The following is a 115,343-nucleotide window of genomic DNA, read 5'->3' on the forward strand; positions in this document are numbered from 1 at the left end:
CGCCCTGTAAGAAGCATGGTCAGGGGCAACAGGAAATACCCCAGTGAGACGTCAAGGCTGTGACCATTGAGCGGCGCCCACAAAAACAGCCACAGTTGCACCCCCACCAGCGCGCTGGACGCGACCAGTACCGCGCACAGCCGGGGTTGGCGACGCAGCCGCGAGACAATCACCGGGACCAGCCGCCAGTCGCCGGAGAAGCACATGAACAGGGTCATGCAGGGCAGGGTAAGAAGCATTCGCCAGCCGAAAATTTCGGCGCCGCTCAAGGGCCAGAGCAGGGACGTGAAGTAATACATGACACCGAACAGGCTCGATGCCAGAACCGATAAGACAATACCTTTGGACACAACAGCCTCGTTGAAACGCATATTCTGATTATTAGGAGATGCGTAGCTTGAGGCTCAGCGGGCCGAAGGGCAAATTGCTTACAACATGACTTCACATTGCCCCTTGTAGGAGCGAGCTTTTTAAAGGCTCGCGAGCAAGCTCGCGCCTACATATGCCAAATACCAGGCGCAGGAGGCCAACGGTTTAAGCGTGGGTCATCCCGCGCGTCATGCGCAGCGCTAACAGGCTGCCGCCCACAATTACGGCGGCCAACACATACAGGGCAACATCGGTTGACCCCGTAGCGTCTTTAACAAAACCCACCAGATAAGGGCTGAGGAAGCCGGCCATTTGCCCCATCGAGTTGATTAGAGCCAGACCACCCGCGGCGGCACCGGCACTGAGCATGGCGGTCGGCACCGGCCAGAACATCGGCAAACCGGTCAGGGCGCCCATGGTGGCGAGGGTCAGGCCCAGAATGGCAATGACCGGCTGGGCGGCAAAATTGACTGCAATCACCAGCCCCAGTGCACCCATCAACATCGGCACCACCAGATGCCAGCGACGCTCTTTGTGCAAGTCCGCAGAGCGTCCCACCAGCAACATGAACACGGCCGCCAGCAAGTAGGGGATTGCGCTGATCCAGCCGATCACCAGGGTATCGCTGAAGCCCATGTTTTTGATAATCGACGGCAGCCAGAAGTTGATTGCGTACACGCCGCTCTGGATGCAGAAATAAATCAGGCCAAACGCCCAGATGGCCGGGTTTTTAAACACCGCAAGCAATGAATCGGTGGTGGTTGCAGGCTTGTTCAGAGCATCCAGGGCATGGTCAGCCTCCAGCACCGCACGTTCTTTGGCCCCGAGCCATTTGGCGTTGGCAAAACTGTCGCTCAGCAGGAAAATCGCCAGCGCGCCCAGCGCAACGGTCGGCACCCCTTGCAGCAGGAACATCCACTGCCAGCCGGCAAGGCCACCCTGGCCTGCAGCAAAGTGACTGAGAATCCAGCCGGAAAAAGGACCGCCAATCAGGCCGGAGACAGGAATGGCACACATGAACAACGCCATGATCCGGCCACGGCGAAAGGTCGGGAACCATTGCGACAGATACAGCACCACACCCGGAAAGAAGCCGGCTTCAGCCGCACCGGTGAAAAAGCGCAGGGTATAGAACCCGGTCGGGGTGGTCACAAACATCAGGCAGGTCGAGAGCAGGCCCCAACCGATCATCATCACGGCGATCCAGCGTCGCGGACCAAAGCGGGTGAGGGCCAGGTTGCTCGGCACACCGCACAACACGTAGCCGATGAAGAAAATCCCGGCGCCAAGGCCGTATACCGTCTCGCTGAATTTCAGCGCGTCGAGCATCTGTAGTTTGGCGAAGCCAACGTTTACCCGGTCCAGGTAGTTAAACAGATAGCAAATGAAGATAAAGGGAATCAAACGCAGGGTGATGCGCTTGTAAATGGCGTTTTTATCGTCATCGCTGATCAGCGATGCGGGGGCGCTCTGTGACATCTTATGTCTCTCTTTATTATGATTTTTCACGATCGGAGGTTAACGTTGATCGCGCGTTGAGTCTCGGCCACCCCAACGCCGCTGTCTTTGTGCTCCTGCACAGGATTTCTCCGAGCCATCTGTGCCCGTGAACAAATGCCTTCAAGGATTGCCACCCTATGTTTGAACTGGATCATGATTTGGCGCAGGACATCGTGGATCGTGCGATGGCCATCTTGCCGTACAACGTAAATGTCATGGACAGCCAGGGCCTGATCCTGGGCAGTGGCGAGCCTGAGCGTATCAATACGCGGCACGAAGGGGCGCAGTTGGTACTGGCCAATGGACGGGTGGTGGAGATCGACGAGCAAACCGCCAAGTGCCTCAAGGGCGTGCAGCCGGGGATCAACTTGCCGCTGTTGCTCGACCAGCGCCTGATCGGTGTACTGGGCCTCACTGGCGAGCCGCAATTGTTGCGTACCTATGCCGAACTGGTGCGCATGACCGCAGAGATGCTGGTGGGCCAGCGCTTTCAGCAAGCCGAACAACAATGGCGGCGCCAGCGCTGTGATGACCTGGTGGCTTTGCTGCTCAGTGACGCTGGCGACTCTGCGCGTTTGGTCGACGAAGCCCGGCAACTGGGGCTAAAGCCACAGTTGTCGCGGATCCCGTATCTGTTTGAACTCGGCAACGGGCAAAGTGCCGAGGCCTTGAGCGCCTGGCTGCAGTCGCGCTTCCCGGACAGCTGGTGCGTGGCACCGGCCACCGGTTCATTGCTGTGGTGTCGCCCGGCAACCGCGGCACTGGATGATTTGCGCCTGCTGGAAAAGCTCGACGGCCAGGGCTGGAACATTCTGCGTATTGCCGCTGGAGGGCAGGCCGATGCGCTTAATGGCCTGCGCCGTTGCTACCGGCGGGTCGCTGACTTGCTGGCTTACGGTCGCGATGTATTACCGCAGACGCGACTGCTAAGCCTCAATCGCTATCGCTTGCCAGTCATGCTGTGGCGTCACCGCAACGATGACGCCCTTGAGGAGTTGCTTGGCCCGCTGCACAAAGTGGTGGCCAAAGACAGCAACGGCCAACTGATTGCCACCTTGCGCAGCTGGTGTGATCACGATGGCCAGAGCCAGGCCTGCGCCGATGCCCTGGGCATTCACCGCAACAGCTTGCGCTATCGCATGGAGCGCATCGCCGAACTGAGCGGTGTCGACCCGCTGAGCCTCAATGGCATGCTGGCCCTGTATCTGGGTGTGCAACTGTTGCCCCAGAGCCTGTAAACACTGACTTGTAGAAATGAACAACAAAGGCCGGGAATGCTTGTGCACCAGACTGGCGTGTTTGGCGTCAGTTGCTGGCAGCATGGATGCCATAAGAACTGGAGATGCGCCCCATGAAAATCGTGATTGCCCCCGACTCGTTCAAAGACAGCCTGAGTGCCGAAAAAGTCGCCGATGCCATTGCGGCCGGTCTGGCTGAGGTATTGCCGCACGCTCAGTTGGTCAAGTGCCCGATGGCGGATGGCGGCGAGGGCACGGTGGAAGCGATCGTGGCCGCAGGTAATGGCCAGTTGCGCCGCAACCAGGTGCAAGGCCCGCTGGACGCAGTGGTCGATGCCCATTGGGGCTGGCTGCCGGACAGCCACACGGCAATCATTGAAATGGCTGAAGCCAGCGGCTTGCAGCTGGTTGCCACGGCCCATCGCGACGCGTGCATCAGCAGCACCTTCGGCACAGGGCAATTGATCGAGGCGGCGCTCGATGCAGGAGCCCGGCGCATCATCCTCGCCATTGGCGGCAGCGCCACCAATGATGCCGGCGCCGGTGCGCTGCAAGCATTGGGCCTGGGCCTGTTCGACGACCAGGGCCAGCCTCTGGCCCGTGGCGGGCTGGCCCTGGCCAGGGTGGCACGGGTTGAGCTGGCAGGGCTCGATCCGCGCCTGGCGCAGGTGCGCTTCGAGATTGCCGCAGACGTCAACAACCCCCTGTGCGGCGAGCACGGCGCATCCGCCGTTTTCGGCCCGCAAAAAGGCGCATCTCCCGAGCAGGTCCAGTTACTGGACAAAGCCCTGGGGCACTTTGCCGATCACTGCGCCAGGGTTTTGCCCGCAGATGTTCGCCATGAGCCAGGCTCGGGTGCCGCGGGCGGGCTCGGGTTTGCGGCCAAGGCATTTTTCGCTGCACAGTTTCGCGCCGGTGTCGAAGTGGTGGCCGAACTGGTGAGCCTGGCCGAGGCCGTGAAAGGTGCGGATTTGGTGATAACCGGTGAAGGTCGTTTCGATGCGCAAACCTTGCGCGGCAAAACCCCTTTTGGTGTCGCGCGCATCGCCCGGGCCCAGGGTGTACCGGTGATTGTTCTGGCCGGCACCCTCGGCGAGGGTTACCAGACCATGTACGAGCACGGGGTCAATGCCGCTTTTGCCATTACCAGTGGCCCGATGAGCCTGGAAGACGCCTGTACCGGGGCAGCGCACTTGCTCACCGACCGCGCGCGGGACATCGCCCGGTTATTGAGCCTGAAAGCGCGCCCGTATTAACCGGCTCCCCGTATCGATTGAACCGTAGTCGCTGACGAGGCACGAGGCTGCGAGCTGTTTGGTTGTGACACCGCAGGCGCTTTTTTTGATACCGCCACGGGTTTTCTGTGACACCGTCAAGCAAGGTCCTGCGGACCTTCTCGCAGCCTTCGTGCCTCGTCAGCGACTACGGGCAGCCTGGCGGTTTGCTATGGCCGGTATGGCTTCGAAGCCCGATCGTGTAAGCTTTGTGGCTCTTCGCATTCGACCCTTAGCGAGCCCTATGCCGTCGCTCTTCAAACGCTCCTTGCTGCCTAAACTACGCAGCTTCCCCCTGTCCGCCGATGCTTTCAGGATATTGCCCGGCGCAGCTGATTTTCGTCGCTGCCTGCTGGAGCAGATCGCGGGTGCCCGACAGCGCATCACGCTGGTGGCTTTGTACCTGCAACAGGACGAAGCCGGACAGGAAATCCTCGACGCCCTGCACGCAGCCAAAGCCGCCCGTCCCGAGCTTGAAATCGTGGTCCTGGTGGATTGGCTGCGCGCCCAGCGGGGGCTGATCGGTGCCGGCAAACAGCCCGGCAATGCCGCCTGGTATCAGGCGCAAACCGCGGCCCACAGCAGCCACGTACCGATTTACGGCGTGCCGGTACAAACCCGGGAACTGTTCGGGGTCCTGCACCTCAAGGGTTTTATCGTTGACGATTGCGTGATTTACAGCGGTGCCAGCCTGAACAACGTCTACTTGCACAAATTCGACAAGTACCGTTTCGACCGCTACCACCTGCTGTACAACAAGCCGCTGGCAGATTCCATGCAGCGCTTTATCGAGCAGGACCTGATCCAGGCCAAGGCCGTGCATCGCCTTGACCTGCCGGCATTGCCTTCTACACGCAGCTTGCGCAGTGCCATTGGCGATTTACGCAGCCAGCTGAAAAAAGCCGCCTACGACACCAGCGCCGGGACCACCGGGCACTTCGGCCTGTCGGTCAGCCCGCTGCTGGGGGTCGGCAAGAACAATGCGCTGAGCCGGGTGATTTGCGAACTGATTGCCAACAGTCAGCAACAACTGACTATTTGCACACCGTATTTCAACTTGCCGCTACCCGTGACCCGCGAAATCAACCGGGCCCTGGAGCGCGGGGTAAAAATCGATATCGTGGTCGGAGACAAGACCGCCAACGACTTCTATATCCCGCCGAGCGAGCCGTTCAAGGTCATCGCGGCATTGCCTTACCTGTACGAGCTAAGCTTGCGCCGGTTTGCCAAAAGCCATCAGCGCATGATCGATAGCGGTTTGTTGAACCTGCACCTGTGGCGCGACGCCGACAACACCTTCCACCTCAAGGGCATGTGGGTCGATGACCGCTACACCTTGCTGACCGGCAACAATCTGAACCCGCGAGCGTTCCGTCTGGATCTGGAAAACGGCTTGTTGATCGATGATCCGCGCCGCGAACTGCTGGAGCCGCGCAGCAAGGAACTGGCGGCGATTTTTGCCAACACCCGGCGCATAGACAGCTTCAAGAACCTTGAAACACTGCCTGATTACCCGCCAGCCGTGGCCAAATTTCTGCGCCGGGTCAGCCGGGTACGGATCGAACGGTTGCTGTACAGGATTCTCTGATTGATTGCTGGCGGGCAGGCCTGCCCGCCAGCACTGATCAAGGGGTACCCGGAATGTACGCCACGCTGCCTTCTTCCCGTCGATGCAGCAAACGCTCGCCATTGGCAGGCTGACTGGTAACCGTCTGATGATCGACGCTCAGATAGCCCAGGGGCAGGGCGTCTCCATTGCGGTACTGAGCAAAAATCAACGTGCGCTGTGGATTGAAATGCTCGCCGCTGGTTTTATCCAGCCATGCCATCAACCCCGCGCTGTCGCCTTCCCTGGGGAAGTCCTGGCCCGAGTCGACAAAATAGAACGGCTGGCCCTGATTCTGTACATACATGGGCAGTTTGTTGTCGACATCGATCATCACCATCCGCCACTCATCCCAGGGCGCTTGCTCACTTGCACGGGCCTTGACGTCCTGGCCGAACTGAATGACCCCGCCGCCGCCATTGGACCAGGGGTAAAACACCCCGAGCACCAGCAACACGACCAGAGCGCCGAGCCCAAAACCGATGTTCCAGCGCCGGCCCGCGCTCTTGCGTTGGGCGATTCGTTCGCTCACCCACCAGGCCGCCAACAGCTGGGCAAAGGGTACGAGCGGCAACACGTAGTAACTGCGCCGGCTGCCGCTGGCGGTGAAGAATACAAACAACAGCCCCAGCCCCCATACCAGCCAACGGGTATTGGGTTCGATGTGACGCCAGCGGCGAAAGGCAACCCACAGGCCGATCATCCAAAACGGCGCCCAGGGCAGGGTGTAGGCCGGGAGATACAGCAGGTAGGTGTAAATTGGCCCCATATGGTCGAAGGGCTGAAAGAAGCGCACCACGTTTTCCCGCAGCACCAGGCTCAGGCCGCTTTCGCCATAGGTCTTGGCGCCATACAAGTGCGACAGGACAAAGGGCAGCATGTAAACAGCTGCCGCAACAATCAGGGCCATGACCAGCCGCAGATTGAGATGACGCTTCCAGCGCTGCTCGCTCAATAGATGGGGGAGCAACACCAGGCCAGGCAAGATAAAACCGATCAAGCCTTTGAGCAGGGACGTCAGGGCCAGCAACAGGAAAAACACGCAATAGCGGCTGAAACGGGTGTCCTGCGGGCCGCGCCAATACCACCAGACGGCTGCCAGCAGGCCGCACACGGTTAAAATGTCGGCCGTCGCCACCCGTGCCCAAAACACAAAGTAAAAGGTCGTGGCCAGCATCCAGCCCGCTATCAGGCCAGTACCTTTGCGAAACAGGCGCTCGCCGATCAGATAGACCAGCCAGATACTCAGCCACGCCGCGATCACCGAAGACAGGCGCAGTGACCAGTGATTCAAGCCCCCTGTCAGTCCGGCAGTCGCCGTTATCAGCCAGTACGATGGCAGCGGCTTATCGTAGTAGGGCGAGCCTTTGAGGTACGGGTCCAGATAATCACCGCTCTGCAGCATCTGCAGGGCGATGTTGGCCCAGCGGGTTTCTGGCCCCCAAAGCTCCCGCGAGCCCAACCCCAGCAACAGAATCAATGCCGAGCCCGCCAACAACATCAGCAAGGCCCGGCGCTCCGGGCTCCAACGATTAATGGCCATCATTATTCAGGCTTATCCTTAGGGAAGATGTAAATCGCCAGGTTGCCGCGCTCGTAGCGTTTGCCACCCAGGGGCAGCAGTTCGACTTCGTGCACTTCAAGTGCCGAATGGATGCGCATCACCACACCGACAGACCCGCGCTGGCGCGCCGTTTTCATCCAGCCGGCGATGCTATCGATATCAACCTGACGCGCTGCTGAATCAGGATAATCCAGCCCGTACTTAAGCTCGCCGGTGGTGTTGTAGAGGTTTACCTCAGGCCGGCCCAGACGCCAGGCCAGGGCTGAAGCAGCGCCCAGATCATTACTGAGCAAGGTGTCGGCCCCGACCAGCTCTTGCAGATGTTCGGCAATGAACTGGTCCGGCATTTTGCTGTTGATGATGTCATTCGGCATCGCTGCCGGTAACAAGGCCACCAGCAGCCCGATGCCCAGCGCCGCAGCGGCCCAAAGCTTCAACGGCCGCAGGGCTTGCAAGGCATTGGCCAGGATCCAGCCAGTGAGCAGGATAAAACCCAGTGACAGGCTGAACATTTCGCTGCTGTCATAAACCGGTCGGTAGGCCTGCAAATAAATCAGTCCCCCCAGTCCCGCCACGCCCAGCAGCACGTTGAGCAGGCCGTTGATCCGGATCAGCCGCCCGCGGCCCTGGTTCAGCCACGAGATCAACCCATGGCCCATCAACAACGCCAGTGGCAGCAGGCAAGGCAGGATGTAAGTTGGCAGTTTGCCCTTGCTCAAACTGAGCACACCCAGAGGCAGCAACAGCCATAGCAACAGAAATCCAAAGGCGGGCCGGTGTTTATGCTTCCAGGCATCGATCAGGGCTGAGGGCAGCAAAGCGGCCCATGGCAGGCAGGCAGCGAACAGCAGCGGCAAATAGAACCACCAGGGCTGCGTATGCTGGGCATTGGTGGCGCTGAAACGGCGAACGTGTTCGTTCCAGAAAAAAAACTGCCAGAAATCCGGTTCCTGATGCTGTATTGCCAATGCCCAGGGCAAGCACAGCGCCACCGCGAGCAAAATCGCCAGTGGGCCGTAGATCAATAAATCCTTAAATCGCCGCTGCCACAGTGCATAGGGTATGCCTATCAAAACCGGTAACAGCAGGGCCAGAAAGCCTTTGGTCATAAAGCCCATGCCACAGGCAATGCCCAGCATGGCCCAGGCACACAAGCGCCCACGGCGGCTGTGGCTGTCCAGGGCGAACCATAACGCCACGAGGCTGAGGTTGACCCAAAAGGTGAATTGCGGGTCCAGATCGGCATAACCGGCCTGACCGGCAACCAGGCCGAAACTCATGTAGAGCAGGGCGCTGGCAAAGGTTTTGCGCGGGTCATTCCACAGTCGCCGGGCCATCAGCCATACCAGCCAGACACTCAGGCCGCTCGCCAGCGCAGAGGCAATCCGCACGCCAAACAGGTTTTCGCCGAACACTGCTTGCCCGACGGCGATCATCCAGTAGCCGGCAACCGGCTTTTCGAAGTAGCGCAGGCCCATAAAATGCGGCGCGACCCAATTGCCGCTGTGGAGCATGCCCTGGCTGACCTGGGCATAGCGGGTTTCGTCAGGCGTCCATAACCCATGGGTCATTAATGGCAGCAGATAAAACAGGAAAAAGGCCAGCAGCAGCGCAGGCACGGCCCAGCGCTGAAGATGACCGGATGAGGGATGTTGAGCAACGACAGCTACCATGCTTGCACCTGCGAGCCCCTGATGGGCGTGATTTATGGCGGGCACATTAGAGGGCGACAGGTGGCGGCGAGGTGAAGTGGATGTGAAAAATATGCCGGGCATTGTGTTCCCGGTCATGATCTTGCTTACAAGTTGATACGTATTCGCGAGCACTGACAGGCCCCGCAGGCTTGACCTCAGCTCTTTATCGCGACTCGCCAGGCGGGCAGGGCATTCAGCCTGTTTCGGGGGGAAAAACCTGACCTGAGGCGATATGTCGCAGGTCGCCCCGTTATCGCCCGGTTTGGCTGGCTGCGAGCGATCATGTGCACTACCGCGGGGCAGTCCGGCCGTGCGGGCCGCAGGTGAGAGTGTTAAATTTGGCGCCCATGAAACGCGTCTACCCCACAGCAATCGTGCGTACTTGAGCCTAAGGCCCGGGCAGCGCACACACCTACCGCGTACTGCGCCGGGTGAAGGCTTTTATTGGTAATAAAAGCCGCTTAAAGGAACCTCATACATGAATGAATTACTGACTCGCCGCCATGTGGTTGCAGGACTTGGCGTGCTCGGTCTCGGTTTGCTTGCCGGCTGCGACATGGGCAGCGGTTTGTCATACAAGTACGCAAAAGACCTGAGCAATGAAATCCTGGGGCGCAAGTTCAAGCTGCGGGACGTCGATGGCAACGAAATGATGCTGGGCAGTTTCCGCGGCATGATGCCGATGATTTTCTTCGGCTTTACCCAGTGCCCGGCCGTATGCCCGACTGCGCTGGCCCGTGCTGCCCAGGCCAAGAAAATGATGGGCCCCGACGGTGACCGGTTGCAGGTCGTGTTTATCACCCTCGATCCCGAACGTGACAAGCCCGCCATGCTCGATGCCTATGTAAAAGCCTTCGATCCGACGTTTATCGCGCTGTCCGGCACCCTGGAAGAAACAGCGGCCACGGCCAAGGAATTCAAGGTTTTTTACGAGAAAATCCCTACCGGGGACTCCTATACCCTGTCGCACACCGCCACCAGTTTCGTCTTCGATTCCCGTGGCGTGCTGCGCATGGGCCTGTCACCTTCGCTGTCGGCCAAGCAGTGCACCGAAGACCTGCTCACCGTCATGTCAGTCTGCTGATCTAACGCACCTTTGAATGAGCCATTCCTATGAAACCCGTCAAGTATCTGTTGCTGTCCCTGCTGGGCATGAGCCTGCATGTTTCAGCGCAAACCGTGGTCGATGATGCCTGGGTCCGCGCGACCGTTGCCGGCCAGCCTTCGAGCGGTGCCTTCATGCACATCACCGCCAGTACCGACAGCAAGCTGGTCGAAGTCAAATCCCCGGTTGCCAAAACGGTGCAGATCCATGAGTCGACAATGAAAAATGACGTGATGAGCATGCACGCAGTACCCTCGGTGGCATTGCCGGCCGGCAAGACCGTCGCCATTGACCCAGAGGGCTACCACGTGATGCTGATGGACCTGACGGGGCAGATCAAAGAGGGTGACACCGTACCGCTGACCCTGATCGTCGAAGACAGCAAAGGGGTCAAAGAAGCCATTGAAGTCACGGCCAAGGCCCGCGCCCTGAACAGCATGCAGATGGACATGCATGACCACGGCGCCATGCATCACTAACCCCCACTGTAGGAGCGAGCTTGCCTCGCGATGGCGCCGGATTGTATTGGCTGACTCACCGCCATCGCCGGCAAGCCGGCTCCCACAGGATCTGCAAGCTCGCTCCTAGAGTCCAGTCGCCCATAGTCAGTGCGCCCGGCCGTTAAAAACGTCCGGTCAGCGGGTATTCAACGGCCAGCCGGATCTGATCGGTATCCAGTTCGGCCTGGGCTGTATTGCCCCGATGCACGTTATGGCGCAGTGACAGGATGGTGCCCTTCGCGGTACCGCTCTGAATCACATAGCGTGCTTCCAGGTCACGCTCCCAGTGTTTCCCGCCCTTGCCATACCCCAGATACGCATAGCCGCCACGGGGGTCAACATGACTGCCGTCGATCTGGCTGCCCCGCACATACGCAGCGCTGAACACCAGGCCGGGCATGCCCCACGGCGTCATCCCCAGGTCGTAACGGGCCTGCCACGATTGTTCGTTTGGCGCGTTGAAGTCAGACAGCTGTACGGCATTGGTGAGAAAAATCGCTCCCCGTGTCACATAGTCGAACGGCGTATCGCCATGCACCTTCTGATAACCCAGGCTGAAACTGTGGGGGCCCTGAGCGTAGGTGCTCATCAGGCTCCAGGTGGTGTTGTCGATATTGCCTGACAGCGCCTTGCCTTCATCGGTGGTGCGATACAGGTTGAAGTTGAACGTCAGCGAGTGGTTCTCATCAATCGCCTGGCTGTACAGGGCGCCCAGATAGTGCTGGTTCCAGGTGTCCTCGTAGCGCGAGCTGTACAGGCTGGCACTGAGATTTTTACTCGGCGTATAGACTACCCCGGCCAGGTCGAAGGCATCACCTTTGGGGCCGTTGGAGTAATTGACCACAAAGCCTTGGTCGTGACTGCTGGCGTTACGGTCGGTGCTCCCGGTGAAATGCCCGCCGACCATCTTCAGGGCATTTAATTCATTGCTGGTCAAAAACACTCCAGTGGCGGTTTCCGGCAGCAGGCGGCTGTCGGATGAGCTGAACACCGGGGTTTTGACCCGTTGTTCGCCCCAGGACAGCACGGTGTCCGACATGCGCAGTTTTATCGCCGCACCGCCACGGCCGAAGTTGTCCTTGGGGTAGCCGTCGTTATCCAGACCCAGCAGGCGCGCCTTGCCAGCGCGGCCACCCCCACTGTCCAGTTTGACGCCAAGGTAGGCGTGGGCATCCACCCCGACCCCGATCAGGCCCTGGGTGAAACCTGATTGCAACGTGCCCATCAACCCGTAGGCCCATTCCTCGGCATAGCCATTGCGTTCCGCGCGCGGTTTATAGGCATTGCGAGCTCCGCTGTTGCGGGCGCCGTGGCGATACTCGCGGCTGTCGTAAACCGTGCGGTTGACCAGGCTCCAGGTGCTGTCATCGATCAAGCCGGCGGACTGTGATTGCGCGGAGTCGGCCAGGGCCAGGGGGCTTGCGAGAGCCAGAAGGATCGCCGAGCGAGTATGGACAGCTGTCATTACGGAACCTGTAACGGAGTAAAGGGGATTGACGGGCGCATGTTAGTTGAACCGCCAGAAATCGCTGCTCGTATCAGAGATATTTCAACCAGGAAATATCTCTGCGCCGGGCTTTAAGCCCGGCAAACCAGCGCACTGGCCGGTAAAGCGCAGCTGCCAGCAACACCGCCGTCAGCCATACCGGCCCCATAGCCTCGAACCCGAAGTAGCTGCCCTGATTCAGACCAAACAGGGCCACGCTCAGCAGATACAGCACTTTGAGCACATACAAGTGCAGCAGATAGAAGAACATCGGCGCGGCGCCAAACACGGCCAGCACGGCCAGCACGGCGATCCATTTGCCTTGTCGGACCCGTTCAAAGGCCAGTAACAGCAACAGGCCGACACCCAGGGTCAGGGTCAGGAACAGCAGCGAAGGCGGATATTTGGTGATGTTGAAAAAACTCATCAGCGTCTGCACCGGATGGTCATGCGCCACCCACTGCGCCTCGCCGTAACCGTTAAGCAAACGCAGCGCGACAAACCCCAGCAGCGCGCCAGCACCCGCGAGCAACAGATAACGCTGACGCACGGCCGCCGAAGCAGAACGGGCGAACCAGGGCCCGATGCAGTAGCCCAGGGCAATCACGCCGATCCACGGCAATACCGGGTAGGAAGTGCGCAAACGCAGGGTGTCGGAAAACTCGATCCAGCCCCGGTCATGCAAAATCGCCCAAGGCACATGCAGCGCCGAAGCTGCAGCAAAGTGCAGCGTGTCGAGCAGGTTATGCCCGGCGATGATGCCAATGGCGAGCACTAACAGGACCGGCCGTGGCAGCCACACCAGCGCCGCCAGGGCGATCATGCTTAACCCGATGGCCCAGATCACCTGCAGGTAAATGACCGACGGCGGGAGCTGGAAGGTCCAGGCGAAATTCACCAGGGTTAACTCCAGCACCACCAGAAACAGGCCGCGCTTGAACAGAAATGCCGAGACGTCACGCTTGCCCTGATATTTTTCGCCGTACAGGTACGCCGACAGTCCGGTAAGTAACACGAACACCGGGGCACACAGGTGAGCGAGGGTACGGCTGAGAAACAGCAGCGGCTCGGTGCTGTCGATGCTCATGGGGTCAGCCACTTGACGGTGCAGGAAGAAAGTCTCGCGCACGTGGTCCAGCAGCATAAACAGGATAACCAGACCCCGAAGGGCATCAATGGACAGCAGGCGCTGAGCTGAGGGTGAGGCTTGGGGTACGGTTGGCATGAAGGGGGGTCACAGACAATGAAAGTATAAGGTGTCGTTACCTTATAACGTTTCTAGCTGCAATGTCATCCCTGACGAACCTATGCAGGAGCGAGCTTGCCTCGTGAGCACTTCAGCTCGGCGAGGAAAAGCTCGCTCCTACAGGGCAGCACCTACAGACTTATCGCCGTACCTTGATCCATGCCATCAGCAATGCAGAAGACAGAACCCCGACCGTCATGAAGATATAAGCGCCACCCGGATTGCCGGTCAGACCGATCAGATAGCCCACGATCCATGAACCGACAAAGGCACCCAGCGCCCCGCAGGCATTGATCAGGCCGATGGCGCCGCCGAACACGTTGGCCGGCAGCAGTTCCGGGATCAGTGCAAAGAACGGCCCGTAAGGGGCGTAAAGCGCCGCACCGGCAATGCACAGCAAAACAAACGAAAGCCAGAAGTGCGAAGAGCCCAGCAGGTACGAGCAGAAAAACGCCAGAGCCCCCAGCGCCAGTAGCGGCCAGATAAAGTGTTTGCGTTGCTGGGTTTTGTCCGAGGCCCAGGACACGGCAAGCATGGTTGCAACGGCGGCCACGTACGGCACTGCGCTCAGCCAGCCCACCGTCACAATGTCGGCTGCCGCAGCCTGTTTGATAATGGTCGGCAACCACATGATGAAGCCGTACACACCGATACTCCAAAGCGCGTGTACACAGCAGAGCTGAATCACGATCGGGCTGGTAAACGCCTGACGGTAATTACGCACCTGCTGCAGACCCTTCTGTTCATCTGCAAGGGTCGCGGCCAGTTGGGTCTTCTCGTCCCGGGTCAGCCAGCTGACCTGCTCGGGCTTGTCCCGGGCCATGCGCCACCAGACAAACGCCCACAGCACGGCAGGCGCGCCCTCGATCACAAACATCTCGCGCCAGCCCCAGGCCTGGATCAGGTACCCGGACACCACCGACATCCACAGCACGGTCACCGGGTTGCCCAGTACCAAAAAGGTATTGGCCCGGGAACGCTCCTTGCGGGTAAACCAGTTGCTGATAAAAATCAGCATCGCCGGCATCACGGCCGCTTCCACAATGCCCAGCGATACCCGAATGATCATCAGCATCGGGATATTGGTCACCAGCCCCGTGGCCATGGCGCACAAACCCCAGAGGATCAGGCTCCAGAACACCAGTTTGCGCACACTGTATTTCTGCGCGTAGATCGCTCCGGGTACCTGGAAGAAAAAGTACCCGAGGAAGAACAGGGCGCCGATCAGCGAAGACATGCCCTTGGTGATGCCCAGGTCCTGCTCGATCCCGGCAGCACTGGCAAAGCCGTAGTTGGCCCGGTCCAGGTAAGCGAGGCTATAGGTGATGAAAATCAGCGGAATCAGATACAGCCAGCGCCTGGGTGCAAAACCCTTGCCCCGGGTGATGGCATCGCGCGCCAGTGGCGCTTGTTCAAAGGTGCTCATGGGTGTCCCCTGTTATTGTTTTTTTCAGCTGCGGGTTCATACAACGCTGGTCAGGCCGCCATCCACAAACAGGGTTTGACCGTTAATAAAGTCCGAGGCAGGGGAGGCCAGAAATACCGCCGCGCCGCACAACTCCTCGACCTGGCCCCAACGTCCTGCGGGTGTGCGTTTGCACAGCCACTCGCTGAACTCTTGGTTATCCACCAGGGCGCGGTTCATCTCGGTGGCAAAGTACCCCGGTGCCAGGCCATTGGCCTGAATCCCGTGGCGCGCCCATTCGGCACACATGCCTTTGGTGAGCATTTTCACCGCACCCTTGGACGCGGCATAAGGCGCGATAGTTGGCCGGGCCAGTTCGCTTTGTACTGAACAGATGTTGATGATCTTGCCGCGGCCACGGGCAATCATGTGCCGGGCAACCGCCTGGGACACATGGAACACACCATCCAGGTTGACCCGCATCAGGTCATGCCAGTCATTGGCGTCGTACTCCTCTAGGGGCGCGCGGCGCTGGATCCCGGCGTTGTTGATCAGGATGTCGATGGCCCCGGTCTCGGCCTCAAAGGTGTTGATGGCGGCAAACAGCTGTTCGCGATCGGTAACGTCGAACACTGCGAACTCTGCACTGATACCTTCATCGCGTAATTGGCTGGCGACCTGGCTGGCTTTTTCGATATTTCGATCATTGATCACCACTGTTGCCCCGGCTGCGCCCAGACCCCGGGCCAGTTCAAGGCCAATGCCTTTTCCGGAACCGGTGATCAAAGCCCTGCGCCCATTGAGCTGGAAGCTCGTGATATTGAATGACATGCTGTTCTCCCGGGCCGTTTATTATGTTCGTGGGCCCGGACGGTACTTCACCCCAGGCCGGGGACAGCGTCCAATCGTAATTGTTGATGTGGTGATCAAATACTTTGATCACCACATTCAGAGGCTGGCAAAGCGGAGCAAATCGTTGGAAATCAAACATCTGAAATCATTTGTGACCCTGGCCGAAGAGCTTCATTTCGGCCGCGCTGCACAACGGCTGTCCATCGTGCAACCGGCCCTGAGCACGCAAATAAAACTCCTCGAAGAAGAGCTGGGCGTACGCCTGTTCGAGCGCAACCGCCACTCGGTGATGCTCACGCAAGTGGGGGCGGTATTTCTACCTGAAGCCCGGGCCACCCTGCATCAAGCCGCCCATGCCGCGGATGTGGCCAGAGCTTCGGGGCGCGGCGAGATCGGCCGGGTGCGCTTTGGTTTTGTGTCCTCGGTGTTACCGCACCTGCTGCCCGCCCTGGTGCGGGCATTGCACAGGCGGTTGCCGCGGGTTGAGCTGGAACTCAAGGACATGCCGGGGCCGGACCAGGCCACTGCACTGAAAATCGGCCAGCTGGATTTCGGGCTGATGCGCTTGCCTGCCGTCATCCCCGGCATTCAAACCCGCGAGGTGCTGCAGGAGACCTTCATCCTTGCGCTGCCGGGCGAGCACCCGTTGGCCGCCTATGACTCGGTACCTGCCAGCGCACTGGCCCAAGTGCCGGTGTTTGTTCTGGCCAGGCGCTATGCGCCGGGCTTCTACGATGAGCTGATGCAATCGCTCAACAGCCATGGCGTGCAGCTGCAAATGGCCTCGGAACTGGGGGAGTTCACCACCATGCTGGCACTGGTGTCCGCCGGACTCGGCATCGGCCTGTTACCGGCCAATGCCGGGCGTGCATTACCGGCTAATGTCATCTCCAGGCCGCTGGATTTGGGCAGCTATCGTGCAACCACCGGCCTGGCGTGGGTAGACCTGAACAGCGCGGTGAAACTCACGGTGTTCAACCTGCTGAACGAGATCCTGTAGGCCCTCCCGGATAAATTCTCGGCACGTCCGCCAACCGCTGTGGTCCATGGTTTTAAGGGCCCATTAATTGCCGTACAGGATGATCGCCATGTCCGAGCTGTTGCCGTCTGACCTGCACTATGTCGATGACACGCTGCCAGGTATCACCCGCAAGAAACTGCGTGGCAAGTTTGCTTACTTCGACGGGGCCGGCCAGCGTATCGGCGATGCGGATGAAATCCGCCGGATCAATGCTCTGGCAGTGCCTCCGGCCTATACCGATGTCTGGATTTGCGCGGACCCCCGTGGCCATTTGCAGGCCACCGGCCGCGATGCCCGGGGGCGCAAACAGTACCGTTATCACGTGCGCTGGCGGGAAGTGCGCGATGCCGATAAATATTCCCGGCTGCGCGATTTCGGCCTGGCCCTGCCCAAACTGCGCCGGCAGCTGGACAGCCTGCTGGCTGCCCCCGGCTTTAGCCGCGAGAAAGTCATGGCCACGGTGATTACCCTGCTCGATGCGACGCTGATCCGGGTCGGCAACAGCCAGTACGCCAGGGACAACCGATCCTATGGCCTGACCACACTGCGCAGCCGTCATGTCGAAGTCAGCGGTAGCACCATCAAGTTCCGCTTCCGCGGTAAAAGCGGGGTCGAGCACGACATTTCAGTCAGGGACCGGCGTGTGGCGCGGATCATCAAGCGTTGCCTGGAGATTCCGGGGCAAAACCTGTTTCAGTACCTGGACGACAATGGCGAGCGCCACACTGTCAGTTCTTCCGACATCAATGCCTGCCTGCACAGCCTCACCGGCGCTGATTTCACGGCCAAGGACTACCGCACTTGGGCCGGCAGTGCGCTGGCGTTGTCGGTGTTGCGCGAGCTGCAATGGCAACCCGAGGCCGATGCCAAACGGCATGTGGTGGACATGGTCAAGAGCGTGGCCCTGCATTTGGGCAACACGCCGGCTGTCTGCCGCAAGTGCTACATCCACCCGGCGGTGCTTGAAGGGTTTGTCGCCGGGGCCCTGGCCGAGCTGCCCCGGCCCAGAGTGCGCAAGGGGCTGAGGGCAGAAGAAGTCGGCCTGGCGATGTTCCTGGAAAGGATGCTCCAAACCGCTGCGGTCGAGAAATAGAAGGAACTCGTGCGGGGCCGTGACTCTCCGACCCATCACGCTGGCCTGCGGTCCTGCGTGGCTAACCACAGCGATACGCAACGCAACGTGGCGTAGTCGCTGACGAGGCACGAGGCTGCGACTACGGAATCAGGGGCAGTCACGGCCGAGGATTTTGGCAACGAAAAAAAGAGGATCCGCCATGAATGACACCCTGGATGATTACCAAGAAAAACGCGATTTTACGGGCACGCCCGAACCCTCTGGCGCTGCAAAAAAGGCATCGCCTCCCCATGCCTTGCAGTTCTGTATCCAGAAGCATGACGCAAGCCATCTGCACTACGACTTTCGCCTTGAACTGCAGGGCACACTCAAAAGCTGGGCCGTGCCTAAAGGACCAAGCCTGGACCCTCAGGTCAAGCGTCTGGCGGTGCAAGTGGAGGACCATCCACTGGATTACGCCGCGTTCGAAGGCCATATCCCTGAAGGCCACTATGGGGCAGGGGATGTGATTGTCTGGGATCGCGGGGTGTGGAAGCCCGTTGGCGACCCGGTCGAATCTTTCAAAAAAGGCAGGCTGCAGTTCGAACTCGAGGGCCACAAGCTGCAAGGTAGCTGGAGCCTGGTGCGTTCACAGCAAGAGGGCAAGAAGCAACTCTGGTTTTTGATCAAGCACCAGGACGATGCCGCTAGAGCGGAGTCCGATTTTGATGTGCTCACTCAGCGGCCGGAATCCGTAATCAGTGGTCGCATCCTCAAACCCCGACCGGCAAAGCACACGCCAGGGAAAGCCTGATTCAGGTAAAGGGAACGTTAGCCGTGCTGCACGGGTCCACCGTTTCTATACCCCAAACCGGCGTCTGGCCGGTAACCACAACGAGGTGAACATGCGCAGCATTATTTCTGCATCAATATTGGCCGGTCTTCTGTGTGCAGTGCCTTTCGCAGCACAGGCTGACGATGACAAGGCCAGTGACTGCAAACCGGGTCAGATCCTGGCCGAGTCCATGGACCTGAGCAGTTGCTATGGCAAAGGCGACAAGGCACCGGATCAATACACCCGCGACACGGCCGCGATAAAAAACTGGAAAGCCAAGGGGCTGCCGCAACCCACCGATACCGAGCAATGGGTTGAAATCAGCGGGCATTACGTCTTGGTCAACCGGGTCAACTCGGTGATCAAGGAGATACGCAGCAAGGACGCCAAAGTCCTGACCAAGTAGGTTCTGCATGCGCAGCCCCCCACGCTCAAGGTGATCCTGATGACAAACCCGAACGCACTTGCACCACTCGGCGAGCAACCCGTCATCCTGCAGGTCAACGGTCAATCACATTCCCTCGTGGCACCGGCCAACGCGATTTTGCTGGACGTGCTGCGCGACCGCTTGCACCTGTATGGAACCAAAAAAGGCTGTGATCATGGCCAGTGCGGTGCCTGTACCGTGCTGGTCAATGGTGAGGCGATCAACTCTTGCCTGTCACTGGCGGTGCAGCATGAGGGCGACAGCATTACCACCATCGAAGGCCTGGCCGAAGGGGACCGGCTGCACCCGGTGCAGGAAGCCTTTTGGGAGCATGACGCGTTTCAGTGCGGTTACTGCACCCCGGGGCAGATCATGAGTGCCGTCGCCCTTCTCAATGACCCGAATATTGCGGCCGATGACGCCAGCGTGAGGGAGGCCATGAGCGGCAATATCTGCCGCTGTGGCGCCTACAAAAATATTCTGGCGGCCGTGCAGTCGGCGCGGACCAAAATGGGCAGGGACGTCTGATGCGCACCTTTGACTATGTACGTCCCGGTTCTCCCGACCAGGCCATCGAGCATGCGTCTACTCAACCCCACAGTTTTTATCTGGCCGGTGGCACCACGTTGCTGGACCTGGTGAAGCTGGATGTGATGCCGGCTGATCATCTGGTCGACCTCAGGCAGCTGGCGCTCAAGCAAGTCGAGGCATTGCCGGACGGTCGCTTGCGTATCGGCACCCTGGTCAGCAACACCGAACTGGCGTGCCATCCATTGGTGCGTGAGCGTTACCCGGTGCTGGCCCAGGCCATTCTCGCCGGCGCGTCCACGCAGTTACGCAACAAGGCCAGCACCGGCGGCAATGTAATGCAGCGGGTGCGCTGCAACTACTTTCGCGATGGCGTCTCGGCTTGTAACAAGCGCGAACCCGGTTCCGGTTGTGCTGCCATCAGCGGTCTGAATCGCAGTGTGCATGCCGTGCTGGGCACCAGTGATCACTGCATCGCAACCCACCCTTCGGACATGTGTGTGGCCATGACCGCCATTGGCGCCCAAGTCACCTTGCAAAGTCGCGATGGCAGTACCCGGGATGTCGATTTTGGCGAGTTTCATTTATTGCCCGGCGAAACCCCGTGGCTTGAGCACGCCATGGCTGAGCACGAACTGATTACCCATGTGACGCTGGACGCACCGCTGCCCGGCAGCCGCTCCTCATATCTGAAACTGCGCGACCGCAGCTCCTACCAGTTTGCCCTGGCCTCCAGCGCCATCATCCTGGTGCTGCAAGGACAGCTCATCACTCAGGCCCGGATTGCCCTGGGCGGCGTAGGCACCAAACCCTGGCGTTCGGTTGAGGCCGAAAACAGTCTGGCCGGGCAAAAGGTGTCAGCGGATACCTTTGCCCGGGTCGCCGCGCTGGCCATGCAAGATGCGCGGCCTTATGAACATAACGGGTTCAAGATCCCGCTCGGGCAACAGGTGATTGTGCGCAATCTTCGTGACCTCACCACCCAGGAGTCACTATGAACCCGCCAATTATCGGTATTGCTCAACGCAGGATTGATGGCCGGCTCAAGGTCAGCGGCGCGGCACGTTACGCAGCCGAGCACCCCCGACCCGGCATGCTGTATGCCTATGGGGTCTACAGCACCATTGCCCACGGCCGTATTTGCAACATCGATGACCGGCAGGCAGCCGCGATGCCGGGGGTGATCAGCGTGCTGCATCATGGCAACTGCCCCAAGCTCTATCGTACGCCTGCGGCGGCCATGGACATGGCGCAGATCCTCAGTGCCAGCAAGGTCGATGAGTTTCGTACACCCTTTGAAGATGAGCGGGTGTCTTATCCGGGCCAGTTTGTGGCGCTGGTGCTGGCCGAGAGTTTTGAGCAGGCCAGAGCAGCAGCCTATAGGGTCATGGTCGAGTACGAGGTTGGCGAACCGATCAGGAGCCTGGCCGAAGCCATGGCCACCCATCAGGGCAAGGATGGCGGGGCAGGCCATACCCGGGGCGACCCGCAAGCGGCGTATGCCTCGGCTGCCAGATCCATTGACGTGACCTACACCACCCCCGTGGAAAACCACAACCCGATGGAGATGCACGCCACCACTGCATGGTGGGAGGACGGCCGCCTGTTTGTTTATGAAAGCACTCAGGGCGTGGTCAATCACCGCAATGTGCTGGCCAACGTGTTCGATTTGCCGCCGGACCGGGTTGAAGTGCGGGCGCCGTTTATTGGCTCTGGATTCGGCAGCAAACTCTGGCCCTGGCCGCATTCCATCGCCGCCTGCGCAGCGGCGAAAGTCAGCGGCCGGCCGGTCCAGCTGATGCTGCCACGCCAACAGATGTTCACTACGTCGGGGCACCGGGCAGAGACTTCGCAGCGCATGCGGCTGGCCACCGACAGCATCGGCAAACTGGTATCGCTGCGCCATGAATCGCACAACAGCACCTCCACCACCGACGCCTACACCGAGCCTTGCGGTTCTGTAAGCAAAAGCCTGTATTCCTGCCCGAATGTACTGGTCAGTCACAAAAATGTGCCGGTCAACCGTGGCACACCCACCTCCATGCGTGCCCCCGGTGCGGCGCCGGGATTGTTTGCCCTGGAATCGGCGATTGATGAAATGGCCGAGGCCGCAGGGATCGACCCCATGGATTTTCGCCTGCTGAACATGGCGTCCATGGACGAAAGCGTCGGCCTGCCGTGGTCCAGCAACCACTTGCAAGAAGCCATCGAAGTCGCCGCGCAAAAGATTGGCTGGCAGCAGCGCAACCCTGCCATTGGATCAATGCGTGACGGCGACGAAATCATTGGCTATGGCATGGGGGCCTGTAACTGGGAAGCGTCCCAGGTGCCAACCGATGCGCGGGTGATCCTGCGTGCTGACGGCACGGCGCTGGCCCAGTGTGGCCTGCAGGATATTGGCACCGGCACCTATACCATCGTTGCGCAAACCGTCAGCCAGTTGACCGGGTTGGCGCTGGATCGCATTGAGGTTCAGCTCGGCAGCTCGGCGTACCCGCCGGGCGCCATGTCCGGCGGCTCATGGGCCACCTCAAGTGTGATGCCGGCCATCGCGGGCGCGACGCGCCAGGCGTTGGACAAACTGCGCGAGTATGCGGTGTTGAGCGCCGGTCAGTTCGCCGGTAAAAAGCCTGAAACCCTCAAGGTTGAGGCGGGGCAACTGGTCAGCGGCAAGCAGCGGGTATCGTTCTGCGAGGTCCTGAACCAGCAGCGCCTGTCACATGCCGAGGGGACCTTCAAGAGTGGCGCAGCGAAGACCGGTACCTGGTCATACCGCTCCTTTGGCGCCCATTTCGTCGAAGTCCGCTGGGACCCCGGCATCTCCAGATTGCGGGTGGCGAGGGTGGTCAGCGCCATTGATGTGGGCAAGGTGGTCAACCCGCTGGCGGCCAGCAATCAGGTTGAGGGGGCGATTGTGATGGGCATCGGCATGACGCTGTTCGAAGCGGGCGAGTTTGATCCGGTCAGCGGGCTGCCGGTCAATAACAACCTGGCCGAATACGTGGTCCCGGTGCACGCCGATCAACCCGTGATCGATATCACGCTGCTGGATTACCCGGACCTCAACCTGAGCGAGTTCGGTGCCCGCGGCATTGGTGAAATCGGTATCACCGGGCTCGCCGCCGCCATCGCCAACGCGGTGTACCACGCGACCGGCAAACGCATCCGCGGGCTGCCGATCACCAAGGAAAAGTTGATGCATGGACTCCCTTGACTTGCAGGTCATCCAGCAGGCTCAGCACTGGGTGACCGCGGGCCAACCGGTGTGGCTGTGCACCGTACTCTCAACCTTCGGTTCCGCCCCGCGAGGACCGGGGGCGATGCTGGTGGCCATGGCCAGCGGTGAGCATCGCGGGTCGCTGTCAGGAGGCTGCGTCGAAGAGGACTTCATGGAACGCCTGTGCACCGGGCAGTTTGCCCCGGTCAATCAGGTGGTGCGTTATGGCGATGGCGGCCTGGCGCCCACCCTTGAGTTGCCGTGCGGCGGCGTGCTGGAAGTATTGATCGAATACCTGGCGCCCGAACCACAGACACTTGAGCATCTGGAACTACTCAGACAGGCATTGACCGGGCAGTGTCTAACGACCCGGGGCGTTACCCCGGGCGGCCTGACCCGCCGTGTTTTACCGGGCACGGTGAATGGCCCGCGGGTGCAAGTGGCAGCGCATGAAATATTGATCCGGGTGGGGCCCGTGGTGCGTCTGCTGCTGGCCGGCCTGTCCCCGGTGGCCGAGTTTTGCGCCAATTTTGCCTTGGCGCTGGGTTACGAAGTGGTGGTCTGTGATCCACGCCCCCAAGTGCTTGAAGGCTTTGCACTGCCGGGCGTGCATGTCCACCCGCGCTTGCCCTCAGTCTTCATCGAGGAGGGTGGCTGTCACGCGGCTACTGCGGTGGTGGCCCTGACCCATGATCCCCGGCTGGATGACCTGACACTGATGGAGGCGGTAAGAACCGAAGCCTTTTACATTGGCGCCATGGGCTCGCAGCGCACCAGTGACAAGCGAATCGAGCGCCTGGCGCGCATTGGCGGCCTTGATGCCCGGGCACTGGCCCGCATTCATGCGCCGATCGGCCTGCGTCTGGGGAGCAAGACCCCGGCTGAAATAGCCCTCGCCGTGATGGCCGATATCTTGCGCGTCTCCAATGGCATTGGCCGGCGAGATGTTTAAACGGCCGGAACCTGACATCTGCAGCGCTACATGGGTTACAAATGAACCCCTAACAATAATTACCCGTCACGGATCGAGGTCTCACCTATGCAGTTGTCCCGCTTTCCCTTCACCGCAGCCACCGTTCTGGCGCTGGTTGTCAGCGCGACCGTCAACGCCGCCGACATTACCCCTCAAGCGTTGCTGGCCCAGGCCCGGGCCGAACAACCTGCTTACCTGGACACCCTGAAAACCCTGGTCTCGGTGGATACCGGAACCGGCACCAAGCCGGGCCTGGACCAGGTCAGTGCGCTGTTGGTCAAGCGCTTGCAGGACCTTGGCGCTAGCGTCGAGACCAGCCCGGCAACCCCTTCGGCCGGGGACAATATCGTCGGCACCTTCAAGGGCACCGGTGATAAGGACTTCCTGCTGATGGTGCACTACGACACCGTATTCGGACCCGGAACGGTGGCCAAAAGGCCATTTCGCACCGAGGGTGAGCGCGCCTATGGCCCGGGTGTTGCCGATGCCAAAGGCGGCGTGGCGATGATCCTGCATGCGGTCAAGCTGCTACAGGACCAACAGTTCAAGGACTACGGCACGCTGACCGTGCTGTTTAACCCGGACGAAGAGATGGGGTCGGCCGGGTCGAAAAAAATCATTGCCGACCTGGCGCGCAAGCATGACTACGTCTTCTCCTACGAGCCGCCCGACAAGGACGCGGTGACTGTGGCCACCAATGGCATCAACCAGCTCGGCCTGGAGGTCAAGGGCAAGTCCTCCCATGCGGGCTCCGCCCCGGAAAAGGGTCGCAATGCCCTGACTGAACTGGCGCACCAGATCGTCCAGCTCAAGGACCTGGGCGACCCGGGCAAAGGCACCACAGTCAACTGGACCATGGCCCAGGCCGGCGAAAAGGCCAACATCATTCCCGATCTGGCGACCGCCCAAGCGGACATGCGTTACTCGGACGTGACCGAGAGCGAGCGGGTGCTGGCTGACGCCAAACGCATTGCCCAGAACAAACTGATCCCTGAGACCGAAACCGTGATCACCCTGCACAAGGGCAGACCGCCGCTGGCCAAAAATGACGGCTCCGAATCCCTGGCCAAGACGGCCCAAGCGTTGTATGGCGATATCGGTCTGAAGGTTGAGCCCATCGCCATGCGTTTCGGCACAGATGCGGGATATGCCTATGTGCCGGGCAGTGCCAAACCGGCGGTCCTCGAAACCATGGGGGTTGTGGGGGCAGGGCTGCATGCCGAAGATGAATACATCGAACTGAACAGCGTAGCGCCGCGGCTGTACCTGAGCGTGGCAATGATCAGAAAACTGTCCAAGTAACCCCCCTGCAGGAGCGAGCTTTTCAACGAAGAGCCTCGCGAGCAAGCTCGCTCCTACAGTTGGCCTTGTGCCCGCAGGGGCAGGGGCAGGGGCATCGGGGTCGGTTTGATGAACTTGATCCCCAGATTGTCGACCTCACGCTGTTCTGCACGAGAGTGACAAGCTCGCTCCTACAATGCTTGCACGATGCAGGCGGCATCCAGAGCTCTTTGAATAAGCCGAATCAGGCGAACTGCATTTGCGGCACATGCTCGGGGACGATCAATTTGCCGGCGGTCTTGCTCACGATTTCCTCGACGCTGACCCCGGGAGCACGTTCCTTGAGGATGAATGCGCCGTTATCGATTTCCAGGTAGGCAAGGTCAGTCAGTACCCGCTTGATGCACCCGGCGCCGGTCAGCGGCAGGCTGCAACGCGACAGCAGTTTAGACTCTCCGTCCTTGGACGCATGGGTCATGGTGACGATGATATTGTCCGCACCCGCCACCAGGTCCATCGCGCCGCCCATGCCCTTGACCATTTTGCCGGGGATCATCCAGGAGGCGATGTTGCCCTGCACGTCGACTTCGAAGGCGCCGAGCACGGTCAGGTCGATGTGGCCGCCGCGAATCATCGCGAAGGATTCAGCCGAGGAGAAGATCGATGCCCCGGTGCGGGCGGTAACGGTTTGCTTGCCGGCATTGATCATGTCGGCGTCGGCTTGGCCTTTTTGCGGGAATGCGCCCATGCCCAGCAGGCCGTTTTCCGATTGCAGCATCACTTCCATGCCTTCGGGGATGTAGTTGGCAACCAGGGTGGGAATGCCGATGCCCAGGTTCACGTAGAAGCCGTCTTGCATTTCGCGGGCGACGCGCTGGGCCATTTGTTCGCGGGTAAGAGCCATTGTTGTTCTCCGTGCTCTGTGATCCAGAGCTTAAGGCTGGGGGCAGGGATCAGGCGCGCTCGGTGAGCTGTTCGATGCGTTTCTCGAACGTGCCGCAAATGATCCGGTCGACGTAGATGCCAGGGGTATGGATCTGGGTCGGGTCCAGCTCGCCGGGCTCGACGATTTCTTCAACCTCGACCACGGTGATCTTGCCCGCAGTGGCGGCCAGCGGATTGAAGTTTTGCGCCGTGTGGCGGTAGATCACGTTGCCAAAATGGTCAGCCTTCCACCCTTTGACTATGGCGAAGTCGCCGGTGATCGACTCTTCCATCAGGTAGGGCCGGCCCTTGAATTCACGGATTTCCTTGCCGTCGGCCACTGGGGTGCCGACTCCGGTAGCGGTGAAGAAGGCTGGGATCCCGGCACCACCTGCGCGCATTTTCTCGGCAAGGGTGCCCTGGGGGGTCAGCTGGACTTCGATTTCGCCACTCAGCAATTGACGCTCGAACAACGCGTTCTCGCCGACATAGGAGGCAATCACCTTGCGTACCTGGCGGTCTTCAAGCAGTACGCCGAGGCCAAAGCCGTCGACCCCGCAGTTGTTTGAGACCACGGTCAGGTCACGGGTACCTTTGCGTTTGATCTCGCTGATCAGGTTCTCCGGGATCCCGCACAGACCGAAGCCTCCGGCGATCACGGTCATACCGTCCTCGAGTCCGGCCAGGGCTTCCTCGTAGGACGCCACACGCTTGTCGAAACCTGCCATAGACACCTCTTTTATTGTGGGTAGTGGGTGGTTAGCCAATGGCAGAGAGTGTTAACCGGCAGTATTGATTTGTTAAATTGATTTTTAGGGTGAATTAATTGATAAAGTAAAACAATAAATCAAAAGGACCCGCCCATGACCGTGAAACAGATGCGTGCTTTCCTCGCTGTGGCCCAGAGCCTGAGCTTTGCCGTGGCCTGCGAAAGGCTGCACTTGTCCCAGTCGGCGTTGAGCCTGACGATCAAGGCTCTGGAGGAGGGGCTGGGCGGGCGCCTGTTCAGTCGTACTACGCGCAATGTGGCACTGACCCCGAGGGTGAGTCGCTATTGCCGCTGGCACGTAGGTTGATTGCCGAGTGGGACAACGCCGAGGACGAGATGCGCCAACGCTTCACCCTGCAGCGCGGGCGTGTGACCCTGGCAGCAATCCCGTCATTTTCGGGCAATTTGTTGCCGCGCATCCTCAAGAAATTTCGCACCTTTCACCCCAAGGTCAACGTCACGGTCAACGACGTGATCAACGAACAAGTGCTGGAGATGGTCCGTGACCGCCAAGTGGAACTGGGGGTGGCTTTCGAACCGGGCCCGGGGTCGTCGCTGACCTTTACCCCGCTGTATATGGACCGGTTTGTAGCGGTAGTGCCCAGTGACTCGGAGTGGGCCGGGCGCTTGCTAATCGACTGGCAAACCCTGCTTGAGCAGCCCTTTATCACCTTGCAGCGCCCCTCGGCGGTACGGGTGATGCTCGAAGAACATCTACAGGCGCGGCAGATGAAATTGCCGGTGGAGTTTGAAAGCCATCAACTGGCTACGGTGGGGCGCATGGTGGCCAGCGGGCTGGGGGTCAGCGCAGTTCCGGCGCTGTGTGCCGAACAGATGCGCGAGCTTGGTGCCCGCTGCATCACCTTGCATGAACCGGTGGTCGAGCGGGCAATCGGCATACTGACCAAACCCGGCCATGAATTGTCGGCGGCAGCCCAGGCGATGTTTGACAGCTTGATCGGCGAGCAGCTTGGCGAACGGTTTTGTGAATGAGGTCGGCGCGTCCCCTGATACCTTCGGCGTAATATTTAGTTGTACTTTTAAAACACTCCTAGTTGCACTCGAACATTCCTAAATACATTTCGACACTGGTTTTATGTTGCGGCCAAAACTCAACTTAAGCAGTTCAATATTTTGGCCGCAAGCTCAATGAATTGGACATGGCGAATACTGTCGGTTGGCGACTTAATGACGGGTGGTATTTAGGAGCTCATCACAATAAATAAGAATGCTCTTATTTATTGTCACGTCGATTCTTAATCTATCTTGAACGGATTATGTATTGGGCATAACGCCTGTTTTATTTAACAAAGTGATTGAGTAAGATCGCCGCCGCTGCACTCAACCAATCAAGCTCCCGGAGCGGAGCGCTTATATGGAAGTTACTGTATGTCTTTGAAAAAAACCTTGCTCGTGACCTGCCTGCTGGCTGTATCGGGTAGTGCTATGGCTGCCACCACGGCCGACTTGCTGGTCACCGGCAAGATCGTTCCTGCCGGCTGCGATGTGACAATCGGTACCGGCGCAGCTCTGGATCTGGGCGATATCAATGTTGCAGATCTCAACGAAGACCATGACAAGCCAACCACATTGGGCAACAGAAGTATTGGGTATAGCATCACCTGCACCGGTCCCGTGGTCCTCAGCACTAGCTGGGTTGACAATAAGGAAGCCGACGGAATTTACCCTATAACTGGTAATCACAACCTTTTCAGCCTCGGCAAAGACACTGCTGACGCACCCATTGGTCACTTGTGGTTCCAGCATGGCGGTGGCGCAAGCGTAGCCGTAACGGGCAATGGTGCAGAGACCCATGCGAATGTCATCACAAGTGCTAATGGCGTTGACTGGTTTGACGCAACTTATGGCCAGGCCAGCAAAACCCACGTGAACTCCTTCGCTCCAGTGGGTGAAACCACCCCGGCGCCTTACACCACCTATAGCGGCAATTTTGTTCTCAAACCCCAGATCGCTCCGGTCAATACACTGGACCTGAGCACTGCACTGACAATTGATGCCAACGCAACCATGGAACTTACTTACTTGTAAGTAAACCTTTAGTACAGCGCCGGGCGACATCCGGCGCTGTATTAACTTTTATACAGATATCATCACGCCTGCGTATGTTTGTCACTGCCTCACCCTATGACTATTGGGGCGGCGCAGTAGTGCGCGCGACATAAATAATGTCGAGCATCGCAAGTTAAATAAAGGTCTTGATTATGCTTTGCACATGCAAGCAGTACTTAAAGGTTTTGCGGGGCGCTGTTTTGCTGTTAATGGCGTTTGTATTCCAGTCGGTACACGCCTCCGGCATGACGCCGGATACCACTATTGTTCTGGTCAAAGTGGCGGATGGCGAAGGCAGTATCAATATCACCAATACTCATCCCAGTGCCGCACTGTTATATACCTCTCTGGCCAACATTACTGAAGACAAGGAAACCCTGCTGGTGGTTACGCCACCCATCATGCGCGTCGAGCCCGGACAAAAGCAGCTGGTGCGCTTCATTGTTCAGGCGCGTACGCCCATCACGACCCAGCGTCTGAAACGGGTGACCTTCGACGGTATCCCGCAAAAGAACAACGACGGCAAATCCACCGTCACCATGAACGTACGGCAGAACTTGCCAGTGATCATTCATCCCGAGGGCCTGGCGTTGAAAAACGATCCCTGGGTGCTGCTCAAATGGACGCGTACCGGTAACACCCTGAACGTAAGCAACGACAGCCCTTACGTGGTGCGTTTGACCAAGCAACTGACCCTGCTTCCAGGCAAGACGGCGGCCGAATTGCCCAACAATTACATCCTGGCCGGGCAATCCCTGTCAGTGAAACTTCCCGACAACACACCGGCCTCGGTGGAGTCGGTGCAGTTCACCCCCGCAAGCCTCTACGGCTTTGCCGTTAACGCGTTTAGCGCACCGCTGAACTGATCGTCCCTCTTTTCACTGTCGATTTAGGATGCCCCGGATGATTCTTAAGCCATGGGCAGCGCGTGGGTGTACCGCGCTGTTTAGCAACCTGAGCTGTTCGAGCCTGCTGGCTAGTTTGTTATTTTCCCTGAGTGGCGAGGTCTTAGCCCAGACGACAACGGCCTCCACCGGTCAGCCCGCTGACAGGCTGGCGCAATTCGATATACAGATGCTCAAACACCGGGGCATCGACCCCGGGGTGGCACAGTATTTCGCGGCCGCACCGCGCTTCGGTTCCGGTAATCGACGGGTCGATTTGTGGGTCAACGGTAATGCCAGGGGCCAGGTCGAAGCCCGGTTCGATGATCAGGGCCAGTTGTGCTTCAACCGTGCATTACTGGATCAGGGCGCGCTGCAAATCCCCAAGGCGCAGTGGCAGAAGAATCCCGGGCAAAGCCCCGACATTCAGGCGATTTGCTACGACTTTGCTGGCGCCTACCCGCAAACCGAAGTCGAGTTACTGCCTAACAGCCAGCAAGTGCGGCTGGTGGTGAGCCAGGATGCCTTGCGCCCGGTGGCCGAGGATCGGGGGGTCTATCAGGGCGGTGGCAGCGGGGGGCTGATCAATTACGAGTTGCAGACCTACACCTCGAAGTCGGGCAGCTACTCGAGCAATTATCATTCGGCCAACACCGAGATCGGTTTCAATCTCGGCGACTGGATCGTGCGCAGTCGCCAGTCATTTACCGCCAATGACAACGGCAATGACTTCCAGACCCTGTACACCTACGGCCAGACCACCTTTGTCGACCAGGCCCGGACCCTGCAGGTCGGCGAGATTAATATCAGCGACTCGGTACTCTCGGGCGTACCGATCACCGGCTTGCAACTGATGCCCGAAGCCGCCCTGCAAGGCAGCAGCCAGGGCGGGGCGACGGTTAACGGTATCGCGCAAACCCAGGCCCGGGTCGAAGTGCGTCAGGCCGGCGCATTGATCTACAACACCGTGGTGCCCGCCGGCCCCTTCAGCCTGTCGGACATCCGGCCGCTCAACAGCAATACCGATCTTGAGGTCCGGGTCATTGAAGCCGATGGCCAGGAACAGCGCTTCACGGTGGCGGCGGCGTCTTTGGTGCGCACCAGCCTGTCGACGCCGGGCGCGTCGTTCTCCGTCGGCAAATTGCGCACCTTCGACAGTTACCAAGGGGTCAAACCATTGATCGCCACCGCCAGCGACGGCTGGCTGCTGGGTTCCAGCAACAAGATCTCAGCCGGTGCGATGCTGGCCGATAACGACTATCAGGCCGCTGCGCTGGAACTGGACTCGGTGCTCAGCCCTGCCACGGCACTGACCTTGCGCACAGTTGTTTCCCGGGCACCCCGGGTCAAGGGGACGGGTACCCAGGCCAGTGCCAGCCTGAGTACCCGGGTCAGCGAAAAAATCAGCCTCAGTGTCAACACCACCCACCAGAACCGTGACTACCGTGACCTGCTGGATACCACCAATCGCCATGCCGATTACGACCCCAGTGGCCTGAGCCGGGAGCAGTACGGCGTTTCGGCAACCTGGTCCGATCCGCTGCTGGGCAGTTTCAACAGCAACTATTCGACATCCCGGTCGTTTGCCGGACATGCCACCGACTACCTCAGCGCCAGCTGGAGCAAGTCGTTCACACACTTCAACCTCAATGCCAGTGTTGAAAAGACCAGCCGCAATCTCAATCGCAACTCCCAGCCCCGGCGCACGCGCAAAGACCAGCCGCAAACCGCCATGTACCTGTCACTCAGCGTGCCCTTGGGGGGCGGGCGCAGTACCCGGACCTACGCCAATAAGCGCTCGGATCGCACCCGTTACGGCGCCAGTTTCAATGACAGCAGCTTTGAACGGTTCAATTACAACGTGGCGGTTGAACGAGAAGTGGAAGACGCCAGCCAGCAGTTGTCCGCCAACGCCAGCCTGCTGACCCCCTACGCCCAGACGTCATTCGGGGCTTCGCGCAGTGACACCAGCAACAGCTTCAACGCCCGGGCCAGCGGCGCGATGGTGCTCCACGGCCAAGGCCTGACGCTGTCGCCGTATCAGGTACAGGACAGCTTTGCGATTGCCTCGGTAGGCGATGTGCCGGGGATCAAGCTCCAGACCCCGAGTGGTCCGGTGTGGACCGATAGTGCCGGGCGCGCGGTGGTGGCCAGTCTGAACCCTTATCGCTCGACCGGGGTGCAAGTGGAAACCAAGGGTTTGCCGCGCAACATCGATATTCAAAACGGCCACCAGATGCTCTCTGCGAGCCGTGGCTCGGTGCATCAGATGGATTTCGAAGTGCTCAAGAGCCGCCGTGTGCTGTTGCACATCACGGACAGCAACGGCGGGGTTCCGGCCAAGGGTGCCAGTGTGCTGGATGCCAATGGCGGGTTCATCACCAGTGTCATCGATGACGGCCAGGTCTACCTGAACAACCTGGAACATGCAGGGCCGCTGCGCATACAACACAGCGACGATCAGTACTGCCAATTGAGCTTCGAGGTGCCCGATGAACAGGACCTGGAAAGCTATTTTGAAACCCTTAATGCCAACTGTGCCGCAGATGCCGAGAGCCTGATGGCAGTCAACGGGAGCACCCGGTAAATGACCATTTGCGACATCATCCGCACAGTACTGATGGCCCCCGCACTGGTGTGCAGCCCGCTGTTGCTGGCCAGCGAATGCGAGATCACGCTGAGCAACACCCATCTCGATTACGGCGTGCAACAGCATCCTTCAGGTGCCGTGGCGCTACAGGGCAATCACCGGCTGGACAGCCGCGAGATCCGCCTGAATGCCAGTTGCCGGGACGATTCGGCCATCGAGTTGACTCTGCACGGGGCGTTACATGCCAACCAGATGAAATTCAGCGATCAAGGGCAGGTCAGCATTCGCCTGAGCAGGGCGCAACTGGATGGTCGGCCCGTTGGCCTGGCCAAACCAGGTGACCTTGGCGTTACGGGTGCCGGGGTCGAGAGCCTTGCTGCCGCGCCGGGTGACGTCATCGTGCCCGTTGAAGCCGGTCGCGCGGCGCGCGGCAAGGCCCTGGTGCTCAGCCTTGAAATCGTTCCGCAAGTGCCGCTCAGCGATATGCGCTCACGGGATGCCAAAGTTCACGAGGGGCAATTGCGCATCGACGTTAACGGGTCATGAGCCATGCCGGTGGTGTGCCTTTCAATCATAAAATTCTGGAGCACGTGACTCTATGCATCCCTCGAAAAGCTTGACCCTGGGCTGCCTGATGCTGCTCGCCGGCAATGCCTTGGGCGCCGCCAGCGTTGACCTGAGCATCAGCGCCACGACTCACCCCGCGGCCTGTGATATCCGCCTGGATAACGGTGGCAAGGTGGACTATGGCACCTTGCAACATGGCGACCTCAACCCCGACAGCAGCCGTGAAACGCTGCTACCGCCGAGGACCATCGGCTGGCAGATCAATTGCGGGTACGCGGTGCCCATCGCCTTGCAATGGACCGATAACCACCAGGCCTATGGCAGCCACCCCCACGGCCCCCATTACTTCAGCATGGGCAAGGATGCCCGGGGAGCGCCGATTGGCAGCATGGAGCTGTTCTATGGTGATGCTACGGTCGCTGACGGGCACACCGTAGCCGCCATCTCCAGGCCACTGGGGAGTGATAACTGGATAGCCAATCTGGATGGCATCGTCGATAACCGCTTCGTGCTGGCATTTGCCGCGCCCGGTACCGCTCTGGTCGGGGCATTCGCCAGCTACTCCGGGCAGTTGTCGTTGACCACCCGCATCGCGCCGCTCGACAGCCTGGACCGTACGCGGGTGATCCAGCTGGACGGCAGTGCCACTGTTGAAATTATTTATCTGTAACTGGTGGCAGGAGGTCTGATCAAAAGTGGCACTTTGTTTTTTTGTTCGATGAAACTTTCAAATGTTGAAATTTAAATAAATGCGCTCTTGCAGGGCGTGACAATGGAACGGGCAATATAATTATGCATCTTAAAAAAACGTTACTCTTCGCTTCTTTACTTGCTGTTTCGTTCAGTGCTGTTGCCGCGACAACTGCCGACCTGAGAGCGACCGGCAGAATCCTGCCGGGCGGTTGTGAGGTGACACTCAATGGCGGCGCAGCGGTCAATCTTCGTACGATATCGGCTGCTGATCTTAATCCCGACCCGGACGCCGCCACCCGACTTGCGGCGGTACGTGTTCCTTTTGATATCACCTGTCTGAGGCCAGCGATCATTGCCACTTCCTGGACTGATAACCATGAGGCTGAAGGGGCCTACCAGCCCAGTGCAGCGACATTCAGCCTGGGCCAGGATGCAGCTGGAACCCCTATTGGTAACTTGCGCATCACCCATGGCCCGACCATACCGGTAAGTGGCGGTGTCAGCTCAACGGCCAAAACCCTGACCAGTACCGATGGCATTGCCTGGGATTTCTCAATAGCCGGCCAGATCGTCAAGACCGGCATGATTGGTTATGGTGTTGTGGGTGGACCGAACATCCCCGCGGCCTTTCAAACTTATGGCGGCGAACTTGTTCTGACACCGACGATCGCCCCCGTCAATACACTGGATATGAGTTCAACTCTGAACATAGAGGCCAGTCAAACTATTGAACTTCGTTATTTATAAGCAAGCTGCATCAAACGGAATAAAGCCTTATTTATTGGAGCGATAAACCCACGAAAACGTTTCGTAGTCGCTGACGAGGCACGAGGCTGCGATAAGGTCCGCAGGACCTTGCCTGGTCCCCAGTACCCCCCTCGCAGCCTCGTTTCACTCGTCAGCGACTACAGGGGCGATCCGTGTTTGTAGTACGCACCGAGCTGGCCGTGCAACCGTAGTGTTGCCGGAAGCTGCGGGTGAATTGCGCCTGGTCACTGAAGCCCCAGCGCATGGCCAGCTCACCGATCGACAGCCGGCAACCGGGGTCATTCAGGCCTCTGTTGACCGCCTCAAGACGCTGCAGGCGAATCCACTCCCCGAGACTGTAGGGCGTACCGCTGAACAGCTTGTGCACATAGCGCACCGACAGGCCGCAGGCACTGGCGATCATCGGCGGCGCCAGGTCGGGATTGCCCAGTTGCTGTTCGACGTAGTGCTCGATGCGTTGCAAATGCATGGCCGCCAGATTCGAGCTTTCGCTGCTGAGCACCCGCTCGTCATCACGCAGGGCCATCAATAACGTGGCAAGCGCTTGTTCCAGCAGCATGTGGCGCACGGCTTCGTCACACTCGTCGAAGCGTGCGGCACACATGGCCAGTTGATCGACAAAGATACGGCCCAGGCCACGCTTGGCATCAAAGCACAAACGCGTATAGCGCTCGGCGCCGCGCAGTTGGCCATGCAGTGCGCGTTCGGGGAGTTTGAACACCCACAGATCGTTATCGCAGGCATAGTGAAAACGGTAGGGCGCATCGCCACGCTCGAAAATGAACCCGCCGGGGCGGCAATGCAGTGCACGGCCGTCCTGCTCGAAGTGCACTTCGCTGCGACGCGGTACGGTGACCAGGTAGCAGGCTTCCTGGTCTTCACTGACCTGGGACTTGCTGCGTGAATAGCCAAGCTGGCTGGATCGCAAACGCGAGAGGGTCAGCGCGGTGCTGGCGGTTTCCCAGATTTGCAGGCTGCCGCTGAACGTTGTGCTGGGCGAAAACTCCAGCGAAAGCGGAAAATAGGCACTGGCGATCGCGTCCGCCCATAGCGGCTGGCGTTGACTGTCGGGCCAGGAACGGGTGGATAGTTTGTGCGCCATGGCTGCCCTCGTATGGTTTTTATTATGAGGACGGTGCCGACCCGTAGAAGCGTCGACACCGCTGGTTCACCATCATTTGCCAATGCTTACGGACGGTCAATCACAAGGTGTCAGCCTGTAGGTGGCAGACGGGGCTAACACCGCCTGCCAGCCAGGGGGCACGACGATGTTGGTGGTCGACTCTTCTATCACGCAAGGGCCCTGCACGATTTGTCCGCACTGTAGCTGCTCACCGTTGTAGACCGGTGTTTGTTGCCAGTCTGACTGGGCGCTGAACAGCATCGGCCGGTAACCGCAGGCTTGCGCCGCGACAGCCTCGGCGGGTTGCGCCAGTTCCGGCATGGGCGGGCGTTGCAGACGTGCAATCACCGAGCATTCGAGATTCACCAACTCCACCGGGCTCTCAGGCTCGCTGTAGGAAAACAGTGCCTTGTGGCGGGTATGGAACGCCTCGCGCAAGGCCACCAGCCCCGCCTGATCCAGTTGCCCGTGGCTCAGTTCAACGCTGCATTCGTGAATCTGCCCCAGGTAACGGATCTCCAGGTTGTACAGGCATTCGACGTTATTGCCGGCGCCGTAACCGTCGTCGCGCAAGTTATGCATGCCACGTTCGCGCAGGTCACCCAGGGTCTGGTTGAGCAATGTCAGGTCGATCAGCTCATCGTCCAGGCGCATGGGCAAGGTGGTCAACTGGTCGTAACGGATATCCGAAAGGATCTGCCCGTAGGCACACAGCCCGGAAGCCACTTTGGGGATCAGCACCACCTGGCTGCCGATTTCTTCGGCCAGGCGCATGACATGCATGCCCGCAGCACCGCCCGCACCAATCAGGGCGAAGTCCCGCGGGTCATAGCCGCGCTCGATCGATACCCGACGGATACCGCTGACCATGTTCAGGTTAACCAGGGTGATGATGCCGATTGCGGCACGCTCAACGCTGATGTTCAAGGGCTCGGCGATTTTACGCCGGATCGCCTCGATGGCTGATGTGCGGTTCAGGCGGATGCTGCCGCCCAGCAGTGCGCCGTCGGCCAGGTAACCGAGGGCCAGGTTGGCGTCGGTGACGGTAGGCTCGGTACCGCCCTTGCCATAGCACACCGGCCCGGGGTTGGCCCCGGCACTGCGCGGACCGACCTGGAGCATGCCGAAGTCATCGAGGAAGGCAATCGACCCGCCCCCGGCACCCAGGGTTTCCACCTGAATCATCGGCACACCGATGCGATAGCGCAGAAAGTCGGTGTCTTTGCTGAAGTTGGTACGCCCGGCTTTGCTCAGGGTGATATCGAATGAGGTGCCGCCCATGTCCACGGTGATCACATTGTCGATACCGAAAGGTTGGGCCACGCACAACCCGGCTTGTGGTGCTGACGCCGGGCCGGAGTTGATGGCATTCACCGCACGCTCGCGCATCACCACCCCGGGTGCCAGCCCGCCGTTGGATTGAAAGTAGCGGGTGGGTTGCTGCGCCCCAAGTTCTTCGAACAAGGCGTCGATCTTTTCGATGTAACGGCCCATCACCGGGCTCAGGTAGGCGTTGACCACGGTGGTTGAGGTACGGGTGTACTCACGGATTTGCGGGAACACTTCATTGCCGGTGCAAACGAACACCCCCGGCAGGGCCGCCCGCACCATCTCGGCAGCGCGCTGCTCGTGGCCCGGATTACGCACCGACCAGACGAACGAAATGGCCACCGACTTGACCTCCTGTTCACGGAAATACTCGATCGCTTCGGCAATCGCCCGTTCGTCCAGGGCGGCGTATTCGCTGCCGTCACTGATGATCCGCCCACCGATCGGCCGCCGCAGATGGCGCGGTACCAGCATATAGGCTGGCGGGTAACTGGCATCGTAGCGGTGCCCGTCTTCCTTGTGACCGAGGCGGATTTCCAGACTGTCTTCATGGCCCTCGGTACACAGCAGGCCAACCTTGACCCCGGTTTTCTCGATCAGTGCGTTGAGGGCCACGGTGGTCCCGTTGATGCACAGGTCGCAGTCGCCAATGATCTGCGCAGGGGTGCGACCCAGGGCATCGGCCATTTGTGCCAGGCCGTTGCGGATGGCCAGGGTGCCGTCCTGCGGGGTCGACGGTGCCTTGAACAGCTGCACGTTGCCGTTGTGATCCGCCAGGATGAAATCGGTGAAGGTGCCGCCGGCGTCGATGCCCAGACGATATTGGTGTTTGGTCATGATCAGGGATTCCAGGTTGCTCAAAGGGGCAGGGGCAATCAATGCGCGATACGCAAGGCGTCAGTCGCGGCGTCATCGACCTGACCGTCGCTGTCAATCACCACGCCATATTCCAGGCGGGCGCCTTCACGGGACACCAGGGCATTTCGCACATCGTTCAACACACTGGCCACGGGGCGGCGCAAAGGGTTGCCATAACCACCACCACCGGGGTTCACGTTGATCACCCGTTCGCCGGGCCGGGCGGTGAGTTGCGCGTTGTAGATGAAGTGCTGTTCTTCCCCGTCGCTGTGGCGGTGAATCAACCGCCCGAGCTTGGGCTCGAGCATCACGTTGTTCGCGCCTGCCGCCCCCGACGTTGGCAGTTGCCGGCCCTCACCAAAGCCGACCACGGTCATCGCGTGATTGAGCGGTTCGATTTCAATGCGGGTCCCCGAGCCACCGCGAAACTCACCGGCGCCACCGCTGTCGGTCATCAGGCTGTAGCGGTGGATGAGGATCGGGTAGGAGTGCTCCAGCAGTTCGATATCGCCGGACATCAGCGCCCCGAAGCAACACAGCGGACCGCAGGCCGGCCAGCCGTCCATGGCCTTGTTCGCCCCGGCCCCGGAGATGATTGATGCGAGCACCATGGTTACGTACTCGTCGTTGCCATTGCGCGGGTCATGCCCGGCGATATTGATACCGCTGGCGTGGCCCCACGAGGCCGTGACGCGATCCGGCGCTGCCTGCTCCAGTGCCTGGCGCACGGCATCGGCCAGGGTCTCCATCGGCGTGGTGGTGCTGTTGACGTGTGGAGCGGGTTCTTTGGCGTTGCACAAGGTGCCCGGCGGGCCGAGGTCGACGGATACGCAGCGGTACAGCCCTTCGTTGTACGGCGGTGGTACCTGGGCAAACATCATCAGCCCCAGATACACCCCGGACACCGAGTTGCCGGCGTAGGAGTTGATGAAGTAGGGCACTTGCGGCGGGCTCTCGATCAAAATATGCGCCTCGTCACCGCGAATCTCCACCTGAGCGGTGATCGCCAGTTCGCCCAGCCCGTGCCCCGAGTCTTCAAGCACCGCAGTGCCGGTGTAAAAACCGTCGGGCACCTCACGCAGAAGTGCACGCATGTGCCGGTCAGCCATGTCTTTCAACTCGGCGATGCACGCGCGTACCTGTTCCACGCCGTAGCGTTCCAGCAGTTCGAGCAAGTGCCGCTCACCGACGTTGCAGGCGCCGTATTGAGCGTTCAGATCGCCTTCCTGATAGGCGCGGGCCCGCATGTTGGTCAGCAGCAGATTGATCACATCCTCGCGGCGCTTGCCCTGGGACCAGAGCTTGACCGGAGGGATACGCAAACCTTCGGCGTAAATCTCCTTGGCGTCGGGGTTATAGCCGGCGGGTACCGGGCCGCCGATATCGGTCAGGTGGCCTTTGCACACGGCCCAGAACACCAGTTCGCCCTGGTAGAACACCGGTTTGTACATACAGCAGTCAAGAATATGGCTGCCTTTATAGGCCGGGTCATTGTGGTAGATCACATCGCCTTCCTGGATGTCATCACCGAAGAATCCGGCCACGCACTTCATCGCCGGAATCAGCGAACCGAGATGAATAGGAATGTCCTGGCCTTGCAGGATCATTTCCGGAAGGTGGTCAAAGAGCGCATTGGAATAATCGTGAGCCAGATTGAAAACGCTTGAGCGCCCGGTTTTTTCGAGGGTTATGGTCATTTCGCGCTGCGCGGTTTCGAGCGCGCCACGCACGACTGCCAGGGTGATCGGATCTACTGTGCTCATGGGTCACCAGAAATCTTGTTGTTATTCAGGTGGAGGTCAGGACGAACGTCTAACCCACGGCACAAAACTACGCGCACCACACCGCGACTGGCTTGGCGCCCGGTGCACTGATTGTTGACCCAGGGTGCACTGCTCGTTAACACCCTTTAGGTAGCAGTGGCCCAAGGCTACGTCCGATTGCTAAGCGATCGTAATGCGGCGTGCACGGTTTGCCTGACGCAGCCTCGTTTTACTCATCAGCGGCTACAGGGCCGGAATGCAGCGGGGTAAAGACCTGTTCTAAATCCCGGGGCCCGTCACGTATGATCATGGGCCACCTTGATCAGTCACTCTCAAAAGGCGATCGGCAGATGAACACCAGACACCAACAAGACCTTCAACGTATCGCGTACCAGGAGCAGCTTCTGCAGTTCGCAACCTTCGGCAAGAGCACGGCGTGGGAACTGGGGCAGCGTTTGAAATCAGCCTGCGAGCAGGCAGGTGTTGCCACGGCCATCGAAATCCGGCTTGGCCGCGAAACCGTATTTTTCTATGCCATGCCGGGTACCGCCGCTGAAAATGCCGACTGGGCACGACGCAAGCGCAATATCGTCGAAATGATGGACCGCAGTTCGTACGGTGCCGGTTTATCAGCCGAGGCAGAGGGTGTGGCGCGAGACGTCGTGATGGGGCTGCCTACCCGCGATTATGCCAGCCACGGCGGCAGCTTCCCGCTGAAGGTCACGGGTATGGGCTGTATCGGTGTGGTCACGGTTTCCGGGCTGCCGCAGCGTGACGATCACATCCTGGTGGTGCAGACCCTGGCCGCCATGTGCGGCGTCGATCCGGCCGAGGTGGCAATGCCACGGTTCACTCAGGACTGACCGGCGCGTCGATTTCGGATACGGAATCAGTCTGGCTGCGAATGTGCCGCAATCATTCTTTAACGTCCATGAACTCTTTGGCCCAGGCCACGTACTCTTCAGGCAGTGTGTAGGTGTGGGTCAACTCGGTGGCACTGAGGTTGGAAGTGCTTTGGGTCAGCTTGCGCTGGGCCCGCAGGCTGTCGTAAGTGGCCTTGATCGCGGCAAAGTAGGCTGCGTGGCCGGCAACCACCACACGTACGCCCAGACTTGCCAGACGCTGGCTGTCATTGAGTTGCGGGTTGCCGTAGGTCACCAGCATCAATGGCACGCTGAGCTTTTCAGAGATCTGCTCCAGGTGCTCGAAATCCTTGATACCGACGATGCAGATACCATCGGCGCCGGCTTTTTCGTAAGCCAGGGTGCGCTCGATGATGGCCTGGGTTGGCAACACCCCGGCATTGGTCCGGGCAATGATTGAGAGGCCGGGATCAACACGGGCTTCAAGGGCAGCCTTGACCTTGCCAATACCTTCCTCAACGGAAATCAGATCGGTGGATTTTCGCGCAAATTGAGCGGGCAGCAGGGTGTCTTCAATGGTCAGCGCTGCTACGCCGGCACGCTCAAGCTCTTCGACGGTGCGCATCACATTCAGGGCATTGCCATAGCCATGGTCAGCATCCGCGATGAACGGCAACTGGGCGACACGGCCGATCCGGGTTGCCTGTTCAACGAACTCACTCAGCGTGATCAACGCAAAATCGGGTGCTGCCAGTACCTGCAGCGACGCTACCGAGCCGCCCAGAATGCCGACCTCAAAACCGAGATCGGCAGCGATGCGGGCGGACATGGGGTCGAAAACAGAAGCTGTTTCGACGCACATTGGCGTGGCAAGCAGTTCACGAAAATTGCGACGAAGATCTGAGTGAGAAATTTTGGACATGTTCTTTCCTGGTTCTGGCCATTGTCAAAATACGATCAATGCCCCTGTTCATAGTCCGACAAGACTATCACGCAAGAAAACAGAGGATTATGACGTTTAAGTCTTCACCAAGCTTGCGGGACTGAACGTGGCTGACCACTTTGCTCGCAACCCCCGGTTTTTGCATCACACTGTTGACCTGGCCTTTTGTCTGACCCGTTTCCCAAGGAGTTAACATGCCACGCTTTGCTGCCAACCTCAGCATGCTTTACCCGCAACATGAGTTTCTTGATCGATTCGCGGCGGCAGCGGCCGACGGGTTTGAAGCGGTGGAATTTCTGTTTCCCTACGACTACAGCGCCAACGAACTCAAGCAGCGATTGAGCGACAACGGCCTGGTCCAGGCCCTGTTCAACGCGCCGCCGGGTGACTGGGCAGCCGGGGAGCGGGGGATTGCGACCTTGCCAGGGCGTGAAGATGAATTTCGCTCAGGCTTCGACCGCGCCCTGGAATATGCCGCGGTGCTCGGCAACACGCGTGTCCATGTCATGGCCGGTTTACTGGCAGCGCAAAGTGACCGCGCCCGCCACCACGGCGTATATCTGCAAAACCTTGCCTACGCCGCAGACCAGGCGGGCAAGGCCGGGATCACGGTGCTGCTGGAACCGATCAATACCCGGGACATGCCCGGGTTTTTCCTCAACCGTCAGGACCAGGCGCAGGCCATCTGCAAAGAGGTTGGCGCCACAAACCTGAAAGTGCAGTTTGACTGTTATCACTGCCAGATCGTTGAGGGAGATCTGGCCACCACATTGCGTCGCGACTTTGACCGCATCGGCCATATACAGATTGCCGGCGTGCCGGATCGGCATGAGCCGGACCAGGGGGAAGTCAACTATCCCTACCTGTTCGAACTGATGGACCGGCTGGGTTACGACGGCTGGGTCGGCTGCGAATACCGCCCCAAAGGCGACACCTCGACGGGCCTGCAATGGTTGCGGGACTGGAAGGCACGTTGATCATCAAACTGTAGGAGCGAGCTTGCTCGCGAGCAAGCTCGCTCCTACAGAGGGCCTTTGTGGTGCGGGCGGTCTGCTCGCCGTGCTGGTTGCGGCAACCCGGTGAAGCAGATCCGGGCTGATGCCGGTGGCTTTGATCATGCGCAGGTAATCACTGGCAAGGGTGCGAAAGGCAATGCTCAGGCCGCCGTATGATGATCTGGTAATACCCGCCAACAGGTTCATGCCGAGCACTGCGGATATCAGAGAGTGTTCCGGCGAGACCTGTCGCACGAACCCCACTCAAAAAAGTTCGTGCGACAGGCACGTCCAGAACGTTGGCGGACGTTTTCTGGAGCTGTACGTACCCCGAATAAAAATCAATGTTTCGGTCTAGCCCGATATTCAGACATTCACAACCTTGGCTGGCATGCCTGGGTTCAAGGCCACGTCATGTGTCAGCATATTGAAGGTTTGCGGTTGCACGGCATATTTCCACTTGCCCTCTTTATAAAATAGAAAGTTAAACGCATTAGGGGCTGGGATCTTCTGATCATTATGGCAATAATCACTGGCACTAATACTCGAAATAACAGTCTGCCCTTGGGCCTTTATAAGGTTATTGATATGGGCACTGTCTGGATGTTGGTGGTGGTAAACCCTGAGCATATTGCTGCCAAGCGGCGAAGAGGTAGTGACCAGTGCACAGCCATTCATTGCGGCGGTAAATACATAGTGATGCTCGGGATTATGCATGGGTATATCGACAAAGCCAGGCAGTACATTACCTTGCACGAAGGGGCACCAGTAAGCGGTAATCAGTGGATCACTGTGCGGAGGGTTACCGGTCGGTGCCAGCGTGACTTGTCTGTCCTGTCCTTCCCCCTGTAGGTCAAATGCACCGGATTTGGTGCTGTTGAGGATCCGGTTTCGTTGTTGATTTATGTTGCTTGCCTGATCTTTCATGAACCACGACACATTGTTAATCGCTCGCTGAGCAATAAACCATATCGGATCATTCTTAAAAGTCAGATTGTGGCCGTTCATAATCTTTTCCAAATATTAAATAAATGCCTGACAGCAAGAAAGATGCCGCCAATACAGGACAATTATTTGTCGGGAGCAATATTACTTTTCTGGAAGAAAAACGAACAAGTTATCAAATATGATAAAATGTTTCCGCAGCGAAGTTCTAACTTATTCCAAATAGGTAGGCGATTTTCATCAGCGCCGAAAGTACCTGTAAAGCGTTTAGAAATACATGCTTGATGTTATGATTATTTATACATGGGCACTCGCTAAACAAGGAGCCAGTGGACGCACCCGGCTGACGAGCGGCTGAGCATCAACTCTCTGGGCTATTGGTCGAACCTGGCACGGATTGCCGATCAGGCACACCTGGACATGCTGTTTTTCGGCGATGTTCTGGGTTTCTACGATGTGTTTGCCGGCAATGCCGACGCCGCCATGAAATGGGCGGTGGAAGCACCGGCCAATGATCCGTTAATGATCATTCCGGCACTGGCTGCCATCACCGAAAACCTGGCTTTCGGGGTCACGGTGACCACCAGTTACGAGCATCCCTTTACCCATGCCCGGCGCTTCAGCACCTTGGATCACATGACCAACGGCCGTATCGGCTGGAACATCGTCACCTCTTACCTGTCCAGTGCCGCGCGCAATTTCGGTCTGGAGCAGATGATCAAACACGATGACCGCTATGAGCGTGCCGAAGAGTTCATGGACGTGGCCTACAAGCTTTGGGAGGGCAGCTGGGCCGATGATGCTGTGGTGGCCGACAAGGCGCGCCAGCTGTATGCCCGGGGTGATCGTGTGCGCCCGATCAACCATGCCGGCGAACACTATCGGGTGGCCGGGCCGCATTTGACCTCGCCATCGCCGCAGCGTACGCCCCTGCTGATCCAGGCCGGCTGGTCAGGGCGGGGCAGGGCCTTCGCGGCCAAGCATGCCGAGCTGATCTTCGTCGCCAAGTCCAACCCCCATGAGATCCGTCAGGGGCTGGAAGAGATCTGGTCCCAGGCCCGGGCGCTCGGTCGTCCGGCCGAAGACGTGAAGTCACTGACCGTGCTGCGCATTGTCACGGCCAAAACAGAAATCGAAGCTCAGCGCAAATATGACCGGCTGCAAAGCAATTACCACTTGCAGGCACAACTGGTCAGTTACGCCGGTGATACCGGTATCGACATTAGCCGCTACGCCGACGGTGATGCCCTATCCACCCACACCGAAGGCATGACGTCCTATGTGATGCGAGCGGATGGCAGCGGCAAACCGTTAACCGCCGGTGACGTCAAACAGCGTTTTGCCAACGTCACCCGCGGCAGCGACTTGATTCTGGTGGGCACCCCGCAACAGGTCGCCGAGCGGATTGAAGAGCACGCACGGATTTGCGGGACCACGGGTTACATGCTCAACCCGCTGATCAGCCCCGGCAGCCTTGAAGACTTTGTCGAACTGGTGATTCCCGAATTGCAAAAGCGTGGCCTTTATCGCACCGAGCCCCAGCGCGGCACCTTGCGTTCGCGACTGCGGGCAGACGGCGCCAGTCACTTGCCGGCCAGTGCATATGGCGCGTCGTTTCGATTCGACCGGGGTTAGGCAACTGATCCACGGCCATCCCCCCCTGTAGAAGCGAGCTTGCTCGCCATGCAGGCACCGCGGTGTATCCGGTAAAACGCGGTGCGGCCATCGCAGGCAAGCCAGCTCCCACAAGAGTTCCACACGCCTCGCGCCAGAGGATCTTTCTATTGCAGCGCTTGCGGCCGTACCACGTCCTGTTGGTGCGTGGCGCCAATGAACATGTACATCGCCGGCACCATGAACAGTGTGAGCAGGGTGCCGATCGACAACCCGGCGAAGATCACCAGCCCCATGTCATGCCGCCCCGCAGCCCCGGCGCCGCTGGCCCAAACCAGAGGTACCACGCCCAGCACCATGGCCGCGGTGGTCATCAGGATAGGCCGCAGTCGAACGGCCGCAGCCTCTTCAATCGCCTCGCGTTTGCTGTGCCCTGCGCGCTGCAACTGGTTGGCAAACTGCACGATCAGAATCCCGTGTTTGGTGATCAACCCCAGCAGCGTCACCAGACCCACCTGGGTGTACACGTTGATCGAGGCGAAGCCCATGGTGATGAAAGCCAGCGCGCCGAACAGGGCAGGGGGTACCGAAAACAGAATCACCACCGGGTCGCGGAAGCTCTCGAACTGGAAGGCCAGGGCCAGGTAGACGATGAGAATCGAGAACATCAGCAGGCCGAAGAAGCCGCCGGACTCCTGGATGAATTGACGCGACTCGCCCGAGAAGTCAGAGGTGTAACCCGAGGGCGCAACGTTATTCAGAATCGTGTTCAGTTTGGCCAGCAGTTCACCCTGGGCCACGCCACTGACGCCGGACAGGGTCGCCGAGTTGAGTTGCTGGAAGCGGTTGATGGATTCCGGCTCGGTTGAGGTCTCGATATGCGCCACCGTGCGCGCCGGGATCATGGAACCGGAAGGCGTACGAATGTAGTAATCGAGAATTTGCTCCGGGTTGAGCCGGTTGACCTGCAACACCTGGGGAATCACTTTGTACGAGCGCCCGGCAGTCGAGAAATAGTTCACGTAATTGCCGCCCAGTGCGGCTGAAAGTGCAGCACCGACGTCAGCCTGGGTCATGCCCAGTGCGGCAATTTTTTCCCGGTCCACCACCAGCCTGGCTTGCGGCTTGTCCAGTTTCAAATCCATGTCGGCGAACCAGAACAGCTGTTGCTTCTGCGCCTCGGTCATCACCGCTTGTGCGACTTCATTGAGGTTTTCCACCGAGTCGGTGGTGGTGATCACAAATTGCACCGGCAAGCCCTGGGCGCCCGGCAACGATGGCAGCGGGAAGGCGGCAATGGTTGCCCCCGGCACCTGGTTCCACTTGTGCTGCAGGTCTTTGATCACGTCGGCCTGGGAACGGGTCCTGTCGCCCCAGGACTTGAGCAGCACCCCGCCCAGGCCCTGGTTGAGAGCGGGCAGCCCGGTCAGCTGGAACATTTGCGCGTATTCCGGCTCCTTGCTGGCAATCTGGAAGGCCTGGTCGGCAAAGCGCTCCATCTGCTGGGGCGAGGCCGTAGGCGGGCCTTTGATCAGCATGAAGACCAGCCCCTGGTCCTCGGTGGGCGAGAGCTCACTTTTGGCGGTCATGCCACTGGCAGCAACCAGCACAAACAGGATGAAACCAAACGCCACCAGCACCGGCCAGATGTTCAGGCCACCAGCCAGTACCCGGCGGTAACGCCCCCGCAGCCAGTCGAAATACTGATCGAGGCGACGTGCAAAGCGACCCTCTTCCTGCCCGGACTTGAACAGCCGCGAGGTCATCATCGGCGACAGCGTCAACGCCACCACGGCTGACACGGTGACGGCACCCGCCAGCGAGAAACAGAACTCCTTGAACAGGGCACCCGTGAGGCCGCTGCGCAGGCCGATGGGCACGTACGCGGCAATCAGCACCACGGTCATCGCGACAATCGGGCCACCCAGTTCCCGGGCCGCGATCAGCGCGGCTTGCAGCACGCCTTTACCTTCTTCCTTGATATGCCGGTCGACGTTTTCCACCACGATGATTGCGTCATCGACCACCAGACCAATCGCCAGTACCAGGGCGAGCAGGGTCAGCAGGTTGATGGAGTAACCCAGCAGGTACATGACGAAGAACGTCCCCACCAGCGACAGCGGGATGGCCACCAGCGGCACAATCACCGCCCGGAACGAGCCGAGAAACAGGTAGATCACCACCGAGACAATGATCATGGCTTCGGCCAGGGTCTTCACCACCTCAAAAATCGAGGTGTTGATGAACTCGGTTGAGTCATAAACGATGTTGCCGCGCACGCCTGCGGGCAATTGCCCTTGCAGCTCGGGGAACGCGCTGCGCACGCTGCTGGCCACCGTCAGAATGTTGGCTGTGGGCGCCGCCTTGATGCCGATGAACACCGAGCGCTTGCCGGAAAACGCCACGCTGCTGTCGTAGCTTTCTGCGCCCAGGGTTACGAGTGCCACATCTTCCAGGTGCACCAGAGCATCGCCTTTTTGCTTGATCACCAACTGCTTGAATTCATCCACCGTGTGCAAATCGGTCCCGGCAGTCAGGTCGACTGTCACGGTTTGCCCTCGGGTCGCACCGATGGCAGACAGATAATTGTTGTTTGCCAGGGCGGTGGACACGTCCTGTGCGGTGACGTTATGCGCCGCCAGTTTGTCCGGGTCGAGCCAGGCACGCAGGGCGAACTGGCGGCCGCCCAGGATTTCTGCGGTTTGTACGCCCTGGATCGAATCGAGCTTGGGCTTGACCACCCGCACCAGGTAATCGGTGATGTTATTGGTGGGCAGTGTGTCGCTGTAGAAGCCCAGGTACATGGCGTCGGTAGTCTGCCCGACGGCCACCGACAGCACCGGTTCCTGTGCCTGGGCCGGCAGCTGGTTCTTGACCGAGTTGACCTGGGTATTGATCTCGGTCAGCGCCTTGCTGGCGTCGTAGTTCAGGCGCAGCGTTGCGGTAATGGTCGAGACACCGGTAATGCTCGACGAGGAGAGGTAGTCGATACCCTGGGCCTGGGCGATCGCCGACTCTAACGGCTGGGTAATAAAACCGGCGACCGTGGAGGCATCGGCACCGTAGTAAGCGGTGGTGATGGTAACCACCGTATTCTCGGTGCGTGGCCACTGGTTCACCGGCAGTTCGAAGATCGAGCGCAGCCCCAGGATCAGGATGAACAGCGACACGACCACGGCCCACACCGGTCGCTGAATAAAGGTATCGGTAAATTTCATGGGACACCTAGTGTTCTTGGGGAGTCGGAGCAGGGTCGTTCAGCGGCGCGGCGCTGTTGTCGATCTGCACCGGCGAACCGTTTTTGAGCTTCATCTGGCCACTGGTGATCAACAGATCGCCTTCCTTGACGCCCTCGAGGATGGCCACCTGATCACCGCGGGTCGGCCCGGTCTTGATGAAACTTTGCTGCGCGGTCAGTACCTCTTCACCCTTGTCGTTCTTGCTCGATGTGGCGATGAACACCGTGGTGCCGTAGGGGTTGTAGGTGACGGACGTCTGCGCAACGGTGAGGTAGCGCTGCGGTTTGCCGGAGTCAACGATGGCCCGGGCAAACATCCCCGGCACCAGGCTTTGTTGAGGGTTGGCAACGGTGGCCTCCACGGTGACGTTGCGCGTAGTCGGGTCGAACTGGGTGTCGATGGTGCTGACCCGGCCGCAGAAGATCTGATCGGCAAGCCCGTCGGCTGTCACCGCGACCTTCTGGCCAATGGCGATTTGCTCCAGCTGGGTCTGCGGTACGGTGAAATCGATGTAGATGGGATCGAAAGTCTGCAGCGTGGCGATTTTGTCACCGGGGTTCAGGTATTGACCCGGGTTGACGGCGGTAATCCCGATACGCCCGGCAAAAGGGGCGCGAATGGATTTTTTTGCCACCAGCGCCCGCTGCTGCTCGGCGGCGGCAAGCTTGGCCTTCAGGTCGGCGCTGTCTGTGTCCACCTGTGCTTGCGACACAGCGTTGACCGCCAGTTGCGCCTTGTCGCGTTTAAGGACGATCACCGCCAGGTCGGCCGTGGCTTCCAGCGAGTGCAACTGGGCGATGTCCGAGTCGGCATTTAACTGCACCAGCAATGCCTGGTCTGCCACCTGTTGCCCGGGCTTGAAACCGATGCTGCGTACGATGCCGCCCACTTCCGTGGTCACATCAACCCCTCTGACCGCCTTGATCGACCCCACGGCTGTGACGCCGGGTTGCCACTCAGCGTAGGGCACACGCATGGCCGTCACCACGGCGGCGGGCAAGGGGGCTTTGGACTGGGCGATCAGTGCCGAAATCTGCACGAATTTGACCCCGGCGATGATCGCGACAATCACCAGCACCACCGCGATCATAATAAGCATCGGCCGCCACAGCCGACGTTTGCGCGGGGCGCCAGGCGCTGATGGCAGGGGCGAGGCAGTCTTGACGTCAGCCATGGGTGTTCTCACTGTTTCAATGATGCAATTCAGTTGAACCGCGTCGTGTCGCCGGGCGCAGGCTTTTTGTGCGTCGGCATGATTTCTTGCCACGACGGCAGGCCAAAGCGATCAGGCTTGCCCGCCGTGGCGGGGTCTACGTCGCTGCGGTTCCACCAGCCACCGCCCAGTGCCTGGAACAGGGCCGTGGTATCGCTGTAGCGGGCGGCCTGAGCCTTGACCCGTGCCAGCACGGTGTTCTGGTAGGTCTGCTGGGCCGTCAGCAGGTTGATGTATGCCACCGCCCCGAGCCGGAACTGGGCCTGCACCAGATCCAGGCTGGCTTGTGCCGAGCGCTCAGCGGCAACCTGCTGGTTGAGCGCCTCGGCATCGGCCTCCAGAGCCCGCAGCGCGTTGGCCACATCCTGGAACGCGGTCAGCACAGTGCCCCGATAAACCGCCGCTGACTGGTCATAGGCAGCCACGGCTGCACGTTTGCGATGCTCGAGTGCACCAGCATCGAATATCGGTTGCGCGATCGACCCGGCCAGACTCCAGACCCCGCTGCCCGCCGAAAACAGCCGGGTGCCGCTGGCCACTGTGGAGCCCAAAGAACCGGTAATGCTGAACTGCGGCAATTGATTGGCCACGGCCACGCCAATGTTGGCGCTGGCCTCATGCAGTTGAGCCTGGGCCGAACGCACATCCGGCCGCTGACCGACGATGGCCGAGGGCAGGCTGACCGGCAGTTCTTGCGGCAGGTGCAGGGAGGCAAGGTCGAAGCGCTCGTCCCGATCCTGATTGGGAAACCGGCCCAGATAAGCCATCAACTGATTGCGGGTCTGAGCCAGCTGCTTTTGCAGGGGCGGCAACGTGGCACGGGTTTGTGCCAGCGCAGTTTGCTGGGTCAGTACATCCGTATCGGCGATGGCGCCCAGCCGCCGCTGAGCGTTCAGCAGGTCCAGCTGGTCGCTCTGCAGCCGGATGATTTGCTCGGTGGCGCCAATCTGATCGCGCACCGACGCCAGGCTCACCGCGGTATTGACCACATTGGAGGTCAATGTGAGGTATGTCGCCTCCAGCTGAAAGCGTTCGTACTCGGCTTGTGCCGTGGAAGACTCGATTTGCCGGCGAGTACCGCCGAACACGTCCGGGGCATAGGACACACTCAGCGACGCCGAACTCACCGTGAGGATGGGGGAAGACGCAGCACCTGTCGTCGCCCCGGATACTTTCTCCCGGGTTTTCGACAGGTTGCCGTTGACCGAGGGGAACAATGACGCCTGGTCAGCGAACACCCGTTCATTGGCCTGGCGCAACGCTGCCTGTGCTGCGCTGACATCCGGGTTGGCGTGCAAGGCCTCTTCGACCAGCGCGTTGAGTGCCGGGGAACGAAACAGCGTCCACCATTGCCCGGGGATATCCATCCCGTCGATCAGCCGCTGTGGGCCGCCGCCGGCATCGATGTCGGCCCGGGCAGTGGTTGTCAGCTTGTCCCGTGAGTATCCGGCATTGGCGGCCAGATCGGGGGGGACGAAATCGGGTCCCACCGTACAGCCGGCCAGGGCAATACACAGCAGACTCAGCGCAGCCAGGAGGTGTCGTAAAAGACCGCAGAGATGCGCCAACGGCTGCGGGCCCGCTGCACGCTGGCGAGGCTGCACTTTCATATTCCCTCTGATGAATCAGCAGGATAGTTTCTTGGTCGAGCAATGAGCGCCGGTGCTTCTGGCCGGCCTTTTAAACGGGCGCGGGGAGAACAGCAGTTGTGAGGTTAATCAGGTGAATTAACGTTAATTGAAGAGTGTGGGAACCGCCAATAGAGGGAATCTTTATTGGACAGTATCGCGGGCGGCTTGGGGCTATCTTGATGGCTGTTCATCAGTACACGCAGGGGGTTACAGGCGATGAAGCAAAGTCGTGGGCGTGGGCTTGATTGCCTGCGGATAAATAGGCCTGACGCATCGCTAAGGCCCAATCGTCGAGTACCGGTTTGAAATCATCGACTGTCATGGCCTGCTTGTCATTTTTCAGGGTCAGGCCGACGTTTTTGCGGATCACCTGCGCCACAACAGCCTGATTGCAGGCGTCCACAACCGCGACTTCAGTGGTGATTTGCGTGTCCTGGTCACGGATGCCGATCGCTGTACTCACGCCGGCGGCAAGCAAGGTCACGGGTAGCCACTCATAAAACCGCAAGCCCTGGGTTGTGGCCGACACGGAGGTGATGGCAGGCCTGACGATCAGTGTGCCCGGACCCGGAGTCGCGACAACGGTCATGACCTTGCCCAGCTCCTGCTTGAGCGCGGCATCGTAGTAATGGCTTAGCTCGGTCAGCATTGCTTCTGAGCGTCGCTCGCTCGGCAGCAGGGGTAAATAGAACTGGCTCGGCTCGATATAGACGCGGGTGTAATGCGTGATCTGCGGGTTTACCCAGGTCAGTACGCGTTGTCCATCGGGGAGCTTTTTTTCTGTCAGCTGACTGTAGTCCTGCAAAAAACCCGAATATTCCCCTGGAGAGATGGCTTTGCCTGCGCATGCGGTGAGTGACAAGTACAGGGTTACCAGCAGCGGCAGCGAGAGACTTCCAGGCATTTGATCGGTGTTCCTGAGACGAATGTTTTGATGGGGGGTGTTGCTCAAGCGTCTGTGTCGCTTTCGCAACCCTTTATATGCAGTTCGCCATGAGCCATGACCCATTGGGTAAGTTCGGCGACAGATACTGAGTGGGAGTACTCCACCCACTGGCTGCATTGCGGGCTATAGGTCTCGATATAGCGGATCAAGTGGAGACTTTTCTGGTCGCTGGACAGCGCCAGGCGAGATTCCTGGAAAAGCACCGGATCGGTGCGCCAGACTTTGCGGGTGCGCTGGCTCAGAATCAAAGCGTTGGCGCTGTGGGCCTTACTGCTCAAGGTCGGCATCGAGGGCATCCTGGAATGAATTGCGCGCAGTGTGCCTGAGGGGTTTTGCCGGGAGATGTCTGGTTCATGCGGGCTCAGCCGCAATGTTTCTCGATTGAAATATATGACCCTGGCGCAGGAATGGTTTTAGATAGCCTCCTTTTTCACCTATGGATCGCTGAATGTGAGCAGGTTACTGATCGTCGACGACGATGTGGAAATCCTATTACTGCTGGAGAAGTTCTTTCTTTTGCATGCTTATGAAGTGGAACTGGCCACCCACGGCGAAGCCATGTGGGCGGCAATCGGGCGCCAGCGGCCGGATCTCATCATTCTCGATCTGATGCTTCCCGGTGAGGGCGGGCTCAGCCTCTGCCAGAAATTACGCCTCAACACCGGTATTCCGATTGTGATGCTGACCGCCATGGGCGAGTTGAGTGACCGTATTGTTGGCCTGGAACTGGGTGCCGATGATTACCTGACCAAGCCGTTTGATCCTCGCGAGTTACTGGCCCGCCTGCGGGCAGTTCTACGTCGCGCCAGTGATCCGGTTAGAGCGCGGAACGAAGACACACGACTGGTTATCAGCTTTGCGGGCTGGCACCTGGACGTTACGCGCCGCGAGCTGCGCTCGTCAGCCGATGTGATGATTCCTCTCTCGGGCGGTGAGTTCGATTTACTGGTGGTCTTTCTTGAACACCCTGAACGCATCCTCTCGCGCGAACAATTGATCGACCTGACGCACGGGAGCAATCACGAAGCCTTTGACCGCAGCATTGACGTGCAGGTGAGCCGCCTGAGACGAAAAATAGAGCCTGACAGCAAGCGTCCGGACCTGATTCGTACCGTGCGTAATGGCGGATACCTGTTCAATGCAAAGGTGACGCGCACGTGAGAGGGCTGATTGCGCACGTTGACACGCTCAGACGCCGGATAGCCTTGACCATTGTCGCGGCGATGCTCGCCTCGCTAGTGCTCTACGCCCTGTTTGTACAGGTGGCCGGGGTCTGGGCCAAACCGCCAGTCGATCAAATCGGCTTGCTGGATCAGATCGCGGCGACCACGCGCATCATCCAGGCGGCCCCGCCACAGCTGCGTGAGCAGTTGTCTGCTGCGGCGAGCAATCCAGCCCTCGGGGTGCTCTGGAGCGAACACCGGAGCAGTTTCGAACTGCCAGCTAACGGGACCTCGATCGACCTGGACAAAGCGCCGGTTCTGCATCAGTTGCTGGGGGAGGCCGAACACAAGATAGAGGTCTTCCAGCCCGCCAATTGGCCTGCCGAAAGCTCGCAAGCGCGTTATGTCTTGTTGATGCAACTGAACGACGGTAGCTGGTTGTCGTTTACTCCGCCGCAACGGAGTTGGGGGATGAGCGCGGCATTGCGTTTTGCCGTTGTCGTTGCCCTGGGGCTGGTTGCAGCCTGGCTGGTCGCCCGGTTTGCCACTCGCCAACTGGCCGATCCGCTGCAACGATTTACCAGTGCCGTGCAACGCTTCGGTACCGACCTTAATGCCCCCGCCATTGAAATCGAAGGCCCCCGTGAAATACGCCAAGCGATCATTGCCTATAACACCATGCAGGCCAAGATCCAGCAGTTCATTGCCGAACGCACGCTCATGCTGGCGTCAATCTCCCACGACTTGCGTGCGCCCTTGACCCGCATACGGCTGCGGTGCGAGTTCATTGAAGATATTGACCAGCAACGAAAACTGATCCGCGACACCGATGAAATGCAATCGATGATCAACTGCGCCCTGGGGTTTTTTCGCGACGAAAGTCTGCGCGAGCAAGCCACAACGTTTGACCTCAGCGAACTGCTGCAGACGGTGATCGATGACTACAGCGATCAGGGAATCGCCGTTGCTTTTTCAGGGCCTCCCCACCTGGTGTATTTAGGCCGACCGGTGGGCATCAAGCGAATGACCACCAACTTACTGGAAAACGCAGTGAAGTATGCCCGCCATCCACGCATCGAATTGATCAATGGCAAGTGTTCGATCTGCATCGAGGTGAGCGATGAGGGACCGGGGATTCCTGATTCTGAGCTGGAGAACGTATTCGTTCCGTTCTTTCGGCTTGAGCCCTCGCGCAATCGAGACTCCGGAGGGGTAGGGCTTGGTCTGTCCTCGGCCCGGGCAATGGCGCGCCAGCACGGCGGAGAGCTACTGTTACGAAACCGTATTGGCGGTGGACTCATCGCACAGGTCGAGTTACCCCACGCGTCTTTGAATCGGGCAGTGGCAATCACGCCACCCAGGACTTAGCATGCGAATCAACACGAATCTGTCTGGTGTACAGTCCTGGTCATTTGAAGGGGGCTTTTCATGTACCAGCAAGCGAAAGACGACGAAACCTCGAATACGGCCTCGTCCACACATGGATACGCCAGCCAGCACCTGAAAATAAAGGCGCCAGGCATGCGCCCGAAACGTCTCCTGGCGCAATTCACCCGGCTACACTGGCAAAATGCCTAAAAAATATTATTTGCCGCTAAAACCTTCAAAAATATTGAATAGCATTGTCACACGACTGCTTTTGGTGGCGTTGTGTATTGTCATATTGGGTGCTGTCGTGCGCGAGTATGCGCTGACCAAGTTTCTGCATGAAGAATTGAGCGCAATTGTGGAAAAGCAACAGTTAGCGCTTGCCACTTATGTCGCTCATGATGTTGATAGAAAAATCACCCAGCGTCAGGCGTTAATTCAGCATCTTGGCGTTTCGTTGCCCATTGATCTCATCGCCCAGCCTGCGAAGTTGCGTGCTTGGCTCAAAGAGCATTACGAGTACCAAGTCTTATTTTCTGCAGGATTATTCATCTTCCGCCCGAACGGGCAGTTGCTCGCGGGTTATCCCGTCCACCAGGGACAGGCAATTGCTGATTATTCTGATCGTGATTATTTTCAGGCAGGGCGTGCGGGACATTCGCTTGTCGGGCGCCCCGAAATGAGTGGTGTCCCCCAGGAACCGACGTTACCCATATCAGTACCGATTCTTGACGAGGCCGGTAAAGTGCAGGCTGTTTTAGTCGGCTTAACCGCGCTGGCTGCGCCTGGTTTTATGGAATTGTTGCTTAAAAAAAACGTCGATAATCCCGTGGGCTGGGTAAAAATAGTCTTGCCGAAAGATAATGTACTGGTCACGTTTTCAGCGCTTGGCCTGACACTTAAATCAACACCCGCCCCGGGTATCAACGCCCTGTATGACAAGGCCATCGCGGGCTTTCGTGGTGCGGGGCTGACGATTAACTCAGAAGGCGTTGAAGTCGTATCGGCCATGGCATCTGTGCCGAGTACGGGCTGGTTTGTTGTCGCCAGTTTACCAAGCAAAGAAGCGTTTTCATTAGTAGGTCGGGTTCAGATTTTTTTGATTAAAGGTGCAGTGGGGGCAATTTTCTTATTCGCGATCCTGTCATCAGCCGGACTGTATATTGTCTTTCGTCATTTGTTTCATGCCGTCGCCCAGGCTGACCGCATGACACGGGATGAAATACCCCTGGCGCCAATACCTGTTGTTTACAATGATGAAATTGGACATCTGATTGCGGCATTCAATCGTTTGCTGCTCAAACTGGATGAGAATCAGGCCGAACTAAAAAGAATTGCTCTTCATGACCCGCTCACAGGCTTGCCCAATAGAGCCTTTCTTGCTGCACGGCTGCGACAAGTGTTGGCGCTGGCAAAAAGACAACACACGGTTGTGGCGTTGTTATTCATGGATCTGGACGGCTTTAAATATATTAATGACACCTTGGGGCATGAAGCCGGCGACGAGGTTTTGCGCCAGGTCACGAAGCGTTTTTCCAGCATCATTCGGCAAAGCGATACATTGGCGCGGATCGGTGGCGATGAATTTATCGTGGTGGCAACTGAGCTTGGCGATAACGCAGAAGATACCGCACACACAATAGCGGCCAAATGCATTGACGCACTAAGTGCTCCTTTTTTTATTGCAGGAGAAGTTTGTGTCGTTGGCGTTTCGATCGGGATTGCCCTCGGCGGCGGGGAGAGCTCTTCGGATGAGCTTCTTTTAGCGGCTGATCGGGTTTTGTACCAAGCCAAAAAAGCCGGGCGTGGTCGGTACATGGCCTGCCGTGTGTAAACGGTTGCCGTTCATCGTATACCCGAGCAGTCGTTCGTAAACGGCTATACCCCTGAATTTGAAGAGTGAGTTGTCCGTTGTTTATTTCTCTAGATGGGCCCAAGGGTACCGGCAAGACCACATTGTTGGAGGCCGTTACCAAAGTACTGAGGGCTGACAACAAAAAAGTAATCCGGCTTTGCGAGAAAAAAAGCGATCCCTTCAGGGGCGAAACAATGACCCTGGTTAACCAGTTCGCCAGAGATCCTGGCCGGGATCTGGAGTTGCGGATTTGTGAGCGCCTTGCGGATAGCCGAAGCTGGATCTCCCGGCATGTGCTGACTAAACAGCCACCGGACAGCATCATCCTGATCGACCGCTGGTACCCGTCTGATGCCGCGTTTCGCCGGCTGGTACCGTTTGCAGAGATTTTACAGTTGAACCTTGACCGAAGCGTGCGAGTGCCAGACCTGCATGTTGGGGTGGTTACGGATTCTGAGGTTTCATGGGCGAGGGCAGCGGCACGCACGCGCGGGTTGGGCAGTACGGTGATCCATAGCCTGGCAGAACATGGCGCATGTAGCCGGGCGTTCGAGCAAGCGGTTGCAGATCACGGCTGGGTTTTATGCCGTAATGAAGGCGCGATCGAAGACGCAACGATGCAGGTGGTTTCCGAGATCTATAGTGCCTTGCAAGGCACCAGATGGAGCTGACTCGCTATTCATCTTTGCGCGTACGTTCAAACGCCTTTTGGCGAGCTAACATAGGGCGCGGTGCGTTTGGGTGCTGCCTTGCACGGTATAAACATGTGCCTTCAGCAAACCTGGAACCGTGCCGATAACACACTGAAATCTCGAAGATTGTAGTTTTACGCTTGCTTGAAAACTGGAGGATCCGCCATGCCCCGTAATATCGCACGCTCATCGTTCGTATCAGTCGGCTGCGCAGAGTGCCGAAATCTGGATGGGTTGGGGTTCGATTTCATAATGGCGTTCCAGCCAATCGTTAACGTAAGAACGCACACTACCTTTGCCTACGAAGCCCTTGTACGCGGGGTGAACGGGGAGTCGGCGGCAAGCATTCTGGATCAGGTCAACGATGAAAACCGATACCGCTTTGACCAAGCATGCCGAGTCAAGGCGATCGAGAGAGCGACGCAATTAGGTCTACTGACCATTGCAGACTGCAAGCTCAGCATCAATTTTTTGCCAAATGCTGTGTATCGAGCCGAGACCTGCATTCGTGCCACTCTAGAGGCGGCCAGGCTATTTGGCTTTCCTCCAGAGAAACTAATGTTTGAAGTGACCGAAGGTGAGCGTGTCGATGACCCTATGCATCTAAAGAGGATTTTCGAAGAGTATGAGCGCCAAGGGTTTACTACCTCTATCGACGATTTCGGCTCGGGTTACTCAGGGCTGAATTTATTGGCAATGTTTCAACCGCACGTACTGAAAATTGATATGGCACTTACCAGAAATATCGATAGAGATCCGGTTAGAACGGCAATTGTTGAAGGCATCGTGTTACTCGCAAAACGTTTGGATATAACGATTGTGGCCGAAGGTATTGAGACTTCTGAGGTGCGTGATGCCCTGCTCGGTTTAGGGGTAGATCTTATGCAGGGATACCTCTTTGCAAGACCAGATACGTCCCGACTGCCACTTGCGAATTTTTCCTGACACAGAGACTTGCCCGGTTTTCGATATTCAAACGGATCAGGATCTCACTAAAAAAGAAGTGTGACGACCTGAGCCTGGTGGAGTATCCAGAGCCCATGTTTACCGATTTGCTTTCAAAAAGCGGCGGTCATGATCGGCGCTCGGAAGCTGGACGGAATCATATCGTCCGAAAAGCCGATAACGATTCAGGGCAATTTTGTCGTAAATCCAGTCTCGCATTCCTGCCGGGACGACTCGAGCAGCTTTCAGCCAGCGCCAGGGTGCATCCAGGCGACTCAAAATCTCGAACATCGCCTCAGAACGTAGGGACACCTTGTTGTTTGAGATAAGAACAATGGTGTTGAACTCGTCCAGAGGTAGCCCGCTCCACTTCAACAGCTCCTGGCCTTCCGGCGACTGAACCGCAGCGAGCTGAATTCGACAAGCATGGTCATAGTGGATAATGAATCGCGCCCAGCCGTTGCAGAGCTTGCAGGTGCCGTCGAAGAGCACTGCTGTGTCGCCCGATTTCAGGAACGGGGCAGGGGATCCGGTTTCCACTGTCAGCTTTTCAACGTGGACTGCGGGGACCTCACAACGGTTATCGAAACAGCGACGGGCACCCTCTGGGTGAGGTAACCACGCCAAATGGGGACGTAAGCGGCAGAAAAGGCGATAACCGAATTCAAGCAGCGGGCGCAATACCCTCCACGTCAATGGCGTTGCCCAGAAACCCAGGCCTGCGGCACGCCAGCTCCACAGGGTGGCATCCAGGCCGGTTAACCAGCGCCCATCAGCGAAACGGGCATGCAGCGAGAACTGCATCTGCTCGAACGTCAACCCGAGCGCCCTGGCGTCGAATGCACCGCTGCTGATGTCCACAAACAGCAGTCGTTCCTTTGCAGCCCGCCCTTGCAGGAACTTGATTTCGCGCGCACACAGAGGGCATTCACCGTCAAAATACAGCGTCAGCGGCCAATTCACTTTCTTGTACATTAGCCGTTCTCTTGTATAGATTTCAGACAAGATATGCTCAAAGAAACGCAGTAACAATGGGCGATATGCTGTTGCCCCGCGTCCGTCCCTTCGACATCCAGCCACTTTATCTGCAGGAAGCCAATCGCGAGCCCGGACAATGTGATGCCCCTAGTTTCGTAGACACCACCAAGTATTAAAATGAGGCCCATCAGGAGCTGTCATGAACAACCCGCGTGACCCGAAGAATTCGAAATCCAGACAGTCAATAGAGTGATCCAAAAGAAGCGGCTGAACGAGCCGCAGCCATCACGGTTTTGAATCACCAGAGATTGAACGTGTACGTTATGTACAAGCGGTTGTTGTCCCTGTCACTGGCGTAGGTCGAGCGTGATACTGCGTTTCTATACTCAACTCCCAAGCCTTTGAGGCTGTTCGCCTGGACGACATACTTGAGGTTGGTGTTTAGCTCGTGCTCACGCGCGCGTAGACCTTTGTATTCACCGTCGTCCCCCTTGTAGTACCGCGTCATGAAGCTCAGTCCTGGTATGCCTAACGGCGCGAAGTCATAGTCGTAACGCAGCATCCAGGTCTGTTCTCCAGACTGGATGAATTTGCCGACCCCTGCATTCGAGAACGAGTACACCGTGCTCACGCTCGCGTAGGGCAATGCTGTATCGCCGTAAACTTTTTGGTATCCGAGGCTCAATGCATGGCCTTGCAGCCGGTAAGTGAGCAGGCCGCTGAACATATCGCTATCGACTTGTCCGTTGCGTGCGGCTCCGACGTCAGCACTATTGAAATACCGCAAGTCGGTGGTCAGGTTGCCGGGGCCGAGCGAAAGTTTATAGACCAGGCCCAGGAACTGCTGCTGGTAAAACTCCCGCATCTCGCCATAGTAGTAAGTTGCGCTGAGATCCTTGGTGAAAGAGTAGGTCGCGCCGCCAAAGTCAAAGTCCGTCCCCTGGGATCCGGTGTAGCCTTGCGGGAAAATATCAACGCTGTCGGTGGAATTGCGCGCCTTGAATTCATTCAAGTGGCCGGCATGAAGATATAGCTTATCGATGCCGGTGTATTCGATCTGACTTCCGCGAAATGTCTGCGGCAGCAGACGGCCGTCGTTGTAGACCAGTACGGGAATCTTGGGTAGCAGTGTTCCGGTTTTTATAAGCGCGCCGCCCCATCTTATTTTCGCGGTCAGCCCCAGACTTGAAAACTCATCAGCTGCATGGCCATCATCATGCACCGGCAATAGGCCTGTGCCAGCATGTTCGGGTGTTGAATCAAGCTTTAGGCCCGACAGTCCCAGCACATCCATTCCAAAGCCGACCGGGCCCCGGGTATAGCCTGACTGTATGTTCAGCAGGAAGCCTTGTGCCCATTCCCGACGGTCGTTACCACCATCGCGATAGTCGTCGTTGAAGTAGTAGTTGCGCATAGAAAGGTTGGCATGAGAGTCCTCGAAAAACCCTTGCGCAATTGCCACCGGGCATATCGATATCAAAGAACCTGCACAGGCTAATGCGGTGGTCGGAATGTTTGTACGCATGAAGGAACCTCAGCTGGGTCTTATAGTTTTTGGCAGCAGAAAGATGGTCGGATGTAATCTTGATTTTGTTGCGCCTCTGGACTTGTCAGCGCTTGGTGCCGGACACTAATCGGCGTTAAATCAGCACGCAACGTTATGAGTGAATCGCATCGGGCTATGCGAAATGCGCTGTAATTCCCAAACCAATCCAGCCTGTGGAGTTATCTGTTGAACCTAAAACAGCTCGAAACCTTCAAGGCGATCATGGCGACCGGTTCTACGATCGGTGCTGCTACTCGGCTGGGGCTATCCCAATCGGCGGTCAGTCGATTGCTCGGGCAGTTGGAGGAGTCATTGGGGTTTGCGTTGTTCCTTCGTCGAAAGGGCCGATTGACTGCTACTCCCGAGGCACAGGAGTTTGTTGCCGAGGTATCAGGGCTGGTGGATAACCTTCAGCGTGTACAGAGGCTTGCCGATGAGTTGCGGATGGGACGCTCCCGTCGCACCTTGCTCAAGGTTGCGGTGCCCACGAGCATGACCCAGCACCTGCTGCCGCAGATCGTGGCAGAGTTTTTGAAAGATCGTGAAGACGTCGTGATCGAGCTGCTGACGGGCTCGTATGACGCGCTTGAAAGAGCGGTATTGGATCGCACGGCTGATTTTGCCTTTGTCAGACTACCCACTGACTTGGAGGGTTTCGATGTAGAGCCTGTGCTCGAAACCGCAGGTGTTTGTGTCCTGCCGTTGGGCCATCCGCTGGCCGATAACGCCGAGCTTCGGATCGAAGACTTGAGGGACGTACCTCTGGTGCTGCTAGGGCGCCAACGCAACCTTCGTACCGAACTGGATCAGCGTTTTCGTAGCGCGCAGATCACGCCGCAGGTTCGGGTAGAAGTACATTCCGTCAGTGCCGCCTGTGCTTTTGTTGCTCAAGGGGTCGGGGTGTCTATCATCAATGCGTTGCTCGCCAACGACTTCTCCGGTCTGCCTATCACCACCAGGCCTCTGACGCCACCTTTGCCATACCGTTTCGGTTTGATTTTTCGCAATGACCTGCCTCGCGCCAAGGCGGTCAGCGTTTTCGCTGAGCACCTGAAAGAGCGTCTGATCGAAGTGGCCGCTCGCATCGGTTGAGGGTGTTGACTCTCACGTTTTGCATACCCCAACCCGTATCACTCATAGCGTTGTGAGCGGTGTTCGATTGTTTTAGTGTCCGTCGCATGCCCCTCATGGGCACCACAAAAACAATTATGAGAGCGCCGTCATGCCGACCTCCGAACCGTTGTTTCCTGACCGATCAAACGAATCCGTTTTAGCTCACTGGCCTGAGCCGACGCTCGCCAGTGCACCTTGTATTTCTGCCGCCAATTGCACGCGTTGCGCACCTGTTCGGGTTCAACAAAATGACTGAAATCACCAAACCGTCTACGACTCTGACAAGCGATTGTTCACGTTTGGGCGAAGACTCGACACATCGTCCTGCGAAGCAGGTCAATCCATCTCTCATTCTTCTGTCCATCGTTTTCCTGGCATTGATCCTCACATACGCAGTGGATTCCGGGGAGTTCCAACGCAACGGGATCGCCGTTGTTCCAGGTTCCTACCACGTATTGGATAAAGACGACTCATGGGGGCAGCTCGTATCGATTGCTCCACGGGCCTCGAATAGCGAAAGCGCTCGTCCGGTTTCATTACCTGAAGCGTTCATGGCTATACCTCAAGGTATCGAGAAGCGTGCGGGACTGATTTTCATGGTGCTGTTTATAGGCGGCATGTTTGGAGTGCTCAACAAGGCCGGAGTGATTGAAGCCGGGCTCGAACGCTTGCTCGGTATGACCCGGGGCAATGTCTACGTGTTGGTACCATGCCTGATGTTAGCGTTTTCAGCAGGCAGCACCTTCATGGGGTTGGCGAAGGAATACATCATGGTCGTACCGCTGATGGTTGCCATGACCACTCGCCTGGGGCTGCCAAATATCATCGGCCTGGCCATCGTCGCAATCTCCGTCAAAGTGGGTTATCTCGGGTCGATTTCAAATCCGGTAGCACTGGCCGTGGCGCAACCTCTGGCGGGCGTTGCGATGTTCAGCGGGCTTAGCATGCGGGTTGCGGCATACGTGATCTTTCTGATTGTTGGTATTGCTTTCGTACTGCTGAGCATTCGCCGGCTCGGCTTCGATGCGTCCGTAGAGTTTGCATTCAAACGCGCCAAGCTCCCGGCAAGACACGTCTTGAATCTGCTGATCATGGGGGTCGGCATCGGGTTCCTGGTGTATGCCTCCAACCGCTGGCACTGGAAGTACCCGGAGCTTTCCTCCTACTACCTTGCCTTGAGCATGCTTTTCGCTGCTGTTGCCGGACTGGCGGCGAGTGATGCGGCCACGGCGTTTGTAGACGGCATGAAAAAGGTACTCATGGCCGGGGTGTTGATTGGCCTGGCCACTGCGGTGGAGATCATCCTCAGCACTGGCCAGGTGCTGGATACCATCGTTGAAGGACTTTCCGAGATGATCGGGCACCACGGGCCGCTGGTATCCGCCTTCGGGATGTTTTTCGCCCAGTTGAGCCTGGATGTTGTCATCCCGTCCACTTCCGGTCAGGCGGCCGTAACGATGCCGATCTTCGGTCCGCTCGGTCAGTTATCAGGTGTTACGGGGCAGACCACGGTCTTTGCCTTTCTCCTTGGTAACGGCCTCACCAACCTGATCACCCCGACCTCCAGCGGCTTGCTCGTTCTGCTGGCGACAGCGCAGGTTGGCTGGGGGCAGTGGGCGCGCTTCATATGGCCGCTGGTTCTTGTATTCGCTGCTATCGCCCTTGGCCTGCTGAGCTACGCCGTATTGACCGGGTACTAGCCGTTTTTGATGATCGTTCGATGAGTCCGTTTACATGCAAATACTCCATAATTTGAAAGTGCCGATGCGCGATGGCATCTGTCTGGCGACCGATGTTTACCTGCCCGATGACATGACCAATCCGCTGGCGGTTGTCATTGAGCGCACCCCCTACGATAAGTCGAAGCCATCTCGTTCAGAAAAGCAGCTCGATGGTCGCCATCTTTCACGAGAAGAAATGGCGGCAGCCTTTACCCAGCGTGGCTTTATTGCGGTGTTTCAAGACTGCCGAGGGCGCTATGCCTCTGAGGGCGTGTTTGTGAAATACACCCACGAAGCCGAGGATGGTTTCGACACGTTGAGCTGGCTGGTAAAGCAGCCATGGTGCAATGGTCGTGTAGGCAGCATGGGGCTCTCCTACGCCGCGCACACTCAGTTGGCGATGGCATGCCTGAATCCACCAGGCCTGACAACGATGGTGCTGGATTCGGGGGGGTTCGCTAACGCATACCAGTGCGGGATACGGCAAGGCGGCGCTTTCGAACTCAAACAGGCGACATGGGCCTACAAACAGGCCAAGGAAAGTCCGGCCGCCAAGGCTGATCCTTTGGTCTTCGAGGCGTTGCAACAGGAGGACATACGGGCATGGTTCGCCCGGATGCCGTGGCGCCCGGGGAATTCACCACTGCGACATTCTCCCGAGTACGAAGACTACCTGTTCTCCCAATGGAGCCACGGTGCTTTCGACGATTACTGGCAGCAGCTCGGCCTGTATGCCGAAGGTTATTACGACGTTATTCCTGATATCCCGGTCATGTTCATGTCGAGTTGGTACGACGCTTACGTCAGCTCAACCCTAGCCAACTACGGAGCATTTACGAAAGGACGCAAAGCCCCGCAGCGGCTCATCATGGGGCCTTGGCTCCATGGAGACCGTAACATCACATTCAGTGGCAACGCAGAGTTCGGCCCTCTAGCCGCTTTTGACGAACAGGTTGAAAAAACCTGGCTGGAATGTCGGCTGAATTGGTTCGAACGCCATTTGTCACAACCTGGTACCGAGCCTCACGAAACTCACCAAGTGCAAGTATTTATGATGGGAGGAGGGAGTGGCGCACGCAATGCTGAAGGGCGGATCGAGCATGGCGGAAGCTGGATTTCTGCGAATGCATGGCCGCTGCCCGACACTGTCGATCAATCGTTATTTCTGACTCATAGCGCAGGTCTGAGCCCGTCCAGACCCACCCAGGATTCCCAGTACCTGAGCTATTACGCAGATCCGGCTAAACCTGTACCCACGGTCGGTGGATCATTAACATCAGGGGCTCCCGTATTTGTCGGTGGAGCATTCAATCAAATTGAATGCTCGGATTTTTTCGGCTCTCAAGGTAATGACATGCCGTTGAAACAGCGTGCAGATGTCTTAAGTTTTGAAACAGAGCCGTTATCTGAAGACGTTGTTGTTGCCGGGCCAGTATGTATTGAATTGTGGGTCGAGAGCGATTGCCCCGATACGGACTTTACTGCAAAGCTGGTAGACGTCTACCCGGCGAGCACCGATTACCCCGAAGGCTATGCTATGAACATCACCGACGGCATTTTTCGCTGCCGTTACCGCGACTCGTGGAGCGAGCCTGAGCTACTGATTCCAGGTAAACCGTTCAAGATTACTATCGAGCCCTTTGCGACCTGTAACGTTTTCAAAGCCGGGCACTGTATTCGACTGGATATTGCCAGCAGTAATTTCCCGCGTTTCGACGTTAATCCAAATTCAGGTGAGCCGGAAGGCTCGGCGGCTCTGAAGAGAGTTGCATGCAATACTTTGCACCTCAGCGCTAAGATGCCCTCCCGCCTGATCTTGCGAATCCGGAAGGCTTGAATCCCAATACTCTACCTGGATTGCGACTGTAGAGCCTTGGTCGGGCAAATGATTTGGTTTGAGTACAAGAGCGCCTGTGATGGTCCTTTTCTGGCTCAGCACTTGGCAGGTTTGCTACGCCGGCAGCGCTCGGAGCAGTAACGAACTTCCTCCCAGCTGCGCGCCCATTTCTTCCTCCATAGGAAGGGAAGGCCGCAGGTCATGCAGGTTTTGACCGGGAGTTCACTCTTTTTCAAAATGACTCACCGTTATCTAATTTTGCGAGCAACAATTGACCACGTTCCCAGAGCGCTTGCTGCTTTGATTCAGGCATTCGGTCGAGGTTTTTATACAGCATGCCCATACGGTGATTGCTGCGCAGGCGGTCGCTGTGACGTATCAGGAAGTGCCAATACAGAGCGTTGAAAGGGCAGGCGTCATCTGTGGTGCTTTCGCTCACTTTGTACGCGCAGCCACGACAATAATCGGACATGCGCTTGATGTACTGGCCGCTCGCACAGTAAGGCTTGGACCCCATGTAGCCTCCATCTGCATGCATGACCATACCAAGTGTGTTGGGCAACTCCACCCAGTCGAACGCGTCCATGTAGATGGCCAGGTACCACTCACATATTTGACTCGGCGCGATACCCGCGAGCAGAGCGAAATTGCCGGTAACCATTAGCCGTTGGATGTGATGGGCGTAGGCGTGCTTAAGGCTTTGGTTGATGGCCTGGCGCATGCAGTTCATCTTCGTTTCGCCTGTCCAGTAGAACTCTGGAAGCGACCTTGTGTTGCTGAATTCATTTGCGTCGGCATATTCAGGCATCTTCAGCCAGTAGACGCCCCGGACGTATTCTCGCCAGCCGATCAGTTGACGAATGAAGCCTTCGGCCGCGTTCAGTGCAACGCTGCCAGACCAGTAGGCTGACTCCACATCGCTGCAAAGCTGACGAAGGTCCAGGAGGCCAATATTGAGCGCGGCGCTGATCCTGGCGTGAAACAGAAAAGGCTCTTCGCTGGCCATGGCGTCTTGGTAGTCACCGAACGCCGCAAGGCCCCAGTCGAGGAAGTATTGCCACAGGGACCGGGCGTCGGAGTGAGTCACCGGGTAGTCGAATGTGTCGAGGGCGCCATAATGGCTGGAGAAGTGCTTGGCAACCAAGGCAAGGACATCCTGGGTTATCGCGTCTGGCGTAAATCGGGCGGGGGCCGGGGGCCTCACGCCCTTGGGCAGGGCTTTGCGATTTTCCGTATCAAAGTTCCAGGCGCCTCCTACGGGGCTGCCGTCACCATTAAGTAGTAATCGGCTCTTGCGACGCATCTCACGGTAAAAGAACTCCATGCGCAGCTGCTTCTTGCCTTTCGCCCAGCTGGAGAACTCTGTGCGTGTGCAGAGAAAACGATCATCGCAATGCCACTGGATCGCTAGGCCACAGTCCTTGAGTGACTGCTCCAGGCGCCAGTCTCCGCACTCCGTGATGTGTATTTCATCTGGTTGCATGAGTGCCTGCCAACGCTGTAACTCGCTCGGCAACGATCCAGTATTTTCTGGATCATCGAGCCTGACGTACTGCACACGAATTCCACGCTGCTGCAGAGCCTCTGCGAAATGGCGCATTGCGCTAAAAATCAGGGTGATTTTTTGCGGATGGTGAGGGACATGGCTGGCTTCCTCCATCACCTCGGCCAACAGCACCGTATCGCTTTGGGGATCCAGTCCATGCAATGAGGCGAGATTGAAAGATAGCTGGTCACCCAGGACGAGGAGTAGCCGGCGGGTCATGTTCATCAACAGAATCCAGTGATTTCGAAATCAAGCAACAAAACCTATACACATAAATAGTATTGCACAGGTAATTGTTAGCCCGTTTGAGGGGTAACGTCAGTGTTTTTCTGCTGTCAGCCAACCTGTCCCGTATAAGGGATTTTGATACCAGAGGTAAGCTCACCTTGGGCAACGACATCGTCGTCCTATGACTATCGAACTGGTTACTGCCCCTCCATGCTCTGAGCAAAGCATTCGAAATAAGGCCGCAAGCGGCAAAAACGACGATAGACAACGTTAAATAAAAGCTTAATTAAGCGTCGGCGGCCCGATTTTTCTTATACAGAGGAAAACAAATTGTATAGGTATTTTTAAAAGATATGCTAAAAGATGTGAACTGACAACGGGGCTCTACTGCGCGATGGATCAGGTTTTTGGGTGCCCCTTTAGCGATCTCTGGAACGCTGGCATTCAGCGAGCGCCCTCATTAGATCCGACTGCCATAGCCATTCAGAACCCCTTGGACTGCTAGCTATGTTCATTCCAGATCCGCCGACACATTCGCCCTTTAGTGACACCACTGAGCTATCGGTGCAGTGCGTATAACTGACGGGAGGTGCAATTCGGCATCGACCTCTGGTCAGCGCAACATGCGAGATTTGGCTAACAGCGCCATTCGAGTCATCCGCATCAATCCAGTCTTAAGCAGGGCATACATTGGCCACCCACGGCGAATTCAACGGCACCCTTAACCTGATTTTCCAACTGGACGAGGAGGGCTTGTGTGGGGCCAAGGCCATGATCGACGACGGCCTGTTTCAGCGTTTTCCCTGCGATGCGATTTTTGCCCTGCATAACATGCCTGGTTACCCCTTGGGAACGGCCGTGGTTCAGGCGGGACCCACCATGGCGTCCTGGGAACGTGTGTCGCTGCTTATCACCGGCCATGGGGGGCACGGTGCTATGCCATAGAAGTTGGTTGATCCACTACCCGTGGTGGCCAGCCTGATCAATGCGATCCAGACCATCAAGTCGCGCAACCTCGGCCCGGAAGAGTACGCGGTCATCAGCATCGGCATGCTGCAGGCTGGGAGTGTCTACAACATCATTCCTGACGTTGCTCGCATGGCGGCCACTTGAATGGGGGTTGATCCCGGTCGGCAGAACGCCGGAGGAGGGCGCCGCCGTATGCAGCAGAGGCACTGGGTTGTCTCGTTTTCATGGGGCGGTACTTCGATAACACAGAAAAACCTGGCACTAGGCGCCTATGGTCGAATATTCACATTTTTTTGACTTGGGTAATATTGAGAGGGAGCTAACTGTATTAGGTTTTAGAGGAAAAAATTGTGAGTGCGCAAGCGCAAGGTTCAGGATTCAGAATTTTCACAGCAGTGATAACGACCATTTTTTCGCTTGTTTTATTAATAGGCGGTATATGGCTGGCATCATTGGGGGGTTCTTTGTATTACATCATCGCCGGCATTGTGCTGCTCATTTGTGCGGTCTTGCTTTGGCGACGATCCGCAGCGGCGATCTGGCTTTACGGGGTGCTGATGCTGGCGACCGTCTTATGGGGACTCTGGGAGGCTGGCTCGGATTTCTGGGCATTGGTACCTCGTTTCGATATTCTCGGCGTCCTGGGCATCTGGCTGTTGATTCCGGCAGTGACGCGTGGCATTGATGCGCGTTTGAAAGCCAGCAAAGTGTTTTTGTCAGCCACGCTGGCTTTCGCGATCGCTGTTTTGATCTACTCGATCTTCAACGACCCTCAGGAAATCAACGGCAGTCTGACTGCGGCCCAACCTGAACAAGCCCAACCGGTTGACGGTATTGCCCCTGCCGACTGGCCTGCCTATGGCAGAAGCCAGGCAGGAACCCGTTATTCGCCACTTAACCAGATCAACGACAGTAATGTGAAAGACCTGGAGGTCGCGTGGACTTTCCACACGGGTGAGTTCAAAACTGAAAATGACTCGGGTGAAACCACTAACGAAGTGACGCCGATTAAGATCGGCGACAACATGTATATCTGCACTACCCACCAAGTACTGGTGGCGCTTGATCCAGCGACCGGCAAGGAAAAGTGGAGATTCGATCCGCAACTCGTCTCCGACCCCTCGTTTCAGCATCTAACTTGCCGTGGTGTTGCGTATTACGACCAGGCCAACACGCAGGAGTTTGCGACCAGCTTGAAAGGTATCGCCCCGGTCCAAACCAGCTGTCCGCGTAAAGTGCTGCTCCCGGTCAACGATGGTCGTCTGTTCGCAATCAATGCCGACAATGGCGCGCGTTGTTCAGACTTCGCGGAAAATGGCGAGCTGGACCTCAAAAAAATGCAGCCCTATACCTATCCGGGCGCTTTGATGCCGACGTCTCCACCCGTGGTGACTGGCACAACTGTGGTGATCGCCGGCTCTACCACCGATAACTTTTCCGTACATGAGCCTTCTGGCGCCATTCGCGGTTACGACGTCAACACCGGCGCTTTGAAATGGGTGTTCGATACCGGCGCAGAGGATCCAAACGCAATTCCTGGCCCTGGCCAGACACTGGTCAACAACTCGCCTAACGCTTGGCCTCCACTGGCATACGATGCCAAGATCGATATGGTCTACATCCCGACCGGCAACCCTACTCCTGACATCTGGGGCGGTAACCGTACCCCTGTGATGGAGCGTTATGCCAGTGCGATTGTGGCGTTGAATGCTTCAACAGGTAAGTTGGCGTGGAGCTTCCAGACTACCCACCATGATCTGTGGGATATGGACGTACCGGCGCAACCGACCTTGGCGGATGTGAAAACGCCGGCAGGTGACACCGTTCCTGCGGTGTATGTGCCTACCAAAGCGGGCAACATGTTCGTTTTCGATCGTCGTGACGGCAAGCCGATCGTACCTGTCACTGAAATGCCAGTGCCTGAGGGTGAAGCAGCTCCTGGTGACTGGGTCAGTCCGACACAGCCCCGTTCCGCACTGAACCTTACCCCGATCCAGACATTGACCGACAAGAACATGTGGGGCGCCACAATGTTTGACCAGTTGATGTGTCGAGTGATCTTCGAGCGGCTCGACTATAACGGCCAGTACACGCCACCTTCAGAAAATGGCACGCTGGTTTTCCCTGGTAATCTCGGCGTATTTGAATGGGGCGGTATTTCGGTCAACTCTGATCGCCAGATAGCGCTAATGAATCCAATGGCGCTGCCTTTCGTATCCAAACTGATTCCACGTGGGCCCAATAACCCGCTGTGGCCTGAAGAAGGAGCGACCGGATCTGGCACTGAAATGGGCATTCAACCTCAGTATGGCGTGCCGTATGGGGTTGAGATCAATGCATTTCTATCGCCGTTGGGGCTGCCCTGCAAAGCACCTGCATGGGGTTACGTTGCCGGTGTGGATCTCAAAACACACGAGGTCGTGTGGCGTAAGCGTATAGGTACGGCGCGGGACAGCCTTAAGGGTATCCAGTTGCCGCCGATGAAGATTGGCGTGCCAATGTTGGGCGGCCCGATTTCGACTGCAGGCAACCTCATGTTTATCGCGGGCACTCAGGACAACTACCTGCGCGCCTATGACGTCACCAATGGCGATCTGCTTTGGCAGGCCCGTTTGCCCGCTGGTGGTCAGGCGACACCGATGACCTATGAGTCGAACGGTAAACAGTACGTTGTGATCATGGCCGGCGGCCATGGCTCGTTCGGTACGAAGATGGGCGACTCGCTGATCGCTTACGCGCTGCCCGATTCTAAAGGGAAATGATGTAGGACCAATCGCTGATAAAAACGAGAGACCTCTGAGTGGCCAGTTATGTGAACTACAACTGGCCACTTTGGGGTCTTTTTTTTGGAGTCACGATAATCTTCATTGCTCTGTCCCGAATGCAGAAGTTGAGTTAGGCGAAAGACCGCTCGATGATGCACAAAAATTTGCTGAAGTAATGAGCCTCTTCCCTGGGGCCGGAACGAAACGACTTAACGCTTCACGCAGTCAACATGGAGTCTTTATAGTCATGCCTACAACCTGACAGGACGCACACCCTATGTTCACTAACCTCTGGTATGTCGTTCTCCCATCGTCACAGTTGACTGACGGACTGAAGCCAGTCCGATTACTTGGACAACCTTTCGTAGCGTTCCGTGATGACGCGGGTGTCGCTCACCTGCTATCGGATGTTTGCGTGCATCGCGGCGGCTCGTTATCGGCCGGTAATAAGGTGGGCAACAGCGTGCAGTGCCCCTATCACGGCTGGCGGTTTGGGGCTGACGGAATCTGTACGCTCATTCCCGCGCAGCCAGACCTGCGTATTCCGGCGAAGGCCCGGGTCGATGCGTACCCAACGCTGGAACGATACGGTTGGGTCTGGGCTTTTTTGGGTGACCTCCCCGAAGCGCAACGTCCCCCTTTACCCACGCTCGACTGGGTCGACGATCCTGACATACGCACAGTTGCCGGCCATTTCGATTGGGAGGCCAGTTGGGATCGAATTATCGAAAATGGCCTCGATTTCGCGCACGCACCTTTTGTACATGGTTCAACCTTCGGTGATCCGGATCATCCGGAGATTGATTCATTTGATGTCGAAAGCGATACGTGGAGCGGTTGTGCACAAATGCTCATGCGCAGGCCGGTACGCAAAGGTCTGCTGAGGCGCAAGTCATCAAGTGAGTTTGTCAGCGTGGTCACTGTTCCGGGTTTTCATTTGTCCGGCCCCTGTACAACGCTGGAGCTCCAGTTACCGAACGGCTGGCGGATCTACATCGTCTCGGCGCACGTCCCGATTGACGCTAACCGCACACGAACCTGGTGGATGATGGGCAGAACGTTTCTGCGTTCACGGCTGCTTGATCGCAAGTTCATTGCCAGCAACCTCCGTATTTTTGAACAAGATCATGCCGTGCTAAAAAAGGTACGTCCCGAGCGTGTACCGGACTCATTTCAGCAAGAGGTTTCGCTAAAGTCTGATGCACTGCAGATTACCTTTCGCAAAAGTGTACAAGTCCTTGAACAGCGCGGCTGGCGTATCGATGAAGAGCGTCTTGTGCGAACGTTCACGGGACGAAAGGCTTGCGCGGTACCGTGTCCCGAACGTCATCAAGTTCGCGCCTGGGCGATTGAGCCTATTCCGTTGGTGGATATCACCCGCGAACACGAATGATTGTGCGCTAAGGCCATTTAGGCTCTTTCCACCAACTCTCATAGCCGGAAATAGGGATCAAGGAGGAAAAAGTGGAGGAGGGTGAAGCGGCGTGATCTTGATTGGCTGATTGGGTCACAGCGAACCTCCTTAACTGTCAAGTCGGCTCCAGGTTGCCGAGGTACGCTGGGCATTGTGGAGTTTGGCCGACACCGCTAGATAACGACTTGCATAACGGCGTGGCATCATGGAAGTGTCAGACTAGCGCAGGATCGTCGGAACTCGTCCGTGGCCCGCTTGAGGTCATCCCCACGCTTCTCGACCAGATAAGCCAAAAACTGGTCGGCGAAGGTGTGGCAAAAGTCATGCGCGGAAAGTGTAGGCAACAACCCCGAATGAGCCAGTTCAATGGTCAGAAACAGCCGATCTAGGACGTTCGACAACGCGCGGATCGACAGCGTAACGAGTGCGGTCTGGACGGTAACCAGCTTGCACGAGCAGCGGCACACGCTGACCTGAAGAGAAACGGCACTGAATCAGCTTCATCGGCAGCCACCTCATTCAAGGACTCTCCATGAACACGAAGGACATGGCCCGTTGAGAAATTGGACGTCAGAAGCGGGTTTATCGAATCAGTGCCTTGGGGTGCTGATGAACATATCTAACATAGCACCTGATTTAACATAATATACATTATGCGAATCTTCGTGTTGGGGCGTCAGGGTCAGTGGAGGTCAGATTTCAATAGCCGCATTGATGGATTTTCCAATCCAGTGCTCGTATGCATTTAGTTGTGCAATCACCAGGCACTGACCTTGGCCATCAGCGGCAACAATCAGTCCGCCTCGCGTTGCATCCAGCGCATTTCATCCACCCGATTTGCCACCATGGTTCGCAAGCAACACCATCATCTGATGTGCTGAATATGCCGTCACTGAAATTCTATGGCTGGATTGCATTTCGTCAGCACAGATAGTCAAAGCTATTTTCCGGGACTCAATAGTTAAACGTTCACCGTCAATTCCAACACTGATAACCATCAGCATGGAAAGCTAATGCACCCATCATTAAACCCGCGCTAGCAGCCAGCCTCAGTAGCGCACCCGCGATGGTTGTCATCCCGGTGCTATGGCTGATTCTTGCAAACATGTCAGCCGTGGATCGTCGGGACTCATGGCCAGATGTACGGGTGCTTCCAGCCATAGCTGGTAGCGACCACTCGGGAAAGATCAGGAACTGGGCACCCCTGGACGCAGCCAAAGCCATGATTTTGAAGGGTGCTGATCTATGCTGGCCGGGATCTCCAGAGCTATAGCGACACACTGCGCTATAGCGGCTGTGAGTGACATGTACACCCCTGAGGAACGCCCTCGCCTGTATTTATATGCTATTTTATTATAACTAAACTAAAGAACTATTTAGTATAGTTATAATAATCCCCTTCATGAGCCCTCTCAGTCATTCAACCCCCCGCTTCGCAAACAGTCACATCTAACCTTTGCGCACATCAGAGACTGACCGAAGAACACTGCGCCACGCTAAGCAGCCATGTATCCGGATCAAACGCCTTCGCCCGTGTCCCCCAACTCAATAGCCCTTTAGCGCGCCTGCCAGCCCTAGCACAGCCTGTATCTCGACCATTAGCAAACTGACAATTTGTCGCAGGGCGTAGTTTTTTGTTAAAGTTGCAGAACTAACCGTTTAGTACATAGATTTTTATGGCTTCTGCCGGTTGTCTCGCCCGGGTCCTTGAGGCACTTGGCGCTGCAAAGGCTTCCCCGCCACTCTGTAACGCAAACAGCTATACCTATATAGGCTGTTTGCCCTCCCCCACACACGTTCATGCATCAGTAGGGTCATGCACCATGATTAACTCTCAACCTTCGGCTCCCGCAAGCCGCTGGCCCGTTTGGGTCGCAGCACTTGGCGTGCTGGTTTTCGGATTGCTTTTTGTAGCTGGCGGCGGCTATCTCGCTACCCTTGGCGGCAGCCTGTACTTCCTGCTGGCCGGTCTCGGAATGATTGCCGCGTCGGTATTAATGTTCAAACAACGCCTTTGGGGTGCATGGCTGTTCGCCGCCGTGATGGTTGCGTCAATCGTCTGGGCTCTGCTGGATGCAGGATGGGTGTTCTGGCCGCTGGTTTCGCGACTGTTTGCCCTGGCCGTGCTGAGCCTGGTGGTGGCGCTGGCTTATCCTTCACTGCGCAAAGCCAACGGCCTTGGCGGTAACGGTGGTTATGCACTGGGCGCGGTACTGGCAGTGGCCATCGCTGGCGGTTTCTGGGGGATGTTCCTGCCACATGCCTCAGTATCCCCAACCGGTGACGGGCCCGGCCTGACCAAGGTCGACCCGGCCAACGCGCAGAAAGACTGGGCACACTACGGGAATGACGAAGGTGGCAGCCGCTTTGCCGCACTGGATCAGATCAACCGCAGCAACGTTTCCAAGCTGGTGCCTGCCTGGACTTACCACACTGGCGACGTTGCGATCAGCGACGGCAATGGCGCAGAAGACCAGATGACCCCGCTGCAAGTGGGCGACAAGGTGTTTATCTGCACCCCGCACAACAACCTCATCGCTCTGGATGCCGACACCGGCAAAGAGCTGTGGAAGAACAACATCAATGCCAAGTCGGCTGTCTGGCAGCGTTGCCGTGGCCTGGCTTACTTTGATGCCACCGCCCCGGTTGCCCTGCCTACTGATGGCAGCACCCCTGCCATGCCCGTGACCGTTGCCCCCGGCGCTGCCTGCCAGCGTCGCCTGCTGACCAACACCATCGATGCGCGCCTGATTGCTGTGGATGCGGACACCGGCAAGCTCTGTCAGGACTTCGGCACCAATGGCCAGGTTGATCTCAAAGCCGGCCTGGGCAATGTGCCCGACTCCTTTTATCAGCTGTCGTCGGCGCCATTGATGGCGGGCACCACAGTCGTGGTTGGCGGCCGGGTAGCCGATAACGTGCAGACCGACATGCCTGGCGGTGTGATCCGTGGTTTTGACGTGGTAACCGGCGCCATGCGCTGGGCGTTCGACCCCGGCAACCCGCAAGACAAACAAGCTCCGGCAAACGGTCAGACTTACGTTCGCAGCACGCCCAACAGCTGGGCGCCCATGTCTTATGACCCGCTGATGAACACCATCTTCTTGCCAATGGGCAGCTCGTCCACCGATATCTATGGTGTGGAGCGCACGGCACTGAATCACAAGTACGGCGCTTCGGTGCTGGCTCTGAACGCTACTACTGGCGATGAAAAGTGGGTCTACCAGACCGTTCACAACGACCTGTGGGATTTTGACCTGCCAATGCAGCCAAGCCTGATCGACTTTGCCAAGCCTGACGGCAGCATGGTCCCGGCGCTGGTGATCGGCACCAAGGCCGGGCAGATTTTTGTCCTGGACCGTCATACTGGCCAGCCGCTGACCAAAGTTGAAGAAGTGCCGGTCAAGGCTTCCAACATTCCGAACGAACCTTATTCGCTGACCCAGCCAAAATCGGTGGGCATGCCACAAATTGGCGCGCAAAAACTGACTGAGTCGGACATGTGGGGCGCAACCCCGTTCGATCAGATGCTGTGCCGTATCTCGTTCAAGAAAATGCGCTACGACGGCCTGTTTACCGCACCCGGCACCGATGTGTCGCTGAGCTTCCCGGGATCACTGGGCGGCATGAACTGGGGAGGTCTGTCGACTGACCCGGTGCACGGCTTTATCTTCGTCAACGACATGCGCCTGGGGCTGTGGATCCAGATGGTGCCCCAGCCAAAAGAAGCGGTAGCCAACGCCGGCGGTGAAGCACTGAACACCGGCATGGGCGCAGTACCGCTCAAAGGCACTCCGTATGCCGTGAACAAGAACCGCTTCCTGTCCATAGCCGGTATCCCGTGCCAGGCTCCGCCTTTCGGCACCCTGACTGCCATCGACATGAAGACCCAGAAAATTGCCTGGCAAGTACCGGTCGGTACGGTTCAGGACACCGGTCCGCTGGGTGTCAAGATGCACCTGCCACTGCCAATTGGCATGCCGACCCTGGGCGGTACGCTGTCCACCCAAGGCGGTCTGATTTTCATCGCCGGCACTCAGGACTATTACCTGCGTGCGTTCAATTCGGCCAATGGTGAAGAAGCCTGGAAAGCTCGCTTGCCAGTCGGCAGCCAGGGCGGCCCGATGACTTTCGTTTCGCCGAAAACCGGCAAGCAGTATGTCGTGATCACCGCCAGCGGTGCTCGCCAGTCAGCCGACCGCGGTGACTACGTGATCGCCTACGCGCTGCCTGACAAAGAGTAAAAAAGCCCTGTAGGAGCGAGCTTGCTCGCGAGCCTTTCGCAGCAGCGAGGTGCTCGCGAGACAAGCTCGCTCCTACAGATTAAGCCTTGCTAAGCAGCACTCTTTTCACCCGTCGATCTTCAACTTCTACTACTGTCAGGTTCCACCCTTCCCACGTCAGGCTGTCGCCAATCACCGGCAGACGATCCAGCAGGCTCATGACCATTCCGGCCAGTGTCTGATAGTCATCCGTAGCCCGGGCAGGGAAACCGGTGTGCAAAGCTATCTGACTCAGATTCAAGGCACCGCTGACCAGATAACCGTCCTCCCGGGCCACAATGTTCGGGCCTTCGATTTCGCTGGCGTCCGGTAACTCACCCGCAATCGACTCCAGAATATCGGTCATGGTCAGAAGCCCCATGAAGTCACCGAACTCGTTGATCACAAAAGCGATGTGGGTGGACTCTTTGCGCATCTGTTCCAGTGCATTGAGGATCGAAAAACTGTCCAGCAAGTTGATGGTATTGCGGGCCATGGCCTCAAGGTCAGGCTGATGCCCGGCCAGCAACTCTTTCAACAGCTCTTTCTTGTGCACAAAGCCCAACGGTTCATCAATACGCCCTGCCCTGATCACCGGCATTCGGGAGTACGACGAGTGCATCAGCTTCGTGCGAATGCTCTCGGCTGAGTCCGTGAGATCGATGTAGTCAATCTCGGTGCGCGGGGTCATGACTGTACGAATCGGCCGCTCGGCCAGTTGCAGAACGCCACTGATCATGATGCGTTCGCGACGATGGAACACCTCTTCACTGGCACCGCCTTCAAGCATGTCAGCGATTTCCTCGCCGACTTCATCAGCACTCAACGTGCGCCCACCCAACAACCGCATCACGGCATGGGCGGTCCGCTCACGCATCGGACGCAGACCTTGCAGGCTGCGTTTGCGTCGTGCACGGGCAATCTGGTTGAACACCTCGATCAAAATCGAGAAACCGATAGCGGCGTACAGGTAGCCTTTGGGAATGTGGAAGCCAAGGCCTTCAGCGGTAAGGCTGAAACCGATCATCATCAAAAAGCCCAGGCACAGCATGATCACGGTGGGGTGACTGTTGACGAAACGGGTCAGCGGCTTGCTGGCAATGATCATCAGGCCAATGGAGATCACCACCGCGATCATCATCACGGACAGATGCTCGACCATGCCCACTGCAGTGATCACCGCATCCAGCGAGAACACCGCGTCCAGCACCACAATTTGCGCAACGATTGGCCAGAACATGGCATAGACAGCGTTGGATGCGCGTTCTGCCACATGCCCCTCAAGCCGTTCGTGCAGTTCCATGGTGGCCTTGAACAGCAGGAACAGACCACCAAACAGCATGATCAGGTCGCGGCCCGAAAAGGATTTTTCAAACACCTCGAACAGAGGCTCGGTCAGCGTCACCATCCACGAGATGCTTGCCAGCAGGCCCATTCGCATTAATAGCGCCAGGGTCAGACCGATAACCCGGGCACGGTCGCGCTGCTCGGGCGGCAGTTTGTCCGCCAATATGGCAATGAACACCAGGTTGTCGATGCCCAGCACCAACTCCAGCACAATCAAGGTCAGCAGGCCTAGCCAGGCCGTAGGATCAGCAATCCATTCCATAATGCTTACTCGCGCTCTTGAAGGGGCGGGGATAACGGGAAAGCTGCGCGCACGTCAATCACCTGGCAGACAGGGGCCACAGGGATTATCGGGCAGGCAGACAGACGCAAGACACGGGCTGTGCCGGTCAGGCTGGAAACACTGGAGAGATGGGACAAGCACTCAGCAACAGAGGCTGAAAAAAAACGGGTCGCTGACAGAACGCAGCAACTGGGAGGCTCCATAAGGGTGTTCATATAAACCTTTGGCAAATTGGGGACGCAATCCTACAGCGCAATCAGTGTTTCTGACTAACAGACTTATTACTAAATTTGACTGATTAATCAGGTACGACCGACTTCGCCAGCAAGGTCTAGAGTAGTTCTTCAATGGGTTCACAACGGATACACCACTTATGAACGTCCTGGTACGAGCTGCCCGCGCCGAAGATGCCGCTGCCATCAGCAAGGTGATTATCGCGGCACTTCGCGAGTCAAATGCCCTGGACTACCCGCCCGAGGTCATCGCGCAGGTGGCGCAAAACTTTGCTGCGCCGCAGATTTTGGCGTTAATGAGCCAGCGTCAAGTCTATGTGGCCATCCATGATCAGGTTGTGGTCGGCACTGCAAGCCTGGACCAGCAGGTGATTCGCAGTGTGTTCATCGCCCCCGAGCAGCAGGGCAAGGGAATCGGCAAGCTGCTCATGGCCAGGATCGAGTCCGTGGCCGCCACTCATGGCCTTAAAGAATTAAGGGTGCCCTCTTCGATCACCGCCGAGAGTTTTTACGCCCGCCTCGGTTTTCAAAAAGTACGCGACGAATTCCACGGTGCCGAACGCACCGTCATCATGCTCAAGCACCTGACGCCATAGCCCGTTGCGCCTGCTCTGCAAACCATTGCATGACCCGCGAACATGCCGGGTGCGCCGCAGCCAGTGGTTGCGGGCACAACGAGTAATTACCTCCGGTTTTCAACGCCTCGCCAAACGGGATGACCAGCACCCCGCGCTGGATCGATTCTTCGGCCAGGGTCATGTCCGTCACTGCAACCCCCAGCCCGCGGGCCGCAGCATCAAGTGCCAGCTCATCAAGGTTGAACGGGATGTGACGATAGGTCTCCAGAGGCTTGCCGCCATTGGCTGATAACCAGTAGATCCATGCCTGTTTGTCGGCGGAACGGTGCAGCAATGTAAAACGGCCAAGGTCTTCCACTGACGTCAACGGCCCCACTCCCGGGGCACAAACCGGTACCAACGCTTCATCGAACAGGACCAGGCAGGCTGGGTCGCTGGAGGGCTCTGGCAGATAAAGGATATAGGCATCGCTGTCGCTGGCCGGCTCCACTATCTCGGTGGCAACGGTTTCGATCGACAGGGCAATGTCCGGGTGTTGCAAGTAGAAATCACTGAGCTTGGGCAACAACCAGCGCACAGCGAGCGAGACGTGCATTCGGATGCGGAACGGACGCTTTTGAGGTGAGAGCCGGTCTTGCAGCGCACGCAATTGCTCAAGGATAGTGCGCGCGCTGCCCAGCACCTGCTCTCCTTCGGCGGTCAAGTGTACGTTGCGGCTGTTTCTGGCAAACAGCGGTACACCGAAGTGCCCTTCCAGCTGCTGGATCTTTCGACTGACTGCACTTTGGGTCAGACACAGTGCCTGCGCCGCGAGCGTGAAACTGCCCGAATCAGCGACCGCAACCAACGCCTGCAGGCCCTGTAAAGAAGGTACGTGGCTAATTGTATCCATGCGTTTTCAGAATCGATCAATGAATTTATAACGTTGGTTATATCACCGTGTTCGTCATAAATTCCAGCTATAGAGGGCGCCCGTTGCTAACAACCATGCTATTAGCGCATGCATTGACCCGGGGCGCCGCAACCGTCAAATGAGGTGAAGCGTGAAAAATCAATGTGGCTGGATTGCCCTGGCTGGAACTTCCCCGGGCCGCGATCACCTCAAGGCCTCGGAAAAGGCTGACTGGCTGATTATTGGCGCCGGAATTACCGGGCTCAGTGCCGCACACTCACTGGCTGAAATGCACCCTGAGGCAAGGATTGTCATTGTTGACCGCCAGCGCGCCGCCCAGGGCGCGTCTGCACGCAATTCCGGCTACGCGGTGACTCATGAAAACCCTGGAGATGACGAACTGATCGGGCATAGCGGCTTCGCGGGATTTGAAGTCGACTCGGCAATTGGTCGCGCCGCCGGTGAAGAAGTGCGCAAGCGCATTAGCCGACATGGCATTGAGTGCGAATACCGCGACTCGGGTTACTACTTCGCGGTCAATGATCCAGCCAAACTGAACCATGTCGAAGCCAAGCTCAAAACCCTGACTGCGGTGGGCGCCTCGGCGCAGTTTCTGGAAGGCGAACAACTCGCCCGCACGCTCGGTACCCGGCACTACCGCGCGGCCATCTGGTGCGGCAATGGCAACGCCCTGCTGCAGCCGGCGAAGTATGTCAAAGGCCTGCTGGATGCACTGCCCGCCAATGTCACGGTCTATGAGAACACGGAGATCACCGGTCTGGAGCAAGTGAAAGGTGGCGGCATTCGTGCCAATGGCACGCAGGGCAGCATCGAAGCGAAACAGGTTCTGGTGTGCCTGAATGCCTTCATTCCTCGCGCCGGGATCGACAACAGCGCGACCTTCCCCATGGAACTCAGCGCGAGCCTGACACGCCCGCTGACTGACCAGGAATATGCCGCCATCGGCAGTGTCGAGCCCTGGGGCGTCCTGTCTACCCGCCCGCTTGGCGCGACCGTAAGGCTGACCCCGGATCGCCGGGTGATGATCCGCAACACCGCCGAATACCGCACCCAAGATTTGTCGGACAGCGATCTGCTGCAGCGACGCAAACACCATGCCCTGGGTTTGCAACGCCGCTTCCCGGGGCTGACCGAGCACGATATCCACTACACATGGACCGGCCACTTGAGCGCTACACGCAGCGGCCAGCCTTACTTTGCCAAAGTCCAGGACGGCGTGTATGCCGTGGCCGGGTGCAATGGTTCCGGAGTGGCACGCGGCACCCTGTGGGGCCGTTTGCTGGCCGAGATGGCTTGCGGCGCCAACTCTCCCCTGTTGCAGTCAGTGATGGACCGGGCCCGACCGGGCTGGCTGCCACCGCGCCCGTTCTTTGACATCGGCGCGGTACTTCGTATGCGCATAGAAGCGGTCAGGGCCAAAACCGAAATCTGAACCCACTGCGGCAAAAAAAACAAAAGCTCCTCGAAAAGGTGATTGAACATGCACATCAACACGGTTTCCCTGGCGGTCCTGCTAACGGCGTTTTCGGCTACCAGTCATGCAGAAGAGAGTGTCAACATCTCCAACTGGAACGGCTATATCGCCGATGACACCCTGGTCACCTTCACCAAAGAAACGGGGATCAAGCCGACTTACGATATCCATGACAGCAATGAAGTGCTGGAGTCCAAGTTGATGACCGGCAACACCGGTTATGACGTGGTCAGTCCGTCGAACCATTTCCTGTCGCGTCTGATCAAGGCAGGGGCCATCCAAAAGCTCGATCGCAGCCAGTTGCCCAACTGGAAAAACCTCGACCCGGTGCTGATGAAAAAGCTTGAGGTGAACGATCCCGGCAATCAGTACGGCTTCCCCTACATGTGGGGTACCGCAGGCATCGGCTACAACGTGGACAAGATCAAGCAGATCTTCGGCACCACCGATGTCACTCAGTCATGGAGCCTGTTTTTTGATGAAAACAACATCAAGAAACTGAGCCAGTGCGGTGTCGCGATCATCGACAATCCGACCCAGGTACTACCGATCACCCTTAACTATTTGGGCCTGCCACACCACAGCCATGAACCTGAGGATTACAAGAAAGCCGAGCAGGCCCTGCTGAAAATCCGACCTTATGTTCAGTACTTTCACGCATCGAAGTACATCAGCGATCTGGCCAACGGCAATATCTGTGCAGTGATTGGTTTTAACGGTGATGTGGTGCAGGCCGCGGCCAGCGCCAAAGAAGCCGGGAACGGGATCAACATCGCTTATTCGATCCCCAAGGAAGGCTCAACGCTGTGGCTGGACATGGTGGTCATGCCCAAAAGCGCACCCCATGAAAAGAACGCTTACACCTACATGAATTACCTGCTGACGCCTCAGGTGATCGCCCACATCAGCAACAGCATCCACTACGCCAACCCCAACCTTGCAGCGCGCGATTACCTGACGCCTGACGTGAAGCAGGACCCGGCCATCTATCCGTCAAAAGAAGTGGTAGATACGCTGTTCACGGTCGAGGACCTGCCGGCCAAAATTGCGCGACTCAGCACGCGCCTGTGGACCAAGTTGAAGACCAATACCTGAGTCCACACGTCCGTGCCTGGCCCATATCTTCGGGGCACAAAGCCCCTGTAGGAGCGAGCTTGCTCGCGAGCTTTTAAATACAAATAGCTCGCGAGCAAGCTCGCTCCTACAGGTTGCATACGTTCATAAAGATCCTGCGACTCACCTCGAGACCGAAGACGGGTCCCTTCTGTGCTTTTTGGACCCGGCAACCAGCCACGCCAGCATGCCAAACAAGGGCACGAAGATAATGATCGCGATCCACATCAGCCGGCTGCTTGCAGGGGCTGCGCTTTTAAGCACGCGGCTGATGGTCCAGAACTCAAACAGCAGCAGGATAATGGCCAGTACGACCCAGATTTGCTCAATTTGCATGCATCACCTCCCAGGTTGTAAAGCTTTAGGTGAGGCGATGCCGCGAGGGTTCATTCTTTTTTCAGTGCTGCAGACCGCAACAATGCGCGTTACAACATAAAGCGGTCGGTCACATTGCGCCGCTCATTGTCGTCGCGTACGTCATAGCTGACGGTGGTTGCAATGTTGGCGTGGTGGGCGAGTTTTTGCGCAATGGAAACGTCGTACTCTTCGATCACACGGGTAATGAATGAACGGCGAAAGTCATGGGGCATGATGTCGACCCCGACCTGCTTGCCCCGCTGCTTGGCGATGTAGTAAATCGCATGCTTGGTGATCCGTTCGCGGGTGATGTGGTTGCCGCGCCGAATCCGGTTGAACAGGAAGTCGTCGTCATCGGCACCGTCCGGCAGGTTGGCCCGTCTAAACGCCAGCCACTCTTCCAGCTTTTCAAAGGCCCAGGCCGGGGCGAACTTGATCAGTTCCTTGTTGCCCTTACCCAATACCCGCAAGCTGCGCTCTTGAACATTGACCTGCCACAAGTCCATGTTCACCGACTCGGACTTGCGCATCCCCGAGCCATACAAAATCGCAATGATCGCCGCATCCCTGAGGCCCTGTGGCCTCGGGTCTGCCGCACACACATCCATCAACTCGCGAATCAGGGTACGGCGCAAATTACGCCCCTTGGTCAGGCGTGAACCGCCGCCCGCCTTTACTGCACGTATCTTCAGCAAATGATCCTGGGTAATCAGGCTTTGCTGCCAGGCCTGGTTCATCACTCCGCGAATGGCATTGACGTACAGCGAGGACGTGTTGGGTGCATAGCCGTCTGCGCGCAATGCTGCCACCAGAGCCGTGATATGCCCCGGTTGCAGTTGATGCCACGGGAACTCATCGATGGCGACATCCTCAACCCCAAGTCGATCTGCCGCGTCTTGCAATACATAACGCATGGTCTGACGGCTCGATGGCGCAAGACGCTCAAGATAAAGCGCGACTGGCGCTTGAACCTGAGTGAGCTCTATGGCTGATAGCTGCGTTGCTGCGGGGTCAATAGTGGACAAAACCAATCTCGATACGGGGCTGAAACAGCTCGTAATATAACCCAAACCTATAGATTGTCCGTGCAGTTATAGCGTTTGCGCAATGAAGCCGAGAAACAGCACCAGGCGTCATTACCTCAAATTTTTTTAAACTTTTTGCCGCACCGGGGCTTCACAGCTTAGGCATCCACTGACGTTAATCAGGAGCCACGCCATGAAGCACTACCCAACGCCCCCATTCGCTCCCCAAGCGCAATCGGTACCCGGTTCACAGCGCAAAATGGAGCCTTATCCCGATTGCGGCGAGCAGAGCTATACCGGTTCCGGCCGTCTCACCAACAAAGTGGCACTGATCACCGGAGCCGATAGCGGTATCGGTCGTGCGGTCGCCATTGCCTTTGCCCGCGAAGGTGCCGATGTGGCTATTTCATATCTGGATGAGCATGAAGACGCCCAGGAAACAGCGCGCTGGGTAGAAGCGGCCGGGAGCCGATGCCTGCTCTTGCCGGGGGACCTGACCCAAAAGCAGCACTGCGAAAATATTGTTGCTGAAACAGTCGGGCAATTTGGCCGGATTGATGTGCTGGTCAATAACGCCGCCTTTCAAATGACTCACTTCGAGCTTGAAGACATCAGCGATGAAGAATGGGTAAAAACTTTCGACCTGAACATCACCGCGATTTTCCGCATCTGCAAGGCCGCCTTGCCGCACCTTCAGCGGGGCAGTTCGATTATCAATACCAGCTCGATCAACTCGGACATGCCCAAGCCTACCCTTCTGGCCTATGCCACCACCAAAGGTGCAATCGCCAACTTCACTGGCGGCCTGGCACAAATGCTCGGGCCCAAAGGCATTCGAGTGAACTGCGTTGCGCCTGGGCCCATCTGGACACCCTTGATCGTTTCGACCATGCCCGATGACGAAGTCAGGGACTTTGGTGGCCAGACCCCTTTGGGACGTCCGGGGCAGCCGGTGGAAGTGGCGCCTGTCTACGTGATGCTGGCTTCGGATGAGTCCAGCTTTATCTCGGGTTCGCGCATCGGTGTAACGGGTGGCAAGCCGATGCTCTAGAGGCCTGTTGCAATGTGCAGGATTAAACTGCACCGCAGGGTGACCCACTCCAGAGTCACCCTGTCTTATTATTGTCATATTTAACCCTCCGACAGTTTTAATAACTTCATTCGCACTTCGCGCTCTCTGAACGCCGCCTGTACCACTGTTACTTGTGACTGTTTAACCTTGACATACATAGGCTCTATGAGTAGATTGCGCAGGCCGAATACTTCGGTCTTTTTTAAACCTCACAAAAGAAGCCAATGGACACAGTATCTAGACGCTGTCCGGTCACCGTGAATGCGGCGCTCCGGGCAATAAACCAAGACATTGACAGGACTCGCCTGCACGGCGGGGTCAATTGCGCTAGAGCTTGACGCTCCAACGTAACGGCCTCCCCGGCATCAGTCCGGTCGCGAGGTGTGTGATGACCTTTAAAACTTTTGTTCTACCCGGCGTTCGTGCCTTCAGCTCCAGCATGCGCGTCAAGCTGTCCCGCGAGCCCGCTTTTGCTGGGCGCGCCCCCTTCTCTACCCCCGTTTCCGACGTAAAGCCTGCGCACCGCCAGGTGCACTGGCGCGTCAGCCCTGCCACAGGTCAACTGGAGCAGCGCTGGAGCACCACCGAAACCCAAGACCCTCAGTGTCGAGGCTTTTCAAGCCGTGCCAGCCGGTCGTTCAGTCTCTACGCAACCGCTCGCGCCGAATAAACATCGGGTAATTGAGCGCAGAACTTTCCTCTACCGAAAGTTCTGCCATCGATTAACCTCCGGCTATATCCCTATCGTTAAAAACTGGAGTTCTTTATGAACGAAGCCAGAGGTTTCTCTTTGCGCGCCAATTAATGGTGCCGCTGTAGCGAACAATAAAACCGCATTTAAAAACTTATTTAAACCGATCGCAAAGTTTGCGCGCCGGCCCACTGTTGCTCGCCTTTCATACAGGCAAGCTGCCGCTGTGTCCGGTCAAAAACAGGCGACAGGAGTTCCCTCCCATGAGCGCACTGAAAAGCCCAAAGACACAAGATAAAAATAGCGCCAGCGACAGTGCAAAATTGTCCATGCGGGCCGCACGTGAAGCACAAAACGGACTCTCGGCAACCCTGGCCAATGTCCGCTCAAGCACCGACGGCCTGACTGAGGGCGAAGCCTCGCAGCGTTTGCAGCGCGAGGGATACAACGAAGTGGCTCACGACAAGCCACCCCACGCCATCGTGCAGTTCATGCTCGCACTGCATAACCCCTTTATCTATGTGCTGCTGACCCTGGCCGTGATCAGCTTTTTCACCGACTACTGGATCCCTGAGCGTGACGGCGAAGAAAGCGACCTGACCAAAGTCATCATCATCGGCCTGATGGTGGGCCTGAGCAGCTTGCTGCGGTTCTGGCAGGAACATCGCTCGGCCAAGTCCGCCGAAGCCCTCAAGGCCATGGTCCGCACTACGGCGACCGTACTGCGCCGTGAAAAACCCGCAGCGCTGCCCCGGGTGCTTGAGATCCCGATGCGTGAACTGGTCGCCGGCGATATCGTGCAACTGTCCGCCGGGGACATGATCCCCGCGGATATTCGCCTGATTGAATCCCGGGACCTGTTTATCAGCCAGGCCGTACTCACGGGTGAAGCCTTGCCCGTGGAGAAATACGACACCCTGGGTGATGTGACGCAAAAGTCCGCTTCCGGCATGGCGGCCGATCAAAGTAACCTGCTGGACCTGCCCAATATCTGCTTCATGGGCACCAACGTGGTCAGCGGCACTGCCCGCGCCGTAGTCGTGGCCACCGGGCCGCGCACCTACTTTGGCTCTCTGGCCAAGGCCATCGTCGGCTCGCGCTCACAAACGGCATTCGACCGGGGGGTCAACAGTGTCAGCTGGCTGCTGATCCGCTTCATGCTGGTCATGGTGCCCATTGTGTTTTTCCTCAACGGGTTCTCCAAAGGTGATTGGGGCGATGCCTTCATGTTTGCCCTGGCCGTGGCGGTCGGCCTGACCCCTGAAATGTTGCCAATGATTGTCAGTGCCAACCTGGCCAAGGGCGCTACCGCCATGGCCAGGCGCAAAGTGGTGGTCAAGCGCCTGAATGCCATCCAGAACCTGGGTTCGATGGATGTACTGTGCACCGACAAGACCGGCACCCTGACCCAGGATCACATCATCCTCGAGCATCATGTCGACTGCACCGGCCAGCGCGACGAATCGGTCCTCGCGCTGGCCTGGCTCAATAGCCATCACCAGAGCGGCGTACGCAACCTGATGGATCAGGCAGTGGTGCGGTTCTCGGAACAGGACCACAAGTTCAAGGTGCCATTGGCCTACAGCAAGGTCGACGAGCTGCCTTTCGACTTTATCCGCCGACGCCTGTCGATTGTGGTCAAGGACAACCGTGGCGACCATCTGCTGGTGTGCAAGGGCGCCGTGGAGGAAATGCTCGCCATCAGCACCCATGTGATGGAAGGCGACACCTGCGTTGCGCTTGACCCGGCACGCCGCCAGCAGTTGCTGGCCCTGGCCACCGAGTACAACGAGGATGGTTTCCGCGTGCTGGTGGTAGCCACCCGCGAAATACCCAAGGCGCAGTCACAAAAGCAATACACCACCGGCGACGAGCGGGATCTTGTGATCCGGGGCATGCTTACCTTCCTTGATCCACCCAAGGAAACCGCTGGCCCGGCGATTGCCGCTCTGCAGGATATCGGGGTCGCGGTAAAAGTCCTGACGGGCGACAACGCCACAGTCACCGCCAAGGTCTGCCGCCAGGTCGGGCTGGACCCGGGCACGCCGTTGCTGGGGCCTGAAATTGAGGCTATGGACGACGCCGCCCTGCACCTGGAAGTTGAACAGCGCACGGTATTTGCCAAGCTCACCCCGCTGCAGAAATCCCGGGTGCTCAAGGCGCTGCAAGCCAATGGACACACTGTGGGCTTTCTCGGCGACGGAATTAACGATGCCCCGGCCCTGCGTGATGCGGACGTCGGTATCTCAGTGGACAGCGGTACCGATATCGCCAAAGAGTCGGCCGACATCATCCTCCTGGAAAAGAGCCTGATGGTGCTGGAAGAAGGTGTGCTCAAGGGCCGCGAAACCTTCGGCAATATCATGAAGTACCTGAACATGACCGCCAGCTCCAATTTCGGCAACGTGTTCTCGGTACTGGTGGCCAGTGCCTTCATCCCCTTCCTGCCGATGCTGTCGATCCACCTGTTGCTGCAAAACCTGATGTACGACATCTCCCAGCTGGCGTTGCCGTGGGACAAGATGGACAAGGAATACCTGCAAAAGCCGCGCAAGTGGGACGCCAAAAACATCGGCCGCTTCATGATCTGGATCGGGCCGACCTCGTCGATCTTTGACATCACCACCTTTGCCCTGATGTGGTACGTGTTCTCGGCCAACAGCGTAGAGATGCAGACCCTGTTCCAGTCCGGCTGGTTCATTGAGGGGCTGCTGTCGCAAACCCTGGTCGTACACATGTTGCGCACCCGTAAGATCCCGTTCATCCAGAGCACTGCCGCGTGGCCGGTGATCATGATGACCCTGATTGTCATTGTGCTGGGCATCTACGTGCCGTTCTCGCCGCTGGGCACGATGGTGGGCCTTGAGCCGCTGCCTCTGTCGTACTTCCCTTGGCTGGTGGCCACCCTGTTCAGCTACTGCTGCGTTGCGCAATTGATGAAGACGCTCTACATCCGCCGTTTCAAGCAGTGGTTCTGATCTGAAACTGTGGGCGCCGGTCTGGCGCCCACAGAACAATGAATGTTTGTCTGTGGAGATTCCTTATGTCGGGAACCACTCTGTTACTCAACCTCGCGGGGGCCATTGCACTGTTGCTGTGGGGCACCCATATGATTTCAACAGCGCTGCTGCGTGGGTTCGGTACCCAATTGCGCAACTGGATGGGGCGCAACCTGAATAATCGCTGGATGGCGCTGATTTCCGGAATCGGTATTACTGGCGTGCTGCAGAGCAGTACGGCAGTCAGCCTGATGGCCACCTCATTTACCGCAGCCGGCACCCTGAGCCTGGCGCCAGCCCTGGCTGTGATGCTGGGGGCCAATATCGGCTCGACCCTGGTGGTGCAGTTGCTGAGCTTCGACACTTCACTGGCCATGCCGGTGATGCTGCTGGTGGGCGTTGTCGTGTTTCGCCTGCGCGATGACTCTCGCTTTGAAAGCATCGGCTGCGCGCTGATCGGACTGGGGCTGATGCTCCTGGCCCTGGGTCTGCTCAGCGCCAGCCTCGGCCACATGGAAGCCACCCAGGTGTTTCGCGCGGTCATGCAAAGCCTTGAAGGTGACCTGATCATTGCGGTGCTCGCCGCGGTCCTGCTGACCTGGATCTGCCACTCCAGCGTAGCGGTGGTGTTACTGATTGCCTCGATGGCAGGTGCCGGCATGATGACCCCGGTGACCGCATTGGCCTTGATGCTCGGAGCCAATATTGGCGGTGCCTTGCCCTCCGTGATGAGCGCCGGCTCCAGCGTGGCGCGGCGCCTGCCGGTGGGCAATTTACTGATTCGTTTGTTCGGCGCGCTGGTATTGCTGCCGTGCCTGCCATTGATTGCCGGGCAATTGGCCCGGACCGATATCGGCCTGGCACACAGCGTGGTGTACCTGCAACCGCGTTCAGCCTGATGCTGGCAGTGCTATTTATCGGCCTGACCGGGCCTTTGGCCCGCCTGCTGAGCCGGCTATTCCCCGAGCAAGAGGCCCCGGCCGATCCCGGCATGCCCAAGTATCTCGATGAGGCCGGGCTGGAGGTCGCCAACATCGGGCTGTCCAACGCCGTACGAGAAGCCTTGCGCCTGGCGGACATGGCCACGCTGATGCTCAACCAGGTACTGCAACTGTTCGAGAAGCCTGATCAAAGCGCTTTCGCCAGGGTCCGGCAACTGGATCACTCTGTAGACCTGTTAAGCGCTGCCATTCGCGCCTATCTGGCCGATATTGGCCACGACGGCTTGAGCGATGCCGACGCTGATCGTGCCCAGGAAATACTGATGTTCGTGATCAATCTCGAGCATGCCGGCGATATTCTCAACAACCTGGCACAACTGGCTATTCGCCGAACCCGGCGTGGCGAGCAATTTTCCGGCTTTGAACTGCGGCATATCCAGGCCATGCACCGGGCCTTGCTGGACAGCCTGAACCTGGCGATCAGCGCGTTTATGGGAGAAGACCTGCTGGCGGCCAACACCTTGGTCAGCCACAAGGAAACCGTGCGCAAGCTTGAGGCGAGCGCCAGCCGCGAGCACTTTCGAAAATTGCAGAACGACAAAACCGCCTGGGCCGAGTCCGGGGATATTTTCCAACGTGTACTGCGCGACTACCGGCGGGTTCATCACCATATTGCGGCGCTGGGCTACCCGGTGCTGGAACGCTGTGCTGAACACAACGGCTTCGTCGCCCATGAATCCAGGGACACTGGCAAATGCGCCTCCTGATCTGCGCGGGGCGCCATTACGCCGACACCCTGATGTGTGAGCGAGTACTGGACGCGTACAGGGACATCAAGTGCGTGCAGGTGCTGATTCACGGCGCCAGCCAGTTTCTGGGCAACGTCCTCGAAGACTGGGCCCGGGAGCATGAAATTGATGTCGTGCGCTACCCGCCGAACTGGAAAAAACACGGTAAACAGGCCGAACGCCAGCGCAATCAATTCATGCTCAAGGACAGCCGCCCGGATGTGGTGATTGCACTGCCCGGTGGTGATGACACCCGGGAGTTGATACTCCAGGCCAGGGCGGCCGGCATTCATGTGCTGACGCTCGACAGCTAAGCCGCTTCAGCGCTGCGCGCCAGCCTCTAAAACCCTCGCGCCAGCAGCATTGCCACGGCCAACAACATGAGGGCTGTCGCCCGTTGCAACAGCACCTGTCGCGACGGGCTTTGCAGCAACCGCCGAACACGCTGGCCGAAGTAGCAATACAGACAGCCGCTGGTGAACTGCAACAGCAGAAACGCCAGCCCCAGCACGGCCAGATCCATAGCCCGGGTTTCACTGCCCTGCCCGGCAAACTGCGGAAACACCGCACTGAACATGACAATGGTTTTTGGGTTGGAAAACCCGGTAAGCAGCCCCTTGCCGAACCGCCCCCTGAAGCTGCTGTCCAGGGCAGTGCCCGGACGATCCAGCAGCAGTGCGCGGCTGTTCCATTGCCGATACGCCAGATACAGCAAATAAGCCACGCCGATAAATTGAATCCCGCGACTGAGCAGCGGATTGCCCTTGACCAGCTCGGCAAACCCGACGGCAAAGACCAGAATCGACACCAGGTATGCGGCGCTGGCGCCGAGCTGCACCGGCATTGAACGCTTAAGGCCCTCCTGCATGCCGAACCCCATCAACAGTAACGTCATGGGGCCGGGGCTAAAGGTCATGGTGGCGCAGAACAGCAGAAAGTAGAGGAAGGAAGCGAGCGTCAGTTGTGTGGCCATTACGTTTATTACATCCCCGAACCAATGCTCGAACACCTGCGAGCGGTGCCACAGTTTAGGTAGCGCGCGCTTGCAGGGGCAGATCAACCCGGGGCCAACTTGACCGTACTTTACTGGTAGCATGACCGGTAAAGTACGAGGTGATCGATGCCCATCCCCACGATTGAGTTCCAGACTGGCACGTCCAAGGTCCAGCAGATTGTCGAAGCCCTTAACCAGGCCATTGATCAAGGCCGGTTAAGCCCGGGGGCCAAGCTGCCCTCAGCCAGGGAAATGACCGAGGCATGGGGCGTGAGCAAGTTCACCCTGATTGAGGCCCTTGATCGCTTGCGCGGACAAGACCGGATCACGTCCAGCCAGGGCCTTGGCTACTTTGTCGCTACCAGAGGGCCCGTTGCGCAGCGAGCAGTCGCGCTTGATCTGTTGCCGCAAGATCTGACCAGCGTCTTGCGCCGTTCATTGACCGGTGCCAGTGGTGCCATGCGTCCGGGCAGCGGCCATTTGCCTGAAAGCTGGCTGGAGCCCAGCGCCATGCGCAATCACTTGCGCCAGCTCAGCCGTTCGCCAGACCTGCGCCTTACCGGGTATGGCGATCCGGCGGGCTATTTACCCCTGCGCCTGGCATTACAGCAAAAGCTGCTGGGGCAAGGCCAGGACGTCGCCGTCGAGCAGATCATCACCACCGCCAATACCGTCCAGGCGCTGGACATGCTGCTGCGCTTGCGAGTGCGTCCCGGCGATACAGTGCTGCTGGATATGCCCTGTTACTTCAATTTCCACGCCAATCTGGCCTTGCACGGGGCGAGGATCATGACCCTTGAGCGCACTCCCCAGGGGCTTGACCTCAGCGCCCTGCAAGAATTGTTTGAGCAGCACCGGCCGAGCCTGTATCTGACCACCGGCCTGCTGCACAACCCTACCGGCCATTCCTATTCTGCGGCCCAGGCCTATGGTTTGCTGGAGCTGGCCAAGCGTCATGACTGCCACATCATCGAAGACGACCTTTACGGCGACTGGCACCCCGACCCGCCCCCACGGCTCGCAGCTTTGGCCGGCGTCGAACAGGTGACCTACCTCAGCGGCTTTTCCAAAACCCTGAGTGCCAATCTGCGGGTGAGCTATGTGGTGACTTCGCCGCAAGTGGCTGCCAACCTGACCCATTTGAAACTGATGTGTGGCGGTATTACCTCGGAAATGTTCGAACAGATCCTCTGTTCAATGCTCAATGACGGCACCTACCACAAACACCGCAAACGCGTGACCCAAGGCCTGCTGGCCAGTGGCGCGCGAGTGGCCCGCTGGCTGCAGACCCTTGGGTTTACCTTGTGTGCGCCCTACACCGGGGGCCTGTATATCTGGGCCACCCTGCCGGCCCCACGGGACGCCGAAACCCTGGCCCGGCAAGGCCTGGCACAAGACCTGGTGCTTGCGCCGGGCATCCTGTTCGGTTTCGACCCCGTACTGCGCCACTGCATGCGCTTTAACGTAGCCCACACCGACAACCCCAAAGTGATGGCCGCCGTTGAAGTGCTGCTTGATTAGCCCGTGCTGCGGCCTTTCAAGGTGCGGGGCGATTGCTTCCCTATCAAACACAGAGTGAGCTATAAGTCAGGCCGGACATAAAACTGCCCCGTTCACTGAAAGCGAACGGGCAGCCTAGAGCTAACAATCAGCCACCGGAATGAACTTCATGTCGATTTTTGAGCAGGGCCTTGAGCCCCGTGCTGTCAATCATATAGCCCTGTCGCCGCTGAGCTTCATCGAACGCACCGCCAGTGTCTATCCCGACTACCCCGCTGTGATCCACGGTTCGATCCGGCGCACCTGGCTGCAGACTTACCAGCGCTGCAGACGTCTGGCGAGTGCCCTGGCAGGACGCGGGATTGGAACAGGCGATACCGTAGCGGTCATGCTGCCCAATATCCCGGCCATGCTTGAAGTCCATTTTGCGGTACCCATGATCGGCGCCGTGCTCAATGCCCTGAATGTACGCCTCGACGCCGAAGCCATTGCCTTCATGCTGGCCCACGGCGAGGCGAAGGTATTGATTGCCGACCGTGAATTCCATGACGTGATTCACGCAGCCATTGCCATGCTTGACCACCCGCCGCTGATTATCGACCTCGATGATCCCGAATACGGCGCAGGCCAGCCTGTCAGTGCACTGGATTACGAAGCACTACTGGCCGAGGGCGACCCCGAGTACGACTGGCAATGGCCGGCAGATGAATGGCAGGCGATTGCCCTCAACTACACCTCCGGTACCACGGGCAACCCCAAAGGCGTGGTCTATCACCACCGCGGCGCGTATCTCAACTCACTGGGCAATCAGATGGTGTGGGCCATCGGCAATCACCCGGTGTACCTGTGGACGCTGCCGATGTTCCACTGCAACGGCTGGTGCTACCCGTGGATCATCACGGCCCTGGCCGGGGTGCATGTGTTCCTGCGCCGGGTTGACCCGCAGACAATCCTGAGCCTGATCAATGAGCATCAGGTCACGCATATGTGCAGCGCGCCCATTGTGCTCAATGCGCTGGTCAACCTGCCGCAATCGACCAGGACTGCTATCGACCACCCGGTCAATGCGATGGTGGCGGGCGCGGCGCCACCGGCCAGAGTGATTGGTGCGGTGGAAGAAATGGGCATCAAGGTCACCCACGTCTATGGCCTGACCGAAGTCTATGGCCCGGTGACCATTTGCGCCTGGCACGACAAGTGGGATGCGCAGCCGCTGGCCGAGCGTGCGCAAATAAAATCCCGTCAGGGCGTTCGTTATCCGACCCTGGAAGGGGTAATGGTCGCCGACCCGAAAACCCTGGTGCCGACCCCGCGTGACGGCGAGACCATGGGTGAGATATTCATGCGTGGCAACACGGTGATGAAGGGTTACCTGAAGAACCCGAGCGCCACTGCCGAGGCCTTTGAGGGTGGCTGGTTCCATACCGGTGATTTGGCCGTTTGCCACCCGGATGGCTACGTGGAGATTCGTGACCGGCTCAAAGACATCATCATCTCGGGTGGCGAGAACATCTCGACCATTGAGGTTGAAGGCGTGCTCTATAGACACCCGGGGGTGATGGAAGCGGCAGTGGTCGCCCGCCCGGATGAAAAGTGGGGCGAAACGCCCTGTGCCTTTATCACCCTGAAGGCGGACCACCAACAGGTGCTCGAGGTTGAAATCATAGCCTTCTGCCGCGAGCACCTGGCCGGATTCAAGGTGCCGCGCACCGTAGTGTTTACCCTGCTGCCCAAGACCTCGACCGGTAAAGTCCAAAAGTACCTGCTGCGAGACATGGCCAAGGCCTTATAGACGCAAACGGGCACTACCCACTTCCAGCCAGGCATAAAAACGGCGGCCTGTTCAGGGCCGCCGCAGGGTACAGCTGTATTGAGCCGCGGCTCAGATACTCAGCTCGTCGAGCAGTAATACTTCACGATGCTCGATCAGATCAGCAACCGCCTTGCCCATCGCCAGGTAATGCGGCGTGGTTTTGTGGTGCTCAATGGCTGCCATGTCCTTCCAGCCTTCGATGAATACAAAGCACTCAGGGTTGGAGCGATCCACATGCAGGTCATAGAAAAGGCAACCGGCTTCAGCCCGTGATCCGGCCACACATGCACTCAGCGCCTGCTCAACCGTTGAGCCATGACCTGGCTTGGCACGAAGGGTGGCAACAATTTTGATAATTTTGGACATATCCGATTCCTGCAGGTTGCGGTGACTTAAACGTTCAGTAGCTTCGCGATTTTATCTTTGATCAGGAGCCTTTGCTCCTTGAGTTTCTTCAAAACTTCATCCGATACGCCAATGGCCTCCTGGGCCTCGGCTTCAACGACCTCGGCATCCTTCTCGTTGTATTGGATAAACAACTGGTTGAGATGAGCGTTTTCGCTACGGCACTTGCTGACAGCCTCTTTAGTGAGCCCCAAGTCTTGCAACAAATCGTGTTTGACTGGCATATCTGCACCTCTTAGACGTTTCGGTGACGGTGGCGGACTCTGAAAGCGAGCCCACTCAAAAGATTCAAACCAACAACCTCACCTAAGCAATAGCACGCAACAGACCACTGAGAAAGCCAGCCGTGCACTTAGGTTTAATCCTCACCCTACAGCTTTATGATTTTTAACCGATACAACTTTAAGCCAGGGCCAAAAAACAACTGTTTTAAATACGACAACACATAACGCCAATTAAATGACACATGTATTTATGGCGGTATTTTTTTGACGAAAGTTGTCTGAAATCATAGGCTAAGGCGATTTTCCGGTGATAGGATATTCAAAATCCTACGCATTGCGCGCTGTAGGACTACTCTCCAGAAGGATTTGTAGAACAAACACAGAAAACGGAAAAAATCTGGCCGGGCACAGCTTTTTAAAATGTCGATCCGCATTTAATCGACACCAATAAGAAATCACCACTGCAGGGCAACACTCGATCGCTTTGCAGAAACGGGACAATACCTCCATAACATGGAACCTATTGAAGCCCGATATCCTTGGGGGGACGTTACGCTTGGTTCAAATCAGTTTGGCTATCCGTGGATTGCTTGATCAACAAATTGTAGTGCGTGCAGGTGGCGTGTATTGGGTGACCGTGGATCAACCGGCTGATGCAAGGCTGTTGGCCCGGCAATTTCTTGAAGCGATACCCGAACTCGTACCTGCGACCCTTATTTGTTGTGCAGGCGATGTGCAAAGCATCACCAATGAGATGGCTGCCGATCTGGGCCCGGACAAACTGCGGCTGTTTGAAATCCCCCAGTCCAAAGCCGAGCAAGGGCTCGCCACGTTGACCCGGGACATGGGCCGCGTAGGCATCCCCGCCAACAGCCAGGTCACATTATTGCTGCCTGCAAGTTGCTGGGCAGAAACCACCACTGCAAAACATTTGAAGCACTGGTGTCAGCGCCTGCACCAGTGGTTGCAGGCACGAAATGCAACCTTGTTGGTGATCACCCACGGCGAAGCCGCGCTTCTGCACGCTGAGCTGGTAGAACTCAACGAGACTTTGTCCGGTCTGGGGCGCCTGTACCGCTATAACGGTGTGATCCGTTACCAGCTGCACTTTTGGCACAATGACATGGGGGTCACGTCAGGCCAGGAGTTCAAACTCGCGATACAGGGCAATGCCCTGACCCTGATCCCGGACACCGCTGTCGATCTTCAGCCACGGGTCGCTGACGATCAGCACCTATACCTCGCCGAACGCGCCGTACTCGAAGGCACTCCATCACTGTCCAAACACTGGTATCTGTTTGAAACCCGTGAGGCATTGCTCAACGAAGCCCGTACTGCCAGGCAGGCCACGGTTATCGTCGGGATCGACAACAGCCATCAATTGCTCGATCTGGCCCAACAGCTGCACGATTTGCGCGAACAATGCGGCCCGGACCTGAAGATCGTTGTCCGCGAAATGGAACCTGCCGTTCGTTACCGCGACGAACGCTTGCTGCTGGCCTGCGGGGCCAACCTGATTGTTCCGGACGGCACGCTGCTCTCGCGTTTCTTGAGCATGATCGAAAGCGTTCAGGGCCAGCGCTGGCAGTACAGCCAGAACAGTGACTTTGCAACCTTGCTTGAGCGCCAGCGTCCGCCAGACATTCGCGGCCTGGTGAGCCCACGAAAATTCTTTGAGGCCATCGAGCAGATCTATAACGACAACTCAGGTGAAGTGACCCATCAACTGGTCAGGTTCCAGCCGGTTCCCGGGCTGGATGAAGAACTGTTCCTGAACCAGATGTGCCTGCGCCGCTTCGGGGATTTTGCATGTTTGCTGGGTGGCGACCTGTACTTGTTTCTGTTTGCCTGCCGCGCCGACGGACTGGACCCGGCGCTGGGGAATATTTGCCGGCTGCCATGGCGCGATCTGTTTCTCCAGCGTCAGGTGCTGGCCGGGATTGACGATTTGCCTCGGGAAGCGTTCCTGCAGGCCGAATCAATACCTGCACATCTGAACATTCCGTTTGAAAACACTGTAATGGCGACACCTGCGGCCGGTAGCCGTATGCCGTTAACTGCGCAACGCACCATTTTGCCTATTCGTGAGTTACAACCATGACGTTCCTTGAGCTGCTTGATGTCATTGTCCTGACCTGCGTGGTGACCGTGCTGCTGACACTGTTCGCGCAGCGCATCCGTGCCTTCTTGAAAAGTCATTTTGAACAGTACCTGTCACCCCGTTATCTGAAATCGCGCGGCGTTCGACGTCGTGCGCCCGCCAGTCCTTCTTTGAGAGCGCCCGATGAGTCTGTATAAGCCTGCCACCCCGGCGCAAAAAATTGCCGGCACCTGGCGGGGGCTGGGGGCCTGGAACGTTTATTTCCTGGGCAAATTCCTGCTGACCTGGACCGGTCACCTGAACTTCCAGGTATTGCCTAACCTGATCTTCGCCTTGGTGTTGCTGATCCCTATCGGCCATCCAATGCTGCGCCGCGCTCGAACCCTGATTGCAATTCCCGTGGCTGTTGCGCTGCTGTATCAGGACACCTGGTTCCCTCCGTTCACCCGCCTGCTGGCGCAACCCGGGGTGCTGGACTTTTCTTTCGATTACATCGTTGAATTGCTGGGTCGTTTTATCGACTGGCAAGTCTGCGCCCTGCTGCTGTTGCTGGTTGTCGGTTATCTATTTCTCAACCAGTGGCTACGCCTGACTACCCTGACCCTCATTGGTTTTGCCTGGGTAGGCATGGGCACCCTGCAATCGCTGCTGCCACCTGCCGCAGATCAGCCAATGGCCAACACTCAACCCGGCCAGAGCACCGCCCCGAGCAGCGGCGGTGAACCCGACGATGCGACGCTTAATGGCTATCTGGACAAGTTCTATCTTGCAGAATCAACCCGCAAGGTCGAGTTCAAGGAACCTGCAGTCAAACCGCCGCCGTTTGACCTGCTGGTAATCAATATTTGCTCCATGGCCTGGGACGATCTGGATGCCGTGGGCTTGCGTGACAACTCGTTGTTCAGCCAGATGGATGTGATTTTCGACAACTTCAACTCAGCCACCGCTTACAGTGGCCCGGCAGCAATCCGCTTGTTACGCGCCAGTTGCGGCCAGACATCCCACGCTCAGCTGTACAAGCCGCCCGCCGATCAGTGCCTGTTGTTTGATGACTTGCGCAAACTGGGTTTCTCGGACGAATTGATGCTCAACCATACCGGCGAATTCGACGGTTTTCTTCAGGAAGTCCGCGAGCAAGGTGAGTTGCCAGCGCCTGCGCTCGGGGTTATTCCGGCGGGTTTACCACGTACCTATGTCGGCTTTGATGGTTCGCCGATCTGGCGCGACCGTGATGTGTTGAGCAAGTGGTGGCAACACCGCCTGAGCGAGAACCAGCCCAATATGGCGCTGTTCTATAACACCACCACCCTGCACGACGGTAACCGTCAGGTGCAGTCCGACGGCGGCACCCAACCTGCCGACTACAGCAGCCGGGCCCAGGTCTTGCTGGACGACTTGAACTCGTTCCTCAAAGAACTGCAGAAAAGTGGACGGCGGGTGGTTGTAGCCATCGTGCCCGAACACGGTGCCGCGCTGCATGGCGACCGGATGCAGATCTCCGGCATGCGTGAAATCCCGAGTGACTCCATCACCCACGTTCCGGTCGGCATCAAGCTGATCAACATGGGCGACAACGGGCAAACCGTGCCGGTCCATGTCACGGAGCCAAGCAGCTATCTGGCGGTTGCCGAAATCATTGCCCGCCTGTACGCAGACCCTGAATTGAGCACTGGCCAGACAGTGGACTGGTCAAAATTGCTGACCGACCTGCCTCAGACCGCGAAAGTATCGGAAAACTCAGGAACTGTCGTACTCGACTACAACGGCAAGCCTTATGTGCGAATCAAGGAGAACGGTGGATGGCTACCCTACCCACAGAAGCTCAAATAAGCGCCGATATCCTTTCGCGCAAAGAGCGGGCTGATGACATCACCCGCCTTAAATCAATGATCGACTTGCCGTCGCTCAATTATGTCGACGTCTCGGCACAAATGGAGCTGCTGCAAGCCTTTGAACGGTGGCCGCTGCTGGCACATGTGGAAGAGCAGCAAAGAGCGCAACCTCTGGACCTGAGCAAGTCCACGGAGCAACGTCCATGATCTGTGTGAGCCTGCGTGGCGTACGCGGCGGAGTCGGTACCAGTTCGATCCTGGCGGCCCTGGGTTACGCACTGCATCAGTTGGGGCAGAAAGTCCTGGTGGTCGACATGTGCCCGGAAAACACCCTCGGGTTGCACTTCAACCTGAACCTGGGCCATCGCGAGGGCTGGGCTCGTGCAACCCTGGACCAGCAACCCTGGCACGAGCAGGCATGGTCCATCGAACCCGGCTTATGTGTACTGCCCTATGGTCAACTGGACGCTGGCGAAAGCGCACAACTCGATGCCTTGCTGCTGCAAAGCCCCGAGCTCTGGAGGCAGCGTCAGGCGTCTTTGGCCGAAGCATTCGACTGGATACTGTTCGATCTGCCCCAACGCTTGCCGGGGCATAGCGCCAACCCGCACTGCGAGGTGGTGATCACAGTGCTCAATGCCGATGCCGGTTGCCATGTGCTGTTGCAGCTGCAGCTAGAACACAGCCCTATCTTTCTGGTCAACCGATACGACGCAGCCAGTCAGTTACAACGAGACATGGTGCTGATCTGGCAACATCGTTATGCGCGCTTCCTGCTGCCCATCAGCCTGCATTCCGATGAGGCCGTAGGCGAGGCTCTGGCCCGGCGCGAACCGGCAGGCCGTTATGCGCCAGGCAGCCTGATATCCCAGGACATTCTCAGCCTGGCCAGTTGGTGCCTGTTGCGCGGCCGGAGGCTTGAATGATCGAGCGCTGGTTTCCTTACGCCCAGTTGCGGCGCGAACAGAACTGCACCCGTATCACGGCCTTTGTCATGGCCCTGATTCAAGCACTCGGCTGGATTTTCCTGCGTCTCGAATCGCCCGGCTGGAAAGCGTTGCGTGAGCAGCGTCGGCGCTTGTACCCGCACCTGGCCGACAAGCCTGCGACCATTGGCGACCCGCTGCGTTATGCGATCCAGAGTCTGTGGTTGCTGCTGGTTCGTCCCGGCGAGCATAACCGCAGCCTGCGCCAGAACAGTCTGAGCAAGGGTATAGGCTCTTTACTGCAATCTGTGCTGCGCATTGTGCAGCAGCCATGGAACCTGCTGTCCAATGCGTTTGAGCGGTTACCCACGACGATCAGCCCGCAAGTGAATAAAAGCTCACGCTGGTGGAACACCATGGGCTGGCCCCTGCGCAAGGCCCTTTACATAGCCATTGGCGTGCTGGCGACTGTGCTGATTGTGATCTGCGTGACCGAACCCTTCGGTTATCTGGCACAACTGGTGTTCGTTGTATTGCTGTGGGGCATTGCGATGCTCGTGCGGCGTATCCCGGGGCGCTTCCCTACCCTGTTGATGATTGCCCTGTCAGTCATCATTTCGTGCCGTTACCTGTGGTGGCGCTACACCTCGACCCTGAACTGGAACGATTCGCTGGACCTGGTGTGCGGTCTTATTCTGCTGCTGGCAGAAACTTATTCCTGGCTGGTGCTGATCCTGGGTTACGTCCAGACCTCTTGGCCGCTCAATCGTAAACCGGCGCAATTGCCGCGCGATACCAGCCAATGGCCCACGGTCGACCTGTTGATCCCCACTTACAACGAAGAGCTCTCGGTTACCCGCGGCACCGTGTATGCGGCACTGGGCATCGACTGGCCCAAGGACAAACTGCGTATTCATTTGCTCGATGACGGCAACCGCCCGAGTTTCAAATCGTTCGCCGAAGAAGTGGGCATCAACTACATCGCCCGAACCGACAACCGCCACGCCAAGGCCGGCAACCTGAACCATGCCCTGACTCAGATTGACGGTGAACTGGTGGCGATTTTTGACTGCGACCACATGCCCGCCCGCTCCTTCCTGCAATTGACCGTGGGCTGGTTCCTGCATGACCCCAAGCTGGCGCTGGTGCAGACACCGCACCACTTTCTGTCGCCGGACCCGTTCGAGCGTAACCTCGGCACGTTCCGCAACCGCCCCAACGAAGGCGAGCTGTTTTACGGCTTGATCCAGGACGGTAACGATATGTGGAACGCCGCGTTTTTCTGCGGCTCTTGCGCCATTGTCCGGCGTAGCGCGATCGACTCGATCGGTGGGTTCGCGGTCGAAACCGTGACCGAAGATGCCCACACCGCTCTGCGCCTGCATCGCAACGGCTGGAACTCGGCCTATTTGAGTATCCCGCAAGCGGCGGGCCTGGCCACGGAAAGCCTGTCGGCGCACATCGGCCAGCGGATCCGCTGGGCACGTGGCATGGTGCAGATTTTCCGCACGGACAACCCGCTGTTCGGTAAAGGCCTGACGATCTTCCAGCGTATTTGCTACACCAACGCCATGATGCACTTTCTGGTTGGGCTACCGCGAATCGTGTTCCTCACGGCGCCGCTGGCCTTTCTATTGCTTCACGCCTACATCATTTACGCCCCGGCGCTGATGATTCTGCTCTACGTATTGCCGCACATGATTCATGCCAGCCTGACCAACTCGCGGATGCAAGGCGCCTATCGCCAGACATTCTGGGGCGAGGTGTACGAGACCGTGCTGGCCTGGTACATCGCGCGGCCTACCACCGTCGCCCTGTTCAGCCCGTCCCGCGGCAAGTTCAACGTCACCGCCAAGGGCGGCATGATGGAGGAGAACCAGTTCGACTGGCAGACCGCCAAACCGTATCTGGTGCTGTCGCTGCTTAACGTGGTCGGCCTGGGCTTTGCCGTATGGCGCCTGTTTTACGGACCCAAGGATGAAATCTTCACTATTTTCGTCAGTGTGCTGTGGGTGATTTACAACCTGCTGATCATCGGTGCTGCCGTGGCGGTGGCCGCAGAAGTGCGCCAGGTGCGCCACACTCACCGCGTACAGACCCGCTTGCCGGGGGCGATCAAACTGAGCGACGGGCACAGCTACCCCTGCGAACTGGTGGACTACTCCGACGGCGGGGTCGGGCTGCAACTCAGTCAACCCTTGCAATTGCCGGTCGGCACCCAGGTGTCGCTGATTCTGCAGCGCGGCAAACGCGAGTTTGTATTCCCCGGCAGCCTGACGCGCTCCAACGACATGTTTATGGGCTTGAGTTTCGCCCGGTTGGCGCCTGAACAAAAAATCGAGTTCGTGCAGTGCACCTTCGGCCGGGCCGATGCCTGGCTCGATCACAACAGCGGATTCGAAGCCGACAAGCCGATCCAGAGCCTCAGAGAGATTCTCGCTCTGGGCGCCAAAGGCTATTACCGCCTTTACCAATACCTGCCTGCCTGGGTGCGCACCATTGCGCGTCCGTTCATGCGAGTTCTTCAGTGGCTGGGCAGCTTTTTGCCGCGCATGCCCAAAGCGTCCACCCCTCTTATCTCCCGGCCGGTGAGCAGATCATGAGTCGATTTTCCAAAAAAGCTTTTTTCACAAGCCTTGCGCTAATGACCTTTGCCTCACAGCTGATGTCTGCACCGCTGCCATTACCGGGCAGCTCGCCTGCGCCAATGCCCAAGCCGCCCGTGGTGGACCCCAGCCAGCCTCTGCCAAGCTGGCCGGTGACCCGCACGTTTGAGCAACTGGGACGTGCCACAGACACTCTGCTGCTGGGCATCAACAGCTCGGAGCAAGTCGAGTTCACCCTGCGCCGCGACCGGATAGCCAGCGATGCAAGCCTGCAACTGGAATACACGCCTTCGCCATCGCTGATCCCGACCATTTCGCATATTCGGGTGTACCTCAATGACGTGCTGATGGGGGTATTGCCCATCGATAAAGATCAGCTGGGGCGCAAAACCACTCAGAAGATGGCCCTTGATCCGCGACTGATTTCGGACTTCAACCGGGTCCGCCTGGAGTTTGTCGGCCACTACACCGATATCTGCGAAGACCCTGCCAACAATACCCTGTGGGTCAATATCAGCCGCTCCAGCAGCATCACTCTGCAAGAGCAGGCGCTGAGCCTGACCAACGACCTGGCGTTTTTCCCGCTGCCGTTCTTTGATCCGCGCAACAGCGGCAAACTCGAACTGCCGTTTGTGTTCGCTGCCAACCCGACCCTGGGCGAACAAAAAGCCGCCGCTATCCTGGCGTCGTATTTCGGTAGCCAGTCCAACTGGCGCGGGGCGAGTTTCCCGGTGCTCTACGATGCCCTGCCAAGCGTGCAGAACAAGGAAGCCACACAGCCCTCGGTAGTGTTCGCCACTAACGATCACCGCCCTGCGTTCATGAGCGACCTGGAAAAATTCCCGGCCGTGACGGCCCCTGTGGTCGAATTGATCGACCACCCGGATGCGCCTTACAGCAAAATCCTGCTGGTCATGGGTCGAAACGAAGAAGACCTGGCCGTCGCTGCCAAGGCGCTCGCCCTGGGCGGCAACCTGCTGCGTGGATCGCGCGTGACCATCGACAAGGTCGAAGAACTGCAGCCACGCAAACCCTACGATGCCCCGGCCTGGATGCGTACGGACCGCCCGGTGCGCTTTGCCGAGCTGATTACCTACCCTCAGCAGCTACAAGTCAGCGGGCTGCAACCGCGCCCGATCACCCTGGATGTGAACCTGCCGCCCGATCTTTTTGTGTGGCGCAACCAGGGCATTCCGCTGCGCACCCAATACCGTTACACCGCACCTTCGGCCAATGATGATTCGCGCCTGAACATCAGCCTCAACGAACAGTTCATCACCAGTTTGCCGTTGCTGCGCAAAGACACCAGCAGCCTTGAAGAACTGCGCCTGGCGGTGCTGTCCAACGACACGGCCAATGCCAACGACAAGTTGGTCGTACCGTCGCTTAAAATCGGTGACCGCAACCGCCTGCGCTTCGACTTCAACTTCGCCAGTACCGTGGGCAGCGCCCAGCGTGATCGTTGCCAGACCATCCTGCCGGCCAATACCCAGGCCATCATCGATGAAGACTCAACCATCGACCTGTCCGGCTATCACCACTACATCAGCATGCCTGACCTCAAGGCCTTCGCCCGCAGCGGCTTCCCGTTCAGCCGCATGGCCGACATGTCGGAGTCGATCGTGGTGGTTCCGGCCACAACCTCGCCGACCCAAATCAGCACACTGCTGGAAGCCGTAGCGGGGATTTCTGCACGCTCGGGCTATCCGGCCTTTGGTTTACGCCTGACGAATGACTGGCAGGCGGCCTCCAAAGAAGACGCTGACTTGCTGTTACTGGGGCAAATGGCTCCGGACATGCGCGATAACCCCGACCTGAGTCTTCTGCTGCAACGCCAGCGCGACATGCTGGTACAGCCTTACGGCAACACGGCACTTGATGCCAATAATCGCCGCGGCCCTTCGACTGATGAGCGCAGCACGCCGGCAAACCGCACCGAGGTCACGGCACAGGCGCCGATTGCCGCCATTTTGGGCATGCAGTCACCTCACCATAACCAGCGCAGCATCGTCGCGTTGCTGGGTAATGACGACGCCGACTACAACCTGCTGCGTGAAGCCATTAGCGACAGCGGCAAAATGGATGCCGTGTCAGGCTCTGTTGCCCTGATTCGCAGCAGTGGGGTGTATAGCCAGCTGGTGGGTGACCAGTACTACGTGGGCAACCTGCCGTGGTTCCTGCTGCTGTGGTATCAACTGTCGGAGCATCCGGTGTTGCTGGCGGTCCTGGCGGTCATCAGCGTACTGCTCACCGCTTTCTTGCTGTGGCGTGCCCTGAGCTGGGCGGCCAACCGTCGTCTGCACAAGGATGACTAAAGCCATGCGACGTGTTGCAGCACTTGCACTGTCCGTAACCCTGGGGTCTTTGCCCCAGGTGGCGAGCGCTGCAGCCTGTGACTGGCCCGCCTGGGACAGTTACAAGAAGGCCATGATGAGTCCCGACGGGCGCATTATCGATCGCTCGTCGGCGCAGATGATTACCACCTCTGAAGGGCAAAGCTACGGGCTGTTTTTTGCCCTGGTCGGTAATGACCCGAACAGCTTTGCGAAAATACTGGCCTGGACGCGCAACAATCTGGCCGGGGGTGATCTTGATATGCACCTGCCCGCCTGGCAGTGGGGGCGTTCCAAGGCCGGTAACTGGCAAATACTCGATAGCAACAACGCGAGTGATGCTGACCTGTGGATCGCCTACAGCCTGCTGGAAGCCGGCAGGCTGTGGCAGTGGCCGGCTTATGTCGCGCAAGGGCAAAACATGCTCTGGCGCAGCGCCGCACAAAGCCTGCGCAAGTTGCCCGGGCTGGGCTTGATGCTGTTGCCCGGAGATGCCGGGTTTGACAGCGCTCAGGGCTGGCGCCTGAACCCCAGTTATATGCCGCCGCAACTGCTGGCCCGCTTTGCACAAATCTCACCGGTGTGGGCCGAGCTTGCGAGCAATCAGCAACGCCTGCTGCTCGAAGGTTCGCCCAAAGGTTTTGCCCCGGACTGGCTACTGTGGAAAACCGATGGCGGCTGGGCTACGGACACCAAGGAGGGCAGCGCGGGTGACTACGATGCGATCCGCGTCTACCTGTGGGTCGGCATGCTGGCTCAGGACGCGGCCAATCGCCAAGCCCTGCAACAACACTTTGCACCCATGGTCAAACTGACCCGAACCCTGGGTTACCCGCCAGAGAGTGTAGATGCCCTAACCGGCACCTACACCGGCACCGGCCCTGTGGGCTTCTCTGGCGCCCTGCTGCCGCTGCTCGCCAGCGCCGACTCCCCGGCGCTGGCGGTCCAGCAGGCACGCGTGCAACAGGAGCCGCCCGCAGCGGATGCTTATTACAACCAGTCGTTGCTGCTGTTCGGCCAGGGCTGGGATCAACAACGCTATCGCTTTGACAAGGATGGTCGGCTCAGTCCAGCGTGGGCGAATACATGCAAAAATTAACGACATTGGCATTTTTGCTCGGCGGCTTGTCCACTGTGGCCCTGGCCCAACCGGTCAACGTGCAGGACCAGCAGCAGTGGTTGCTGGAGCAAGTACGTATCGGTGAAGCCTTGTACCGCGAAGATCTGGTACGCGACTCACTGGCGCGCCTGAGCCTGATCGCTCCGAACAATCCGCAGGCGCTCGTCGCCTCGATCCGCCAGGCGTTGCTGGACAAAAATCCGGGGCTGGCAAACCAGCGCCTCGCGCAATTACAAGCCGTCGCTCCCGATTCTGCAGCACTGCGCCAGGCCCAGAGCCTGATGAAACTGCAAGACCCGCAAAGCCAGAAGGCCCTGCAGCAGGCCCGCCTGTTTGCCGCCGCAGGCAGACCGGACGAAGCCGCCGCGATTTTCGAGCAACTGTTCGGCAATGACCCTCCGGATTTCAACACATCCCTTGAATACCTGCGCATTCGCAGCAACATCGTCGGCCAGCGGCCCAAGGTGATCGAGCAACTGCGGGCGCTGGACAGCCAGTACCCGGGTAACGTCGGCTTGCGCCAGACCCTGGCTGATTTGCTGTTCAGGGAGAAACGGGCCCCCGAAGCGCTCGTGGTGCTGCATCAGCTGTCAACCGACCCGCTGGCCAGCAACGCAGCGGCCGAACGCGAATACCAGTACCTCAACACCCTGCCTGTTGATCGCTCCACTGCCCAGGCCTGGCAGGCTTTTGTGGGCCGCTACCCGACCTCGCCACTGCTTGGCGAAGCCAACAAAAATCTGCAGACCCAACAGCACTTGCTCGGTGATCCGGCATGGCTGGCCGGCGCCCAGGGCAAGCAGATGATTGATCAGTCGCGCAACCCTGTGGCGGCTGAAGGTCTGTTACGCCGTGCACTCAAGCAATACCCCGATGACCCGACCCTTTACGGAGCACTGGGCATGGCCCTGTTTCGTCAAGGCCGCTACCAAGAGTCCAGCGCCAATTTCGCCACCGCCCGAACCAAGGATCAAGACACTTCCAATATCAGTAAATGGCAAGACCTGATGGATGCCAGCCGCTATCGGATGCTGCTCAGCCAGGGCGACAAGGCGCTGGAGCAAAACAATTTTGCCCTGGCACGCAATGCCTACCAGCAAGCACGCAAAGCCAAACCCGGGGACGCCGACCCGCTGATCGGGCTTGCAGGGGTTGCCCGCGGTGAGCACGACGATATCCAGGCTGAAGCCTTGCTGTTGCAGGCCCGCCGGCTGGAGCCGGGCAATGGTGGCGCCGTGCGCGGTCTGGTGCGCCTGTACACCGCGCAATCACCGGACAAGGCCAAAGCCTTCCTCAATAGCCTGCCCCCTGCCAGTCAAAAGGAATATGCCGGGTTGCGCCAAAGCATGGAGCTGGACGCGCTCAACCGTCAGGCCGATGCCGCCAGCGCGCACAAGGACTGGCCACAGGTGGTTGCACTGCTGAGCAAGATTCGCAGTTTGACCCCCGACGAGCCCTGGCTGACCTATCGCCTGGCCAATGCCCAGCGCGAAATCAATCAACCGGGCGCAGCCGACGACAGCTTCAAACAGCTCATGCAACGCCAAGGCAAAAATCCGGAGGCGCTGTACGCATATGCGCTTTACCTCTCGAGTACCGACCGGGATGCCAGTGCCCTTAGCACTCTGGAACAGTTGCCCAGGGCGCAATGGACTGATGCCATGCGCGAACTCGATGCACGCTTGCAGCGCAACGTGCTGGTCGCCCGGGCCGACAGCCTGCGTGCAGCCGGACAAGAGCCCCAGGCAGTTGCCTTGCTGATGCAAAACCCCGACAGCGATGACTTGATGACCGTTGCCAGATGGGACCAGGAGCGCGGTGACGTTGCCCGGGCGCAAACCCTGTACGCGCAGGTGCTGACAAAAGAGCCTGACAACACTAACGCCCGGTTGGGGCAAATCGAAACCTTGATTGCCAGCAAGCAACTGCCAGCGGCACGCCAGCTGTTGGCACAGTTCAAGCCGGCCCCGGGGGTGGTTCTGACTCCGGCGCAACAACGGCGGGTGGCCAATGCCTGGACCGATGTGGGGGAACCCGACAAGGCCAGAGCCATGTATGCCGAACTGCTCAAAACACCCCAGGCCGACCCGCTGATGTACCGCGATGCGGCACGCTTGATCTCCGCTACCGAACCTCAGCAAGCCCTGGACTACTACGCCAAAAGCATGGCCGGGGCCGGGCTGCTGGCACCAGAACAGGCCAGCCCGCGGGACGATCGCGCCATGACCATGGCCAGTCGTGAAAAAGATGATGACCAATGGCTGGCGCGCAGCCTGCGCAGTGATGTGGATGAACTGTACCAGCGGCAAAACCCGACGCTGCATCTGTACACCGATTATGGCTGGCGCTCGGATAACGCCTCGCAGGGCACCTCTGACACCGATACCCGGACCACCATCCTGCAACTGGATTTGCCGGTCGCCGATGGCACCGGCTTTATGCGGGCCGAGCAAATCAACATGGATGCAGGGGCTTTCAAAGCCGACCCGGACGGCCTCGTGCGTGAGAATTACGGCACCTGCGGGGTTGCCGTAAGACGCAAGGGTACGACCGGGCCGGACTTCTCGGGTTGTGAGGACCGCTCGCAATCGGCCAACGGCACGATGATGGCAACCGGCTGGAAGAACGAAACGTGGAACGTTGATATCGGCCGCACACCGGATACGTTCAAAGTGCCTAATTGGCTGGGCGGCGTGGCATACAACAGCAAGATCGGCTCAGTGGGCTGGACTCTGACCGGATCGCGTCGGCCTTTGAGCAACTCGATCCTGTCGTATTCCGGTGCGACCGACCCGAATACGGGCGTTACCTGGGGGGGTGTGACCTCCAACGGCGTAACCCTGAGCCTGAGCCACGACGAAGGTGGTGTGGACGGTGTGTGGGCGAGTCTTGGGCAGCACTGGCTGGTGGGCAAAAATGTCGAGGACAACCACAAGAACACCGCCATGGCGGGCTACTACTATCGCCTGGTCGAGCGCGCCGATGAACGCATGCGCACCGGTCTGACCGTGATGTACTGGAGCTACGACAAAGACCTGAGCGAATACACCCTGGGCCAGGGCGGGTATTACAGTCCCCAGCAATACTTCTCCATTGGCGTACCACTCAACTATGCCTTTCGTACGCCAAATTGGTCGGTATCCCTGGAAAGCTCGGTGGGTTGGTCGTACGCACAAACCAAGTCCAACGACCTCTACCCTCTGAGCGGGCTGAACGACAAGATTCTGCACGCGGTCGATCAGGCTGGCTACGAGCTGTCGGAAGGGTTGGGGCAGACGTCGGGGGGCAATAGCAATGGCATCGGCATTCGCCTGCAAGGGCTGGTAGAACGCAGGCTGACGGACAATCTGGTGCTGGGCGGTGGCTTGCTCTATCAACACAGTGAAGGCTACGCGCCAAGCCGGGCCATGCTCTACCTGCGGTATACGTTTGATACCTGGCAAGGCAACCTGCCGATGCCGGTACAACCGTTGATTCCGTACGCGGACTTCAGGTAGCCGTAGCAGGCTTTGCCCTGATCCTGCGGGAGCCGGCTTGCCGGCGATGCTGTAGCCCCGGTCATTCTTGAGCACCGGGTCGATAGCATCGCGAGCAAGCTCGCTCCTACAGGTTGGGAGTTGAACCCGGCTGTTAACCCTTGACCGGTGTGCGCATGGTCACGAACTCTTCGGCAGCCGTCGGGTGCACGCCGATGGTTTCGTCGAAATGCTGCTTGGTCGCTCCCGCTTTCAAGGCAATCGCCAGCCCCTGCACAATTTCCCCGGCCTCAGGTCCGACCATGTGACAGCCCAGCACTTTGTCAGTGTCGGCATCTACCACCAGCTTCATCAATGTGCGCTCCTGACACTCGGTGAGGGTCAGCTTCATCGGCCGGAAGCTGCTCTCGAAGATTTGTACCTTATGCCCTTCTTCGATGGCTTGCTCTTCGCTCAGGCCCACTGTGCCGATATTCGGCAAGCTGAATACTGCCGTCGGGATCATCCTGTAGTCCACCGCACGGTACTGCTCAGGCTTGAACAGGCGGCGGGCAACAGCCATGCCTTCAGCCAGCGCAACCGGCGTCAGTTGTACCCGGCCAATCACGTCGCCAATCGCCAGAATCGAAGGTTCGGCGCTTTGATAAAGGTCGTCGACCTCAACGAAGCCGCGTTTGTCGAGTTTGACCGCGGTGTTCTCCAGCCCTAGGTTATCCAGCATCGGACGACGCCCGGTGGCGTAGAACACACAATCGGTGATCAGCTCGCGCCCATCCTTGAGGGTGGCTTTCAAGCTGCCATCGGCCTGCTTGTCGATACGCGCAATATCGGCGTTGAATTGCACGTCCATCCCGCGCTTGAGCAACTCTTCGTGCAGGTGCTTGCGCACCGCCCCGTCGAAGCCGCGCAAGAACATCTCACCGCGATACAACAATGAGGTCTGGGCGCCAAGCCCGTGGAAAATCCCGGCGAACTCCACCGCAATGTAACCACCCCCTACCACCAGCACGCGCTTTGGCAGCTCTTTGAGAAAGAACGCCTCGTTGGAGCTGATCGCGTGTTCGTGGCCCGGGATCTCAGGAATCTGCGGCCAGCCGCCAGTAGCGATCAATATGTGTTTGGCCGTGTAGCGCTGGCCATTGACCTCCACTTCGTTGGCACCGGTCAGTTTGGCGTGACCTTCCATCAAGGTGACGCCACTGTTGACCAGCAAGTTGCGGTAGATGCCATTGAGACGATGAATTTCACGGTCCTTGTTGGCGATCAGGGTTGGCCAGTCAAAGTTCGCTTCCCCCAGACTCCAGCCAAACCCTGAGGCCTGTTCGAAGTCGTCGGCAAAATGTGCACCGTAGACCAGCAATTTCTTGGGTACACAGCCGACGTTAACGCACGTCCCGCCCAAATAGCGGCTTTCGGCGACCGCAACTTTCGCGCCGAAACCTGCAGCAAAACGGGCCGCACGCACACCGCCGGATCCCGCACCAATTACAAACAAATCAAATTCGTAGGCCATTTCTATCTCCTGGGCAGGCCATCAGCATAATCAGTTAAACGCGATTGACCAGCACCGGTGTAGCCGAATGTGAAAAAACGAAAAAGCCACCCGCAGGTGGCTTTATCTTGAAACTTTACAGACTGGGGCTATTAGTAAGCCTTGCCAGTTTTGTAGAAGTTCTCGAAGCAGAAGTTGGTGGCTTCGATGTAGCCTTCAGCACCACCGCAGTCAAAGCGCTGACCTTTGAACTTGTAGGCGATTACGCAACCGTTTTGTGCCTGTTTCATCAAGGCGTCGGTGATCTGGATTTCGCCGCCTTTGCCCGGCTCGGTCTGTTTGATCAGGTCAAAGATATCCGGCGTCAGGATGTAACGGCCGATAATGGCCAGGTTCGAAGGTGCATCTTCCGGTGCCGGTTTTTCAACCATGTTGCGCACGCGATACAGATCATCGCCGATCATTTCGCCAGCGATCACGCCGTACTTGTTGGTTTCCTGCGGATCAACTTCCTGAATCGCAATGATGGTGCAGCGGTACTGGTTGTACAGCTTGACCATTTGCGTCAGAACGCCGTCGCCTTCCAGGTTGACGCACAAGTCGTCCGCCAGAACTACGGCAAAGGGTTCGTCGCCGATCAACGGGCGGCCGGTCAGAATTGCATGACCCAGGCCTTTCATTTCGGTTTGACGGGTGTAAGAGAACGAACATTCGCTCAGCAGGCGACGGATACCAACCAAGTACTTCTCTTTATCGGTGCCCTTGATCTGGTTTTCCAGCTCGTAGCTGATATCGAAGTGGTCTTCCAGTGCGCGTTTGCCACGTCCTGTCACGATGGAAATTTCGGTCAAGCCAGCGTCCAGTGCTTCTTCAACCCCGTACTGGATCAGTGGCTTGTTCACCACCGGCAGCATTTCTTTAGGCATGGCTTTGGTCGCTGGCAAAAAGCGAGTGCCGTAACCGGCTGCTGGGAACAAGCATTTCTTGATCATATGAGTCCTTAAAATGGCTGTACGTTCGAATTTTGGCGCAGTCTAATCAGGCGGCATCGACGTTACAATGCCTCCCGAGAGCAAACTGATGCCAACATAGAGAAAATTTGCGCAAGTTAGTTCACTTATTGCTTATTTTTCATATCCGCAACTGCCCGGCGCAACCTGCGACTATGCCCCGAGATTTTGTGAGTTGTGTGGATAAAGCAGCTATAACCCGAACTATAAGCACTGAATTGGCGTTATTATTGCGCCCACTCCCCTGCCAACAAGGCCAACGCATCATGTCCGCCACAAACAGTATTAACGGTTATCTGATAAAAAATGTCAGCCCAAATGAATGGTGGATTAGCGACTCATCCGAAGAAAAAGTGGCCGGCCCGTTCGAGTCAGAACAAGCAGCCATAGAGGTTGCCTCAGTACTGCAGGACCAGCCGACACCTGCCGCCCGCCGGCGCAACAGTAAATCCTGATTCTTTATTTCTCGAAGACTACCCTGATGAATAAGCCCCTGACACTTCTTGCACTTTTGGCCCTTGGTGGCTGTGCCACTGCTTCCAGTACCTATTTGGTTAATGGCAAACAAGGTCTGAGCATAGACTGTTCTGGCGAGGCCATGTCGTGGGCCAAGTGCTATGAAAAGGCTGACGCTTCCTGCGCCGGGACGGGTTACAGCATTGTAGGAACCGATGGCTCGCCCGTTGTGCCGGAAAGCGATAAAACCCTGGGTGTTGATGTGGGCAATTTCAACAGCCGAAACATTGTGGTGATGTGCAAGTAATAGCCTCATGCAGGCAGACATCAGGGATGAGAGTGCATTGCCCGCCTGAAGAGCTGCCGCTGAAGCTCAAGCCCGGGTGGCAGTCCCGTTCAAGGGAACTCGAACGCCCGGGCATGTGAAGCACCAGGCATAAAAAAACCTGACACCGCTTGCTGCAGTCGTCAGGTTTTTAGAGGGTGCGACGGGATCGAATCTCGATCGATCAACCGGAAATACAATGCGTGGCGGCCTTGCGAATATCTCCTGGACGTACGGGTACGTTGGACATGCTTTCATAGACCTTGATGCTGCTGCCGCCAGAGCGCTCCTCAATATCAATCACCGCTGTCGGATTCGACGTCAGCTTTTGCGGAACGATGATGCGTAAACCCTCTTTGTGCGGCTCAATTTGTGGCGCCCTTCGAGTGCTGGACAGCTGTTGCACCAGGCACTGAGCGTACGCATCAGGCTTCTTGCCTGAAATCACACTCATTGTGGGCAGTGTCTGCTCTATATCCGTGACTGTTGCACAGCCACCCAAAACCAGCATTGCCAGCAAAACACCCCGCTTCATACAATTCCTCCGTTAAAGACCCTACGACAGCAGATCTATAAGTTTTCTCCCCGGTCACAGGGAATAAATATTCAATTGTGGCGAATTATCCGCGTTTTACGTCAGACTTGCCTCCATCGCGGCATAATAAGCGCCTTTAGCTTCCTGTTTGGACTAAAGCACATGCTATCGTGCTGATTTTTCAGCTAAAGCCCCCCTTTTGGAGCCCCCATGAAGTTTATTCACCAGCGCGAGCACCTGAACGAAGACGACATTGTCGTCATCGAGTGCTCCCAACCCTGCAATATCCGCCTGATGAGCGACGCACACTTTCGCAGTTTCAAAAATGGCGGCCGTCACTCCTATCATGGTGGCGCGTTCAAGGATTTCCCGGCCAGAATCACTGCACCCAGCACCGGCTTCTGGAACATCACCATTGATACCGTGACCAGCCGGGCAATCAGCGTGACTCGCAAGCCTAGCTTCCAGCCTACGATCAAGATCGTGCGCCGCTCCAGCTCCAAACTCCGCTAAGCCTGACACCCCCGGCCTTCAAGACAGGAAATATTGTGGACACTATTCGCAGCACCACTAAATACGTCATCAAGTACAAACTCAACGGCGAGCGTCGATTTGAGTTTGCACAGCTCCCGACTGGCTCTGATGAAGAAGCCCGCGCAGCCCTTGAAATCATTCATGCCGGTTCAGACGACAAGATCACCGATGTCAAGGCGAGCAAGCCGCTTTAAGCATGACTCTTGACCTGTTTGCTGAAGAGGACTTGCAGCAGCCTTCGCGACTCGAAACCATTGGCGTGCAAGGTTTTGTGCTTCGCGGGTTTGCCTTGCCATGGGCCGATTCACTCATGCAGGCCCTGGCCGGCGTCTTGACCCAGTCGCCGTTTCGAGCCATGCAAACGCCCGGCGGATTCACCATGTCGGCACGCTTGAGCAGTTGTGGCGAACTGGGCTGGACCAGCGACCGCAACGGTTATCGCTACAGCCCTGTCGACCCGTTGCGCAATCAGCCTTGGCCTGCCATGCCTGCTGCCTTTCTGGCGCTGGCCGAAGCAGCCGCCGGCGCCGCAGGCTTCGACCATTTTGTACCCGATGCCTGCCTGATCAACACCTACAGCCCGGGCGCCAGGATGGCCCTGCATCAGGACAAAAATGAGCGCTCCTTTGAAGCGCCCATCGTCTCGATCTCGTTAGGGTTGCCGGCTGTTTTTCAGTTTGGCGGCTTTGAGCGTAGCGACCCGACACAACGTATTTCTTTATTCCATGGCGACATTGTGGTCTGGGGAGGCGTGGATCGCTTGCGCTACCACGGGGTGCTGCCAATCCAGGCAGGACATCATCCGGTATTGGGTGAGCAGCGAATAAATATCACCCTGCGCAAGGCAGGCTGAGACAGGACATACGGCGCAAGTCAGCAAAACGCTATATCTTTTTTTATATACCGTTTATCTTCCTACCGCCCGATACAACTCAATAAAGACGGGCTGCCCTCGCCTCCCACGGAGTTTCGTCATGAATGTTCGCGTTCGATCCTTTGCCCCTACCGCGCTCGCTGCACTGATCGGGTGTTTCGCCGTCAGCGGCGCTCAAGCCGATGATGTACAAGTTGCCGTGGCAGCCAACTTCACAGCGCCGATTCAGGCGATTGCCAGCGACTTTGAAAAAGACACCGGGCACAAGTTGATTGCCGCATATGGCGCCACCGGACAGTTTTATACGCAGATCAAAAATGGCGCGCCTTTTGAAGTTTTTCTGGCTGCCGATGACAGCACTCCCGAGAAACTCGAGAAAGAAGGCGAAATCGTTCCAGGCTCGCGCTTCACCTATGCCATTGGCTCTCTGGCCCTGTGGTCGGCCAAAGACGGTTATGTCGATGACGCCGGCAAGGTACTGGAAGAAAACACCTTCAATCACTTGTCCATTGCCAACCCGAAAGCCGCACCTTACGGCCTGGCAGCCACGCAAGTGCTGGCTAAAATGGGCCTTAGCGACAAGGTCAAAGACAAGATTGTTGAAGGCCAGAACATCACCCAGGCTTATCAGTTTGTCTCTACCGGTAACGCCGAACTGGGTTTTGTCGC

90 protein-coding genes and 8 pseudogenes (2 of these 98 only partly in view) are annotated in these 115,343 nt (G+C 58.0%); 61 read left to right on the forward strand and 37 right to left on the reverse strand.

Annotated features, from left to right (window positions below):
- On the reverse strand, positions 1-350 hold the 5' end (the start) of the coding sequence (gene rarD, locus AOC04_RS08670) for an EamA family transporter RarD (RefSeq protein WP_060696908.1). The gene continues 535 nt to the left of window position 1, outside the view; the window shows 350 of its 885 coding nt (coding positions 1-350); it begins with the start codon at positions 348-350; its stop codon lies off the left edge, out of view.
- 184 nt (positions 351-534) lie between these two features.
- Complete coding sequence (locus tag AOC04_RS08675; RefSeq protein WP_060692451.1) at positions 535-1,848, reverse strand: MFS transporter; 1,314 nt, start codon at positions 1,846-1,848, stop codon at positions 535-537.
- A 158-nt stretch (positions 1,849-2,006) separates the two neighbouring features.
- Here AOC04_RS08675 and AOC04_RS08680 point away from each other — a divergent pair, with 158 nt between their 5' ends.
- The 3 genes from AOC04_RS08680 (at position 2,007) to pssA (ending at position 5,969) form a co-directional block, all read left to right on the forward strand.
- Positions 2,007-3,107: a sugar diacid recognition domain-containing protein gene (locus tag AOC04_RS08680; RefSeq protein ID WP_060692453.1), complete on the forward strand. Its 1,101-nt coding sequence runs from the start codon at positions 2,007-2,009 to the stop codon at positions 3,105-3,107.
- A 113-nt stretch (positions 3,108-3,220) separates the two neighbouring features.
- The gene (locus AOC04_RS08685) at positions 3,221-4,363 is read left to right on the forward strand and encodes a glycerate kinase (RefSeq protein ID WP_060692456.1); all 1,143 of its coding nucleotides are present in this window, start codon (positions 3,221-3,223) and stop codon (positions 4,361-4,363) included.
- A 262-nt stretch (positions 4,364-4,625) separates the two neighbouring features.
- Positions 4,626-5,969 (forward strand): CDP-diacylglycerol--serine O-phosphatidyltransferase, encoded by a 1,344-nt coding sequence (pssA, locus tag AOC04_RS08690; protein ID WP_060692458.1) that lies wholly within the window; start codon positions 4,626-4,628, stop codon positions 5,967-5,969.
- A 37-nt stretch (positions 5,970-6,006) separates the two neighbouring features.
- Here the strand turns inward: pssA and AOC04_RS08695 are convergent, their stop codons facing one another.
- The gene (locus AOC04_RS08695; protein WP_060692460.1) at positions 6,007-7,533 is read right to left on the reverse strand and encodes an ArnT family glycosyltransferase; all 1,527 of its coding nucleotides are present in this window, start codon (positions 7,531-7,533) and stop codon (positions 6,007-6,009) included.
- Positions 7,533-9,224: a lipid IV(A) 4-amino-4-deoxy-L-arabinosyltransferase gene (gene arnT / locus AOC04_RS08700; RefSeq protein ID WP_060692462.1), complete on the reverse strand. Its 1,692-nt coding sequence runs from the start codon at positions 9,222-9,224 to the stop codon at positions 7,533-7,535. Before arnT ends, AOC04_RS08695 begins: the two co-directional genes overlap by 1 nt.
- A 499-nt stretch (positions 9,225-9,723) precedes the next feature.
- On the opposite strand from arnT, the gene AOC04_RS08705 reads away from it, so the two are divergent.
- Entirely contained in the window at positions 9,724-10,329 is a 606-nt protein-coding gene (locus AOC04_RS08705; protein WP_060692463.1) for an SCO family protein, read from the forward strand.
- A gap of 29 nt (positions 10,330-10,358) precedes the next feature.
- Positions 10,359-10,829 carry a copper chaperone PCu(A)C gene (locus AOC04_RS08710; protein ID WP_060692465.1) on the forward strand — a complete coding sequence of 157 codons (471 nt, stop codon included), beginning with the start codon at positions 10,359-10,361 and terminating at the stop codon, positions 10,827-10,829.
- A 142-nt stretch (positions 10,830-10,971) separates the two neighbouring features.
- Here AOC04_RS08710 and AOC04_RS08715 read toward each other — a convergent pair whose 3' ends face one another.
- The 4 genes from AOC04_RS08715 to AOC04_RS08730 form a co-directional block, all read right to left on the reverse strand.
- On the reverse strand, positions 10,972-12,315 hold the full coding sequence (locus AOC04_RS08715) for an OprD family porin (RefSeq protein WP_060692467.1): 1,344 nt from the start codon (positions 12,313-12,315) through the stop codon (positions 10,972-10,974).
- 73 nt (positions 12,316-12,388) lie between these two features.
- On the reverse strand, positions 12,389-13,561 hold the full coding sequence (locus AOC04_RS08720) for an acetyltransferase domain-containing protein (protein WP_060692469.1): 1,173 nt from the start codon (positions 13,559-13,561) through the stop codon (positions 12,389-12,391).
- A 160-nt stretch (positions 13,562-13,721) separates the two neighbouring features.
- Positions 13,722-15,008 carry an MFS transporter gene (locus AOC04_RS08725; RefSeq protein ID WP_060692470.1) on the reverse strand — a complete coding sequence of 429 codons (1,287 nt, stop codon included), beginning with the start codon at positions 15,006-15,008 and terminating at the stop codon, positions 13,722-13,724.
- A 36-nt stretch (positions 15,009-15,044) separates the two neighbouring features.
- Complete coding sequence (locus AOC04_RS08730) at positions 15,045-15,818, reverse strand: glucose 1-dehydrogenase (protein ID WP_060692472.1); 774 nt, start codon at positions 15,816-15,818, stop codon at positions 15,045-15,047.
- A gap of 145 nt (positions 15,819-15,963) precedes the next feature.
- On the opposite strand from AOC04_RS08730, the gene AOC04_RS08735 reads away from it, so the two are divergent.
- The 9 genes and pseudogenes from AOC04_RS08735 (at position 15,964) to AOC04_RS08775 (ending at position 25,196) form a co-directional block, all read left to right on the forward strand.
- Positions 15,964-16,839, forward strand: a complete 876-nt coding sequence (locus AOC04_RS08735) for a LysR family transcriptional regulator (protein WP_060696909.1) — start codon at positions 15,964-15,966, stop codon at positions 16,837-16,839.
- Positions 16,840-16,927: 88 nt separating this feature from the next.
- Entirely contained in the window at positions 16,928-17,953 is a 1,026-nt protein-coding gene (locus AOC04_RS08740) for a DNA topoisomerase IB (protein WP_171970570.1), read from the forward strand.
- Positions 17,954-18,134: 181 nt separating this feature from the next.
- Positions 18,135-18,698, forward strand: a pseudogene (locus AOC04_RS08745) (DNA polymerase ligase N-terminal domain-containing protein); the annotation flags it as partial.
- A 121-nt stretch (positions 18,699-18,819) separates the two neighbouring features.
- Entirely contained in the window at positions 18,820-19,155 is a 336-nt protein-coding gene (locus AOC04_RS24130; protein ID WP_060692478.1) for an RcnB family protein, read from the forward strand.
- A 39-nt stretch (positions 19,156-19,194) separates the two neighbouring features.
- A complete protein-coding gene (locus AOC04_RS08755; RefSeq protein WP_082363675.1) occupies positions 19,195-19,704 on the forward strand; it encodes a (2Fe-2S)-binding protein in 510 nt (169 codons plus the stop codon).
- On the forward strand, positions 19,704-20,702 hold the full coding sequence (locus tag AOC04_RS08760; protein WP_060692480.1) for an FAD binding domain-containing protein: 999 nt from the start codon (positions 19,704-19,706) through the stop codon (positions 20,700-20,702). The genes AOC04_RS08755 and AOC04_RS08760 overlap by 1 nt, the downstream gene beginning before the upstream one ends.
- Positions 20,699-22,918, forward strand: a complete 2,220-nt coding sequence (locus AOC04_RS08765) for a xanthine dehydrogenase family protein molybdopterin-binding subunit (protein ID WP_060692483.1) — start codon at positions 20,699-20,701, stop codon at positions 22,916-22,918. The genes AOC04_RS08760 and AOC04_RS08765 overlap by 4 nt, the downstream gene beginning before the upstream one ends.
- A complete protein-coding gene (locus AOC04_RS08770) occupies positions 22,905-23,873 on the forward strand; it encodes an XdhC family protein (protein ID WP_060692485.1) in 969 nt (322 codons plus the stop codon). The genes AOC04_RS08765 and AOC04_RS08770 overlap by 14 nt, the downstream gene beginning before the upstream one ends.
- Before the next feature lie 87 nt (positions 23,874-23,960).
- Entirely contained in the window at positions 23,961-25,196 is a 1,236-nt protein-coding gene (locus AOC04_RS08775) for a M20/M25/M40 family metallo-hydrolase (RefSeq protein WP_060692488.1), read from the forward strand.
- A 65-nt stretch (positions 25,197-25,261) separates the two neighbouring features.
- Here the strand turns inward: AOC04_RS08775 and AOC04_RS24450 are convergent.
- From AOC04_RS24450 to AOC04_RS08785, 3 genes and pseudogenes are all read right to left on the reverse strand, one after another.
- Positions 25,262-25,360, reverse strand: a pseudogene (locus AOC04_RS24450) (PaaI family thioesterase); the annotation flags it as partial.
- 59 nt (positions 25,361-25,419) lie between these two features.
- A complete protein-coding gene (locus AOC04_RS08780; protein WP_060692491.1) occupies positions 25,420-26,079 on the reverse strand; it encodes a CoA transferase subunit B in 660 nt (219 codons plus the stop codon).
- A gap of 49 nt (positions 26,080-26,128) precedes the next feature.
- Positions 26,129-26,827 carry a CoA transferase subunit A gene (locus tag AOC04_RS08785; protein WP_060692494.1) on the reverse strand — a complete coding sequence of 233 codons (699 nt, stop codon included), beginning with the start codon at positions 26,825-26,827 and terminating at the stop codon, positions 26,129-26,131.
- Between the two features lie 135 nt (positions 26,828-26,962).
- Here AOC04_RS08785 and AOC04_RS08790 point away from each other — a divergent pair.
- The 7 genes and pseudogenes from AOC04_RS08790 (at position 26,963) to AOC04_RS08820 (ending at position 34,419) form a co-directional block, all read left to right on the forward strand.
- Positions 26,963-27,861 (forward strand): annotated as a pseudogene (locus AOC04_RS08790) (LysR substrate-binding domain-containing protein).
- A 396-nt stretch (positions 27,862-28,257) separates the two neighbouring features.
- Positions 28,258-28,917 carry a DUF1120 domain-containing protein gene (locus AOC04_RS08795; protein WP_060692496.1) on the forward strand — a complete coding sequence of 220 codons (660 nt, stop codon included), beginning with the start codon at positions 28,258-28,260 and terminating at the stop codon, positions 28,915-28,917.
- 230 nt (positions 28,918-29,147) lie between these two features.
- Positions 29,148-29,804 carry a fimbria/pilus chaperone family protein gene (locus tag AOC04_RS08800; RefSeq protein ID WP_237178899.1) on the forward strand — a complete coding sequence of 219 codons (657 nt, stop codon included), beginning with the start codon at positions 29,148-29,150 and terminating at the stop codon, positions 29,802-29,804.
- Positions 29,805-30,012: 208 nt separating this feature from the next.
- Entirely contained in the window at positions 30,013-32,409 is a 2,397-nt protein-coding gene (locus AOC04_RS08805) for a fimbria/pilus outer membrane usher protein (RefSeq protein ID WP_171970571.1), read from the forward strand.
- Positions 32,410-32,958 (forward strand): DUF1120 domain-containing protein, encoded by a 549-nt coding sequence (locus AOC04_RS08810; protein ID WP_060692500.1) that lies wholly within the window; start codon positions 32,410-32,412, stop codon positions 32,956-32,958.
- Between the two features lie 52 nt (positions 32,959-33,010).
- A complete protein-coding gene (locus AOC04_RS08815) occupies positions 33,011-33,649 on the forward strand; it encodes a DUF1120 domain-containing protein (RefSeq protein WP_060692503.1) in 639 nt (212 codons plus the stop codon).
- Between the two features lie 122 nt (positions 33,650-33,771).
- Positions 33,772-34,419: a DUF1120 domain-containing protein gene (locus AOC04_RS08820; RefSeq protein ID WP_060692505.1), complete on the forward strand. Its 648-nt coding sequence runs from the start codon at positions 33,772-33,774 to the stop codon at positions 34,417-34,419.
- Between the two features lie 151 nt (positions 34,420-34,570).
- Here the strand turns inward: AOC04_RS08820 and AOC04_RS08825 are convergent, their stop codons facing one another.
- The 3 genes from AOC04_RS08825 to capB form a co-directional block, all read right to left on the reverse strand.
- Positions 34,571-35,542, reverse strand: coding sequence for an AraC-like ligand-binding domain-containing protein (locus AOC04_RS08825; protein ID WP_060692508.1), 972 nt, complete (start codon positions 35,540-35,542; stop codon positions 34,571-34,573).
- A 96-nt stretch (positions 35,543-35,638) separates the two neighbouring features.
- Positions 35,639-37,729, reverse strand: a complete 2,091-nt coding sequence (gene capA, locus AOC04_RS08830; protein WP_060696911.1) for a caprolactamase subunit alpha — start codon at positions 37,727-37,729, stop codon at positions 35,639-35,641.
- 38 nt (positions 37,730-37,767) lie between these two features.
- Positions 37,768-39,513: a caprolactamase subunit beta gene (capB, locus tag AOC04_RS08835; protein ID WP_060692511.1), complete on the reverse strand. Its 1,746-nt coding sequence runs from the start codon at positions 39,511-39,513 to the stop codon at positions 37,768-37,770.
- Between the two features lie 350 nt (positions 39,514-39,863).
- Here capB and AOC04_RS08840 point away from each other — a divergent pair, with 350 nt between their 5' ends.
- Positions 39,864-40,376, forward strand: a complete 513-nt coding sequence (locus AOC04_RS08840; protein WP_060692514.1) for a heme-degrading domain-containing protein — start codon at positions 39,864-39,866, stop codon at positions 40,374-40,376.
- Positions 40,377-40,428: 52 nt separating this feature from the next.
- On the opposite strand, the gene AOC04_RS08845 is transcribed toward AOC04_RS08840, so the two are convergent.
- Positions 40,429-41,298 carry an isocitrate lyase/PEP mutase family protein gene (locus tag AOC04_RS08845; RefSeq protein ID WP_060692516.1) on the reverse strand — a complete coding sequence of 290 codons (870 nt, stop codon included), beginning with the start codon at positions 41,296-41,298 and terminating at the stop codon, positions 40,429-40,431.
- 215 nt (positions 41,299-41,513) lie between these two features.
- Between AOC04_RS08845 and otnI the strand changes: the two genes are divergently transcribed.
- Positions 41,514-42,296 (forward strand): 2-oxo-tetronate isomerase, encoded by a 783-nt coding sequence (gene otnI / locus AOC04_RS08850; protein WP_060692519.1) that lies wholly within the window; start codon positions 41,514-41,516, stop codon positions 42,294-42,296.
- A 384-nt stretch (positions 42,297-42,680) separates the two neighbouring features.
- Here the strand turns inward: otnI and AOC04_RS08855 are convergent, their stop codons facing one another.
- Positions 42,681-43,322 carry a hypothetical protein gene (locus AOC04_RS08855; RefSeq protein WP_060692521.1) on the reverse strand — a complete coding sequence of 214 codons (642 nt, stop codon included), beginning with the start codon at positions 43,320-43,322 and terminating at the stop codon, positions 42,681-42,683.
- A 261-nt stretch (positions 43,323-43,583) separates the two neighbouring features.
- On the opposite strand from AOC04_RS08855, the pseudogene AOC04_RS08860 reads away from it, so the two are divergent.
- A pseudogene (locus AOC04_RS08860) lies at positions 43,584-44,894 on the forward strand (LLM class flavin-dependent oxidoreductase); the annotation flags it as partial.
- Positions 44,895-45,040: 146 nt separating this feature from the next.
- On the opposite strand, the gene AOC04_RS08865 reads toward AOC04_RS08860, so the two are convergent.
- From AOC04_RS08865 to AOC04_RS08885, 5 genes are all read right to left on the reverse strand, one after another.
- Entirely contained in the window at positions 45,041-48,091 is a 3,051-nt protein-coding gene (locus AOC04_RS08865) for an efflux RND transporter permease subunit (RefSeq protein ID WP_060692523.1), read from the reverse strand.
- Between the two features lie 7 nt (positions 48,092-48,098).
- The gene (locus AOC04_RS08870) at positions 48,099-49,211 is read right to left on the reverse strand and encodes an efflux RND transporter periplasmic adaptor subunit (protein WP_237178900.1); all 1,113 of its coding nucleotides are present in this window, start codon (positions 49,209-49,211) and stop codon (positions 48,099-48,101) included.
- Positions 49,212-49,315: 104 nt separating this feature from the next.
- Positions 49,316-50,935, reverse strand: a complete 1,620-nt coding sequence (locus AOC04_RS08875) for an efflux transporter outer membrane subunit (protein WP_060692525.1) — start codon at positions 50,933-50,935, stop codon at positions 49,316-49,318.
- Between the two features lie 211 nt (positions 50,936-51,146).
- Complete coding sequence (locus AOC04_RS08880; RefSeq protein WP_060692527.1) at positions 51,147-51,860, reverse strand: DUF3313 domain-containing protein; 714 nt, start codon at positions 51,858-51,860, stop codon at positions 51,147-51,149.
- A gap of 44 nt (positions 51,861-51,904) precedes the next feature.
- On the reverse strand, positions 51,905-52,189 hold the full coding sequence (locus AOC04_RS08885) for a hypothetical protein (protein WP_060692529.1): 285 nt from the start codon (positions 52,187-52,189) through the stop codon (positions 51,905-51,907).
- Positions 52,190-52,352: 163 nt separating this feature from the next.
- Between AOC04_RS08885 and AOC04_RS08890 the strand changes: the two genes are divergently transcribed.
- The 5 genes from AOC04_RS08890 (at position 52,353) to AOC04_RS08910 (ending at position 57,925) form a co-directional block, all read left to right on the forward strand.
- A complete protein-coding gene (locus AOC04_RS08890; protein WP_060692531.1) occupies positions 52,353-53,063 on the forward strand; it encodes a response regulator in 711 nt (236 codons plus the stop codon).
- A complete protein-coding gene (locus tag AOC04_RS08895) occupies positions 53,060-54,433 on the forward strand; it encodes an ATP-binding protein (RefSeq protein WP_125878517.1) in 1,374 nt (457 codons plus the stop codon). Before AOC04_RS08890 ends, AOC04_RS08895 begins: the two co-directional genes overlap by 4 nt.
- A gap of 202 nt (positions 54,434-54,635) precedes the next feature.
- Complete coding sequence (locus AOC04_RS08900; protein ID WP_060692533.1) at positions 54,636-56,267, forward strand: diguanylate cyclase domain-containing protein; 1,632 nt, start codon at positions 54,636-54,638, stop codon at positions 56,265-56,267.
- A 65-nt stretch (positions 56,268-56,332) separates the two neighbouring features.
- Positions 56,333-56,959 carry a dTMP kinase gene (locus AOC04_RS08905; RefSeq protein WP_060692535.1) on the forward strand — a complete coding sequence of 209 codons (627 nt, stop codon included), beginning with the start codon at positions 56,333-56,335 and terminating at the stop codon, positions 56,957-56,959.
- A gap of 186 nt (positions 56,960-57,145) precedes the next feature.
- The gene (locus tag AOC04_RS08910; RefSeq protein WP_060692538.1) at positions 57,146-57,925 is read left to right on the forward strand and encodes an EAL domain-containing protein; all 780 of its coding nucleotides are present in this window, start codon (positions 57,146-57,148) and stop codon (positions 57,923-57,925) included.
- A gap of 99 nt (positions 57,926-58,024) precedes the next feature.
- Here the strand turns inward: AOC04_RS08910 and AOC04_RS23775 are convergent, their stop codons facing one another.
- From AOC04_RS23775 to AOC04_RS08930, 3 genes and pseudogenes are all read right to left on the reverse strand, one after another.
- Complete coding sequence (locus tag AOC04_RS23775; RefSeq protein WP_060696914.1) at positions 58,025-58,471, reverse strand: thiol-disulfide oxidoreductase DCC family protein; 447 nt, start codon at positions 58,469-58,471, stop codon at positions 58,025-58,027.
- Between the two features lie 18 nt (positions 58,472-58,489).
- A pseudogene (locus AOC04_RS23780) lies at positions 58,490-58,900 on the reverse strand (thiol-disulfide oxidoreductase DCC family protein); the annotation flags it as partial.
- A 301-nt stretch (positions 58,901-59,201) separates the two neighbouring features.
- A complete protein-coding gene (locus tag AOC04_RS08930; RefSeq protein ID WP_060692541.1) occupies positions 59,202-60,428 on the reverse strand; it encodes an OprD family porin in 1,227 nt (408 codons plus the stop codon).
- A 207-nt stretch (positions 60,429-60,635) separates the two neighbouring features.
- Between AOC04_RS08930 and AOC04_RS08935 the strand changes: the two genes are divergently transcribed.
- The 3 genes from AOC04_RS08935 to AOC04_RS08945 all read left to right on the forward strand — a co-directional run bounded on the left by AOC04_RS08935 (position 60,636) and on the right by AOC04_RS08945 (position 65,120).
- A complete protein-coding gene (locus AOC04_RS08935) occupies positions 60,636-61,541 on the forward strand; it encodes a LysR family transcriptional regulator (protein ID WP_060692543.1) in 906 nt (301 codons plus the stop codon).
- Between the two features lie 269 nt (positions 61,542-61,810).
- Positions 61,811-63,262, forward strand: a complete 1,452-nt coding sequence (locus tag AOC04_RS08940; protein WP_082363759.1) for a YfcC family protein — start codon at positions 61,811-61,813, stop codon at positions 63,260-63,262.
- A gap of 34 nt (positions 63,263-63,296) precedes the next feature.
- Complete coding sequence (locus AOC04_RS08945) at positions 63,297-65,120, forward strand: CocE/NonD family hydrolase (RefSeq protein WP_060692545.1); 1,824 nt, start codon at positions 63,297-63,299, stop codon at positions 65,118-65,120.
- 95 nt (positions 65,121-65,215) lie between these two features.
- On the opposite strand, the gene AOC04_RS23415 is transcribed toward AOC04_RS08945, so the two are convergent.
- Positions 65,216-65,356, reverse strand: coding sequence for a DUF2256 domain-containing protein (locus AOC04_RS23415; RefSeq protein WP_073510173.1), 141 nt, complete (start codon positions 65,354-65,356; stop codon positions 65,216-65,218).
- Positions 65,353-66,891: a cryptochrome/photolyase family protein gene (locus AOC04_RS08950; protein ID WP_060692548.1), complete on the reverse strand. Its 1,539-nt coding sequence runs from the start codon at positions 66,889-66,891 to the stop codon at positions 65,353-65,355. Before AOC04_RS08950 ends, AOC04_RS23415 begins: the two co-directional genes overlap by 4 nt.
- A gap of 681 nt (positions 66,892-67,572) precedes the next feature.
- Here AOC04_RS08950 and AOC04_RS08955 point away from each other — a divergent pair.
- The 3 genes and pseudogenes from AOC04_RS08955 to AOC04_RS08965 all read left to right on the forward strand — a co-directional run.
- Positions 67,573-67,995 (forward strand): annotated as a pseudogene (locus AOC04_RS08955) (M20/M25/M40 family metallo-hydrolase); the annotation flags it as partial.
- 218 nt (positions 67,996-68,213) lie between these two features.
- Positions 68,214-70,625, forward strand: a complete 2,412-nt coding sequence (locus tag AOC04_RS08960) for a glucose/quinate/shikimate family membrane-bound PQQ-dependent dehydrogenase (protein WP_060692549.1) — start codon at positions 68,214-68,216, stop codon at positions 70,623-70,625.
- Between the two features lie 280 nt (positions 70,626-70,905).
- Positions 70,906-72,021, forward strand: coding sequence for an aromatic ring-hydroxylating dioxygenase subunit alpha (locus tag AOC04_RS08965; RefSeq protein ID WP_060692551.1), 1,116 nt, complete (start codon positions 70,906-70,908; stop codon positions 72,019-72,021).
- A gap of 129 nt (positions 72,022-72,150) precedes the next feature.
- Here the strand turns inward: AOC04_RS08965 and AOC04_RS24455 are convergent.
- Positions 72,151-72,458, reverse strand: a pseudogene (locus AOC04_RS24455) (site-specific integrase); the annotation flags it as partial.
- Between the two features lie 1,407 nt (positions 72,459-73,865).
- Between AOC04_RS24455 and AOC04_RS08970 the strand changes: the two are divergent.
- Positions 73,866-76,286, forward strand: a complete 2,421-nt coding sequence (locus AOC04_RS08970; RefSeq protein WP_060692553.1) for a glucose/quinate/shikimate family membrane-bound PQQ-dependent dehydrogenase — start codon at positions 73,866-73,868, stop codon at positions 76,284-76,286.
- 79 nt (positions 76,287-76,365) lie between these two features.
- On the opposite strand, the gene AOC04_RS08975 is transcribed toward AOC04_RS08970, so the two are convergent.
- Positions 76,366-77,913, reverse strand: a complete 1,548-nt coding sequence (locus AOC04_RS08975) for a TerC family protein (RefSeq protein WP_060692555.1) — start codon at positions 77,911-77,913, stop codon at positions 76,366-76,368.
- Between the two features lie 394 nt (positions 77,914-78,307).
- On the opposite strand from AOC04_RS08975, the gene AOC04_RS08980 reads away from it, so the two are divergent.
- Positions 78,308-78,763, forward strand: a complete 456-nt coding sequence (locus AOC04_RS08980) for a GNAT family N-acetyltransferase (RefSeq protein WP_060692557.1) — start codon at positions 78,308-78,310, stop codon at positions 78,761-78,763.
- Here AOC04_RS08980 and AOC04_RS08985 read toward each other — a convergent pair.
- Positions 78,744-79,637 (reverse strand): LysR substrate-binding domain-containing protein, encoded by an 894-nt coding sequence (locus AOC04_RS08985; protein ID WP_060692559.1) that lies wholly within the window; start codon positions 79,635-79,637, stop codon positions 78,744-78,746. The two genes, AOC04_RS08980 and AOC04_RS08985, sit on opposite strands and share 20 nt — an antisense overlap.
- 151 nt (positions 79,638-79,788) lie before the next feature.
- Between AOC04_RS08985 and AOC04_RS08990 the strand changes: the two genes are divergently transcribed.
- On the forward strand, positions 79,789-81,090 hold the full coding sequence (locus AOC04_RS08990; protein WP_060692561.1) for an NAD(P)/FAD-dependent oxidoreductase: 1,302 nt from the start codon (positions 79,789-79,791) through the stop codon (positions 81,088-81,090).
- A 48-nt stretch (positions 81,091-81,138) separates the two neighbouring features.
- Complete coding sequence (locus tag AOC04_RS08995) at positions 81,139-82,227, forward strand: polyamine ABC transporter substrate-binding protein (protein ID WP_060692564.1); 1,089 nt, start codon at positions 81,139-81,141, stop codon at positions 82,225-82,227.
- A gap of 141 nt (positions 82,228-82,368) precedes the next feature.
- On the opposite strand, the gene AOC04_RS09000 is transcribed toward AOC04_RS08995, so the two are convergent.
- On the reverse strand, positions 82,369-82,581 hold the full coding sequence (locus AOC04_RS09000) for a PLD nuclease N-terminal domain-containing protein (RefSeq protein WP_060692566.1): 213 nt from the start codon (positions 82,579-82,581) through the stop codon (positions 82,369-82,371).
- Between the two features lie 89 nt (positions 82,582-82,670).
- Complete coding sequence (locus AOC04_RS09005; protein ID WP_237178939.1) at positions 82,671-83,618, reverse strand: site-specific integrase; 948 nt, start codon at positions 83,616-83,618, stop codon at positions 82,671-82,673.
- A gap of 202 nt (positions 83,619-83,820) precedes the next feature.
- Between AOC04_RS09005 and AOC04_RS09010 the strand changes: the two genes are divergently transcribed.
- The 5 genes and pseudogenes from AOC04_RS09010 to AOC04_RS09030 all read left to right on the forward strand — a co-directional run bounded on the left by AOC04_RS09010 (position 83,821) and on the right by AOC04_RS09030 (position 90,432).
- Positions 83,821-84,678, forward strand: a complete 858-nt coding sequence (locus tag AOC04_RS09010; RefSeq protein WP_060692570.1) for an SDR family oxidoreductase — start codon at positions 83,821-83,823, stop codon at positions 84,676-84,678.
- 409 nt (positions 84,679-85,087) lie between these two features.
- Positions 85,088-85,369, forward strand: a complete 282-nt coding sequence (locus tag AOC04_RS23785) for a hypothetical protein (RefSeq protein WP_060692572.1) — start codon at positions 85,088-85,090, stop codon at positions 85,367-85,369.
- A gap of 284 nt (positions 85,370-85,653) precedes the next feature.
- A complete protein-coding gene (gene mgtA / locus AOC04_RS09020; protein WP_060692574.1) occupies positions 85,654-88,368 on the forward strand; it encodes a magnesium-translocating P-type ATPase in 2,715 nt (904 codons plus the stop codon).
- A gap of 65 nt (positions 88,369-88,433) precedes the next feature.
- Positions 88,434-90,097, forward strand: a pseudogene (locus AOC04_RS09025) (Na/Pi cotransporter family protein).
- Positions 90,085-90,432 carry a DUF2493 domain-containing protein gene (locus AOC04_RS09030; protein ID WP_060692576.1) on the forward strand — a complete coding sequence of 116 codons (348 nt, stop codon included), beginning with the start codon at positions 90,085-90,087 and terminating at the stop codon, positions 90,430-90,432. The pseudogene AOC04_RS09025 and the gene AOC04_RS09030 overlap by 13 nt, the downstream one beginning before the upstream one ends.
- Positions 90,433-90,458: 26 nt before the next feature.
- On the opposite strand, the gene AOC04_RS09035 is transcribed toward AOC04_RS09030, so the two are convergent.
- On the reverse strand, positions 90,459-91,091 hold the full coding sequence (locus tag AOC04_RS09035; protein WP_060692578.1) for a LysE family translocator: 633 nt from the start codon (positions 91,089-91,091) through the stop codon (positions 90,459-90,461).
- A 147-nt stretch (positions 91,092-91,238) separates the two neighbouring features.
- On the opposite strand from AOC04_RS09035, the gene AOC04_RS09040 reads away from it, so the two are divergent.
- Together AOC04_RS09040 and AOC04_RS09045 are read left to right on the forward strand one after the other, a co-directional pair.
- The gene (locus tag AOC04_RS09040) at positions 91,239-92,633 is read left to right on the forward strand and encodes an aminotransferase-like domain-containing protein (RefSeq protein WP_060692580.1); all 1,395 of its coding nucleotides are present in this window, start codon (positions 91,239-91,241) and stop codon (positions 92,631-92,633) included.
- A gap of 148 nt (positions 92,634-92,781) precedes the next feature.
- Complete coding sequence (locus tag AOC04_RS09045; RefSeq protein ID WP_060692582.1) at positions 92,782-94,404, forward strand: acyl-CoA synthetase; 1,623 nt, start codon at positions 92,782-92,784, stop codon at positions 94,402-94,404.
- A 90-nt stretch (positions 94,405-94,494) separates the two neighbouring features.
- Here the strand turns inward: AOC04_RS09045 and AOC04_RS09050 are convergent, their stop codons facing one another.
- Together AOC04_RS09050 and AOC04_RS09055 are read right to left on the reverse strand one after the other, a co-directional pair.
- Positions 94,495-94,791: a putative quinol monooxygenase gene (locus AOC04_RS09050; protein ID WP_060692583.1), complete on the reverse strand. Its 297-nt coding sequence runs from the start codon at positions 94,789-94,791 to the stop codon at positions 94,495-94,497.
- Positions 94,792-94,817: 26 nt separating this feature from the next.
- Complete coding sequence (locus AOC04_RS09055) at positions 94,818-95,054, reverse strand: HP1242/YdcH family protein (protein ID WP_060692585.1); 237 nt, start codon at positions 95,052-95,054, stop codon at positions 94,818-94,820.
- Between the two features lie 556 nt (positions 95,055-95,610).
- On the opposite strand from AOC04_RS09055, the gene bcsE reads away from it, so the two are divergent.
- Genes bcsE through bcsC form a run of 9 tightly spaced genes read left to right on the forward strand, consistent with a single transcriptional unit; the run spans position 95,611 to position 109,469 of the window.
- Positions 95,611-97,155, forward strand: coding sequence for a cellulose biosynthesis protein BcsE (gene bcsE / locus AOC04_RS09060; RefSeq protein ID WP_060692587.1), 1,545 nt, complete (start codon positions 95,611-95,613; stop codon positions 97,153-97,155).
- Entirely contained in the window at positions 97,152-97,352 is a 201-nt protein-coding gene (bcsF, locus tag AOC04_RS09065) for a cellulose biosynthesis protein BcsF (RefSeq protein WP_060692589.1), read from the forward strand. Before bcsE ends, bcsF begins: the two co-directional genes overlap by 4 nt.
- Complete coding sequence (gene bcsG, locus AOC04_RS09070; protein WP_060692591.1) at positions 97,339-98,985, forward strand: cellulose biosynthesis protein BcsG; 1,647 nt, start codon at positions 97,339-97,341, stop codon at positions 98,983-98,985. The genes bcsF and bcsG overlap by 14 nt, the downstream gene beginning before the upstream one ends.
- Positions 98,955-99,194: a cellulose biosynthesis protein BcsR gene (bcsR, locus tag AOC04_RS09075; protein ID WP_060692593.1), complete on the forward strand. Its 240-nt coding sequence runs from the start codon at positions 98,955-98,957 to the stop codon at positions 99,192-99,194. Before bcsG ends, bcsR begins: the two co-directional genes overlap by 31 nt.
- On the forward strand, positions 99,191-99,913 hold the full coding sequence (gene bcsQ / locus AOC04_RS09080; protein ID WP_060692595.1) for a cellulose biosynthesis protein BcsQ: 723 nt from the start codon (positions 99,191-99,193) through the stop codon (positions 99,911-99,913). The genes bcsR and bcsQ overlap by 4 nt, the downstream gene beginning before the upstream one ends.
- Positions 99,910-102,516 (forward strand): UDP-forming cellulose synthase catalytic subunit, encoded by a 2,607-nt coding sequence (gene bcsA / locus AOC04_RS09085; RefSeq protein ID WP_060692597.1) that lies wholly within the window; start codon positions 99,910-99,912, stop codon positions 102,514-102,516. The genes bcsQ and bcsA overlap by 4 nt, the downstream gene beginning before the upstream one ends.
- The gene (gene bcsB / locus AOC04_RS09090) at positions 102,513-104,834 is read left to right on the forward strand and encodes a cellulose biosynthesis cyclic di-GMP-binding regulatory protein BcsB (protein ID WP_060692599.1); all 2,322 of its coding nucleotides are present in this window, start codon (positions 102,513-102,515) and stop codon (positions 104,832-104,834) included. The genes bcsA and bcsB overlap by 4 nt, the downstream gene beginning before the upstream one ends.
- 4 nt (positions 104,835-104,838) lie before the next feature.
- Entirely contained in the window at positions 104,839-105,951 is a 1,113-nt protein-coding gene (gene bcsZ / locus AOC04_RS09095; protein WP_060692601.1) for a cellulose synthase complex periplasmic endoglucanase BcsZ, read from the forward strand.
- Entirely contained in the window at positions 105,939-109,469 is a 3,531-nt protein-coding gene (gene bcsC / locus AOC04_RS09100) for a cellulose synthase complex outer membrane protein BcsC (RefSeq protein ID WP_060692603.1), read from the forward strand. Before bcsZ ends, bcsC begins: the two co-directional genes overlap by 13 nt.
- A gap of 133 nt (positions 109,470-109,602) precedes the next feature.
- Here bcsC and gorA read toward each other — a convergent pair whose 3' ends face one another.
- Both gorA and galU read right to left on the reverse strand, forming a co-directional pair.
- Complete coding sequence (gorA, locus tag AOC04_RS09105; protein ID WP_060692606.1) at positions 109,603-110,961, reverse strand: glutathione-disulfide reductase; 1,359 nt, start codon at positions 110,959-110,961, stop codon at positions 109,603-109,605.
- A 131-nt stretch (positions 110,962-111,092) separates the two neighbouring features.
- Positions 111,093-111,932, reverse strand: coding sequence for a UTP--glucose-1-phosphate uridylyltransferase GalU (gene galU / locus AOC04_RS09110; protein ID WP_060692608.1), 840 nt, complete (start codon positions 111,930-111,932; stop codon positions 111,093-111,095).
- A gap of 284 nt (positions 111,933-112,216) precedes the next feature.
- Here galU and AOC04_RS09115 point away from each other — a divergent pair, with 284 nt between their 5' ends.
- Both AOC04_RS09115 and AOC04_RS09120 read left to right on the forward strand, forming a co-directional pair.
- The gene (locus AOC04_RS09115; protein ID WP_060692610.1) at positions 112,217-112,405 is read left to right on the forward strand and encodes a hypothetical protein; all 189 of its coding nucleotides are present in this window, start codon (positions 112,217-112,219) and stop codon (positions 112,403-112,405) included.
- A gap of 26 nt (positions 112,406-112,431) precedes the next feature.
- Positions 112,432-112,713 carry a hypothetical protein gene (locus AOC04_RS09120; RefSeq protein ID WP_060692612.1) on the forward strand — a complete coding sequence of 94 codons (282 nt, stop codon included), beginning with the start codon at positions 112,432-112,434 and terminating at the stop codon, positions 112,711-112,713.
- Between the two features lie 202 nt (positions 112,714-112,915).
- Here the strand turns inward: AOC04_RS09120 and AOC04_RS09125 are convergent, their stop codons facing one another.
- Positions 112,916-113,266 (reverse strand): hypothetical protein, encoded by a 351-nt coding sequence (locus AOC04_RS09125; RefSeq protein ID WP_060692614.1) that lies wholly within the window; start codon positions 113,264-113,266, stop codon positions 112,916-112,918.
- Between the two features lie 210 nt (positions 113,267-113,476).
- Here AOC04_RS09125 and AOC04_RS09130 point away from each other — a divergent pair, with 210 nt between their 5' ends.
- The 4 genes from AOC04_RS09130 to modA all read left to right on the forward strand — a co-directional run.
- The gene (locus tag AOC04_RS09130; RefSeq protein ID WP_003445729.1) at positions 113,477-113,779 is read left to right on the forward strand and encodes a DUF1883 domain-containing protein; all 303 of its coding nucleotides are present in this window, start codon (positions 113,477-113,479) and stop codon (positions 113,777-113,779) included.
- A gap of 35 nt (positions 113,780-113,814) precedes the next feature.
- Entirely contained in the window at positions 113,815-113,994 is a 180-nt protein-coding gene (locus AOC04_RS09135; RefSeq protein WP_060692616.1) for a hypothetical protein, read from the forward strand.
- Between the two features lie 2 nt (positions 113,995-113,996).
- On the forward strand, positions 113,997-114,653 hold the full coding sequence (alkB, locus tag AOC04_RS09140; protein ID WP_060692618.1) for a DNA oxidative demethylase AlkB: 657 nt from the start codon (positions 113,997-113,999) through the stop codon (positions 114,651-114,653).
- Positions 114,654-114,774: 121 nt separating this feature from the next.
- Positions 114,775-115,343, forward strand: partial view of a molybdate ABC transporter substrate-binding protein gene (modA, locus tag AOC04_RS09145; RefSeq protein ID WP_060692621.1) — the 5' portion only. Its footprint extends 199 nt past the window's final position; 569 of the gene's 768 nt are visible here — the first part of the coding sequence; its start codon is at positions 114,775-114,777; its stop codon lies off the right edge, out of view.

The organism is Pseudomonas versuta (assembly GCF_001294575.1).
GTDB lineage: Bacteria > Pseudomonadota > Gammaproteobacteria > Pseudomonadales > Pseudomonadaceae > Aquipseudomonas > Aquipseudomonas versuta.

Bases quoted from the DNA above. Each gene is read 5' to 3' on its own strand.
- AOC04_RS08675 (WP_060692451.1), bottom strand. From the start codon at position 1,848: ATGTCACAGAGCGCCCCCGCATCGCTGATCAGCGATGACGATAAAAAC.
- AOC04_RS08680 (WP_060692453.1), top strand. From the start codon at position 2,007: ATGTTTGAACTGGATCATGATTTGGCGCAGGACATCGTGGATCGTGCG.
- AOC04_RS08685 (WP_060692456.1), top strand. From the start codon at position 3,221: ATGAAAATCGTGATTGCCCCCGACTCGTTCAAAGACAGCCTGAGTGCC.
- pssA (WP_060692458.1), top strand. From the start codon at position 4,626: ATGCCGTCGCTCTTCAAACGCTCCTTGCTGCCTAAACTACGCAGCTTC.
- AOC04_RS08695 (WP_060692460.1), bottom strand. From the start codon at position 7,533: ATGATGGCCATTAATCGTTGGAGCCCGGAGCGCCGGGCCTTGCTGATG.
- arnT (WP_060692462.1), bottom strand. From the start codon at position 9,224: ATGGTAGCTGTCGTTGCTCAACATCCCTCATCCGGTCATCTTCAGCGC.
- AOC04_RS08705 (WP_060692463.1), top strand. From the start codon at position 9,724: ATGAATGAATTACTGACTCGCCGCCATGTGGTTGCAGGACTTGGCGTG.
- AOC04_RS08710 (WP_060692465.1), top strand. From the start codon at position 10,359: ATGAAACCCGTCAAGTATCTGTTGCTGTCCCTGCTGGGCATGAGCCTG.
- AOC04_RS08715 (WP_060692467.1), bottom strand. From the start codon at position 12,315: ATGACAGCTGTCCATACTCGCTCGGCGATCCTTCTGGCTCTCGCAAGC.
- AOC04_RS08720 (WP_060692469.1), bottom strand. From the start codon at position 13,561: ATGCCAACCGTACCCCAAGCCTCACCCTCAGCTCAGCGCCTGCTGTCC.
- AOC04_RS08725 (WP_060692470.1), bottom strand. From the start codon at position 15,008: ATGAGCACCTTTGAACAAGCGCCACTGGCGCGCGATGCCATCACCCGG.
- AOC04_RS08730 (WP_060692472.1), bottom strand. From the start codon at position 15,818: ATGTCATTCAATATCACGAGCTTCCAGCTCAATGGGCGCAGGGCTTTG.
- AOC04_RS08740 (WP_171970570.1), top strand. From the start codon at position 16,928: ATGTCCGAGCTGTTGCCGTCTGACCTGCACTATGTCGATGACACGCTG.
- AOC04_RS24130 (WP_060692478.1), top strand. From the start codon at position 18,820: ATGCGCAGCATTATTTCTGCATCAATATTGGCCGGTCTTCTGTGTGCA.
- AOC04_RS08755 (WP_082363675.1), top strand. From the start codon at position 19,195: ATGACAAACCCGAACGCACTTGCACCACTCGGCGAGCAACCCGTCATC.
- AOC04_RS08760 (WP_060692480.1), top strand. From the start codon at position 19,704: ATGCGCACCTTTGACTATGTACGTCCCGGTTCTCCCGACCAGGCCATC.
- AOC04_RS08765 (WP_060692483.1), top strand. From the start codon at position 20,699: ATGAACCCGCCAATTATCGGTATTGCTCAACGCAGGATTGATGGCCGG.
- AOC04_RS08770 (WP_060692485.1), top strand. From the start codon at position 22,905: ATGGACTCCCTTGACTTGCAGGTCATCCAGCAGGCTCAGCACTGGGTG.
- AOC04_RS08775 (WP_060692488.1), top strand. From the start codon at position 23,961: ATGCAGTTGTCCCGCTTTCCCTTCACCGCAGCCACCGTTCTGGCGCTG.
- AOC04_RS08780 (WP_060692491.1), bottom strand. From the start codon at position 26,079: ATGGCTCTTACCCGCGAACAAATGGCCCAGCGCGTCGCCCGCGAAATG.
- AOC04_RS08785 (WP_060692494.1), bottom strand. From the start codon at position 26,827: ATGGCAGGTTTCGACAAGCGTGTGGCGTCCTACGAGGAAGCCCTGGCC.
- AOC04_RS08795 (WP_060692496.1), top strand. From the start codon at position 28,258: ATGTCTTTGAAAAAAACCTTGCTCGTGACCTGCCTGCTGGCTGTATCG.
- AOC04_RS08800 (WP_237178899.1), top strand. From the start codon at position 29,148: ATGGCGTTTGTATTCCAGTCGGTACACGCCTCCGGCATGACGCCGGAT.
- AOC04_RS08805 (WP_171970571.1), top strand. From the start codon at position 30,013: ATGCTCAAACACCGGGGCATCGACCCCGGGGTGGCACAGTATTTCGCG.
- AOC04_RS08810 (WP_060692500.1), top strand. From the start codon at position 32,410: ATGACCATTTGCGACATCATCCGCACAGTACTGATGGCCCCCGCACTG.
- AOC04_RS08815 (WP_060692503.1), top strand. From the start codon at position 33,011: ATGCATCCCTCGAAAAGCTTGACCCTGGGCTGCCTGATGCTGCTCGCC.
- AOC04_RS08820 (WP_060692505.1), top strand. From the start codon at position 33,772: ATGCATCTTAAAAAAACGTTACTCTTCGCTTCTTTACTTGCTGTTTCG.
- AOC04_RS08825 (WP_060692508.1), bottom strand. From the start codon at position 35,542: ATGGCGCACAAACTATCCACCCGTTCCTGGCCCGACAGTCAACGCCAG.
- capA (WP_060696911.1), bottom strand. From the start codon at position 37,729: ATGACCAAACACCAATATCGTCTGGGCATCGACGCCGGCGGCACCTTC.
- capB (WP_060692511.1), bottom strand. From the start codon at position 39,513: ATGAGCACAGTAGATCCGATCACCCTGGCAGTCGTGCGTGGCGCGCTC.
- AOC04_RS08840 (WP_060692514.1), top strand. From the start codon at position 39,864: ATGAACACCAGACACCAACAAGACCTTCAACGTATCGCGTACCAGGAG.
- AOC04_RS08845 (WP_060692516.1), bottom strand. From the start codon at position 41,298: ATGTCCAAAATTTCTCACTCAGATCTTCGTCGCAATTTTCGTGAACTG.
- otnI (WP_060692519.1), top strand. From the start codon at position 41,514: ATGCCACGCTTTGCTGCCAACCTCAGCATGCTTTACCCGCAACATGAG.
- AOC04_RS08855 (WP_060692521.1), bottom strand. From the start codon at position 43,322: ATGAACGGCCACAATCTGACTTTTAAGAATGATCCGATATGGTTTATT.
- AOC04_RS08865 (WP_060692523.1), bottom strand. From the start codon at position 48,091: ATGAAATTTACCGATACCTTTATTCAGCGACCGGTGTGGGCCGTGGTC.
- AOC04_RS08870 (WP_237178900.1), bottom strand. From the start codon at position 49,211: ATGCTTATTATGATCGCGGTGGTGCTGGTGATTGTCGCGATCATCGCC.
- AOC04_RS08875 (WP_060692525.1), bottom strand. From the start codon at position 50,935: ATGAAAGTGCAGCCTCGCCAGCGTGCAGCGGGCCCGCAGCCGTTGGCG.
- AOC04_RS08880 (WP_060692527.1), bottom strand. From the start codon at position 51,860: ATGCCTGGAAGTCTCTCGCTGCCGCTGCTGGTAACCCTGTACTTGTCA.
- AOC04_RS08885 (WP_060692529.1), bottom strand. From the start codon at position 52,189: ATGCCGACCTTGAGCAGTAAGGCCCACAGCGCCAACGCTTTGATTCTG.
- AOC04_RS08900 (WP_060692533.1), top strand. From the start codon at position 54,636: ATGCCTAAAAAATATTATTTGCCGCTAAAACCTTCAAAAATATTGAAT.
- AOC04_RS08910 (WP_060692538.1), top strand. From the start codon at position 57,146: ATGCCCCGTAATATCGCACGCTCATCGTTCGTATCAGTCGGCTGCGCA.
- AOC04_RS08930 (WP_060692541.1), bottom strand. From the start codon at position 60,428: ATGCGTACAAACATTCCGACCACCGCATTAGCCTGTGCAGGTTCTTTG.
- AOC04_RS08940 (WP_082363759.1), top strand. From the start codon at position 61,811: ATGACTGAAATCACCAAACCGTCTACGACTCTGACAAGCGATTGTTCA.
- AOC04_RS08945 (WP_060692545.1), top strand. From the start codon at position 63,297: ATGCAAATACTCCATAATTTGAAAGTGCCGATGCGCGATGGCATCTGT.
- AOC04_RS08950 (WP_060692548.1), bottom strand. From the start codon at position 66,891: ATGAACATGACCCGCCGGCTACTCCTCGTCCTGGGTGACCAGCTATCT.
- AOC04_RS08965 (WP_060692551.1), top strand. From the start codon at position 70,906: ATGTTCACTAACCTCTGGTATGTCGTTCTCCCATCGTCACAGTTGACT.
- AOC04_RS08970 (WP_060692553.1), top strand. From the start codon at position 73,866: ATGATTAACTCTCAACCTTCGGCTCCCGCAAGCCGCTGGCCCGTTTGG.
- AOC04_RS08975 (WP_060692555.1), bottom strand. From the start codon at position 77,913: ATGGAATGGATTGCTGATCCTACGGCCTGGCTAGGCCTGCTGACCTTG.
- AOC04_RS08980 (WP_060692557.1), top strand. From the start codon at position 78,308: ATGAACGTCCTGGTACGAGCTGCCCGCGCCGAAGATGCCGCTGCCATC.
- AOC04_RS08985 (WP_060692559.1), bottom strand. From the start codon at position 79,637: ATGGATACAATTAGCCACGTACCTTCTTTACAGGGCCTGCAGGCGTTG.
- AOC04_RS08995 (WP_060692564.1), top strand. From the start codon at position 81,139: ATGCACATCAACACGGTTTCCCTGGCGGTCCTGCTAACGGCGTTTTCG.
- AOC04_RS09000 (WP_060692566.1), bottom strand. From the start codon at position 82,581: ATGCAAATTGAGCAAATCTGGGTCGTACTGGCCATTATCCTGCTGCTG.
- AOC04_RS09010 (WP_060692570.1), top strand. From the start codon at position 83,821: ATGAAGCACTACCCAACGCCCCCATTCGCTCCCCAAGCGCAATCGGTA.
- AOC04_RS23785 (WP_060692572.1), top strand. From the start codon at position 85,088: ATGACCTTTAAAACTTTTGTTCTACCCGGCGTTCGTGCCTTCAGCTCC.
- mgtA (WP_060692574.1), top strand. From the start codon at position 85,654: ATGAGCGCACTGAAAAGCCCAAAGACACAAGATAAAAATAGCGCCAGC.
- AOC04_RS09030 (WP_060692576.1), top strand. From the start codon at position 90,085: ATGCGCCTCCTGATCTGCGCGGGGCGCCATTACGCCGACACCCTGATG.
- AOC04_RS09035 (WP_060692578.1), bottom strand. From the start codon at position 91,091: ATGGCCACACAACTGACGCTCGCTTCCTTCCTCTACTTTCTGCTGTTC.
- AOC04_RS09040 (WP_060692580.1), top strand. From the start codon at position 91,239: ATGCCCATCCCCACGATTGAGTTCCAGACTGGCACGTCCAAGGTCCAG.
- AOC04_RS09045 (WP_060692582.1), top strand. From the start codon at position 92,782: ATGTCGATTTTTGAGCAGGGCCTTGAGCCCCGTGCTGTCAATCATATA.
- AOC04_RS09050 (WP_060692583.1), bottom strand. From the start codon at position 94,791: ATGTCCAAAATTATCAAAATTGTTGCCACCCTTCGTGCCAAGCCAGGT.
- AOC04_RS09055 (WP_060692585.1), bottom strand. From the start codon at position 95,054: ATGCCAGTCAAACACGATTTGTTGCAAGACTTGGGGCTCACTAAAGAG.
- bcsF (WP_060692589.1), top strand. From the start codon at position 97,152: ATGACGTTCCTTGAGCTGCTTGATGTCATTGTCCTGACCTGCGTGGTG.
- bcsG (WP_060692591.1), top strand. From the start codon at position 97,339: ATGAGTCTGTATAAGCCTGCCACCCCGGCGCAAAAAATTGCCGGCACC.
- bcsR (WP_060692593.1), top strand. From the start codon at position 98,955: ATGGCTACCCTACCCACAGAAGCTCAAATAAGCGCCGATATCCTTTCG.
- bcsQ (WP_060692595.1), top strand. From the start codon at position 99,191: ATGATCTGTGTGAGCCTGCGTGGCGTACGCGGCGGAGTCGGTACCAGT.
- bcsA (WP_060692597.1), top strand. From the start codon at position 99,910: ATGATCGAGCGCTGGTTTCCTTACGCCCAGTTGCGGCGCGAACAGAAC.
- bcsB (WP_060692599.1), top strand. From the start codon at position 102,513: ATGAGTCGATTTTCCAAAAAAGCTTTTTTCACAAGCCTTGCGCTAATG.
- bcsZ (WP_060692601.1), top strand. From the start codon at position 104,839: ATGCGACGTGTTGCAGCACTTGCACTGTCCGTAACCCTGGGGTCTTTG.
- bcsC (WP_060692603.1), top strand. From the start codon at position 105,939: ATGCAAAAATTAACGACATTGGCATTTTTGCTCGGCGGCTTGTCCACT.
- gorA (WP_060692606.1), bottom strand. From the start codon at position 110,961: ATGGCCTACGAATTTGATTTGTTTGTAATTGGTGCGGGATCCGGCGGT.
- galU (WP_060692608.1), bottom strand. From the start codon at position 111,932: ATGATCAAGAAATGCTTGTTCCCAGCAGCCGGTTACGGCACTCGCTTT.
- AOC04_RS09115 (WP_060692610.1), top strand. From the start codon at position 112,217: ATGTCCGCCACAAACAGTATTAACGGTTATCTGATAAAAAATGTCAGC.
- AOC04_RS09120 (WP_060692612.1), top strand. From the start codon at position 112,432: ATGAATAAGCCCCTGACACTTCTTGCACTTTTGGCCCTTGGTGGCTGT.
- AOC04_RS09125 (WP_060692614.1), bottom strand. From the start codon at position 113,266: ATGAAGCGGGGTGTTTTGCTGGCAATGCTGGTTTTGGGTGGCTGTGCA.
- AOC04_RS09130 (WP_003445729.1), top strand. From the start codon at position 113,477: ATGAAGTTTATTCACCAGCGCGAGCACCTGAACGAAGACGACATTGTC.
- alkB (WP_060692618.1), top strand. From the start codon at position 113,997: ATGACTCTTGACCTGTTTGCTGAAGAGGACTTGCAGCAGCCTTCGCGA.